Below are 115,343 nucleotides of genomic sequence, written 5' to 3'. Positions count from 1 at the left end.
CGATGGCCGTATTGATGGTATCGCCCGTCAAGATCAACCGGAAGATGATGATGCACGTCAGGATTTGAAACGTAAATTACGCGTGATTGGACAGACTGATTTGTTTGGTCAGTTGGATCTAAAACAACAGCGCCTACTGGCATTTAGTGCACAATGGTACAAAGCAAAACCAGGACAAGCCATTTTTAGTGCCGAAGAAGAAGCAGATGCTGCTTACCTCTGTGTTAAGGGCTCTGCGGGTCTATACTGGCCAGCAACAGCAGTCGAACAGCGCCTAGTAACTGAAATTTTACCCGGGCGATTAATCGGTGATTTAGCGGTCATTCATGACGCGCCACGCCTGTTAGATTTAATAGCCATAGAAGACTGCGTATTTTTACGCATCGGAGCGAGTGAGTTAATCGCCGTGATCGAGAACGATGCGATGGTGGCGGCAAGCCTACTACGTTCGGTTGCTTCGCATTTATCAGAAACGGCAACAAACCTGCGTGCAATGCGTGCATTTGCAATTAAACGTGGTATCGATTTTAGTGAATTAGATGAAAAAGAGATTGGCGACGACCGGTAATTCAGTTGCTTACCGCGGTGGAGCCAATAATGGTTGAAATCATTATTGGCTCATATTGCTTATTGCAACGTAATCAAAATTTACGCCAACATCCTACTTAAGAACGAAAGAAAGCTAACCGATACTGATATAACCGTTCTGCTGTATAACCTTGCCACTCTTCATTAGTCAGTGTTTTCTTTGTCGTCGCACGTTCATTGGCAAGTGTAAGCTCTAATTCATTCAAGCCCTGCTGATAACTCATCACTTCCTGTTGCTGCTGTTCAACTTGATTGGCTCTACTCGCTATATCTTGCTGACTCTCAGCCGTTAAATACTGCGTAGCAAGTTCAGTCTTAATACGCGCAGCTTCGTGAGCAGGCATTGATGTCGGAATTAATTTTACAGCCTCTTCATACTTAGCCCCTTCAGATTCGAGACCAAACGATAGCAAATCGTCGCCTAACTCTTCTAGCATTTCATTATATTCTTGTATGAATTCATCGGCGTCTTGAGTCTGACTGAGCAGATTGTTCGATTCAACTAACGATAACCTGTAATTATAATAAGCCGCTTGTTCTTCAAACAATAAACTGGCATCAATACCCCATACCAGCTCCCGTATCGCTTTAACGTTGGCAACTTTTTCTGCCAACGTGGCATCTTGGCTGATTAATGACTCCCCCATCAAACGTTGTTCTTTTTGTTGATTCACGGGGAAATTACGTAGCAATTGATAGCGACGAGCAGTCAGTATTAACTGTTTTTCAGCAAGCATTTCATCACAGTTATTTTGTTGACCGCACTGTGTCCAAAACGAAGTTAACGCGGTCATGAGCGTTTCCCCTCTCGCCTCTTGCAATAAAGTATCTTGCTCAGGTATCGTATTATTCATGGCGGCTTCGCTCTGAACCTTAGTTGGTATTGTTCCTGCCGCTGGTATTGATTCATTCGTGGCCATTGATTCAGATTGAGGGCTCGCTGAAGTGAACACAGCAGTCTCTCTCTCCGCATTAAGTTCATTTTCACTCGAAATGAAAAAATAAACACTGCCAATAAAGGCAGCGCTTACCAAAAATAACCGACCCCGCATTAACGGATCTCCGCTTTAACTGGGAAATGATCAGACAAATTCCAATCTTTCCATAAACTAGCTACCGTAGTACGAGGTACCTTCACTGTGTTTATGTTTTCACTGCGTTGCGCAAATTCATTACTTGCCACGATATAATCAAGGTATTCAATATTCTCGCCACCCGATAAAGCACTGCCAGCAAAGGCATTGATGCGAGGGTCAAATGTTGACTCTGTATATCCCGCATATTCCGGCTCATCAGCACTCAGATTAACAAACATCTGTTGATAATCCGTTGGGAATTTACGTTTATTCACATTGAAATCACCACCATAAACAACGGTATCTGTGACAGGAATATTTTGAGTATGAGCAAATTCACGGATCTGACGGAATTGGCGCTGACGGTAATCACGTGCAGTATCAGTGTCAAACGACGCGGTGTGCGTAGCAAATACGTGATAGGCCTTACCATTTTTAATCACTTCAGCATAGTTAACGCCTTTATCAGCAAAGCAATCGGTACCAGAGCAGTCAGGATAAACATATTGCCCTTCATTCACAATTGGATAACGGCTTACAATAGTGACACCACCATCGTAAACATTAATTCCAGGGTGATCTAACATCTTGGTTTGATATGGGTATTCTTTGGCAAGATCCCGTAAAAAGGCATCTCGACCAGAAGCAAACACTTCCTGCAACATAAGTACATCATAACCTTTCAAGTGTTTTGGTATTTCTTGAAAACGCTCGCCTATGTGTGACGCGATAACAGGCAGAGCCCATACGTTATATGACATCACTTTTAGCGCGTTGCCGTCATGTTCAGGTTGCTCATCAATTTTTTGTGGCGTGATAGTATAATGTATATCGTCATAACGCCCCGTGGCACTAGCTTTAAACGCAATTTCAGTGCTTGTACTATTGCTATTATATTGAGATTGGTAACGATAAGTATCGCGATCATCTGCCCAGTTCAACGCGATATCATTGGCACTAGCTCCGTGTTCGAGTGACGATTTATACCAATAACCTTTCACTTGTTGTAACAAAGACAGCGACTCACCATTTTCATTAGTAACAAGTGTTTCAAATTGATAGTTATCACCTGATTTTATCCCTTCCCAACGGTTAAAACTTAACACCATTTTGGTTTCCCACGGTTTTAGTGTCTGTACGTGTTGTTGCCACTCAGCACCTTCTTGAAGCAAATCAGAACCAGTATGGTTGACATCAATCGACATTGTTTGATTGGAATTATTAGTCAGATAAATATCACTATCGGCAAGTGCAGAAGCGCTCAATGCGCAAGTGAGGCAAGTTGTTGTCATTACATTTTTTAGTATATTCACATCAAATCCTTTGATTGTTGTTTTAACGGATCTGAGGTTAAGTGAAGAATATGACATTTAATATACAATATTATTAAATATTTAGTTGTAGTCACAGTTGAGAATAAATAACGCTAATAACTGTGACTCTTGATGCTAAACACTAAATTAATGGTTAAAGTTGGCATTCAAAATGATTAACGCATTAGAAAGATCATTCTATTTTTAGAGATCCTGAACTGAGCATTATTTACAGTAAATTCAAAAAGTATTTACTGTTATGACATTTTTTTCACTCAAACAGTTTATAATGCTGTCAAATTTATCCTTTAATCAATAAAGTAGATGGAAAATCATGAGTAAAGTTTCTACCTTTCTAAAAGGCATGGCGATGGGTGCTGCAGATGTTGTACCTGGTGTGTCAGGCGGTACTATCGCTTTCATTACCGGCATTTACGATACACTGCTTGGTAGCATTAGTCGCATTACACCCCGTCTGATCGGTATGATCCGCAAGGATGGTCTGAAAGCCGCATATGATTACGTTAATGGTACATTCTTGATTGTGTTACTGGCGGGTATCCTAACGAGTATCTTTACGCTAGCGCGTGTTATCACCTGGATGCTCAATACCCACCCTATTCCACTGTGGTCTTTCTTCTTCGGTTTAATCATCATCTCTGTAAACCACATGTTCAAACAAGTGGAATTCTGGAAAGTCAGCCGCTTTGTCGCTGTACTTGCTGGTATTGGCTTTGCTTATAGTATTACCGTGCTACAGCCTCTCAACCTTGAACCAACTTCGCTGAATATCTTGCTGGCTGGTTCCATTGCAATTTGTGCGATGATCTTACCGGGGATTTCAGGTAGCTTCATCCTGCTTATGTTAGGTATGTATACACCGATTCTTGCTGCTGCTAAATCTTTCGACATCGTGACCTTAGCGACTTTCGCCTCTGGTTGTGCCATTGGTATTCTGACATTTTCGCACGTACTGACTTGGGTACTGAAACACTATCGCGATATCGCGCTGACATTTTTAACCGGACTCATGATCGGGACACTGGGTAAAGTATGGCCATGGAAAGAAACACTAACGTGGCGTACAAACTCAAGTGGTCTTGAAGTGCCGCTATTAGAACGTAACCTTTCACCCTTCAGCTTTGAACAAGTGACAGGACAACCGGCATTATTAGCTTATGCGATTGTTGCGATGCTTGCTGCGATCGCGCTTATCATAGTGCTAGAAAGAACCGCAAGTAAATCAGTATCTAACTAGTTTTAGTCGTTAACATAACTAACAACCAAGTAGTATTAATTTGGTTGTTAGTTTAATCTATCGACAAATCACATCAATCCACAATGGACGCTTTTACTTTGCGATAACCTAACCAGCCAAACAGGCTAATAAAGAACACAGGCCCAAGCCAAAGTACATAGGTTCTCGGTTCAAATTTTGGTTTATACAACACCATGTCGCCGAAACGATTCGTCATATAATCAATTACTTGTGCATCCGTATCACCTTTATCCACCATCAAATAAACAGTTAAACGTAAATCCTTGGCAATGGGTGAATTAGACTCCATTAGGTTTTGATTCTGACACTGAGGGCAGCGTAATTGACGCGCCAGGTTAATCGCCCGCTTTTGTGTATCAATAGAGTTAAACTCAAATACATCAACCAACGGTGTTGATTCAGCAGATAAAGGCAACGCAAAAAACAAGGTAATAAAACAGAAATACAAGGATAACAACTTCATTTACAACCTCCTTATGATGTTTGGTTATTTAACAGCAGTTGTATAAATGGCTTGAAGTAATGTTGCCACACCTTTTCATCCAATGCGCCAGAATAACGAAACAGCACAATGCCTTGGCTATCTAACAGGTACGTTTCTGGCGTAGCAATAACCCCCATATCCAACGCAAGTTTACCATCTGGATCAAAGATATTCGCAACATAAGGATTACCCAGCGCACTGATTACCTTACGCGCAGCATACACATCATCACGATAATTTAATCCGACAATGCGTACATTGTCTTTCACTGCCAGTTTCATCAAAAAATCATGTTCGCTTTGACACACACCGCACCAAGAAGCCCATACATTTAACAGCGTGAAGCGCTTGTCAGTTGGTGATAAGTCATTATCGGTTTGGAACACGCTGTTATCTATCAAAACAGAATCTAAATCACTTGCAGTAAAGCTTGGGATTGGCTTTCCCACCAAAACTGACGGTGTAATTTGACCTTCTTGAGCGGTTAACGCAAACATCATCGATACAACGAATACTAGCCCCAATAGACTCGGTAGCATCAGCTTGAATTTAGACTTAACTTTAGATTCAGGTTTAAGACTCAATTTCTTATTTTGCATAACGCTGCCCTATCGCTAACATGCCGCCAAGCATCATCATGATACTACCCGCCCATAACCAGTTAATAAACGCTCTGTTTTGAATCCGAATAGCATAAGAATCACGGTCAATTTTTTCCCCCATGGTGATATAAACATCTCGTAACCAAGTTGAATGGATAGCGGGTTCACTCATATTCATGACACGTACTGGGTAATGGCGTCTTTGTGGTTTTAATTGCACAATATGACCTTCATTATCAATAACCTCTAGTAGCGCCTGCTCTGCGGTATAGTTAGTAGCAACTAACCATTCTGTGTCAATATAATTAATGGTTAAATCACCTAATTCAACCGAGCTGCCGGGGCTCATTTTCGCACTGACTTCTGTTGAATTGTAACTGACAATGAGTATACCAACGGCTGTCACCGCAACGCCGATATGCGCAATAGCCATGCCTAAATGACGCATACTCACACCAGCAAACAACGTTGACATGACAATACCTGCACACAATATCAACACCAATAAGACATACAAGGACAAGGTTTCATTAAACAAGTAACTGGTGACAGAACCGATCACAACAGAAGAAACCCAAACTAATATCACCTTCGTACTGATGCCAGTAAAGTTAGTTTTCTGCCAATGTATGAAAGGCGCGACAACCATCAATACAAAACATAATAATGCCAAGGGAACGAATACCGCATTAAAGAAAGGCGCCCCCACCGAAATACTCGCCAAATTAAAGACTTGGAATATCATTGGATAAAAAGTACCAAGTAGCACAGATAGCGTGGTAACGACGAGTACACAATTGAGTATCAAAAACAAAACTTCTCGACTGGCAATACTACGTAATCGTAATGGTTTAATTTTGCCACTTTGTAACATGAATAAGGTTAATGGCACGACCACACAAATGGCTAAGATCACTAACAGCACAAGCCCTCGTGTCGGGTCGACAGCAAATGCATGCACTGACGTTAAGATCCCAGATCGAACAACAAATGTGCCTAATAAGCTTAAACTAAAGGTGAAAATAGACAGTAATAAACTCCAGTTAATCAGCGCCTGACGTTTCTCACTGGCGATCAGTGAATGTAATAATGCCGTCCCCGTTAACCAAGGCAGCAATGACGCATTTTCAACCGGATCCCAAAACCACCAGCCACCCCAACCGAGTTCATAATAGGCCCACCAGGAACCCAATGCGACACCACCCGTTAACATGATCCATGCAGCAAGCGTCCAAGATCGGCTCCACTGCGGCCACGGGATATTAATGTCAGGCATAGTTAGCGCAGCGACTGCAAAGGCAAACGCGCCTGAAAATCCAACATAGCCTAAATACAGTAATGGCGGATGAAAAATCAGCCCCACATCTTGTAACATAGGGTGCAAGTCCCGGCCCTCCATAGGCACTGGAAATAGACGAGAAAAAGGATTCGAACCTAACAGTGTAAACAAACCAAACGCCGCGGTTAAGAGACTTAATACAATTAAGACTCGGCTGATAAAAGCTTGGTTATGATTACGATTCACAAACGCTATCGCAGCCGACCATAATGACAGCGAGAATACCCAAAATAGCAGTGAACCTTCATGCCCGCCCCACACTGCGGCGATCTTAAAGAATACCGGTAACTGAGAGTTTGAATGTTGGGCAATATAATTAACGGAAAAATCGTCAGCAGTGAAACTATAAGCAAGTAGACAAATAGACGTGGTCACCGCGATAAATGCAGTATAACTAAATAGCCATGAATAACGGCTTAGCTGTGATTGTTTCGTCACAATACCAAACAACGGAATAGCGGCACCGAGCATCGCGCTCAGAGTACCTAGAATAAGTGAAAATAATGCAATTTCTGGGATCATAGACGGATCCATTATGTATAGAAAAACAAAGAGAGCTCTAATGAGCTCTCTTAACTTATATAAGTCATTAGCTTGTACTTAGATGCCTTAACTTAGGTACATTAACTTAGGCTCAAGATATTAACTTTGATTTAAGACAACCGTTAATAATACAATAAGATAATCCTTAAGTGATAGCCTCGTTATTGTTTAGTACTCGCTAAATAACAGTTAAACGACGGTCATCTGGCCTGCGTACAAGATAAATGTTCGCAGCATTAACACCCCAACAAGGCTCAAAGAAGTAACCACTAATACAAAGGCTTTATTATGTTGAGCTTGAGTTGGTACAAAAAAGTTAAGCGCCAGTGGCACTAACATACCCGCGCCAACAACACCGTACCAGAACCAGGTTGCCCAGAACCCACCGCCAATAGCCGCCATCGCAGCCACTTCGTTCTGACCGCCACCAAAGATAAGGCCAGTAAAAAATGTCAGCAGTACAAACAGTTCGAATACCACAACAGGACGCTCGATACTGTGGATCCATCGCACACTTTTACTGTGGAATGACTCCTTAAAGCCAATAATACCCACCATCAAGCAGGCAGCAGCACCCGAAGACACACTCGAGAAGATAAACAACACAGGTAACACAGGGTTATTTAACATTGGGTATGTTTTCAACGCCGATAATAAAAAGCCTGTATAAGCGGCGAGCATCACAGCAAGCAGAGCTAAAAATAACTCTAACGCATTCTCAAATTTAGCGATTTTGTCTACAATCGGGTTAACAAAAGCCAAACGACCTTTAAAAAGCTTCTGTAGCAATGTCGCTAACTCGTCTTTAAACATCACTGCAATCCAAGTAAATAAAATAATCATATAAACCTGGAACAAGATCACACCCATCGACATCACTGAGGTTGGGTTAAAGTAAACGAGGATCTTCCAAAATGCTAAAGGCTTGGTTAAGTGAAAAATCAAAATCGTTAAGCCTGATATGATCCCCAAGGGCGCTAAAATTGCCGTTGCTTTGATAATACCGTTAGCAGACGCTTTACCTTCAATCACCTTACGCTTCAAATGAATAGAAATGAGTACCATGCCCGCTGACATCCCAGTTAAAAACAGGTATATCGCAATGATCCAGTCCCATACCAATGAATCAAACGTAAACGCACTTACAAATGTATTCATCGTTTTATCTCCCCTTTTGTATCCGCCACTTTATACAGTTTTGGTTCGGTCCCTAACTCTACTTTCGAGCGATAAACAGCATTGCTAGCAATCACTTTGTTTATCTCACTCGTCGGGTCGTTAAGATCACCAAAGGTCAGCGCTTTCGTCGGACATGATTCGACACAAGCAGGTAATTTACCGGCTTTCAAATTGGTATCACGACAGAAGTTACACTTATCTGCAGATTTTGTTTCTGGGTGGAAGAAGCGCACTTTATACGGACAAGCTGCGAGGCAGTAGCCACAACCGACACACTTGTCACCATGCACATCAACAATGCCGGTTTTAAGATCAACATACGATGCACCCGTCGGACAAACCGTAACACAAGGGGCGTTATCACAATGCTGACAAGAAACGCGTGTAAATGTGTAATCAACGTCAGGGTATTCGCCCATCGGTGCGCTACGTTCTATTTTTAAGCGAGAAACACCTTCTGGTACGTTATTGGTTTCACGGCATGCATCTGTACATGCAGTACAACCAATACACGCTGTTTCGTCAAAAACCATACCGTAGCGTTTATCACCGTCATCTTGTGTTGCTACTAATGACTTTTGACCAAAGGCAACTTTAGAAACACCGGTAGTAAAAATTACCGCGCCAGCACCGAGTAATAAATTTCGTCTAGAACAGGCCATGTCAGTCTCCCTTACCTTCTTTATTCAAGTTAAAGTCTTTATGACAATCGACACATTGAGCAATCTGAGCCTTACGTTCTAGCGCTTGCATGCCTTCTTTTTCACCATCGGCATGGATCACATGGCAAGATGAACACGTCGCTTTTTTTGCATGAACATCATGTACCCACGTTTTCTCTTGTAGTCGTTCTGATGTATGACATTCAGTACAATTGCCCGTTGCTTTTAAGATCGCGTCAAAATCAAGCAGGGTTTTATGCGTGCCGATTTGAGATTGAGCTGCAGAGAACTTGGTAACTTGAGAGGGGTTTTCGCGATGATCTGGACCAATCGAGTTATGGCATTCAACACATTTAAGGTCTCTGCCAAGTTCAGCGACGACTTTTTCACCGTGCGTACCTTGTCGTGTTTCTTTCGAGTCTTTATGGCATTGCGTACAAGCATTATCACTGTCACGAATAAACGTTACTTCATGTCGGCCATCAGTATTCGCACCAATATTTTGGCTACCTGACGACTCTGCAGTAACACTGAAATTAAAACCATAGATACAGATGAAGAGCAGAAAGCTAATCGTTGTACGTATGGCTAATTTTACATTACCCATTTTGCATCCTTCTAGAGAATTATAAAAATGTGTATTAATTAAAAACACATTTTAATTTTCGTTAGTTTAATTATTCAGAGCAAACAGATTTTTAGATTAAAGTTAAATTAAAATTAATTTAACTTCTTTATTATTTGTTTTCCTGAGTAATACTAATTCTAATTAAGAATAATTCTTATTTATAATGCCAGCCACAACGCTTAACGAGATCACTATATTTTAAAACACTAAAATAGAACACCCCAAAATGAGTACCCATGATGAGTTAATTTGATATTTGAGATACACGTCAACAAACGCATAAGGTTATGTTTTAAAAAGATTAACGCATGTTATTTAAATGTAAATAAATGTCAAGGTGTGTCATTTACTGTATAGCTCACTCTTTGACCGTCTTTTTTTATACTTATTTTAAGATAATAAAAACACGTTATTTGTTATTTTAATTATCTTGATCGAAAACAATAAACAAGAGAGTAAACAGCGGTTTTTATTTATATGTAGGTAGATTTGAGATATTTTAAATAACGTAATTATACGTTTTAAAATAACCATTCAGATATGAAAGGTTAAATTAAAATGTATAAATACATTTCCAATTCTTATTTATTGCCACTCTCACAACGCTTGGTCAATCTAAATAATTAATAATTGGAGATAACATGGCTAGTGTATATAAAACGCTAAAACCAGCCTCAGGCGTTGCAGTTTTACTCGCGACGTTATTACTTGGTGCTAGCAGTAGTACTGTATTTGCTGCTGATCAAGTATCAGAAAAATTAGAACCACGTAATGAAAAGTTCGAAAAAGCACACCCAGATCAGTACAAGACCTGGAAAGCGACAAGTGAAAGTGAAGAAATAGAAGATGCATTGCAGGGTGATCCAAATATGGTCATCATGTGGGCTGGTTATGGTTTTTCTAAAGACTATAACAAAGCACGTGGACATTTCTACGCGATTGATGACATCCGTAATACCTTACGTACTGGTGGACCAACAAATGCGAAGAATGGCCCAATGGTCATGTCTTGCTGGAGCTGTAAAAGCCCTGACGTTGCACGCTTTATTGAACAAAATGGTGAAGATGCTTACTTCTCGGGTAAGTGGGCTAAAGGTGGCGCTGAAGTAGTCAATGCGATTGGTTGTGCCGATTGCCATGATACCCGTAGTGACGCATTTAAAAATGGCGAACCCGCGCTTAAATTGACACGTCCACACGTTGAACGTGCGATGGAAGCAATTGGTAAACCATTTTCAGAACAAGGTCGCCTTGACCAGCAAGCGCAAGTTTGTGGACAATGCCATGTAGAGTACTATTTCACAGGACCAACAAAGGCCGTTAAATTCCCATGGGATAAAGGCACGACAGTTGATCAAATGGAAGAATACTATGACGAGATCGGCTTTAAAGATTGGACGCATGCAGTGTCTAAAACACCGATGCTAAAAGCACAACACCCAGGTTATGAAACATGGCGCGAAGGTATTCACGGTAAAAACAACGTAACGTGTGTTGATTGCCATATGCCTAAAGTGAAAAATGCAGACGGTACTGTGTTCACGGACCATAAAGTGGGTAATCCATTTGATCGTTTCCAAGATACCTGTGCAAACTGTCATACACAAAGTAAAGAAATGCTCCAGGATGTTGTTAAAACACGTAAACAGCAAGTAAATGAAATGAAATTACTGGCTGAAAAACAAATCATCGCGGCGCATTTCGAAGCTAAAGCCGCATGGGATGCGGGTGCAGTACAAGCAGAGATGGATGAGATACAGCTCAATATACGTCATGCACAATGGCGTTGGGATTATGCCATCGCCTCTCATGGTGTGCACATGCATGCACCTGAAGTGGCATTACGTGTACTCGGTACAGCATTAGACCGTGCAACAGATGCACGTGCTCAGCTAATCCGTCTACTTGCTAAGAAAGGCATCACAGATCCAATCGAGATCCCTGACATCTCAACCAAAGAACTTGCACAACAAGCACTTGGTATGGATATGGAAAAAATGAAAAAAGAGAAAGCTGAATTCTTAAAAACACTTGTACCAGAGTGGGAAGCAGAAGCTGAAAAACGCGAAGCGACTTATTAGTTACAACCTATAACTCGTGATCATAAAAATGCCGACATCATGTCGGCATTTTTTGGCTCATAAATAACGACTTCATTAATAACCAGCTGATTAATAACGAAAGGCTTGTTTGTTATTGAATAAACTGTTTCGCTTGGTTTATTGAATTAATAATCGATACCCTATCTAAGCCCTGCTGATCAGAATCGAGTAATTGCACCCAAAGATCGATGGCTTGTTGGTACCGTACATTCATGAACTCATTTGACGCGAGCATCATTAGAGCCGTCTGATTATTCGGTTCTAGTGCTAACGCTTGATCAAGTAGCGCCTGCACATCAGCAGTTAAATGCTGAGCGTTTGCGTAATACAATGCAGATGCCTTTGCTGAATAATGCATTGCCGTTGGTTTTTCTGTTAAACGGATTGCATAATCAAATACTAATACCGCATCATCGTATTCTCCGTTATACATGTAAGCATTACCGAGCTGGTACCACAGTTTAGCATTCTGCTTATCGTCATAAAGTTTGTCTTGCAGCGTTAAAATTCGTTTATCACTCATTTGCGATAGTGAAAGTTGCTCAAAAGGCGCAGCTGCGATCACTGCTTGTTGTGTTTCTAAGGCTTTATAATCGCTTAATAAATAATACCCCCCCGCACTAGTAGCAATGAGTACAGAAGCAATAAACGGAGTCCACAAAGATTTACGCATAGCCAATTTCATCTGTTGATAATGATTGTGAACAGTTTAACACTTCTACCTATTATTACTTAGTTATTAAGCTTAATAGTGATGCAGACATTGCGACTTACACAACAAACTGCTTAAATACACCCATAAAGTAGTAATTCATTAATCGTTAAATTAACGACTACAACCATCATAACACTGTCGTAAACAAGTCTTGTTACACTCCAGACGAAAATAAGAGAGCCTATGAACACGATCAAACAACCTCACTGTAATACTAAAATGATCCGTACTCATGCCCTGCTACATATGGCTAAATCAATTCACAGTATTCAAGCTGCAACCGCTCAAGGCATTGAATATCCAGCACCTACGATTAATCTTGCAGACATTCAACAAACATTAGATACACTTGAGACCCAATACTACATGGCAAGCTCCACCAGCGCGGCCAAATCAATAGATCAGTTCAGAGCTTCAAACACGACACCGATAACGAGTACCTCTGCCAACAAGTATGTCTGGCATTATAACGAGGCGATCACACTGCCTTTTATCCCAGCTAAACTAGCGGTTGTCGGTTCAGGCATTGCAGCAATTGAAATAGCGACGATTTACCAAGCGCTTGGCGCCAGTGTGGATATATTAATTACGGGGGATGAGGTTTTTCCTGAACTGGATAAAGATATTAACAAAACTTTTCAACGCTACGTAAAACGCCTTTTCAAAATAAAAGTCCAGTCTGAAATCAGCGCTTTTACTTTTACCGATAACCAAATTAAATTATCAGTAACAAGTAAAAACAAAGCATTACCAGATTGTATTTATGATGCGGTGTTTATCGCCGATGATGATGATCCACAAAACAACGAATTAACTCACCCCTTCATGGCCACCAGCTTCCCAACTGTTGTATGGTTAGGCTGGACAGAGAAACAATTAGCAAGCAGTGAGTTAAATTATAAGGTTATCAACCTGCCTTGGCGCGCACTAGGTCGCGCCAATACAGATGTAAACACCAACGGCTTAACCAAGCTGATTTTTAATACCGATGATCACACCTTAATTGGCGGCGGCATGATAGGTAATAATGCCGATGAGATATTTGGTGAGGTATGTTTAGCGATACACAACAAGTTTACCGCAGACAATATTGCTAATACCGTACATGCACACCCGACTTTGCATGAATCAATACTATTAGCGGCAGAAGTGTACCTCGGCACAGCAACAGATGTAATGAACGAAGTATAAAATCACTTTACGGCCACATTGGCGTTAATCAACTCACACAAAATAACAAGCTTCGCTCTTAACGCCAGTGCCTGAGCTTGTTTTTCAGCCGTCTCTTTTTCATTCGCCACAATTGGCCAACCAATGTTTAACCTTAGACAGTTTTGATAATATTCAAGCGTAGTAAATTCACTTCCTGCGCGAAATGGGACATTTTGCTTTAATGCTTCGTGAAGTACAGTTTTACTATTCATGTTTTCGAGTTGTAACCAGATAACCATGCCCCCTTCAGCAACACTGATCTTGGTCTTTTCAGGCAATAATTCTCGTAGCACACTGTGATACTGTCGCGCATGAGATGCCAAGGTTGTGGTTAACTTCTTCAAGTGTTTGGCATAGTGCCCAGTATTAATAAACTCGCACACCGTATGTTGAACGATATTATTAACCCCAAAGAATTGCACATTACGCAACTGTAAATACGCATCAAAAAATCGCCCGGGCTCACACCACCCTAAACGATATCCCGCAGCAATGGTTTTGGATACGGAGCTACACCATAATACCCAGCCCGACTTATCCCAATATTTAATCGGTAACGGGGTCGTATTCGAATAGCTTAATTCCAAGTAAATATCATCCTCAATCACGGGCACTTGATAACGCAGGGCAAGCTCGGCAATACTTTGCTTCTGTTGATTACTCAGGCAAAAACCTTGTGGATTGATATGGTTAGCGCTAAATAAACAAGCAGCGATACGCTTCGCTTGCAGCAGTGCTTCAAGTTGGTCTAAATCAAGTTGCGCCTTGTAACACGGGAGCTCAATCACTGAGCGTCCCATGTTCTGTAATAAGTTCAGTAAACCACTAAAACAAGGTGATGATACGGCAATGGTATCCCCTGGACTCGTGGTGATCTCGATTGCACTGCGCACTGCATCCATGCAGCCGTTGGTGATCACTAACTTATCTGCTTTTAGCGGGAAATGCTGTTGTGTAAAGTGTCCAGCTAGTGCCGTTCTCAACTCAATATCCCCTTGATAATCAGGATAGGCAAACAGCGCTGTACCAGCCCGCAGACTCGCTCGGCGTAAACAGCGACTTAAAGTCTCTTGGGGTAATAACTCAGCCGGTAATTGCGCAGTATAAAATGGTCCACGTAAACCTTGCTCAATGGACTGGCTGATTTTTGGCTTACTAATCTGCGCATTAAATTGTGGATAGCTCGGTGTACTTTGCTTATTCAATGGCTGGGTAATAAAGTAACCGATTTGTGGTTTTACGTGTAACCAGCCTAAATCAAGTAAACGTTGATAACAGTTATTGGCCGTGGTCATACTCACGTCATGTAGCTGAGTAAATTGTCTTAACGACGGCATGCGCTGGTCGATTACCAATACACCGTTATCAACGTCGCTAATAATCGTATCTGAAATTGTAATATAACGTGCGGCCATGTATTCCCTTCCTTAAATCAAACTGTACCCTAAAAATTACCACAAAGTGCATCTGTTTATTATTTATGAACTCGACATACTAGTCAAACACTAAAATCACGGAGCAGGATTATGCAGGTAACATTAGTCACAGCAAGGCACGGAAGAGCCATAACACCTATTCACTTAATTATCATTGTCGCTGTAACTTGCCTATGGGGTTTCAACTACTCTGTTATCAAGGCTGGCGTGGACAACATAGATCCGTTTATCTTAACAGGGCTACGTTTCACCTTTGCGGCTTTTCCCGCTATCTTTTTTGTACGGAAACCGGATGTACCTTGGAGCTACATGGCACTTTATGGCATCACTTTTGGCGTCGGTTTATGGGGAATGATGTCAATGTCGATTCACTCAGGTTTATCAGCGGGCACTGCAAGTTTAATTCTTGAATTTAGTGTCTTCATCAGTGTGATGATGGGGGTTATTTTTCTAAAAGAACGTATTACTGCAAGTTTAAAAATAGGTCTCGCATTAACCTTACTTGGGTTGGTTTTTATTGCCAATATATCAGATGGTACGATGACGCTAATCGGTTTTACATTTGCGATCATAGGGGCGGTTAGCATGAGTGCCATTAGTTTAATGGTTAAAAAAATGGATATTAAAGATATGTTTGCTTTTGTAGCATGGTCTTGTCTATTTGCCCCCCTGCCGTTATTTGCAATGGCCTATCTAATCAATGGGGTGAGCCTTTATAGTGAACTAACGAACACGTTAAATCCAACAGCGTTAGCATCGGTACTCTTTCAGGCCTATCCAACAACATTATTAGGGTATTGGATTTGGAATAAAATGCTGGCTAAATATCCACTAAGTATAATGAGTCCATTTAAGTTACTGGTTCCTATTTTTGCATTGGTAGGATCGGTGATCTTTTATGATGAACAACTGGAAGTAAACAAAGTGATTGCGTTTTCATTGATTATTGCGGGCGTCATAATACCTTTAATCGCGCCTTTATTCGCACCGTTACTAGCACCGTTACTAGCACCGTTACTAGCACCGTTACTAGCACCTTTTATGAAATCATTAAGACTGAAAATAAAACCGCAGTAATTGAAACAGAATATCTGACCTCACTCAGCACTAATTTCAATTAATGCTGATTGTTTATCAGTCTTTCGCTCTGTAGCATCGGCACAATAACCGCTGTTACATTGCTGCGTACAAGGTTTAGAACAATGAACGCGCTTGTTGCAGCTCCATAAACACAATTGCCAAACTTGCTGCTTCGACTCAGCATCTAAGCAGTTCAAATCTGCGACACACAGGTGGCCCGCTTGAATCAACTCTGCCAGTTTATGTGTTGATATACTTAAATTAACCTTGCTCGCCATACTGCTATCCCTATAAACGTTTATAAACCATATCCTAATAATAATCACAAATGAGAACTATTATCAATAGGGTTTATCAATTTCCTTTACATTAAATTACAAAGCGTTCAAATAACAGTCTTAACATCAAGTTATTGGCAAGCAGTGCTATTGAGCATAAAGGTCAGGGTACAAAAATGGCGCCATTGCTAATGTTAGCGCTTGAGTATAGTTACTTTCGCGTGTTGCATGGCCATTAGTGAGTAAGCCAATCGCCCCACCTTTATGTTTGATGTTAACGGTTTTAAATAGCTTATCCATTACCGGACCTAATTCTTCACCATCAAGCAACGACTGGTAAATAGGCGCAGGTAAAGGTAATGCAGCACTGCGCCCGACAGACTGATGTTCTTTATTAGTGATAACCACATATGCAAATGTAGCTGGGCCATCATCCAGCAGATCGACGCCACCTTCGATAGCAATATAAAAGTCCGCGTCAGCATGTTGCTGGCAATACTTAACACGATTAATCGCACCTTCACGTGTTTCAGCCGCATTCATAGGTTGATCTGCTACATTGGAAGGGGCATTCAGTCCCTCACATTCAACAATACAATCGGGATACAATTGCGCAATCACGCTACGTGACGCATTCACTTTCACTGGATTTTTTGACCCAACCATCACTTTAATTAATTTCTGTTCCATCATTTATAAATTAACTCTTCTTGATTGCCAGTAATGGCTATGCCAATAGGGATTATCTAACCGAGATATGATCACGCCACGACTGCTCGATGCATGAAAAAATTGAGATTCATCTACCATGATCCCAACGTGACGCACGTTCACGCCCGTTTTAAAAAACACTAAATCACCCGAACGCAATTGCTGACGCTTTATCGAACGACCTACTTTTACTTGTTCTGCAGTTGTGCGTGGGAGCGACAAGGAAAATTGCTGTGCAAAGGTCAGTTTAACCAAACCAGAACAATCAACACCACGCTTGCTCATCCCTCCCCATTTATGCGGCGTGCCACGCCAATCTTTATATTGCGATAACAACAAACCCTGCACATAAGCAAGTTCAGGCGCAGGTACATTAATCTTGGAGGGGCTTTCAGGTTGTTTTCTTACACTATTCTGACTACAGCCAGACATTAGCAGCAATAATAGAGCACAACAAAACGATTTAACTAGCATTATATATATCCGTTAGTGTTTAACACTCTCTATTTAATTCTCGATATTCTACCTTTACGCTATGGCGCAAAACAACCCGTTTATGCCCTTCCACTAAAATCTCAGTGAGAATGCTCAAAACCTACACCAAAATTGACCGATTAAATAAATAAAAAATTAAAAAACAAATAAAAATTAAATAAAAATGCATCAATATGGCATTTTATTCACAGCTGAGCACTGTTACAAACAACCGCCAGGTTACCGATAACATGACGTGCTTCAATTAACACTATCAGGTCTGACCTCTTTGTTTATCAAGTTCTTTCGATGTAGCCATCGTTTTATAAATTTAACAAATAATGCCATTAAATCGTTAAGTAACAGCATCAATAATATATTTAATACTATTTTCATACTCTTAAAAACACACTTAACACCCTGTCACTATTTACAAATGCAAAACAACAAACTAACATATACCCATATAGATATAGAAAAACTACAAAGTAGAGCTTAGTATCTAAACACTTTATTTTATGGATTTATTGCATAGGGATTAGATAACATGCAAGCACTTACGCTAGTTGATATGGGTTTTTTGTACACAGAAACAGTTGCCAGTCCTAAACATGTAGCCGGATTACAAATTTTCACGGCTCCTAAAAATTACGCAGATAACTTTACCCGTGATCTGTTTGACAGCTTAATGTCACAGGATGAAATTAAACAACCCTTTAATTTAAAGCTCAAGAAGCAACTTACTGGGCAGTATCACTGGCAAAAAGATAATAACATCGATCTGTCTTACCATGTAAGATTTGCCATGCTACCGCAACCAGGCAATGAAAGTCAGCTACTACACTTTGTTGAACATCAACATGAAACACTGCTCGATAGAAACCGACCGTTGTGGGAAATGATACTGATTGATGGCTTAGAAGATAACAAATTCGCTATTTACTTAAAAGCACACCACGCTTTCACTGACGGTGCGAAAGCCAATCAGCTATTGATGTCTTATTTAAGTAAGAATACTGACGCACCGATGACTGCGTTTTGGAATATTGAACGCGAACAAAAAGAAAAAGAACTTGATACCATGCTAACCTCGATTAGCAAAACATCGAAAAAGCTATCAGGCCAAGTTAAGTCAATTCCATCGTTGACTAAACTAACAACTAAGTTGTTGTTCCAAGCTGCAAATGTATATAAAGCAGATATGCCAACACCGTTTATGGCACCAAAAACACCCTTTTCAGTGAGCCCTAAGCGTGCGCGTCGTGCAGCTGTTTCAGCACTGCCACTAACACGCGTGAAGCGTATTGGTAAGATGACAGGCGCTACGATCAATGATGTCGTTGTTACTATCTGTGACATGGCGATTCATAACTACCTTGCAAGCAAAAACTTTAACCTTAAAAAACCACTTGTCGCTCAAATGCCAATGAGCTTACGTGACGCTGGCGATACCGTAACCAACAACCAAGTTGCTATCAGCTTAGTTGAACTTGCTTACCGTGGTGAGTCCCCGCTTGAACGCTTAATGACGATTAAAGATTCGTGCATCAAACTAAAAAATGAAACACGTCTGCTAACCAAGGAAGCACTCACTAGTTATACCATGGCGAGCCAAGGCCTTGCCGTTGTAAGCGAATTCTTAAGCTTAGATACCATATTACCGCCAATGGGTAATGTACTGATTTCAAATGTACCGGGTCCACGTGAACCGCTATATATGATGGGTGCGAAAATGGAGCAATGTTTTCCTATCTCAGTATTGCCACCAGGTATGTCTTTGAACATTACGCTATACAGCTATAACGGTTTAATTAATGTTGGTTTAGTATCATGCCGTTCTGCCCTACCCGATTTAACCGATTTGGCAGAATTCGTAAACAGTGCGTTTGCCGAACTTGAAAATGAAGTATTAACAAGTGCAACAGCATCTGTAATGGAACAAATCGCACTGCTCGCGATGCCTAAGAGCAACTCGGACATTAAACAAGAAAGTTTAGCGATTATCGAACAGATATTAGCGGATGCAGAAAAGCCTCAAGAAGTTCAAACACCAACATTAGATAGCAAAGCAACTCAGCCTGCAAAGAAAATCGCAGCAGAAAACATAATCACCGCAGATACAGCGGATAAAGCTGTAACAGCATCAGCTTAGGGATAAATGATGAAAACACGTGACAGGATATTACAGTGTAGTTTAGAGATGTTTAGCCAATATGGACATGTAAAAGTATCTACTGTTGAAATTGCGAATGCGCTAGAAATTAGCCCAGGTAATTTGTATTACCATTTTAATGGCAAAGACCAATTATTAACTGAGCTGTTTTATGAGTATGAAGCCGCTATTAATAAACTCATGTCATTCTATGAAGATGACGTGCAAGCGTTTGAAGATTATTGGGCCTACCTCAATGTATACGTTGGTCTGATTCAACAATACTCGTTCTTCTATCGTGATATGAAAGTTATTTTCGATGAGAACAAGTTGTTGAAACGTCGCTTTATGCGTCTTGTTAATAATCATCATAGCTTTTTCTTAAAGATGCTAACATCGTTAAACGCCAGCAGTGAAATTAAAATGAGTGAAGCACAGCAAAGTTCGATGGCTGATACTATCTGCTTGATCGCAACTAACTCACTCGATACACAATTAGCTGAAGAAGATTACAACCTTCAAGCGATTACTCAACGTATTGTATTGCGTATTATTATGTTAGTTGAACCCTATTTTTCTAGTGAATCAAAAGAAAAATACCAATATGAAGTTGAGCAAAACCCGGTTGAAGCAACGAGTTTGTTTAGCTAAATACCACATGCTGTAAATCAAAATAGAGTGAATCGAACCTGTAAATGATTCACTCTATTTTATTCTTTATTTTTAATCTCTATTTCTTCTATTTTACTCTCCTGTCTTGTCATAGTCCCCTAGTAAATACCCAGAGTCTGCCCTCGACTAGTCCCCCAAACAAAAACAACTTAGCGCTATTAACATACTCTCTATAAAAACTATTTATCCATTTGTCTATTTACCTATAATCATTTAAGGTTGATAATCCCAGCTTAATCTTGATAACCATACTATCGACATATAAGGTCGGACGATGCCAGAAAATGACGTTCAAAATGCGGTTGAAGAACTACTAACAAATAATCTTGATACATCAGCGCAGCAAGCTTTTATTGAAAAACTTGCGCATGAGACATCGCCCGTCGACATGGCCTTATTGTTAGAATCTCTACCCTTTTTAGAACGTTTAGAAACCTGGTCACAAATATCTGATGATATAAAACTGCCTATATTAGTCGAGATGCGTGCAGATGCTGGTGAGTCCATTGTTGATTCATTAACACATGCAGCATTACTGGCACTCTTCACTGATATTGATGCCAACACATTAGTTGAATTACAAGACATCATCCCAGATCAGCACCTTGAAACAGTGCTTGCTAAGATGGATGAAACTCAGCTATCGCACTACTCGGCTGCGCAACAATTTAATGACGATGAAGTTGGCCATTGGTGTGACCATCAGCCACTTGTTGTACCGGCAAAAACCAAAATAAAAGTAGTATTAAGATTAATTCGTCGCAGCAGTTCATTACACTGTAACGTGGTATTCCTAGTAGATAACCGCGGTAATTGGCAAGGTGTTGTTCGCATCAATCAGCTTTTTGGTGCCGACCCATTATTACGCGTGGCAGAATTGATTGAAGAAGATTACCTCACGCTGAACGCCAACGAAGATGTCTACATTGCCGCAGATAAAGTCGCACAAAGCAATGAATCCGCGTTACCAGTGATAACGACGGGCGGTTTGCTCATCGGTCGTTTAGATATTGGCGCTGCTTATAAACTGCAAGCCGAACATGCTGAATCACAAATAATGGCAACAGCGGGTCTCGATGAAAACGAAGATCTATTTTCACCAGTACGTAAGAGCGCTAAAAATCGTGCAATTTGGCTCGGTATCAACTTATTAACCGCATTTCTAGCATCTTGGTTCATCGGTATGTTTGAAGCGACAATTCAACAGGTGGTTGCGCTAGCAGTATTAATGCCAGTGGTTGCATCTATGGGGGGTATTGCAGGGAGCCAGACCTTAACCTTGATAGTCCGTGGTTTAGCATTAGGGCATATCTCCATGGCAAACATGAAGCCTTTGTTATTCAAGGAACTCAAAGTCGCCATCCTCAATGGTATTTTGTGGTCGTTAGTGATTGGTTTAGTGACCGGTTACTGGTTTAATGATGTCATGCTCGGTATCGTTATTGGTTTGGCTATTGTGGCAAACATCATCACGGCGGCACTGGCGGGTGTTTTAGTGCCGGTGGCGTTAGATAAAATGAAAATTGATCCTGCATTGTCAGGCTCAGTTATTTTAACAACAGTAACAGACATCATAGGCTTCGTCGTGTTCTTAGGGCTCGGTACTATTTTACTGCTATAAGTTGCGACTCTAAGTTCAAGTTCTAGCTTAGACTAGGTGCGCAATACCGATAACCATATGAATTGGCATTGCGCGTCAAGCTAACAATAGCTAAGGCTATCTCTGCACAGTTAAAGTTTGACCTAAGCGACTGCTTTCCATAGCGAGTTCAATCAGCTTAATACTCCACAGCGCATCTTCAGCATTCACTGGCGTTTGACCGTCACTATTTATAGCCGCAGCCATCGCTTGAAAGTAATGCTGATAACCACCGCGCTCAGTCTGAACTGTTTCAACTGTATCCAAAGTATATAAATGGCCATATTGCTCAGGAGTTTCATCAGCCCAGCTTGCATCCACTGGCACAACGCCTGCTTTTAAACAATCTTCCTGTGGGTCTAAGCCGTATTTCTCATAACTCGCTTTATTACCTTTCACGCTAAAACGCTTATTGGGTCCAGCACTGAACAGATCACAATGTAACGTGGCAATGTGGTCAGGGTAATGTAATACAAGGTTAAAGTAATCGATATTTGTAGAGCCTTCCCTCATTATTAAGCATTGCGCAGTGATCGCATGGGGTAAACCAAACAGTTGTAAGGCTTGATCGAGTAGATGTGGTCCCAAATCAAATAATATGCCGCCACCTGTCGCTGATTGTTCACGCCAGCGCTGACGTACTTCCGGTCTAAAGCGATCGAAATGGGATTCAAAACATTTCACCTCGCCTAAACGGCCGTCTGTAATGAGCTTTTTAACGGTAAGAAAGTCCCCATCCCAACGACGGTTATTATAGACACTTAAAACAAGCCCTTTTTCAGTAGCTAATGCAATCAGCGCTTCACCATCTTCAACATTGATAACAAATGGTTTTTCGATAATAACGTGTTTATTCTGTTCCAACGCCGCTTTAGCTAATGAGAAATGCACGTCGTTAGGAGCTGTAATAATGACGAGCTCCGCATCTGACTGTTGTAATAACGAACCTGCTGTTAAGTAGTGTTCTACATCAGGGAAGTCTGCTGTAACAGCTTCACCTTGGCTACTACTGATTGCAGTTAGCTCAAATTCAGCTAAATGACTAATGAAAGGAATATGAAATGTTTTTGCAGAAAATCCATAGCCTATGATGGCCGTTTTTATTGGTTTTAAATTCATGCTTACTCTCTTTACAGATCCAGCTACAACAGTTGAATATCATCGCCTTCAATCATAACCTGCTTATTCTCATTGTGAAATAACCAATGTTTAGACCGCATGATTGCCGTATAACTAAACAGCGCGGTGGATTAAACAGAAAAAACACACCACTAGCCCAAGTTTATTTCCTTAACAACCTGTCTTCCTGTATAATTCGCACCTTTAATTTTTCGTGTTAATTTACCCAAGGCTTATTATGAATCTTTCAGCTAAAACCGTTGTTGTGATTGCAATTGGTGCTGCTTTATATGGCATCGGCGGATTACCTATGTTTGGTATTCCAGTGTTTGCAAATACGACACTTAAGCCTGCGATGGCAGTGCTTGCACTCTTCTCGGTATTATTTGGTCCATTAGTTGGTTTCTTAGTAGGCTTTATCGGTCATTGGGTAACAGATTTATTCTCTGGCTGGGGTGTTTGGTTAACGTGGGTACTCGGCTCGGGTATCGTTGGTCTTATCATAGGTTTGTTCCCTAAACTGACAAAAGGTCGTTTAGAAAAAGGCGAATTCTCCATGAAAGACATGGTGCTCTTTGTTGTACTTGCCTTAGTCGGTAACACTGTAGGTTATGGTATATCAGCACTACTTGATACCATTCTTTACGCTGAACCCTTTACCAAAGTAATGACGCAATTAACCATCATTGCTGCAGGTAATACGGTATTAATCGCGGTTGTTGGCTACATCTTACTGACTGCATTTGCCAAACGTAAGAAACAAAGCCGCAATTTGACCGAGGGTTAATCAACAATGACCATCGAATTTTCTGACTTCTCTTTTAAATATGCTTCGCAGGATAAAGCGACTCTCAAAGGCATAAATCTAAGGATAGAGAAAGGAGAGAAAATTGTCATTATTGGTCCAAGTGGAAGTGGTAAGTCGACCCTTGGACAATGCTTAAACGGCCTGATCCCGCATGCTATCAAAGGCGAGATGTCTGGCAGCTTAACCATCAATGATACCCCCGTATCAGGGTTACGCATGCAAGACTATAGCGAATCGGTAGGTACGGTATTGCAAGATACCGACAGCCAATTCGTTGGTTTAAGTATTGGTGAAGATATTGCGTTTGCACTTGAGAATGACATGATTTCTCAAGCGGAAATGCTACCTATCGTGCAGAAAACTGCCGCGATGGTCGATCTTGATGATTTGCTCGATCACTCACCTTATGCATTATCTGGTGGTCAAAAACAGCGCGTATCACTAGCCGGTATTCTGGTTGACGATACCGACATTTTGTTATTTGATGAACCATTAGCTAGCCTAGATCCAAAAACAGGTAAGGCAACCATCGAGATTATCGATCAGTTGCATCAAGACACAGGCAAAACGGTTATCATTATCGAGCATCGTCTCGAAGATGTATTACATCGTCATGTCGACCGCGTGATCTTAATGGAGCGTGGCCAAATCATTGCCGACATGTCGCCTAATGAATTAATCGTATCCCCCTTACTACAAGTTCATGGTATCCGCGAACCACTCTATATCTCGGCATTAAAAGCGGCAAAATGCCCAATGACTGTTGCAGATAACCCCGCTTATATCGACAAAATGAATCTACTGCAATATCAAACGTCATTAACCAATTGGTTTAATGCACAAGCACCGATCGTTCAGCAACAAACAACAGAAACATTACTTGAGATTAATGATTTAACTTATTCTTACACTGGCGAAAAAAACGCGCTTGAAGATATTTCATTTAGTATTAATCGTGGTGAATTTGTTTCAATCTTAGGTAAAAATGGTTCGGGTAAATCAACCATCACTAAGCTGATCATGGGCGTTATCGCACCTGATGCTGGTCAAATCAAGCTTAATGGCGAAGATATTGCTAAGCTCTCTATCTTTGAGCGCGCTCAAAAGGTCGGCGTAGTGATGCAAAACCCAAATCACATGATCTCTAATCACATGATTTTTGATGAAATCGCGTTTGGTCTGCGTAACCGTGGCCACGACGAGGCATTTGTTGAAGAGAAAGTACTGCACGTATTGGGTCTATGCGGCCTAATGAAATATCGCCATTGGCCAATTGAAGCGCTTAGCTACGGTCAGAAAAAACGTGTCACGATTGCATCTATCTTAGCGTTAGAGCCTGAACTGCTTATTTTAGATGAGCCAACAGCTGGGCAAGATCATCGAAACTATACGTCAATGCTATCGTTCATTAGAACACTGAACAAAACGTTGGGTATTACAGTGCTGATTATCTCTCACGATATGCACCTCGTGTTAGAATACACCACGCGTTCAATTGTGATAGCAGAAAGTAAATTGATTGCCAATGCGCCCGTTTCGCAAGTGTTCAGCGACCCTGTACTACTTGATCGTGCGAATTTGAAAATAACCAGTCTGTATACACTCGCCAACGCGATTGGTATAAACAATACCGATGGTTTTATGCAGCAATTTATTAAATCTGAAGTGGCACCGTCATAATGCAGAACAACACTCATCGCGAAAGCACACTCAATAAAAGCAATATGAATAAAAATACGGTTAACAACGATATTAAGAAAAAGCATAAAAGTAGTATCAATAAAACCAAGAAAATTGACTTTGGTATTAACTATGTCAATACCAATTCAGCCTTACATCAGCTTAATGGCGTCACTAAATTTGTGTTGTTTTTAGCTTGGGTAACTGTGGTTTTAACGACCTTTGATTTACGCCTTATACTCGCACTTATTATTACCGGCTGTACGTTACTTAAATTAACCAAAGTACCGTTTTCAGTTTATAAACCGCTATTAATTGCCACTGCTAGTGTACTTAGCATTAACGCCTTATTCATGTTCTTGTTAGCACCACAGCAAGGCGTAGAATACATAGGCTCAAGCACAGTCTTATTACCGTTATGGGGCGATTACTCCCTTACACAAGAAACGTTATATTACTTACTGACGGTCACTCTGAAATACTTCAGTATGTTCCCGATTGCATTAGTTTTTGTGTTTACCACGCATCCGACTGAGTTTGCAGCAAGTCTAAATCGTCTTGGTGTACCGTATAAAATTGCCTATGCGGTTAGCTTAACATTACGTTATTTACCTGATGTAAAAAATGATTTCGTCAACATCATGCATGCACAACAAGCGCGTGGCGTCGATTTATCTAAAAATGTCTCGGTATTATCACGTATTAAAAATGTCGCTAAAATATTAGGCCCATTGATTTTCTCAAGCCTAGATCGCGCCGATGAGATCTCAAATGCAATGACGCTACGTGGTTTTGGCCATAACAAAATACGTACTTGGTACAGCTTAAAAGCAATGACGAAACAGGACTACACCGTAATGGTGTTAATCGGTTTAGTGGTGACATTCGCGATAATCAAACGTGTCATGGCAACCGAATTATTCTGGTATCCATTCTAATGATGCGCAGCGGAGTTAACGACAAGCTAATCTTAGCTAGCAATGAAATCCATTTATGGTCAGTTGCTCCGCACAAGATCCAACAGCCTGAATTATTACAGGCTTATAGCCAACTATTATCACCTGCAGAAACAACAAAACAACAACGCTTTAGGTTTGAAAAAGATCGCCATAGTGCATTAATCACGCGTGCTTTCATCCGTGATTTATTATCTCACTATGCTGATGTTAGACCCGCTGATTGGCAGTTTGCAAAAGGTGAAAAGAATAAACCAGAGATTGTTAATCCCCCACTTCCGCTGCGCTTTAATATTAGCCATACCGATAATTTAATCATTTGTGCCGTCATGTTACATGATGATATTGGTTGCGATGTCGAAAATACCCAGCGTAGCAGCGATGTCTTGAGCATTGCTAAATATTCGTTCTCGGATATTGAGGTTGATGATTTACTTGCTCAACCCATCGCACAACAAGCAAGCCGATTTTTTGATTACTGGACGTTAAAAGAGTCCTACATCAAAGCGTGGGGGTTAGGTCTATCAATCCCGTTGAAAGATTTCAGTTTCACCCTACCTGGCTTCCACCAGCCAGAACACCTGCACTGCATTGATGACATAACATTAAGCTTTGCTGCTCACCGTGTTGATGATGCCAATATTTGGCGTAATTGGTTGTTCTACCCCAATACCATCCATCGCGTGGCAATGTCTGTACGTGCAACAAGTAATAATCAGCATACTGAATATAAAATGCGCTTTTTTAATACAACGCCGCTGGTTAATATCACTGAAACAGTTACTTTTAAACCTGACACCAAATAGTTTTCATTTTCACTCGTCATAGCCAATCTTCCTTACAGCCACTGACAGCATTAAAAACCAACCATTCACAAAGTTACCGATAACAACATCGTAAATAATAACCCGTCACAGTTTTATATCTCCTTTCAGTGCCAAAATACACGCCAGCCCAACTCTTAACATCGAATAAATATTTTAAATGTACAATTTAAATCTTTAAATTCATCCACTTAAAATCATGCCACCAAGTCACGTAAATATGTCGTTTAGGTAAATTAATGTCAAAATGATATATTACTTTGGGAGTACAAGTGTATTATGTACATAACTTTAACATCCGTGACAGTAAGTCATAACATCAAATGTGATGGTATGTGCGGTACGACTCAATCGGGCGCAAACTATCAATCTCATTAAAAATAGGAAATGGCTATGGAAGCACTCACGTTAGTTGATATGGGTTTTTTATACACAGAAACAGTAACAAGCCCAAAACATGTCGCAGGATTACAAATATTCTCAACACCAGAAAACTATCAAGGTAACTTTAGTCGAGACCTATTTGATAATTTAATGTCACAGCAGGATGTTAAAAAACCATTCAACCAAAAACTCAAGAAACAAATAACAGGTCAATACTTCTGGCAAAAAGATGACAATATTGATTTGTCATACCATGTACGTTTTGCCATGCTGCCACAGCCAGGTAATGACAATCAATTGCTGAGCTTTGTTGAACACCAACATGAAACCTTACTTGATCGTAACCGCCCGTTATGGGAAATGATCCTGATTGATGGTCTAGCTGACAACAAATTTGCCATCTACGTTAAAGTGCACCATGCATTTACAGATGGCGCAAAAGCCAATCAATTATTAATGGCTTATCTCAGCAAAAATGCCGAATCACCAATGACAGCATTTTGGTCTGTTGATCGCCCGCAAAAAGAACGCGTAGCGAAAAGCGCATTAACACTACTCACTGATACAACGAAACTGGTCTCTGGTCACGTTAAGTCCATTCCATCATTAACTAAGTTAACAACCAAATTGCTGTTCCAAGCAACGAACATGTATAAAGCCGATATGCCGACCCCATTTATGGCACCAAAAACACCGTTTTCAGTCAGCCCAAAGCGCGCACGCCGAGCAGCAATGACATCACTGCCACTAGCCCGAGTGAAAACATTAGGCCGTGTTACTGGTGCAACGATTAACGATGTGGTCGTCACAGTTTGTGATATGGCGATCCATAATTACCTAGAAACACGTAACGTCGTGCTTAAAAAACCACTTGTAGCGCAAATGCCTATGAGTTTACGTGAGGCATCAGACACGGAATCAAACAACCAAGTTGCTATTAGTTTAGTTGAATTAGCCTACGCAGGTGAGCGTCCACTAGCACGGTTAATGACGGTTAAAGAGTCATGTCAAAAACTAAAAAGTGAAACGAAGCTATTAACGAAGGAAGCGCTAACCAGTTATACATTAGCAAGCCAAGGTTTAGCCGCTGCCAGTGAATTACTTAACCTAGATACCATCTTGCCACCAATGGGCAATGTATTAATCTCTAACGTGCCAGGGCCAAGTAAAGCCTTATACATGATGGGCGCAAAAATGGACAAGTGCTACCCAATATCAGTATTACCACCGGGCATGTCTTTAAACATTACCTTGTACAGCTACAACGGTTCAATTCATGTGGGTCTTGTCGCTTGTCGTTCTGCATTACCTGATTTAACCGAGCTAGCAGATTACATTGATGACGCTTTCTCTGCACTTGAAAATGAAGTATTAGATTGTGCAATCGAAAGTGTAGCGGATCATATTCAGTTGTTATCATCACAAAGCAGCCAGAATATAAAACAGGAAAGCATTGATGTCATTGCTAATATGACTAAAATAACGACGAAAAACAGAGATCGATCGAACGTTGACCATGAAGACTCACGATTATGTGAAACAGCTTAGCTCAGTAAAGTCAGAAGCTAGATAAGAGTTAAGTGGGATAAATCAAGAAGTAAGCAGATTGCAGTTAGTCACTATATTACAGCGACTAACTGCTTGAGCTAATCGCCTTATTTATTTTAGCTTAATGGTGCTAAAACGCGATGTAAGTGGTCTGCAATTTCAATACCGCTATCAGTTAAATAACCGCCATCGTCTCGTGTAATAAGACCTTTATCAAAAAGAGATTTTGCAGCACTAACGGTTGAAGGGCCGGCTTCATTATGAACCTTAATGCCTTCTAAGTGAGATTTTGTTGGGAATTTAGCCAGTAATTTCATTTCTTCAAACAGTGTATCAGAATAGTTATTCATAATTGCTCGCTTTTCTTAAATAGGAGAAGTTTCATCATAGAGCCTTCAAAGAAGATTGCAAAAGTAATAATAGAGTAAATAGGGATAGATCAAAAAAAACCTCAATAAAACGAACACTTGAAGTTAGTTTAGGTCAGAATTCATGCGATTACCTACATTACACAACAATTATTGTTCATTTAATGCTTAGCAACGCTGTAATAACAGGCTTATGCTAATAATGATGCACTTATTACGTCATACAGTAACTCATGGCCGGCACTATTTGGGTGTAAACCATCTGCCGTTAAATACGCTTCTTTATCAACGTTAAATGGTGTGTAAACATCAATTAGCGCCACATCGTACTTCACAGACAAGTCTAATAAGGCTTGGTTATAATGACGGATCGTGGCGTCATTACGAATACGCTTGTTTACATTGGGGATACCATCTAGGTGAGCAGCGATTGGCGTTATATTAATTAATACCACTGCAGCTCCTTTTTCAAGCGCAAACTCAATGCAATGGCTTAAATTATTAATGTAAGACCCGATAACGACAAGATGCTTACCCTCTTGACAGGCAAGGTCGTTGGCACCATAGCCAAATAATACGGTATTGTTATTATCACTTAGTCGAGTAACACATTCAGGCTGAAAACGTTGCATTAGGCCATCGGTGGTTTCGCCGCTAATGCCCATATTAAATACACTCACTCTGTCTTGATCTGTTTCCAAAAACTGTTTAATTAGACGAGTTTTAATACGGTCTGCCCAGCCACCATAGACAGCGTCACTTTCACCGCGTGTAATACTATCACCAAAACAAATTATGCTCGCCATGTACCCTAGCTCCGAAAATATTATGTAATTACCAGTGCAAGCAAAGTACTACAAAACTATTTAGAAAACCACACCGAAAACCATATAGAAAACGACATACAAAAACCAACACATAGTAAACTATATACGTTGGACTTTAATCGATGGCGATAATTTGATTACGCCCAGTGTGCTTGGCTTTGTATAATCGTTCGTCTGCGCGTTTAAGTAGCTTAGTATGGCTAGCCATCAAGTCTGCAGCCGAAATATCAGTGACAACACCGATGGATAATGTGATGTTAATGTCACCTGCTGGTGTCGATACAGGTTCGTCTTTTATTGCCGACCACACTTTTTCTAATTTATGTAAACTTGCTATATTGCCTTGCTCTTCAATAACACAGATAAACTCTTCCCCACCCCAACGAATGATTAAATCTGATGACGCTAAATTCAAAAGAAAACGTTTGGCAACTTCAATTAAAACGAGATCGCCAACATCATGACCATAATTATCGTTTACCGCTTTGAAATGATCGAGATCCATAATTGCGATGGTAAAACTTGAATCTCGAGTACTGGAATGACCTTGCTTTAAACGCTGTATGTACTGATCAAAATAACGGCGATTATACAACCCTGTTAACGCATCCCGTGTTGATAGCTCGACTAAGTTGCTATTTGAATATTGCAATAATTGGTTTTTACTCTTAATGTCGAGGTTCTTTTTAAGTACATAGCCAAGGGCTAGCAAGACACAAAATGTCACCCCCAAAATAACCCGAGTCACAAGCGTTTGCCGCTCTAACTCAAGATCTTGTATTTCATTCTTGGTTTTTAACAACGTAAGTGCATTACGAGATGCTTCTGCATTAAACGATTCTTCAAGCAGATATAGTTCACTTTGACGCTGATCAAACAGCACTTCCTTGTCCCCTAAGTAATACAGCTTAAAATACTTCAATGCTTCACTATTATCGCCTAATGCTTCATATGCTTCGGATAACAACTTATGGTTACTCGTAATATAAGCAGTGTGGGCTATTTTGCTATTCTCTTTAACCGAGGCATTTAGATCTTCAATGGCTGCACCATAGTTACCCAATGCCATATTGCTGTGTGCTTTACTTTTATAACAAAGGCCGCGTTGCAACGGTAAATTTTGTATTCCATCTAAATAAAGGCAACGCTCGGACTCCGCTATTGCAGACTCATATTGTTGTTCTAAATAGAGCACATTCGATAAACTGTTCAACACGATGGCCTGCAACCTTGCACTTGAATCTTTTTCTAGTGTTTTATTGGCCTCAACATAAGCCTGACGCGCTTTTACGGCATCACCTAAACGGTAATAGACATTAGATTCATTCGTTAACAAGACCGTCATAATCGCAGGTTCTAGACGTTTATCTTGGCGATATATTTCCTTTGACTGATCAATATACGCAATGGCCTTGTTCCACTCTTCTAAGTAAATGTAAATAACCGCTAAGTTACCGATGATTTTACTATGATATAAATGCTTTGAGTTTGTCTCGACTAGCTTTAAGCCTTTATGGAAATAGTCCTGCGCTTTGCCATACTCGCTCGAAAGAATACTAATCACTCCCAATGAATTATAAGATTTGATTAAGATTTTTTCGTAATTAATCTCTTTTGCAATCTTTACTGATTCATTTAAATAATCGAGCGCGGTATCGAGATCACCACGTTTGGTTCGCTCTATTGCCAATTCAGATAAGGCGCTCGCTTTTACCCATTGCAAATTTTCTTGTTCAGCGAGGAGAAGTAATTGGGTCGCATAAGTAGACGCATCATCAATACGACCTAAACGTAACATGACGTTATTCATAGTCATAAAATAATAAGCTTGGTACAAAGGGCTATCTTTAAACACGCCCTTTTTCTCAAGAAGGTCTATTTTCAATAATGCTTGCTCGCTATCAAAACGAGAAAAGTCGAGTGCCGTCAGTAAATCATGGCCATAGGGTAAATCGGCGAGTAAATCATCAGGGGAAAAAACCACCTTGGTATTTATTTCAATTGGCGCATCACGATCAAGTAGACCAAACGGACGTAGCATAAATAGAAGCAGGGTAATACCAACGAATAAAATAAGACTAACAGATTTAATGATCTTCATTATCTATGCCAAGTAATACAAGGCCTTTCATTCTATTGAATAAATAATACTCTGCCAACCAAAATGAAATAAAAAAACATAAAAATACAAGCTCAATCTTAGTGGATTACCGATATGACTATTTACAGTAGCTATTGGCTTATAATATGGGCTTAATCCACCATAACAATTTGATTACGACCTCTCAGCTTAGCTTTATACAACTGATCATCTGCTCGTTTAATCAATTTAACGTGTCTGGTAATAAGCTGTGCGACCGAAATATCAGTGGCTGCGCCAATAGACAAGGTAATCTCGATATCACCCGCACTCGTCGCGAAAGGTATCTCTTTAATTACCGACCACACCTTTTCGAGTTGATCTAAACTCGGAATATTATCTTGATGCTCAATCAGACAAACAAACTCTTCCCCGCCCCAACGAACAATTAAATCCGACGATGGCAAATGCTTAAGAAAGCGTTTTGCGACTTCAACAAGCACTTCGTCACCAACATCATGACCGTAGGTATCATTAATAATTTTGAAATGGTCTAAATCCATTATTGCCAAAGTGAAGTGTGAATCTCGATAAAAAGAACTATCTTTTTTTAAACTCTGTATATAACGATCAAAATGACGGCGATTATACAAACCAGTCAATGCATCTCGTGTTGATAACTCAACTAAGTCGGTATTTGAACACAACAATAGTTCATTTTTCTTCGCTATTGTCGCATTTTTTCGAATCACATAACCTAGGCTAAATAAGACACAAAATATCATTCCAAAAACAACACGAACCCCCAATTTCTGCCTTTCTAATTCAAGGTCTTTTAAATCATTTTGGGTTTTTAATAATGCCAATGCATTACGTGATGTTTCCGCATTGAAGGACTCTGCAAGCATATACACCTCGCTTTGACGCTGGTCAAACAATGCCTTCTTATTCTCGAGGTAGTAAAGCTTAAAAAACGCCAGCGCTTCAATATCATTACCAAGCTCCTCGTGGACTTCAGATAATAATTTATGATTAACAGATAGATATACAGTATTTGAGATTTTTAGATTTTCTTCAATCGCATCATTAAGGTTATCAAGTGCAGTAAAATAATTATCCAATTTCATTTCACTGCGGGCTTTACTGGTATAACACAGGCCACGTTGCAGCGGCAGTGCTTCAATACCAGCTAAATCAAGGCAACTGTTCGACTCCGCAATAGCATTGTCATACCGATGTTCTAAGTAAAGAACATTAGACAGCTCATTTGATACGATAGCTTGTAGCCGAACGCTAGAGTCTTTAACAAGTGTTTTATGTGCTTCAGCATAAGCTCGACGAGCCTGAACAGCATCGCCTAAACGGAAATAAACATGAGACTCGTTAGACAGCAATATAGTCATGATTGATGGCTCTAGCCATTTACCATTTTTATATATCAGCTTCGATTTTTCAATATATTCAAGCGCCTTGTTCCACTCTTCTAAATAAATATAAATAAGCGCCAAATTCGCGATAATCTTACTATAATACAGGTGCTCAGGATTACTATCGACTAGCTTTAAGCCATTGTGAAGGTAAGTTTGTGCTTTCGCATAATCGCCCGAAATATTACTGATCACCCCAAGGGTATTGTAGGATTTAATAAGTAAGCCTTGGTAATTAATCTCTTTACTGATACGCACAGACTCATTTAAGTAGGCCAAGGCAATATCCAACTCACCACGCTTGGTGCGTTCAATCGCCAATTCAGATAAGGCACTCGCTTCTACCCATGGCATATTGTTTTGTTTTGCGTAATCAAGCAATTGATTAGCATAGATAACGGCATCATCAATCCGGCCTAAACGCAGCATGATGTTATTCATGATCATAAAATAATAAGCTTGGTATAAAGGATGATCTTGAAATGTACCGCGTTGATCTAGCAGATCGATTCTAAGTAGTGCTTCTTCGCCATCAAAGCGGGATATATCACGGGCGGCAAGCACTGAATTTCCATAAGGTAATTCAGCAAGCGCGGCATCAGGAGAGAAAATGGTTTCTGTTTCAGTACCGATTTCAATAGGTAAATCTTTATCAATGGAACCAAATGGGCGCAGTATAAATAATAGTAGGCTAACGCCAACAACTAAAACAATACTAACGGGTTTAATTACTTTCATTACCAGCGCCTAAGAATACCAAGACCCGCTATATTATTAAATTAATAATATGATGACTACCTGTCTGGACTTTGTGAGCTAAGTGTTTCTAGCTATTGATAAATAAAAGTATATATCCATTAAGAAAATAACATTATTCCATTATTTTTTATTATAAAAAATGACTTATAAAAATAATTATAACGTTAGAGAATATCTAAATGAGAGGTAAAGCTAAAATTGATAACATGGTGGGTATTATGATCGAATGGGGTGCTATCTAACACTAACGTGATATTTATTGTGGGAAATAAGATATGTTCGTAAATAAAATTTGAAATAAACTAAAATTAATTGTAAATAACATCCAAAAAAACAGTGCATAAGCTAATCAGAAACTATAAGTGACTATTTATTCAACAATAAGCCAGTAAAGTTGGACTCAGTAATACCTGTTCCATTAATCCCTTACTGGCTATATTTATACTCAACTATATTTATAGATAGCGTTACTGACGAACACCTTCAAGATTAAACGTCATATCAACAGTGGTTGACGCAGGACCAAGATTTGTCATTATACCATAATCAGTTAATTTAAGGCTCGTCTCACCAGTAAAACCAACGCGATAACCACCCCAAGGATCTGAACCTTCGCCCACTTTAGTAATAGGGAATGTGATCGTTTTTGTAATGCCTTTAAGCGTAAATGCGCCCGTCACAATCGCATTGTCATCATCACTGAACTTAATACTTTGACTCTTAAACCGTGCTTTTGGGAATTTTTTAACATCTAAAAAGTCATCACTTCTTAAATGTTTATCACGCTCTGCATGGTTTGAATCTAAGCTCCCAGTATTTATCACCATATTGATTTTAGATTCATTTGGTAACTTAGCATCATAAGAAAAACCGCCATCAAAATTATTAAAGCGTCCCAATAACCAGCTGTAACCTAAATGCTTAATTTTAAACTGAACAGAAGCATGTGCACCTGCAACATCAACTTTATAATCAGCAGCCTGTGCTACGTTTGGCGCCACTACTGCAAGTAGTGAACTTGCTGCGATTGCAGCGGCTAAAATTTGTTTTTTCATCTGATTATCCTTAATTGTTTTTATATTTGTTTGCTGTTTTACAATGTGTAAAGTGACAGTCGGTTGCTATTTTTTGACTTTAAACATACGTACTAACGTATTATTCTTATTAATAAAATGGTGCTTAATTGCAGCTAGTGCATGAATACCAGCTAAGACAATTAACGCCCATGCCAAAATTTCATGAATTTGACCTGCGATGTCTTCTTGATTATCAACAGCGAATGGGATCGCCGGTACAGTAAATATCTCAAACACATTGATGCCACGACCATCAGCAGTTGAAATTAAATACCCTGAAATCATTAATGTAAACATCAGTAGGTATAAACCTATGTGTACTAAATGGGCACTTTTCAATTCAAATTTGCTCGCATATTCATCTGCGCTATCTGGATTGATATTGATACAGCGCCACAGTGTGCGAATAAATAACAGACCAAGTAACAGAATACCGATGCTTTTATGCAAATCGAGAGATCCTTTGTACCAAGCGTCATAATAGGTCAGCTCTACCATGTATAAGCCTAGGCCAAACATGCCAAAAATGGTTAGCGCCATAAGCCAGTGCAATAAAATGGCTACCCAGCCATAAGCCGTTTTCGTATTTCTTAACATTCGAATATGTCCCCTACATCAGTTAATTAATAATACGGTGATTGTGACTATTAAAAAATAGTGATTAATGAGAAACTATTGTGCATAAATGCACAGAACTTTTACATTAATTTAGATAACCTCATTCGCAATAACTCACATAAGCGATTGTTTCATCTAAACCTCCATCAATTTAAAACGACTTAAAAGAGTTTTGATATGAAAAATATTTCTTGGGATGATTATAAAATAGCGTATCAAGTTGCCATTGACGGTAGTTTAAGCCAAGCAGGTAAATCACTAAATATCAACCATGCGACAGTACTACGACGTATTAATCAGCTCGAAACAGCCTTGGAGGTTAAATTATTTTTCCGACACCAGCGTGGTTACAAGCTAACAGATGCAGGGGCGATCTTGCTTGCGGAGCTACCGAGTCTAATTACCCGCTTTAGTAAACTAGAACATCAGCTACAGAATGTAGAAAGTAATATTAGCGGTGAGTTGCGTATTTCCACGATCAGTTCTTATTCTTCACAGCTAGCACCTGCATTAAAGGCTTTCAGGGACATCTATCCAGCAATACGCATTATGCTATTGTCGACTGATGATATAGTGCCATTAGAATCCGGCGCTGCGCACGTCTCGTTACGCGTAGGTCCAAAGCCAAATGGCACTGATTTAATCGTCAAGCAATTAACCCGCTTCAAAACGAATTATTACGCCTCCGCTGAGTACATTAAAGAATTTGGCCAACCGACAACAGATAGCACACTCAATGATCACTACTGGATCTTGCCTACCCCAGACAAGTATAGGATCCCTTTTGTGCGTCATATCGTCGATAATATTGATAAAGATAGAATTGTATTTCAGAGCAGCCACTTCCCAGATGTAAGCCAAGCCGTTATAGAAGGTATGGGTATTGGACCTATCGGAGAACACCAGGCCAAGCGATACCCGTCATTGGTACAAGTGACTTTAAATTCACCTGAATCAGAAGAAGCGATGTGGTTTGTGTATCATAAAGATTCAAAGCACAGTGCCCGCGTGAAGTGTTTTTATGAGTTCTTACTTAAACGCTTAGAAAACTTAACTGCTTTAGAAACGAGATAGAAGGTAGAAGAAGTCTAGCCAGAAACATAGTTTCTCACGAATAAAAAATGCTTGCTTATTAATGTCATAAGCAAGCGTTTGGATATAAAGTTCAGTGTAATATCAGTTGATCACACAGATTTTGGAACAGGGCCAAACAGATTATTTCAATGTAGCAAGCGCATCTTCGAGCTGTTTCTGTATTTCTTCGTTACGTAATTGACCTGTTTCCATATCAAAATTATCGTAAAAACTACCCACTGAAAGTGAGGCTTTTACTTCACCAGCAAAATAAGGTGCAGAACCTGTTGCTGCCGCTAATACACTCCCTGCACCACCTGGACCTGGTGAAGTAGCTAACATGAGCATTTTTTTACCTTGATAGACCTTAGGATCAATACGCGAAGTCCAATCAAATAGGTTTTTAAATGCCGCGGTATACGAACCATTATGTTCTGCATACGAAATGATAATGGCATCAACACTTCCTATTTTGTCGTAAAATGCTTGTGCTTGCTGTGGAATACCGCTTTCAGTTTCACGATCAATACTATACAACGCCATTTCAAAGTCATTAATATCTATCACTTCAACTTCAGCATTGTTGATTACCTTTGACGTTAATACTTCACTTGCGTAACTCACAAGTTGCTTGTTAATTGATTGGCGACTATTACTTGCTGCTAATGCTAAAACTTTCATATTGATTCCTTTTAAAATTCGATTTGTAAATTCAATTTATACGTTTGCGATTCTGTGCGACGTTTAAAGCTAATACAGTTCACTATCATGGTAGATCGTGATTAATCTTGGAGATTTTTAAGACCTTTATATTCGATAAATTCAACGACATTGTTATCTGGATCACGAATAAATAAAGATGTACCTGTCGGGTGTGTCATTGGTTCTGCACTCAACGCAATACCTAACTCGCCAAGCTGACGTATTGTTAATTCAGCATCTTCAACTTCAAGCGCAACATGGGTGTAACCAGTATGTTTTGTTGCGATATCCATTAATATATTGGTAGCCATGTCACCTTGCGCAGGTTTCACCGCATTTAAAATAAAATTAATGTTAATACCGCTTGGATGCTCAACAATAGCAACAGGCTCTGGTCCACTCGGCCCTGTAACATACTGGAAACCAAGTTTTGCATAAAAATCTCGTGAGGTTTCAAAGTCACCCACGCGTAAACCAATATGATTAACTCGTGTAAGTCCTAACATCACATTCTCCTAACTGCTTATGTCGTTAATAAACCGTATCGCTGTATAAACTTGATGAGTTAATAATAGAGTAACCATAACAAAAGATTAATAGCATGAATGGGAAATGATTATTTCCATATGACTCTTAATTGGCTAAGATGGGCGTTATTCACATACTAATAGAAAAGGATTTAATTTGGCTTATAACGCGCAATTACTTAACGGCATGGTTATATTTGTGGAAATCGTCAATACCGGCAGCTTTACCCTAGCCGCTCAAAGTAGTGGCCACTCTACTTCCTATATTAGTAAAGAAATTAACAAACTAGAATCGAGACTTGGCGTGCGCCTCATGCACAGAACGACTCGCTCACTACGCCTAACGCCCGAAGGTGAGATCTACTTTCTACAATGCCAGCAGATAATAAGTGATGCAGAGCAAGCAGAGGATACCCTAAACGGTCGTCAACTAGAGCCAAAAGGCACGTTACGTATCAGCTGCCCCACCAGCTTTGGTAACTCGCGAATGCAGACCATATTCTCACGCTTTCTAAACCTCTACCCTCAAGTTAACCTCGAGTTAGATTTAGATAACCGCAAGGTCGACATGGTCACAGAGGGCTTTGATGTACTCATTCGAGGCTCTGCGCAGCTAGACGACTCAACATTCATCAGCAAGAGAATATTCAGCTCTCAAGGTGTCACAATAGCATCACCGGGTTACCTGCAACAACATGGCACGCCGCAAGTGCTAGCGGACCTTGCGCAACATAAAATCATTAGTTACAGCAACTTGAAACAACCTAATACTTGGTCTTTAAAACATAACTCTGGCCAACAACATCAGATCCAAGTAGAAAGCAGAGTACTCACCAACAGCTCTGAAATGGAGCTGTCTTTATGCCTTGCTGGTCATGGCATTACCAGAATGCCACGCTTCAATCTTGGTGACGAAATAGAAACGGGAAAATTAGTCGAATTGTTTCATGATTATCAACATCAGGAAATCAATGTCTACTTGATTTACCCTAGTCGTAAATACGTCTCTTCAAAAGTAAGGCATTTTATTGATTTTGTCACTGCAGAATTAAAACAAAACTAGAATAACGATATAAAAATTCATATAAAGTGCCATATAAAAAACAAGCGCCATATAGGCGCTTGTTTTTATTATTAAACAAAGATAGCCAGTATTACTTGCCTACTACCTCAGGTATTTTTAAGCGATGTAACATGCGATAAAGTACAGGTACCACGAGTAAAGTCAGTACAGTCGCAAACCCTAAACCAAACATAATGGTCACCGCCATTGGCTTAAAGAATACATCAGGTAGTAACGGCACCATGCCTAATACCGTTGTGATCGCCGCCATACAAACCGGACGAACACGGCTCACTGCAGCATCAACAACCGCTTCATATCTTTCTTTACCACTGTGGATCTCAATCTCAATCTGATCAAGTAATACGATACCATTTTTAACCAGCATCCCTGACAGACTTAAGAAACCGAGTAACGCCATGAAACCAAAGGGCGTATTAAGGGCGAGTAGCCCCATTGTCACACCAATAATGGCCAGTGGTACTGTCGCCCAAACAATCACTGCATTTTTCACGTTGTTAAACAAGAAAATGGTAATTAAGAACATAAACAGATAACCCATTGGCATCGTCTGGAATAACGACGCTTGTGCATCAGCAGATGATTCATATTCACCACCCCATTCAAGCGAATAGCCCGGTGGGAAATCAATTGCTTCTACTAACGGCTGAATACGTTTTTGTAAGGTAGCAGCTGTTTCTTCACCTAATGGATCTGGGTCAGCAAATATGGTCAGCATACGTTTACGGTTTTTACGCACAACAATGGGGTCTTCCCAACGCACGTTAACCGCTAATATCACTTGCTGTAACGGCACATAACCTTTCAGCACGGGACTCCAAATCTTCATGCCCTCAATCGTACTGATATCCACACGCTCATTTTCAGGTAAGCGAGCTACAATAGGTAATAAACTCGTACCATCACGATAAATACCTACCGTTAAACCACTGAATGCCATTTGCAGTAAATCATCAACATCAGATTTAGTGATACCATAACGACGCGCCTGACTTTCATTGAAGACAGGTTCAATCACTTTGGTACGTTCACGCCAATCGTGACGCACATTAAATGCGCCAGGATCTGCACGCATAATATCGACAGTTTGCTGTGCTAAACCACGTAATACCGTCGGATCAGAACCAACCAAACGCGCTTCAATTTTAGCACCCGAAGAAGGCCCTAAGGCGATACGCTTGAGTTTGTATTCAATATCAGGATGTAGAGCGTCAAGTTTCTCACTCACTTCAGCCATCATCGGCATGACGTCATCGTAACTGTCAACACGAATAATTAACTCACCGTAAGACGCGTAACTTTTTTCTGGCGAATAAGTCAGCATAAAGCGCTGAGAGCCTTTACCTGTACTTGAAGAGACATGATCTACTTTTTCATTCGCGCTAACCATGACTTCAAGTTCACGCAGTTTTTCGCTGGTTGCTCGAATATCAGTACCTTCCGGTAACCAAACATCAACCATAAACATAGGCGTTGTTGATGACGGAAAGAATGATTGTTTTAATTGAGTGAAACCATACAAGCTAGCCACTAACATCAAAATTAAAGCAAACACAGTTGTCCACGCATATTTCATGCACGCTTCTAATACGCGTTTGTAAGTAACAAATACAATGCCTTTATACGGGTCTACATCTGCGCTATCCGCGTCAACTTTCATGCCTTTAAAGAACATGTCAGCAAAGAAAGGCGTAATTGAAATTGCAGTAAACCAACTTAACATTAACGAGATAAGTAAAACGGTAAAGAGTGTTCCTGTATATTCACCGGTAGAATCTTGCGATAAGCCAATTGGCGCAAATGCGGTAACAGCAATAACCGTCGCACCGAGTAAAGGCCATTTAGTTTGGGTCACAATATCAGTTGCAGCCTGCAAGCGAGTTCGACCTTTCTGGACCCCAATTAAGATACCCTCGACCACAACAATGGCATTATCCACCAGCATACCCAGTGCAATCACCAGTCCACCAAGTGAAATACGCTGTAAATCAATCGACATCAAGTTCATGAATACGAATGTACCCAATACGGTGAGTAATAAAATCAGGCCAATTAAGACACCAGAACGCAAGCCCATAAATAACAGCAGTACAATGATAACAATACCAATCGCTTGGCCAAGACTCACCAGGAAGCCTTTCACTGATTTATCAACTTCATCAGGTTGGCTGTAAACAGCATCGATATCAATACCAACGGGTTGTTGCTCTTTTAGCTCAGCTAAACGCGCATAAACGCCTTTACCCATTTCAACAACATTCACACCGGAAATAAACGACACACCGACATTCAGCGCGACTTTACCATTGAAGGTAACTAGATTATCAGGTACTTCTTTAAAACCACGGCTAATGGTCGCTACATCGCGTAAGTAAATAAGCCCTTGCGCACCGGTTTCGGTAATGATCAAATCACCCAGTGCATCGACATCAGTAAATTCGCCAGTTGGATGAATACGGATATATTCAGAACCCACTCGCATTGCACCAGCACTTGACACGAGATTTTGTGTTGCTAACGTATTGTAAATAGTCGATGGTGAAATACCTAAACTACTTAAACGTTGCATCGACATTTCAATAAAGACTTGTTCTTGCTGTACGCCTGTCACTGACACTTTACCAACGCCATCAACAAGTTCTATTTCTCGGCGTAAGTAATCAACGTAGTCATTTAGTTCTTTATAAGAATAACCATCACCCGTTATCGCCAGTAAAATACCGTAAACATCACCAAAGTCATCAATCACAGAGGGTTCAGCGACGCCTGGAGGTAAATGAGGTTTGATGTCATTCACTTTACGACGTAATTCATCCCATATTTGGGGTAAATCATCAGGGCCATAATTGTTCTTCATCGTCACAGTGATCTGTGAGAGCCCACGGCTAGAGATAGAATTAACTTCATCAACATACGTTAATTGCTGTATGGCTTTCTCTAACGGATAAGTCACCTCTTCTTCGACTTGTAATGGCGTAGCACCAGGATAAGAAGTAACAACCATTGCATCTTTAATCGTGAATTCAGGATCTTCTAATTGCCCTAGGCCGAAAAAGGCCATCGAACCGCCAATTAAGAAGATAAGAGTGAGCATCCAGCTGATCACTTTATTTTTAATAAAATAGGCTGCGATATCTTGTTTCATTATTGTCCAGCCTCTGTATTATTAGTTGAATGAGTCATCGATTTATCGAGTATTTTCACTGATTGACCTTCACGTAAACGATTACCACCGGCAACCACGACCTTTTCACCAACAGCTAAACCAGCGCTTAAACGCACACCATTGTTAACCACTTTCTCGGTCACAACTAAGCGTTTACTCACTGTATTATCACTATTTACAATCCAAACAAACTTCTGAGTTAAATTTAAATCATCACCATCTTCATTAATAATCGCTTCAAATGGGATAAAAGGTTCGTCTTGCTTATAGATCTTTAACTTCTGCGCATCAGCACGTACTTCAACTGCCATACCATCAAGAATAAATCTGTCTGCTGGCATCGGCATCGTTAGCGTGATCACGAATGAACCGACGTCAGGATCCGGTTCTGTGGTGAACTCTTTTAGGTGAGCATCATATTCATGGCCATCAGCGGTGATGATCTTAGCACCCGGTCTCGAATCTTCGATTTCAGTCGCAGAGCTTTTTGAATATATAATGTCTGGCGCTTGTAATTGAATATCAACTGTCGTTGAACTGTGAATATTCATCACCTGTTGGCCAACTTGTACATTTTCAAATTGCTGAATCGGCACATGTGAAATAATACCCGAGAAAGGCGCTTTAAGTTCGGTAAAGCTCAAGTTCAGTTTGGCAATGTCTAACCTAGCTTTAGCTATTCGACGTTGTGCTTTGAGTTCATCAAATTGCGATGGTGCAATATAACCTTGATCTACAAGTTTAGCCGAACGACGATATTGACTGTCTGCAATCGCATACTCCGCTTTCGCATCATCCACTTCTAAACGGTAATAAGTCGGATCAAGTTGCGCAAGAAGCTGCCCAGCCACCACTTGATCACCAGGGCGAACAGTAACCTTTGTTACCTCGCCTTGTAAGCGAAAAGATAAACTAGACTTATCCGCAGCAACGGCGACGGCAGGAAACGATAACCTCGCCGAATCTTCAGCAAGCTGAACTGTCGTCACTTCTACTAACTGTACTTTTTGTCTTGGCTCTATAATCGGCTTGTCACAGCCTTGTAGTGCGGTTATCACACCAAGCGCCATCACGATTGAGGGAAATTTATTCATGTTACAGTCCTCGTTCCTTGATCCAAGATCTTACTTTCTGACCTTCGCGTAATTCGTTAACGCCAGAGATTGCAACATTGTCACCATCATTCAGACCTTTAGACACACGTCCATTTTCATCTAATTCGATTTCTCGTTTATGAGCAATGCCTTGATCGTCGATCTGCCATACATAATAGGTATCACCTTTTTTCATCAATGCTTGTGGTGATAACGCTCCTGCACTCCCTTTTGGCAGTGCGATACGGACAGCACCAGCCATACCAGGCAAGATATTTTTACCTTCAGGGCGGTTCATGAACAGAGTGACTTTATAACTGGAATTTGTCGCATTTGCTTCAGTATCAATTTCTTTAAATTCAGCAGGGAACTCTTCACCAGGGATAGTATCGAAAATAACGGTTGGGCTGCGACTGTAATCATTATTAAATCGAGCAAGTAATTGCTCTGGTAATTGGAAGGTAATGTTGATGATACCAGCGCGCTGAATATGTACTACAGCTTCTTTTGCCATGACATATTCATGATTTTCTTTCAATGATAACGATAAAGTACCGTCATAGGGTGCCACCAAGGTTGCATAACTTAAGTTAGACTCTTGCTTACTTAAGGTTGCCTGAGCTTGATTACGCTTAGCTTTAGAGGTATCAAATGCGAGCTCTGAAACAACATTGGTTTTACGTAATTTTTCATCTCGTTTAAACTGCACTGAAGCAAGTTCATAATTAGCTTTGGCTTGTTCAACTTGCAGTGAAAATTCGTCTTGGTTCAAGCTAGCCAGCTTTTGCCCTTTAACCACGTTTTCACCCGGGTTCACATCCATCGACGATAAAACACCTGAAACTCGAAATGCGAGAACAGCTTTATCTCCCGCTTCAACAACACCTGGGAATGTTCTGAAGGTGTCTTTAATACCAACATCCACCGTTTGTAACTTAACAGGTCGAGAATCCGGTTCCGGAATGACGACTTGTTCTTCACTGCAGCCAGAAAGTAGCAGGCCAGCAACAACCGTGGTCGCTATAATTCCCTTCATATAATCACCCTAATAATGTGCTGTTTATCTACCGATTCATATTTATGTATAAACAAGTCAAGTTGTCTGAATAGACGTTTACTCAACTATAGCCTTTAAAATAGTATTTACAATGACTTATCTCTTATATGCTATATCGCAGGCAATAAAGTCCATCTAAAAGTAATAATCATTCCAAAGACAGACAATGATTAGAGTCAATAGTTCTATTATGGCGAGACGTTTAAAGGGAGGAGGAATAAATGACGAACAATGAGTTAAATAGATAGCGAATAGCATATAAAATAGACGGCAACCTACATTGCCTTATTTATTGATGAGCAGAGAGTTAACAACCAGAATCTTCAAAACCAATGACAGGTGAAACGCCATCAATCTCCAAATTGGCATAATAAGCAAAACAACTGCCGAGTACATAGCCGTTCGGCCAAAAGAACACGATATGTCCAGAAGTGACCTCATCAATTTGCGGCTTGTTGGTATATGCTCGGTTACCAAGAATACAAAACTCTGAATCATCACAAGGTACAGTTAACCAATTTGGCGTCCATGTCGTACTCGGTAGATCCATATTCAGTAAATGGCGCATTTCAGGGGCCGATGGTTTAGGGAAACCGTTAACGAGTGTGATTTTATTCCCGTTATAATCGACTTCTGTTTCAGCATTATCAATTTCCTTTCTCGCATTGACAAAATCCATCGCGCTTTTCAATGTGCCACTGATATTCTGAACAACGGCACGGCTAGCATCGTGCTGAAGATTAATAAACTTAGGGATCGCAGTCGCCGCCAAAACGCCTAATACAATGATGACGATGACGAACTCAATTAATGTAAAACCGTAATTATTTTTCATATAGAACAACTTATTCTAACTTCATCAAAAATGTATTATAAATTTTAAGAGGCTACCGACACTTACTTAGCGCATCTGTAATTTGTTACATACTTTAACTTGTTAATAAAATAATTCAATACTCTAAAAGCGTAATATAATTAACGGTTCTTCATAGCACATCAATTAACGAGCAATACGCAATTCCATTGGCATATCTTTAATACCAATTGTTCATGTATCCCATCGATGTCATTTACCGTTACTTTTCTTAAAATCATCCCACCTCCCTATGATGATAAATAATATTTTAATTATAATTACTTACACGTCCTTTAATCAGTAATAAAATAAAATAACTACCGCCGATAATAGAAACTAAAATGCCAGCAGCTAACTGAGCGGGATACAATACCACTTGACCGAGCCAATCAGAGAACTGTACTAAAAAACCGCCGATCAAGGCACTCACAATAAGTTGCTGTTTAACACTTTTGGCACCTAACATGGCTGCCATATGTGGTGCGAGTAAGCCAATAAATGCAACCGGCCCCATGTTGGCAGTCACAAATGCGACTAACAAGGCTACCAAACAAAGCAATAGTACAAAGGCAACAGAGCCATTCAAACCACGTGAAAATGCCATATCTCTTCCCGCAGATATTAACGTTAGCCAGCGTGACAATGAAAATGCGACCAATAATAACAGCGTCACACTGATTGCAAGCGTAACCGACTGCTCGGCATTTACCCTATAAGTCGAGCCAGCCAACCAAACTAGAATGCCATAAACATCGTCATTGCCTCGCGCCAATGCAAATTGCACAAAGGCTTCAATTAAAGCAGTCAACGCGATACCTGTAAGAATGAGTTTAGGTGGTGAATAATCGTGTTTTTTACCAAGTAGCAGGATAATCAATAACGCCCCCATAGCACCAGAAAAAGCAACTAACGGGCCCGCTTCAAAAATGGTGATACCCCAAAACATACTAGCAAATACCAACGCAAAAATAGCGCCTGCAGATATTCCCAAAATATCAGGACTAGCAAGGGGATTATGGATCAGGCGTTGTAAAATAGTACCAGCAACAGCAAGCCCAGCACCTGCAGCTAACGATGTTAAAATACGCGGCCATCGAATAGACCAAGAAAATGCATCAGGCCATGAAAACGACCAGCAACTCTCTTGCATAACAAACAGGCTCGCAAGCAGTATCGAACTAACAAGACCAACCAATATCACCGTTATTACACGTTTTTTGAGATAATTAATACCTTGAGGTAAGCGAAATACCATTTGATCTTGCGCCTTTACTGCGCTGCGGCTAAACCAGATTAATGCAGGCGCGCCAATAACGGCAGCCGCCGTGCCACTCGGTATAAAATCCAACGTAAATTGACTTAACCAAACAGCTAAAGCATCAGTTAATACTAAGAATAAAGCGCCTAATAATAAGCTGTAACAAAGTTCATCCCGAGCCGTTCTCGCGCCTAAATACCGCGCAATATTCGGCGTTAATAAACCAACAAAACCGATCACGCCAACGGCAGTAATTGCCGATGAAACTAACCATACACCTAAAAGTAATAACAGCAAAAATTGCGGCATAATACTCAAACCACGGGCTGTTGCACCTTGCTGACCAATCCGCATTAACGTTAGCACTCTTGGCGCAGCCGCTAAAATGACGAAGCCAACGCACATTCTCGGGGTTAGCCATTGTACCCAATCCCAACCATTTTGAGCCAGATCACCCGCGCCCCATATGAATAAGTTTTTAGCATATTGATCATTAAGTAAAATAACGGCTGTCGCGAATGCACCAAGTAACAAGTTCACCGCCATACCAGCCAGAATAACAGGCAGGCCGGAAAGATTATTTATGCCGGTGATAAATAACACTAATGCCATTGCTGATAACGCGCCAACCAAGGCAAACATAGTATTACTTTCAACGCCTAAATCAGGGAAAAAAACAGCGGCTAATACCAGCGCCAACCAAGCACCTGATGATGTACCAAATGTGAGCGGTGATAACAGAGGGTTTTGTGTCAATTGCTGCATCAAACTGCCGACCAAGCCCAAACTTGCGCCTACTAACATAGCAACAACTAATCTTGGTAGTACAGCATAAACAAAGTCAATCTCAACAAATTCGAACGGTTCTAGGCCCGCCATTAATGCGTATTGTTTCGTGATCGTCATATCAGTTTGTAACTGTAACGATAAAAACAGCGCAAGCATAAGTGCCAGCACTGTCATTAAATACCTCAACATCTCTCTTCCCGTATAACAAATTATTTATGAGTAAACACTAAACAAACTAAGCACTACTGGTTTACGTTATCAGCCTGTTTAGGTGCTAACGCTAATAAACTCTCAGTTATAGCTTCTGCCGTGTACTTAATCGACATAGCACCACCATAGCTCCAGCTTGGCGCGACGCTATTAACACGACTGGCGCGTACGAAAGGCATCGAAGTCCATAATCGAGAACGTGATAATGCCGCTTCTTGCTCGAATGGTTCAAAGTACAATACGGTACCATCGGTGATCGTATGAAGGTCTGAAATACGCTTTTGGACTATTCCCCATTGAGTCGCAGGTAAATCTAAGGCAGGCTTTATACCGAGTTGCTTTAATGCATACTCAGCCATTGAATTACCACCGTAAAGGAATACAGATGTGGTACTTGCAAAGCGCATTGTGGTTACTGCTGGCAGGTCTCCCCCGTAAGCAAGTAGTAAGCGTGACTTCAATGCTTGGATCTTACTCTTCATCTCAACAAGCTTTTGTTCGGCAACATCTTGTTTATTCACCACGCCCGCTAAATAGCGGAAGTTATCTAATGCAGCTTGCGCATTATCGTGCGAGGCACTGAATGTTTGATAAAACAATACTGGCGCGATCTTCGCTAGCTGACTTTGTAAATCAGCCTGAGGAGATGCAATAATAATAACATCAGGCTTTAACGAGGCTATTTTTTCATAATTAGGTTCAACGCGCGTACCTATGTCTTGCACCTCATTAGGCACAGCTGGTTGAGCAACCCATTCTCTATAACCGGCAATATCAGGCATGCCAACCGGGACCACTCCTAATTCTAAAATCTGCTCAGCCAGATCCCAATTAAGCACCACGACTCGTTGTGCGTAGTGCGGTAGTGTCTTACTACCTTGGCTATCAGTTACCGTTACTTCGGCCTGTGAGTATAACGGGATTACGACCAATACTGTCGTAATAAATACTTTAATACATTGAATTATTCTTTGTCTTATTAACATACAACAGCAACCTTTTCGTCTCGGCTAGGGTGATCGATTAATGTAATTTCAGTGCCATATAAATCAGATAGGTTCTGGCTATCTAATAGCACGCTATGATCGCCAGTAAAACTCACTTTGCCTTGCTCTAATGCAACAACTTGCGTCGCAAACCTTAGCGCTAGATTAATGTCATGTAAGATGACTATTACCCCCTGTTTAGTTTCTTTGTTAAGCGATTTCAGCAACGACAACAAATCATATTGATGACTAACATCAAGTGCAGATGTCGGTTCATCTAAAATCAACACTTGGGATTGCTGTGCCAATAACATCGCAATCCATGCTCTTTGACGTTCACCACCAGACAGACTATCGGCAGTGTGCTTGCAGAAATGCGCAGTGTTGGTTTGTTGCATAGCCGTAGTGATAATATCTGAGTCTTGTTGGTTGTAACGACCAAATGTACCACGCCAAGCAAACCGACCTAATCGCACAAGCTCTTCAACAGTCAACCCTGCCACTTCAGGTAAACGTTGAGGTAAAAATGCTATTTTTTGCGCAAGTAATCTTGTCGATAACTCCGTCATCATTTGCGCTGAAAACTTCACCTGACCACTATCAGGCTTTAGTTGACCAGCCAACACTTGCGCAAGCGTCGATTTACCTGAACCATTGTGTCCGAGGATCACGGTAAATTCATTACTATCAATATAGAGGTTATCGATCGACAAGATGTCGCGCCCTTCACGGTTAACAACAACATTTTTCAATTCAAACATTTTTATCCTATTTATTCTTTGGGCAATTGGCACACAATTCACCATCGTCACGACGGTAATGCATGCAACAGCTAATTCGTTTAACTGACCATAAATTAGACTCAGGTTCTTTATAAAGCGCACTTAAGTGTTTATCTGGTAATTCGAGCGCTGAAAACCACAGCTTAGCTTGTTGATAGACATCTAAATCGGTTCGTAATTGCTGAAATGCAATAAGGTTAATCAATACGCTGTCAGCCAACAAATGCGCAACAAAACCAGGACGTAAACGATATTGCTGTGAAAACTGCTCCCGTAAAGCTGTAAAGAGTGATGTTAACTCACTGCCTGCATAATTAATTAGCGCCTGTAACTCACCAGTAAATAAGCAGTCTTTAGTCAAAGTAAACCCTGCAACTATGCCATCCCGGCCCTGAAATTGAGCGACTAAACTTAATTTAGGAACACCCTGTATGCCATAAGCACCGATGAACGCGAGGTATAATGGTTGCCATATCAGCATCGTCCAACCTCGCGTTAACCAATATGCAGCACCAGCCTCTGGATGTGCGTTTTTCCAATAATCATACAACTGCGTCATTGCCACTTGGTTGTTTAGCTGTGGATTAAACGGTGCTTTTTCTGGGCTTTCCAACACCCCTTTCAATAAAGGGGTGATAGATAAAGCAGTTTGAAAAAATTTGGCATAATTCACAGCCTGAATGTCAGCATCACGATCTAGTGACATGAGTTCTTCAGGCATTACATCTCGCTCCATTCACATGACGGGTTAAAAACTAAATTTAACATTGGCTGTAATATTACGTTCAGCTCCAAACCAACAATTGTTCGAGTCATAACAAGAGTAATACTCCGTACCAAACAAGTTACTCGCTACAACAGAAACACTTGAACCATCCAAACTATCGCTTAAGTAAGACAGATCATAAGAAATAGACATATCGACTAAGGTATAATCAGGTACTTGATCGGTATTAAGTGCATCAATTTGTGTTTCACCCACATAACGGATACCCGTACCGATAGTCGTACCAGCAGCCATTCCGTTATAAAGATAATAATTTAACCATGCATTGGCTGCATGCTCAGGCACCCAAATTGGTGTCTTACCCTCTAATCCAGTGTTATCTTCAGTCACTTTCATATCCATGTAGGTATAAGTCGTCGCAAGATCAATGTTGTCTGTCAGCATTATATTCGCTTCAATTTCGACACCTTTAGACTGCGTTTCACCCGTTTGAACTTGATCGTACGGTGAACCACTTGGATCACGCGTTAAGTCGTTCTGCTTGGTTATGTTGAACAATGACACAACAAAACGTTTGCTCATATCTGCAGATTCATACTTCAGACCTGCTTCCCACTGCTCGCCCGTTGACGGTACAAAAGCATTACCATGGCGATCGGCACCAACGACAGGTTCGAAACTTTGCGCATAGTTAACATAAGGTGCGAAGCCATTATCAAAGTTATACAAACCACCTAAACGGAACGCAAAATTATCTTGTTTAATGGCAGCTGCAGTATCAGTGCCTGAAACATGGTCTTTTGATGTCTGTTCATATTCATCATAACGACCACCAGCAATCACAACCCAATTACCTAATACCAACTGATCTTGTACATAAAGCCCAACTTGATTACTTTCTAAATCAAAGTCGGTGGTGTAAGTGAAATTAAGCGAACTACCGTCAATTTGTTGATGATTAGGATTAAACACATCAATCGATGGCGCACTCGCATCCTTATAAATAATACGCGAATCAAGTTGCTGATAGTCAAAGCCTAACAGTACATTATGCTCGAGTACGCCGGTATTGAAACTCCCAGAAATTTGATTATCGATAACAAAGCTTTTTGATTTTTCATCAGTAAGGTACGCATTACGACCAACGGTGCGCATATCGCTCTGCAACGCTGTGTTATAGGTATTTTCTTGGTAAGCATCCGCATCCATAAAGCGCGCATTCATCAAGAAAGCCCAGTTATTATTAAACTCATGGTTAATTTTATAACCGAGCATCAATACTTCACGCTCATAGGTATTCCAGTTTTCATCACCGGTGAAAGTACTTGAATCAAGCTTGCCATTCGGATTTGGTAATACACTCCCCGCCCCAGGTACTGACGTGTAAATGCCTGCAGATGGATCATTTTGATAATAAACATTGAAATTAACTAACGTCTTATCAGATACCTGCCAATCTACGGAAGGTGCAAATACATAACGCTCTTCTTCAGAGGTATCAGCTTGTCCCTCTTTCTTTCGTGCTAAAGCAACTACCCGATAAGATAGGTTTGAATCTGCAATCTGGCCGGTTGAATCAACTGAAATTTCTTTGTGGTCAGAACTACCACCTGTCATCGTCACATCGGTACGCTGTTCTTGCTGTGGTGATTTTGCAATAAGGTTAACCATGCCGCCCGGTGGGATATTGCCATATAAGACAGAGGTTGGTCCCTTAAACACTTCAACTTGCTCAAGTGCAATAGAATCAATTTGTGGTTGTAAGTTCCAGCCGTTAAACATCAACGGTAACCCATCATAAAAGTTCTGATAGTTAATGAAGCCACGAATATTAAATAAATCCAATCGAGAAACGGCCCCCCCTCTTAGTTCTGTATTAACAGCGGGTACGTATCGTAATGCCTCAGCAACCGACTGTACGCCTCGTAAATCAAGGGTTTCTCTGTCTACGTCAGTAATCGCTTGCGGTGTATCCATCGGCGCTAATGCCGTTTTGGTCGCGGTATTTCGATACGCTTTGCCAAAAACAGTCATTTTTTCTTCAGTACTATTGCTAGCAGTATCACTAGAGTTAGTACTATCGCTAATAGACTGTTCAGCAAATGCTGAACTAGATAAAGCGCAGATAATGGCAAACGCCACAGGGGATAATATACGAGTAGGCTGGTATAACATTCGAACTCCAAATCTCAATTCATGCAAATGATAATTATTATCGTTTGCATTGTATAGAGAGATTTAGAAAAAAGATTAACGATTTGGTGCAATAATTGAAAAGTTCAAATTATTTTAGCTTCGAGGTTCGATTGGGAGCCAATATTCCATATAAGAAGCAGAGTCTTCAGGATCGTAATTAGCCGGATAGATCTCCAATTCATAGCCATCAATACTGTCATAATCTGAATCCGGTATCCAGTGTGAAAATAACCAAGCAAGTACTTGTTCTAATTGTTTAATTGGCCCAGTAAAAGGTATCACAGCGTACTCTTGAGCAGGTACTTTAATCGTATCTAATGACGTCGAACCACATAAAGAATCCGCGGTACAACCGGCCCAATAAGGGATCGCATCTATATCATCTTTTGCTTGAATAACACCGATAACACCAATCAGCTCTATATTATCCGCGTTTGATGAACTTTCATTCAATACGGACAGCATCTCAGCTTTAGGCAAGTTATCGACAAATTCAGACCAAATAAGCGGGACTTGTTGCTGGTAATTAGGTGTTAATGAAAACAGCCCTGAAATAACACCAGATGTGCAGTGAAGCGTAAATTCCGGACGTGCTTCAATACGGATTTGTAATAATCTGGCCGCCAAATCAAAACTATCTAACACGCGAGAACAGAGCTTGATGGGTGTGCGTAATCCAAGCCGTTGACCACGACGCCTATACGCTATAGGTGAATGCGCAAACATATTTTTAAATGTACGACTAAAACTCACTTCAGAGCTAAATCCGAGCGCTAACGCGATATCAACAACCCGATGTTTACTGCCTAATAAACGCTCCGCAGCTAAACTCAGTTTCAATTCTCGAACATATTGTGCGAGATTCAATCCCGTTTCAAGGTGGAATACGCGTTGTAGCTGCCAGCGTGACCAACAGCTTTTATCCGCTAACATTTCGACTGATAACGGTTGGTCTATGTTTTCATTGATAAAATCCAACAACTTTTCGATGCGGGTAAAACGGTTCACTTGTTTTTGGTTTTCTTTTTGCATCGTACGCACAATACCTTTGGTCAACAACCGAGGGAAATAAGAGAGTTTATAAAATCCATTATAAGAATAATTCTCATTTGTGCAATAAATCTGGAAAATAAATAGTGGCTACCCACCCTTTGGCATGTCAAAGCTAATGCCTTGTGCTAAAGGTAATTCACTGCCGTAATTAATGGTATTGGTCATACGACGCATATAAGCCTTCCATGCGTCAGAACCACTTTCTCGCCCGCCTCCCGTGTCTTTTTCACCGCCGAATGCGCCACCAATCTCGGCACCTGACGTACCTATGTTGACATTAACCAGTCCACAATCAGAACCTCTAGCGCTAACGAACACTTCCGCTTCCATCATGTCTTTAGTGAAAATAGCGGAAGATAGACCCTGACTAACACCATTTTGGATCGCCAACGCCTGTTCAAGGGAATCATAACTGTGCACATAAAGTAACGGCGCAAAGGTTTCTTGTTGGACAATTTCGGCACTAGGATCAATATCGATAATCGCGGGCGTAATATAAAACCCGTGTTCACCTTGACCTTTGTTGCCTAAATTCGATATTTGTTGGCCACCGGTAATAAGCTCTCCCCCTTGAGCGATAGCGGTATTAATACTGGCTTTCATCATGTCGACAGCTTGCTGGTTAACCAACGGTCCCATTAAATTACTGCTATCAAAGGGGTCGCCAATACTCACTGTTTTATAAATCGCCTCTAACTTGGTAAGCACTTGATGCTTTAAACTACTGTGTACAATCAATCGGCGTAATGTAGTACAACGTTGACCGCTCGTCCCTAAGGCTGAAAAGGTGATCGCCCGAATCGCTAATTCAAGATCGGCACTTGGGCAGACGATCATGGCATTATTACCACCGAGTTCTAACAAGGTTCGTCCCATCCTCGCCGCAACGCGACAATTAACCGCACGCCCCATTGCACATGAGCCTGTCGCAGAAACCAAGGCGATATCTTTATGATCCACCAATTGCTCTACTTGCGGTTTTTCACCAAACACAATACTGCTCAGTTCAGAATTAGCGCCGAACTCTTTAATCGCTGATAATAATAATTGATGGCAGGCTAAACCACTGAGTGGGGTTTGGCTCGAGGGTTTCCAAATAATACTGTTACCACAAATCAAGCTAATCGCCGCATTCCAAGCCCACACAGCCATAGGAAAGTTGAACGCTGTAATAATAACAACTGGACCTATTGGGTGCCATTGTTCCATCATCCTGTGATTAGGTCTTTCAGTCGCAATCGTTAACCCGTAAAGCTGTCGAGACAGACCCACCGCAAAATCGCATACGTCAATCAGTTCTTGCACTTCGCCTAGGCTTTCTTGAAATGGTTTACCGGCTTCAAGGCTAATAATGGTGGCCAATTGGTGCTTTGCAGTACGTGCTTTTTCGGCAAACAATCGTACGAGTTCACCACGTTGCGGTGCTGGCACGCTGCGCCAATGATAAAACTCTGCTTTTGCACTTGCTATGATCTGTTTGATAGCATCCGGCTCGGCATGGCTGATAGACACAAATTTCTGACCATCATTAGGGCTAATCACATCCACCGTCACATCTACAGTTGCATCGTTGTCAAAACGCTGCCCACCAAGGTAAGCACTACCGTAGTGTTTATCTTGGCTATAAAAATCGCCTAACACTGTCTTTAAAATTGCTTCATGCATGTGATTATCCTCGCTGTTAAAACTAAAAACTAAAAGTTTAAATACTTAATTCTGCATCGCGATACGCTTTCGCAAAGTCATTCGCTAAGAACTCATCAATGTTTAATGTTTCTTGTTCGACGAAACCTTGTCTTGATTCACGACCATTTAAAATCAGATCAACAGTCGTCACAGCAGCACTCGCAGTCGATATTTGAATGGCACTTTGCTCTGCGGTATGTCGGAGTAAAAAGGTGCGGCTACACTGCTTTAACCTATCATCGACATAACCTGTGGCCACCACCGAAATCAAGACCAGATCTTGCATCGTGGTTGCGACGGAACTTTCAAATATCTCCATCAACATATCGCGGCGCTTGCCCTCTTCCCCTAGGCGTAAGTCATGAAACAAGAATTTCATTAACTTGCAATGGCCAGGATAACGGATGGTTTTATAAGTCAGTTCTCGTAATTCTCCGTCCAAGGAATAACATAGATTAGCCAGACCGCCGGAGGTATTAAACGCCTCATATTCGACACCCGAAATAGAAAACACCTCACGTCCTTCGAGGGGTTCCGTTAAGGTGGGAACATGGTTTTTAATGGATTCACAAGGATTGGCATACTCGTTAATTAAGCCTTCGGTAGACCATGTCAGGTTGTACATCATTTGATTGGATGGATACTCAGGTAGCGCGCCAACACGTAATTTCAGGGTATCAAGACGGTCGAAGCGATGCCGGAAACTGTAACCCAAAATACCGATAAAACCAGGGGCTAACCCACATTGGGGCATAAATACCTGCCCCGGCGCAGCAGCAAGGGCAATTTCTTTAATCGCTTGAGTACAGCGTACATCTTCAGTTAAATCAAAATAGCTACAACCATGATCAAGCGCGGCTTGGGCAACATAGGGATTATCATTAAAGGTAAGTGCTGAGATCACCGCATCTTGCCCTGCCAGCAAGGCGCCATAATCTCTGGTCTCAGGGGATGTATTGGGTAATAGTTCGGTTTTAAATTGCTCACTAAAATGTGCCACTGCAGAGGGGTTAATATCAGCGCCAGTAACATCATAACCATCGTGGCGATTTAGGATCTGGGCAATTGCACCACCAATCCTGCCTAGCCCTAAAACAACAATGCGTTTTGTCATTAAAAACTCCTTATTACGAGTGTTAATCGCTAATTATCATCGTCTGATGCAACCCCGCCTAATATTGATTTCATGCTGGTTGATTCAAATATTTTATCTGCACTACTTGGCACAAATCCTTGGTATAACTGACCATCTTCTTGGGTGAAACGTTGAGCGAATTCATAATAACAACTGCTAATAGGCTGTTCGCCAGCATCTTTAAAATCGATTAAACAGGTGTCAGCCATTGTTGAGGCTTGAATTAATAAATCGCTAGGTTTGCCTTTTATCACGCCACCAGCACTATTAAGTTCATAACCCTGTTGCTGTAGCAGTTCAACTACTTGTGATAAGTCAGGCGTGCTATTTAAGTGGTTAATAAAAATAGTGAAGTGATTAGCGCGTAAGCCCCACACTGACAGCCAGGCTGCATATTCCGATTCTACGGCTAGCGTTTGATAATCGGCATAACTTGGTAACTGCCATAGTCGTCCTGCGCTTAATAAAGGTGAAAGCCCCGAACTTGATTGGTCAATTAACGGCGAGCTTAATGTCTTATGTCCTTGCTCGATGATGTCTTGGATTATTACTTGAGCTTGGTTTGATAATTCACGCCAGCGTAATTCACTGATGAATATTTTAGTCGGTGACTGATCATGGATATAACAACGGGCATCGAGTTTTTTTACTTCAAATTGATAGGAGTCTAATAGCCGATAGCCTAGCGATAAGATCTCATCTTCAACAATATCAAGACTAATGTGAGAATCGGCAAACGTACGAAACGCGACATGGTCATTCACCAAGGTCTCGCCTCTGCTTTCAAATAATTGGTGTATAGCTAGAGCCTGTGGACTAATCTCACTGTATTGCTGCCAGAGTTTATCGAAAAAATTATCCAAAATGGACATGTGACATCCTCTTATTTAGAGCGAATTATCAGTGTTTTAATGATGCATTTTTATAATACTTAGAAAGAAAGATAGGTGATGAAAGACTGTTTCGCTAATATATGGCTGTATAAAAGAGACTTCGGAGGGGTTTTTAATGGCATTATTGAACGGGGCTAATGTAGGCATCGATATGTGACAGGACGGACCCCCCCCCTGTGTGAACATCAAATGGCGTGACGAGAAAAAGTAAAAGTGTTTCAAATGGGAGCATCATTTCTTCCTTGAAGATGTAGATATTGATATGACAGTAAATGTCACGCCCTGTTAAGGAGCATCTTGAGCATGACTAAAACGCTGCCTTGTCACTAAGCCCCACTTTTCATCAAGATACTTGTCTTCAACAAAAGAGCCTGATGTGTAGTCATTAACGACATTCTGCCAGAACTTAACAGCATGTTCAGCACCAGCTACTTGCTTAATTTCCCAAGACCCTTCGAGACGTTCAAAAATGTTTGATATAAACAGCTTACCAATTTTGTTTTTTCGAAAACAGGGTAATACATAAAAATCACAGATCTCAAATTCGTTTGGTGATTTTTCCAAAATGGCTGTAAGAGCCGCAGGAACCCCATCTTCATATAATAAGTAACCGGAAACATTACCTTCAATTTTTGGGTATATTTCAAACAACCCATTTTCATCAGGTTTGTCTTCTATGATTTTTGAAAATTCAGCCGCATAGCCTTGATACAAATTAGCATATACATGCTTATTGCTACTATCCACATTTACTATTTGCATAAGTAATTCTCTATAAAGTTGTTCATAAACTTATCTATAAGATTGATAAACATTGAGGACTAAGTGCTCAATAACATTATGAACGATATTTCGGTTTACTTCATTAGGAATTAAAAAATTAAGCCATGATCTAGCCGTCGTTTTATTAACCTACATGACATTAGTCAATTACTTGAGTAAAACACTTGGTTATAGTGACTGGGTATTTGAATTAACACTAAATTGATTGAACAAAGAGGATATGATTATGAGTTGTTGTGGTGGCTGCGGCGGACAAGATGTAGAAGAAACGAAAAAACCTGAAGAAACAGAACAAGATTCAGAATAGTCATAATTAATGATGTAGAGTCGTGAAACAGATTGACTCGTTAAAAGAGGCCTTACTTAGAAAGTAGGGTCTTTTGCTATAAAGGGGTCGCTAAAACTTGTGTCCAATAGATACTATAATACGAGCTGTTATTAGTATAAGACGCCATGCCCATCTCCGTGTAGTCTGCATCCATAATATTCAAGCAATGCCCTTTGCTGCCTAACCACCCCGTAATGACTACACTCGCTTCAAGCTGTCCTGCTGCTATGTTTTCACCTGCAGCACGCCAATTATACCCTGCAGCATAAGTCCGCTCCCCTACCCGATCACCTTGTTTATCGCGATGATTAAAATAATCGCCATCTGCCATATTCTTTGAATGACCAAACGCAGATTGTTGTAATTGTGCATTCCAGACCACAGGCGCAACAGCTGGCATTCTGCGCCCACCACAAGTATAACCACTAACACGCGCAGCATTTACCGCTGCAAGCATCTTGCGTTTAAAACCTGGTGTCGGCTCAGGACCCAGCCTTCTTGATGGTTTTGATACGGGGGGAGCCACTTGTTCAACCGCTTTATCCGGTAATACAACCTCTCCATCCTTATTATCATATTGGCCATTACTAACGCAGGCTGTAAGTAATACCGCCATTACGCAAGTGATGATCCATTTCGATCTTAACTTCGCTATCGATTTCGTTTTACCTTGCCCAAATTTACTCATTCGCCCTCTCGCCGTTATTTTACAATATGTAGACTACTTTAACGCCAACAGTTGCTGTAAACGCACGGGTTCGCGCTCAATCTGTTTAAGCGCTTGCTTGAAGTTACGTCTTAAGTAACCTTTCAAATTACGGGTCGCGTCACTAGTTGAAATACCTTTTAATCGGCAAAACAACGCCAAGGCAAAAATAACATTATCTTCAGATAACGTGGCCTGTCGATTTGCTTGTGCGTTATAACAACTACCGCACCCGCCTCTAAAAGTATAAGCCGAATTCGCCATCATCACACCAAAGCCCATAAAAATAGCCACGATTTCGGTACTAGCATTAAAATCCTCAGCGCCACCTGGAGGCAATTGCTGTGACTGCGCCACCACATGTTGCGCTAAATGATGCGCATAACTTGAAGCGAGATCGCCAGGCTTAGAGGCTTGTTGAGGATTATACGTCATGGCTAAAGGCTGTGAAGCAACCAGTGCAGGTAAAGAATGACTTTCTGACGAATCACGCAGCACTGCCGATAAATCAAGTAATGCAGGAGGCTGGGGACTAAACAATTGCGGTGCTTGTAACTGTAGCGGCCAATGACTTAATCCAGCATATTTAACCACATGATTAAAAATGGTTTCTGCCATACCGTGGCGGCTATCAATATTACCGGGAAAGAAGTCATTCGTAGGTTGGATCAACTGACTACGCTGAAAAAATTCTTGATGGTCGAAATGGGTTAGTGCCCATTCGAAAGTGTCAAACATCCACTCACAACTGACGTCGTCGATAAGAGGCTTAGAACGAAAAAAATTCAGCATTGGCTATCATTCGGTAATAATTAGATAACAAACATCATATCCTAACTCTTATTACCAACCAATAAACCAATGCTATTTTTTATAACTGCTTACTTTTTATAACTGCTTTACTTTGTAACCAGCTGATTGTAATTGCTCCAGTAAACCATCTTTGCCAACTAAATGTAACGCACCGACTAATACCAATTCAGTCTGTTGATTGCTAAACATAGCTTCAATCTGTGGCAACCAGTTATTGTTACGTTGTACTAATAACGATTGATAGATATCTGGAAAATCAGTAATCAAAGGCGTTATTGCAAGATCTTCTAGTGCTTGAGGATCACCATCTCGCCACGCTGTTTTCATATCAACCATAAAGGTCGGTAATGTTTTTATATCTTCAAGGCTATAACGGATCAGCTCATCTTCTTTACCTTTACCTAACCCAGCAATAAATGCTAACTGCTCTTCAACTGTCTCTAATTTACCTAAAGGTTTACCATCAACAACAGCCTTGTTGTTATAGAATTTATCCACTCCCAGACCAGTAAAGTTGAGTCTTTGCAGCTCAACCATGGTTAACATTAACGAGATCATGCTCGGCTTAAAATTATTAATAACCTGCATGCCAATACCACGCGACTCACAAAATGCGGTTAATTGCTGATATGTTTCGGGGCTTAAATGCTGAGACACATTTTGACCTTCAGGATAAGTAAGCTGACTTAGCATCGTTTGCTGAAACGCAGGGCTGTCTAATTTCGCCATATCGGTTTCTAATACCAGCACATCCGTCAATGCATAAGCGCGATCGAATTCTGCAGGTAACGGGTAATCATCTGTTGTTAGCACATGTACTGTGCCGCCAAGGTAGATACTGTTTTTTCCATCTGTTACCTGCCAAACCGATGAGGTTGCATTCGCCGTACTCACAACGCTCAAGCCGCTCAATAATAACAGCAGAGAAAAACCATAAGATAATTTAGCTAATTTCATTAACGCCTCTATTTTAATCAAGTTGATAGCCCTGAATGTAGTTAAGTTTACAGCTCTAAATTTGGCTACATTTAAAAGCCCACAATACACAATTACTGCTTTACTGGCATGACTGGTTTTATTAACGACAAGAAAAATGCAGCTGAAATAACTGATGAACCAAACAACATACACATGATCATAATTTGATAGCGTACCGCGATAAAAGGCGAAACACCGGATAAAATTTGTCCCGTCATCATCCCCGGTAAAGACACGAGACCAACCGCGAATAAAGCATTAGTAATCGGTATTAACGAGGCTTTTAAAGCGATACGACGTGCCACGAGATAATCTTCACCGCGTACCATTTCTGCATGTAAACGTTCCGCAGACAAGCTCACGCTATTCATCGCATTAGCAAACGCCATTCCCGCTAGCGGCACCATGTATTGCGGGTTGTACCAAGGGTCTAATCCCAATACACCTGCACTCATGACAAATAAAGTAAAGCCACCACCAAGTGTTACAGACAGTAATGCATACTTGTACATTTTCCAACGTTGGTCGGGCACTGCACCTAACGCAATCCAACTCGATGCGACGACCATCACCAGCAGCACAATAACGACGATGCCCGCGCTGTGCGATTCGAAAATATATGATAAGAAATAACCAATGAGCAATAACTGGATCAGCATGCGGGACAATGCATACAGGCCATTTTTAATCGGCAAGCGCCACTGCATTAAGATACCTAATGCCACCAGCACAGGGATAAACGCAAAGGCTAAATTAGAAAACGAGATCACCTGAACCGCGTTACTCATTATTGTCCACCCGTTACAGGTTGCACTGGAATATCTGAAGCGGCATACAAGGCATCAATATTAATAATACGAATATGGCCTCTTTTCTCTTCAATTAAGCCTTCTTTAGCCAGCTTTTTAAGTAAACGCGAAAACGTTTCAGGTTGGATCGACAATAATGACGCCAACGTACGTTTCGGTATATCAAGTTCAATAACACCTTCATTACCGTCTTTGTCTTGAATATTCTGCATCAAGAATAACAATAACCGGTTTTTGGCATTTTCGACCGACAACATTTCAATCTCATACAGATCATGATGTAAACGAATACTCATGTTCGCCATGATCGCAATGCCCGCTTCAGGGTTACTTTTTAAGATCTTCAAGTACGTATCATTATCAAAGGTTATCAATTCACTTGCTGATACAGCTTGCGCAGCAACGGGATAAAACGGTTTATTATTAAACATTAATGCCTCGGCAAAGGTGTTCCCTTCACGCATTAATTCCACGACTTTCTCTTGTCCACTCGGGCTGGTGCGGTAAAGTTTGAGGTGCCCGCGTAACACTAAATAAAATCGACTGGCTTTATCACCTTGATGAAAGACATTTTCTAATGGCTCGATTTTACATGTTTTCGCAGTACTAAAGAGCTGCTGAAATTCAGCCTCAGTAAGCGCTGAAAACAAATGATGAGCTGATACTGTATCGATGATATGACTGTCGGTGATCATGAAATCCAACTTATAAATACGGATGTTATCTGTAATAGGATAGAAGATATCGTAAGCAGATGATAAGAACCAACATAATGCCATGATTTTGCTTTTAAACAAACGTTCTCATCGTGACAATTCACCACAGAGCACCGACTAATTTGACCTGGTACCTAAAAGTAACGGATTTATCTATTATTAATATCAATAATAAATCTTCTATGCTACCGTCCAGCGGTTTGCTTAAAATGGAGATAAAAAAATGCAAGTTTTACTCGGCCTACAAATGCTTTTTGTTGCGTTTGGTGCCCTCGTACTGGTTCCTCTACTCACTGGTTTGGATCCAAATGTTGCTCTTTTCGGTGCTGGTCTTGGTACCTTAGTTTTTCAAGTCATTACTAAACGTTCTGTCCCTGTGTTTCTTGCATCCTCGTTTGCTTTTATCGCTCCTATCATGTTTGGTGTACAAACATGGGGTATCGCAAGCACGATGGGTGGATTAATGGCTGCTGGTTTCACTTATGTATTGCTATCTGTCGTGATTAAATTTCGTGGCGTAAGCATTATTCATAAATTACTACCGCCTGTTGTTGTTGGTCCTGTGATCATGGTTATTGGCCTTGGTTTATCCCCTGTTGCTGTTAATATGGCGATGGGTAAAACCGGTGATGGTTCAATACAGCTCATTGATAATGAAATTGCGATTATCATTGCGGCAATATCACTATTTACTACGATTGCGGTCAGTGTATTTGGTAAAGGTCTGCTTAAACTCATTCCGATTATGGCTGGTATTTTAGCGGGTTATACCGCAAGTCTTGCCTATGGCATTATTGATTTCACACCTGTATCTCAAGCGAGCTGGTTAGCGCTGCCAAACTTTACTTTCCCTGAGTTTAACATCAACGCTATATTATTCATGATCCCTGTTGCACTAGCACCGGCCATTGAACACGTTGGTGATATTCTGGCAATCTCTAACGCTACAGGTAAAGATTACCTGAAAAAACCGGGTCTACACCGCACGCTTGCTGGTGACGGTGTCGCAACAATGGCAGCGTCAATGTTTGGTGCGCCACCGAATACGACATACAGTGAAGTAACTGGTGCAGTGATGCTAACGAAAGCATTCAACCCTATCATCATGACATGGGCAGCGGTGATCGCGATTGTGTTGGCTTTTGTTGGTAAGTTAGGCGCTTTGTTACAAACATTCCCTGTACCAGTAATGGGCGGGATCATGATCTTGTTATTTGGTACCATCGCAACCGTAGGGCTAAATACTTTGATCACCAATCGCGTTGATTTACATAAATCACGTAACTTAATCATTGTAGCTGTGACACTGGTGTTTGGTATTGGTGGTATGGCGTTTGGTATCGGCGATTTCAGCCTTCAAGGTGTAAGCCTTTGTGGTATCGTAGCGATTATTCTGAACTTAGTATTGCCTAATGAATTAGGTGATAATCATGTTGTTGATAAAGTAGAAACGAAATAATACTACTTTAAGCGAAAGCTAATTTAAACAACATATTAAAAGTAAGTAATGAACAAAGCACGTTATAGCATTGAACCTATAACGTGCTTTTTTATTAGCTATAAAGCGAGCGGTTTCGACGTATCGTATACCAACTCATAATAATGATTGTTGTTATATTCAAATTCTTGAATAACTGTCAGATCTAGTTTTTTAGTATGCGCCGCATAAGAGCGTGGATTAACCTTATTAATAAAAGTCACTAAGATAGGGTAGCGCTTCGCCATATGCTCTCGAGCAAAATCAAAGATCGTTTCTAACGCACCCGTACCACGGATACTTTTATCGATACACACAGGGCCATATTGATACGAATTATCAACCGTTAAGGTTTGACCTAAGTAGGTTAAGTTATGCAGATCTTTAATCATATGCGCAAACATCGGCCAGTTAGACCAAAATGTCCAAGACGCAGCCATGACATAGGCGACAACCTTACCATCTTTACGGGCAATGAACAGTCCGCTTTCTTCGGTAATTAAGCGTGTTAACTCTTCTTTTGTAAACGGCGTAGTCACAAAACCATCCGCTTTGTCTTCCGCAGCAATCGAATCAACTTGGTATTTATAATGAAGTGTTAATGTATCTTCAATATCACTTAATTCAGCTAATTTTAACTGCATGTTTACGCTTCCTTTTATTGCTATATCATGTCCAACTAATGGCACAAATATAACATTATCTTGATAAAGGGATCCAGCGATAAACAACAGCACAGCTAATCAGCGATTAAACTGTGCCCTAATAAATAACCCTGATAAAGAGTTATTTTGGAAAACCAGCAAAGGTAGGTGCAGTTAGCGCCACATCATACCAAGGCGCACGTTCATGCCAAAAGATATTATCTTGAGGTGCAACATTCAATACCGTATCTTCATTCAGATCTAATGACCCAGCAGGCACAATTAAGGTTTTACCTTTATTGACTAAATACGGCACACCCGTACCACATTCGGTACAAAATACGCGAGCGAAGTGACGGTTCGGATAATCGAAACGTTTGGTCTTATCTATCCCTGACAGCCAATTGATATGCTCGGCCTGACAGAATAAATTGGATGCATGAGCAGAGCCAGTGATCTTCTGACATTGTTGGCAATGACACAAATGAAACTGACTAAAGTCATTCTTCACTTCAAATTTAACTTCGCCGCATAAGCAGCCACCCGTTATTTTACTCATCGTGATTTCCTTATAATGTTATACCTATAGACAAGCTAACTATCACCAATACGGAAGCCTATTTTGAGCGTCACTTGAAAATGCCCTACTGCGCCATCAACAATGTGGCCACGGGTTTCAACGACTTCAAACCAATCCATATTCTTAACCGTCTTACTACATTCGGCCAAGGCATTATGAATAGCGTCTTCAATACTGGTTTTAGATGAACCAACCATTTCGATCTTTTTATAGGTATGATGATTTGACATAACTCACTCCAATTAAGCATAAAACAACCTAAGTGTAAATATAGCTCGGTATTGCTATGATGGTTACAACAAGGAGGTTCCATGTTTAAATCATTAAGTACATTGTTAACCAAAGCTGTCTATGCGCCCATCATCATTGCACAAGGCCGTTATGTAAAGAAGGTCACACCAAAGCTACCAGAGGCGTCAGGCGAGCGCTCAGGTTCCGTCGGTGAAGGGCAAAAAATACGACTACTGATTGTTGGTGATTCAGCTGCAGCAGGCGTTGGCGTAGAGCATCAATCACAAGCATTAGCAGGACACTTAGTGTCTGCATTAGCCGATTCCTATCAAGTTGACTGGCAGTTATTAGCAAAATCAGGACACACCACATTAGATAGCTTGAAAATGTTATCAGTTCAGCCACCGCAAACGTTCGATATTATCGTCACGTCACTAGGGGTGAACGATGTCACCGGTTCGTTATCCGCATTAACCTGGATAACACAACAGCAAGATCTCATCACTCAATTACGTACGCAGTTTAATTGCCAACAGATCCTTATCACCCAAGTGCCACCTATGGGTCAGTTTCCTGCACTACCGCAACCACTACGCCGTTATTTAGGCGGAAGATCTTCGCAGTTTAACCGTAAGCTAGCACAGCTCATTACAAGCCAAACTGATTGCCAGTTAATCAACATTGACGGCGAGTTAAATCAACAAGACATGGCAGAAGATGGTTTTCACCCTGGGGCTGTTATCTATCAGCACTGGGCAGACATTGTCGCTGAGAAGATACATGCTACCGTGAAAATAAAAGAACAATAGAACAGCAAATAATATATCCATCGAAATATAACAAGGCGATGCAGAAGATTAACATATGGTGTCATCAAGATATAAAGCACTGTATAAACCACTGTATAAAGTACTATGCAGACACTCTGTATCGCTCTAATCAATATCCTATTAACGTCCCTAGCCATAATTCCCCAGCTCTCTCCCCTAAAACAATAACACCATGAAATAAACTTAAGCGCATGATAAATAACAATTAACATGCATTAAAGCTGAATGGGTTAATATAATGTTGAATATAAAAAGTAATAAATACTTGCAAACACCAGCCTAAAATACTACTGTATATAAAACCACTGGATGTAACAACAGGTAGATGACCATGCAAACTAAATCTTTTATGTATAACGCGAACATATCTGCACAGAGTAATAATTTCCTTCATGCTGATGACACCGTAATTGAAGATAATCATGGTCAATGGACTGCAATCATTGCCCCGCCAATGACGCTTACCGCAGCACTGTTGTCACAGCATGGTATTAGCGCAAATAGTGCATTAATCATCCACAAGGCTAAAATCAATAATAAATTCCACACTTTGTTGAAAGCGGCCCAAAGCCCGACCATTTCAGCAGTCGTGACGTGGGATGACGAGTTAACTGCAGATGAAATATTCCAAGTTAAAGCGACGATGAAAAGCTATAACACAGAGTGTGTGATACAGAACAATAAAAAATTACACTAAAGAAACATATACTTGCTATATTTAGTTATTAAATCAGAATATTGAATAACGACTAGATAGAGCAAGGGCTGCCGATGAAGATCCTCATAATCGATGATTCCAAGATTGAACGAGTCATTATTCGTTCGTACTTACAACACCTTGATCACGAAGTCTTTGATGCAGAGAATGGAGAAACTGGTATCGCGATGTTTGCTGAATGCAATCCCGATATTGTGTTGCTCGGAGTGGTCATGGTTGGTATTAACGGTTATCAAGTCGCTGCACAAATTAGAGATAAATTCACCGACTGGGTGCCGATTATCTTTTTGAGTGGCAAAACAGCACCTGAAGATATCATGATCGGCATTGAAGCCGGTGGTGATGACTACTTATCAAAACCAATTAAAAAGCAAATACTCATCGCCAAAATGGCGGCAATGGAACGCATTGCCGCAATGCGAACACAGCTTTTACAAACAACCAAGAAATTGGAAATTGCGAATGAAGAGTTAGAACGTCTCGCAACACTCGATGGTTTAACCGGTATTGCCAATCGTCGACACCTAGATATCACCATTGCTAAAGAGCTAGCGCGAGCACAACGCTATGCACAACCACTGACTTTCATCATTGCAGATATCGATTTCTTTAAAAAATACAATGATCACTATGGCCATATCCAAGGTGACGAATGTTTAAAAGCTGTCGCATCGATACTCGATAGTTCACTGCGCCGCCCTTCTGAACTCGTTGCCAGATATGGCGGTGAAGAATTTTGTATGTTACTGCCTAATACCGACATAAAAAATGCTAAATTGGTTGCTGAAAAGTTAGTTAATGCAGTGCGTTCACTTGAATTTAGGCATGAAGGTATAGATAAACAGGCAATCGTAACGATGAGCTTTGGGGTGATGAGCCTTGTTCCAAGTCGAGATGTAACCGTCAAAGAGTTGATGTTACAAGCCGATGAAAAACTCTACCGAGCAAAAGAGAATGGCCGAGACCAATGGGTTATCTAAAAAGTTAATCATATAAAAACAGATAATATAAAAAAGGGAAGCACATGTGCTTCCCTTTTCATTTCTATCAATTAACTATCAATTAATCATGATCAATCTACTACAAAGCCGCTTTAAACTCTGCAAATGCGATTTTAACGCGTTTAATTGATACCGGATAACTTGTCCCCAATTGCTGCGCAAATAACGATACACGCAATTCTTCGAGCATCCAGCGCAGTTTTAATAACTCATTCTGCTGAGCAAGCGTTAAGCGTGGCATTTTAGTCAGCTGAATATAGCTCGCTGTTAATGGTTGAACCTCAACCGCATTACCGCGATCGCGAATAGGATCAATCTTAAGCTTATTCAAGCGGTGTTCAATCGCACTAATGTAACGCTGTACATCGGCTAATTTGTTAACCCCTGTATGAGTCACAAAACCACTGTAAATAAGCGCCGCTAATTGCGCTTTAATATCACCGTTAGCGACAATCATATCCAGCGACACTTTGCCTTTAAGCTGCTTATGCACTTGGTGAGCGGCAGTTAGAATTTTCTCAACCTGCTTGGCAACCTCCACCGTTTCATCTGCAATATTAGCGCGTACTAATTCTTTCAGCGTTTCGAAACTTTCGGCATCACTTGGTGCTGGTTGCTTAGCTATAATGCTATCGACCGCACAAGAAATACAATCGTGGATCAAATCCGTTACTTTACCAAATGGATTAAAGTACAGGCCAAGCTTGGCTTTATTCGGTAATTTCTGCTCAAGATATTTAATCGGTGACGGTACATTAAGTAAAATGAGTCGACGTAAACCCGCTCTTGCAGCAACCGCAGCATCTTCTTGATGATCGAACAGCTTAATTTCAACCGAGTTTTTATTATCAACTAAGGCTGGGTAAGCTTTAACTTCGTAACCACCGTGTTTTTGTTTAAACTCTGTTGGTAATTTACCAAAGTCCCAAGTAATCAGGTCTTTTTTCTCAATACCTTTATCAGCTACTTTCACTAAGGTTTGTTGAATATTACCTTGTAATTTTTGCTTTAGCGCACCGAGGTCATCACCAAAACTGATCTTATTTAGATTCTCATCAACGATCTTGAAATGCATTTTAAGGTGCGTTGGCAGCGTTAATAATTCCCACGCATCTTGATCTAAACGTACACCTGTCATACGTAACAACTGCTTATTCAAGCTCGCCGCTAAATCACCTTGACTCGGATCCATATTTTCTAATGCAGCGCCCGCATAGTTAGGGGCTGGCACAAAGTTACGACGTAATGTTTTTGGTAATGCCTTGATCATCGTAATAACCAATTCTTCACGTAGCGCAGGGATCTGCCAATCAAAACCTTGTTCATTAATTTGGTTTAAGATCGCCAACGGAATTATCACCGTCACACCATCTTCAATAGTACCCGGTTCAAAGTTGTATTCCAGTTTAAACTTAAAGCTGTTTTGACTCCAAAACTCTGGATAACTCTGTGCTGTAATAGACTCAGCATCATGTTTCATCAAACGCGCTTGCGTTAATGTTAATAGCTCTGGTGTTTGCTTGATCTCTTTTTTCCACCAGCTATCAAAATGACGACCTGAACAAACGTGTTCAGGAATAACATCCGCATAGAAGCCGAACAGATCATCATCACTGACCAAAATGTCACGGCGACGCGATTTATGCTCGAGTTCGTGAATACGCTCCACTTCAGCCATATTGTGCTTGAAGAACGCATGTTTCGTATTGAACTCACCTTCAACTAAACCACTGCGAATAAATATTTCACGACAGAGCGCCGGATCAATTTGGCTATAGTTAACCATGCGCTTAGGCACAATAACTAAACCGTACAGAGTCACTTTTTCGGCAGCAACAACTGCTGCACGGCGTTTTTCCCAATGCGGTTCACTGTAACTTGATTTGTTTAAATGCGCAGCCAGCGGTTCAATCCACTCAGGTTGGATCTTCGCGGCAATACGACCAAATAAGCGTGATGTTTCCACCAACTCAGCAACCATTACCCACTTAGGTTGTTTTTTAAATAAACCTGAACCGGGGAAGATATTAAATTTACTGTTACGTGCGCCAGTATAATCTTGATCTTTATCTTTAAAACCAACGTGGCTCAGCATTCCCGATAACAGTGCTTTGTGGATGTTATCACTGTTGCTGATCTCGCCCTCTTCGTTAAGCTTGACGGGATTAACGATAAAGCCAAGCTCTCTCACCACTTGCGACAGTTGCGAGTAAATATCTTGCCACTCACGCACGCGCATATAAGCCAGGTAATCTTTCTTACACAAACGGCGGAATTGCGATGACGATAATTCATCTTGCTGCTGTTTGACGTAATTCCAAAGATTCAAGAAGGTGATGAAATCTGATTCTTTATCATAAAAACGACGATGTTGCTCATCGGCCGCTTGTTGTTTTTCCATAGGACGTTCACGAGGGTCTTGAATCGACAAGGCCGCAGTAATAATCATTACTTCATTTAAACAACCATTGGTATTTGCTTCCATCACCATACGGGCAAGTCGTGGATCAATCGGCAACTTAGCCAACGCGATACCCACAGGTGTCAGGCGTTTATTATGATCAGCGTTACTGATATCAATCGCACCTAACTCTTCCAGCAGTTTTAAACCATCGGTAATATTACGGCTATCTGGCGGCTGTACGAATGGGAAATTGGCAACGTCTCCTAACCCTAATGCATGCATTTGCAAAATAACTGATGCAAGGTTAGTACGCTGGATCTCTGGATCTGTGAATTCTGGACGATTATTAAAATCTTCTTCACTGTACAGGCGGATACAAATACCCGCACTCACACGACCACAACGACCCATACGCTGATTTGCACTTGCTTGTGATACGGCTTCAATCGGCAAGCGCTGTACTTTAGTGCGGTAGCTATAACGGCTAATGCGAGCAGTACCTGGGTCAATAACATACTTGATGCCCGGTACTGTTAATGATGTTTCAGCCACGTTGGTCGCTAAGACGACACGACGGCCAACATGGCTTTGGAAAATTCTGTTTTGCTCTGCATTCGTCAAACGCGCGTATAGCGGTAGCACTTCGGTATCACGCAGTTTTAACTTGTTTAACGCATCGGCAGTGTCACGGATCTCACGTTCACCGTTAAGGAAAACCAGAATATCACCGAGGCCTTCGCTTTGCAGTTCATCAACCGCATCAACAATGCCTTGGATTTGATCACGTTCGTGACCATCTTCTTGCTCTGCTAGCGCGTTATAACGTACTTCAACAGGATAAGTACGACCAGATACCTCAATCATAGGCGCATTATTAAAGTGCTTAGAAAAGCGCTCAGGATCGATTGTCGCAGAGGTAATGATCACTTTTAAATCAGGTCGACGATTAAGTAGCTGCTTTAAATAACCAAGAATAAAATCAATGTTTAAACTACGTTCATGGGCTTCATCGATAATGATGACGTCATATCGACTTAAAAAACGATCTTGTTGGATCTCGGCCAGCAAAATACCGTCGGTCATTAACTTGATATAACTTTTCTTGCTGACGTTATCGTTAAAACGGATCTTATAACCAACATGCTCACCAAGCTCAGAGTCAAGCTCTTCAGCAATACGATTGGCAACAGTACGCGCAGCCAGTCGTCTTGGCTGTGTATGGCCAATCATGCCGTCAATACCTAACCCGAGGTCGAGGCATATTTTCGGGATCTGAGTGGTTTTACCCGACCCCGTTTCACCGGCAATAATTACCACTTGGTTATTTAGAATAGCGTTGGCAATATCGTTACGTTTCTGACTAATAGGCAGAGACTCAGGATAAGAGACTACAGGTAAGTTATCAATACGCGACTGACGTAGGCTTGCCGATGCTGCAATATCTTGCTGCAGTTTATCAACGGCTTTCTCTTGCTTTTCAGCAGGTAATTTTTGCGCAGTTTGCAAACGACGTTTAAAACGAAAACGATCCGCGTGCATACAGTTAGATAGCTCAGCTGTCAGGGATTTTAAGATACTCTGCATAATAGTTAGAAAGCGCCCATTAACTTTAGGATAAAAGCGAAATACTATGCCAGTATCTATCGAATTTCAAATGATTATTGGATTTCAAATGAAAAGCCTTACAGTTGCTAGTTTACAATCACTTTAAGACGCTGTTGCGGGACACTTTTTAGTCGATTAGACCGCTATCAAGGAAATATAAATTCAATAATAAACGGCAGTAATTATTTACACATGGCATCAATAAAATGCTTAGACACGCCACAAACACCTCAAAATGAGTAGTTAACACCTAGCTTTACAAGCTGTAACGATTTATTTACAGACTCCCGTGCCACTAGTTTATTTATGCATATTTATTAAAGGTAGCTATCACACTGATTTTTAACACATGTTTATTCGACCTCTGTCACATCAAAAATACTCGAAAGAAAATAAAATAATTCCGATTTTCGCTCGAACGAACATCACACCCTATAAAATGGTTATTAAAAACCATCAACACGTTGAAACTCGAGGTTATAAATGTTTGGTATTTTCAAACCGAAAGAGCACATCGCTCGCTTACCCGCAGGTCAAATTGACTCTACTTATAAATTCTTACGTTGGCAGTTATTCTTTGGTATTTTCTTTGGTTATGCTGGCTATTATCTAGTCCGTAAAAATTTCAGTTTGGCCATGCCATACTTGATTGAACAAGGTTTTAGTCGTGGCGATCTTGGTGTCGCGTTATCGGCAGTATCCATTTCTTACGGCTTATCTAAATTTCTCATGGGCAGTGTCTCAGACCGCTCTAATCCACGCTACTTCTTAACCGCTGGATTATTAATGTCCGCCGCTGTTATGTTTACTTTTGGCTATATGCCTTGGGCAACAAGCAGTATCACCGCCATGTTCGTTTTATTGTTTCTAAATGGTTGGTTTCAAGGTATGGGTTGGCCAGCTTGCGGTAGAACCATGGTTCATTGGTGGTCAAAGAAAGAACGTGGTGAGTTAGTTTCAGTTTGGAATGTCGCGCATAATGTTGGTGGCGGCTTAATCGGCCCTATGTTCTTACTCGGGCTGTGGGCATTCAACGATGACTGGCATGCCGCATTTTATGTCCCCGCTTTCTTTGCTGTCATCGTAGCCGTCTTTGTCTGGTTTACAGTACGTGATACGCCACAATCTTGCGGATTACCACCAATCGAAGAATACAAAGATGACTACCCTGATGATTACAGTAAAGATCATGAACAAGAAATGACAGCAAAAGAGATCTTCTTCAAATACGTACTCAATAACAAACTGCTGTGGTCTATCGCCATTGCTAATGCCTTTGTTTATATGATCCGTTACGGCGTTTTAGATTGGGCTCCAGTGTATCTAAAAGAAGCAAAAGGTTTCACTGTAGATGGTTCTTCTTGGGCTTATTTCTTATATGAATGGGCCGGTATTCCAGGCACCCTACTTTGTGGTTGGATCTCGGATAAATTATTCAAAGGTCGCCGTGCTCCTGCTGGAATATTATTCATGGCATTAGTCACCATTGCTGTACTTGTTTATTGGTTCAACCCTGCAGGTAACCCGATGATCGATATGGCAGCACTTATTGCGATTGGCTTCCTAATTTACGGTCCTGTAATGTTGATTGGCTTATATGCTCTTGAGCTTGCGCCTAAGAAAGCGGCTGGTACAGCGGCTGGATTAACAGGTTTATTTGGCTATCTCGGTGGTGCTGTCGCTGCAAATGCAGTGCTTGGTTATACTGTTGACCATTTCGGTTGGGATGGTGGTTTCATGGTCTTAGTCGGCTCTTGTTTTGCATCTATCATTTGCTTGGCTTACGCCTATGTCGGTGAAAAGCGTTTCCACAATAACAAAAATGGTGATGTAGCAGCTGCATAGCGAGGCAGTATTCTAAGGAATATTTTAGTTACTACGCTAAGTACTACATAATATATATAAATAACAATACAAAAGGCTACAGCATTGTAGCCTTTTTCGACATAAAATTTAAATTAGCACTTAATTAGAAATTAACTGCTACTTTTCATAGCAAGCCTGCTGCTGTTTATCCATCGCTTTTAGTACGTCACGACGTGAAATAACGCCAACCACCACACCATGCTCGTTAATCACAGGGTAGCTCTTAGGTTTTGCTGATACCATTTTCTGTGCTAATTCAATAATACTGTCTTCAGACCGAGCTGTGAGCACATCAGATTTCATCAAGTCGCCAACAATCGCGACTTCTTCACAGTAATAACTCGATTCCAATAACGTTGCTAAACAATCCTGTTCCGAGACCCAGCCCACCAGTGTATCGTTATCATCCACAACAGGAGCACCAATATGAGCTGATTTCAATAGTTTATCAACGGCTGTTGCGACAGGCATATTTACAGTTAACTTGACTGGCCGTAACTGCATATAATCAGATACTTTTAAAGAATTCATTCCCTTACCCCTTTAACCTATAAACCAATTTTGAATAATACATAGCTATTACTTAACCTAAGCATAGGTTATATGGTTATTTCTACCATCAAGACCTTAAAATGGCTGAAATTAGTTTATTTACGACATTCATAAGCAGTAAAATAAAAAAATCTAACATATTGTAAAAAATAAATAACCCCATAAAAACCAAATACAGCCACATCTAAAACTGCATTTTAGTCATTAACCGATATTTAACACTGCAATTATTAGGTGTGCCGATATTATAGGAAGGCGGGCATTTAGAATTACAACGCTTTATGAAATTATGTTCTTGAAGAACGTCACACAATTGTCATAGTATCAAGGCATAAGAAATACAAATATCTCGGTTGATGAGAAGGGAAGCAAAGCAATGAAAAAAACAATGTATGAAAAGATTTGGGATTCGCACTTAGTTCATGAGCCAGAGAATGGAACTCCAATACTTTATATCGATCGTCATTTGATGCATGAAGTAACAAGCCCTCAAGCGTTTGAAGGTTTAAAAATTCAACAACGTCCAGTACGTAACAAACACAGTATTCTAGCAACAATGGACCACTGCGTACCAACGGTTGATCGTCACTTACCAATTAAAGATCCAATTGCTGCTAAACAGATTCAAACAATGGCAGATAACTGTGATGAACACGGCCTACTAATTTATGACATGAACAATGCTAACAACGGTGTTATTCATATTGTCGTTCCTGAACATGGCTTCATCCACCCAGGTATGACAGCTGTTTGTGGTGATTCACACACAGCAACACACGGTGCATTCGGTGCGTTAGCATTCGGTATCGGTACGTCTGAAGTTGAACATGTAATGGCAACTCAAACGTTACAACAGAAAAAATCTAAAACGATGCTAGTAAGCATTGAAGGTAAACTATCTAAATTTTCTACCGCTAAAGATATCGCTCTTGCTGTTATTGGTAAGATAGGTACAGCTGGCGGTACAGGTCATGTTATTGAATTCGCGGGGTCAGCAATCCGTGAGTTAACAATGGAAGGTCGTATGACCCTTTGTAATATGGCTATTGAAGGTGGCGCTCGTGCAGGTCTAATCGCACCAGATCAAACTACTTTCGATTACATTGAAGGCAAAGAGTTTGCACCGAAAGGCGATCATTGGGCTGCTGCACTAGCATACTGGAAATCACTGCCAACAGATGACGGTGCTGTATTTGATACCGTTATCGAATTGGCCGCTGAAGATATCGCACCACAAGTGACTTGGGGTACATCACCTGAACAAGTTTCACCTGTGACAGCAAACATCCCATCTCCAGCTGATTTTGATGACGTAATCAAATCATCTGCATGTAAAGGCGCGTTGTCTTACATGGGCATTACTGCTGGCGCTCCAATCACAGATATTCAAGTCGATTTAGTGTTTGTCGGTTCTTGTACTAATGGTCGTATTGAAGATTTCCGTGCGATTGCAGAAATGACTAAAGGCAAAAAAGTAAGTGCTGCAGTACAAGCAATTGCGGTACCAGGCTCTTACCTTGTGAAAGAACAAGCTGAAGAAGAAGGCCTAGATAAGATCTTAATAGATGCAGGTTGGGAATGGCGTGAACCAGGTTGTTCAATGTGCTTAGCAATGAATGGCGATCAACTCAGTGACGGTCAACGTAGTGCATCTACATCAAACCGTAACTTTGAAGGTCGACAAGGTAAAGGTGGTCGTACTCACCTCGTATCTCCAGCAATGGCTGCCGCTGCAGCAATTGAAGGCCATTTTGTTGACATCCGTAACTGGGCGTAAGCTTTAGCACATTAGTGATCAAGGAATTAAAATGAAAGCATATAAAAATCATACTAGTGTTGCGGCATTGATGAATCGTAGTAACGTAGATACAGATCAGATCATCCCAAAACAGTTTTTGAAGAAAGTAGAACGTACAGGTTTCGGTATTCACTTATTCCATGACTGGCGTTTTCTAGATAACGGTGATGAAAACCCAGAATTTGAATTAAACAAACCTGCTTTTAAGGGTGCTAAAATCCTGGTAGCTGGCGATAACTTTGGTTGTGGTTCATCACGCGAGCACGCACCATGGGCTATCGAAGATTTCGGTTTCAATACTGTAATATCAACAAGCTATGCAGATATTTTTTATTCTAACTGTTTCAAAAATGGTATTTTACCGATTCGTGTGAGCAAAGACGAATTAGCAGCACTAATGGCTGAGATCGATGCTAACGAAGGTGTTGAATTCACGGTTGATTTACCAGCTCAAACAGTAACGACGCCCGGCGGTATTGTTATTGCGATTGAGGTTGATGAATTCCGCAAACAAAGCCTTATCGAAGGCGCGGATGATATCTCATGGACATTAAAGCATGAAGATAAGATCTCTGAATTCGAAGCAAAAAATAAGCAACAGTTTCCATGGTTATGGACTGAAGCGAGCTAATAATACAATTACAATCAACAATAGTGCGACCAAAGCACGATTGTTGATTCGACTGAATTAACGGCTAATCGCTATAAAGTGGATAACGATAAGCGGATGGCATCTCCCATCCGCTCTTTCCCTACAATTTGAAGCAGGTAGCAAATATGGAAATCATGCGCCCTCGAGTCCAGCTAATGGACACTACTCTTCGCGACGGAGAGCAAACCCAAGGTGTCTCCTTCACGCCCGACGAAAAAGTCAGTATTGCCAAAGCCCTACTCCAATCCCTGAATGTTGATCGTATTGAAGTCGCATCTGCACGTGTATCCTTAGGCGAAAAAAATGCAGTATCTTCATTAATGCAATGGGCAGAACAAGAACAAGTCGCACATCGTATTGAAATACTCGGCTTTGTAGACCACACCAAAAGTGTTGACTGGATCAAGTCCAGCGGTGCTAAAGTGATCAACCTATTAACCAAAGGCAGCGAAAAACACTGCACAGAACAGTTGCGTAAAAGCCCTGCTACTCATATTGCTGATGTAAGAGAAACTATCCATTATGCAATGGAACAAGATTTAACCGTTAATATTTATCTGGAAGATTGGTCTAATGGCTACAGCGATAACCCTGACTATGTTTATAACATGATCACCGCATTATCCGACCTGCCAATCCAGCATTATATGTTACCGGATACACTCGGCGTAATGTCACCAGATGAAGTTCATACCAGTCTGTCTGATATGATCAATCGCTTTCCGCAATTACAATTTGATTTTCACCCGCATAATGATTACGGCTTAGCGACCGCGAACGCCCTCACCGCAGCAAAAGCGGGGATTAGCGCTATCCATTGTACTGTTAACTGCTTAGGTGAACGAGCAGGTAACGCCTCGCTTGCTGAGGTAGCCGTAGTATTAAAAGACAAACTCGGTATTGAATCGTCCATCAACGAACAGCATATTCATCAGATCAGTCAAATGATTGAGAACTTCTCAGGCAAGATCACGCCTGCTAACGCGCCTATTATTGGCGCTGACGTGTTTACACAAACAAGTGGTATCCATGCTGATGGCGATAATAAAGGTGGCTTATATCAAACGGTGTTAGGCCCTGAACGGTTTGAACGTACACGCACCTATGCGCTCGGTAAGATGAGCGGGAAAGCATCGTTAGAAAAAAACCTAAAAGATTTGAGTATCGATCTTAGTGCTGCGCAAAAAACTAAATTGCTTGAACGCATTGTTACCCTCGGTGATCAAAAAGCGATCATTACCCCTGAAGACTTGCCATTTATTATCGCAGACCTACTAGAAAGTAAAGATTACTCACACATTGAATTACTTAACTGCTCGATCACATCAGGTCTTAATGTTGACTCAACGGCGAGTATTCGTATTCGTATTGGCGATGACATATACAAATCAGCTGGTTCTGGTAATGGTGGGTTTGATGCATTTAGTATGGCGATCGAAGCCATTATGCAAAAAGTAGATTTTGATCTTCCTAATTTAGAAAACTACCAAGTGCGTATTCCACCCGGCGGTAAAACCAGTGCTTTAACTGAAAGTTTTATCACGTGGCGACAAGGAGACTCAACTTTCCGTACCCGTGGCGTCAGTTCGAATCAGGTATTCGCAGGTATACAAGCAACAATGCGAATGCTGAATAAGCTACAACATGAAGCACTAACCGCATAACCACTATCCGTTAATAGACTTACGCTCACATTCATTGAGCGTAAGTCGAGCCCTACATCCAAAGTAATAACAGCTCTCGTATATGGCGATTAATCTTCGCTGGTAGCAATAATTATAAAGCGTTATTTTCAATCCAATTTAATCATATTCCAATTAAGCTATACTTTACTTATGTATCGCCAAATCAAAATTAACAATATAAAGACCCACAGAATAACGCTTGCCACCTCTCTTTCACTAACTCACGTACTGTTATTATTAATACATAATATTACGGCCACGATAATTGAAATAATAAAACGCTTATAAAACCGCAATTTAATTGCGCAGTTTTAAAATCAAAGTCTAGATTTAGAGTAGTAATAAGAAATAGTTCAAACTTGTCGATGCTAATTTTTGCGGATGCAAGTAATTACATTTGGGGGTTACCAATGGGTATTTTTGAACATTACCAGCAACGATACGAAGAAAGTCGTGAAGAAGAATATACGATACAAGAATTTTTAAATTTATGTCGTGACGATAAAACTGTATACGCATCTGCTGCTGAAAGATTATTAAACGCAATCGGTGAACCAGAAATGGTTGATACCGCGACAGATTCTCGCTTGAGCCGATTATTTTCCAACCGCGTAGTTGCACGCTATCCCGCTTTTAAAGATTTCTATGGCATGGAAGATGCCATAGAACAAATAGTGGCTTATCTAAAGCACTCCGCACAAGGATTAGAAGAAAAGAAACAAATTTTGTATTTATTAGGGCCTGTTGGTGGTGGTAAATCATCTTTAGCAGAAAAACTAAAAGACCTAATGCAAAATGAAGCGATTTATCGCATTAAAGGATCGCCAGTTAACGATCATCCATTTAGCTTATTTGACGTCAATGAAGATGCCAACATTTTACGCAGTGAATACGGCATTCCCACGCGTTACCTTGGTCATGTCATGTCCCCTTGGGCAGCCAAACGTTTAAAAGAGTTTGGTGGTGATATCAGTAAGTTCAAAGTGGAAAAAGTCCGCCCATCGATTCTGCACCAAATTGCGATAGCTAAAACCGAACCCGGGGATGAGAATAATCAAGATATTTCATCACTTGTGGGGAAAGTAGATATTCGTCAGTTAGAGCATTTTTCACAAGATGATCCTGATGCATACAGCTACTCAGGCGCACTGTGTAAAGCCAATCAAGGTGTAATGGAGTTTGTAGAGATGTTTAAAGCACCAATTAAAGTGCTCCATCCCCTACTTACCGCAACACAGGAAGGTAACTATAACAGTACCGAAGGCCTATCAGCCTTGCCTTTCGAAGGGATAATCTTAGCTCACTCCAATGAATCAGAGTGGCAAACATTCCGTAACAACAAAAACAATGAGGCCTTTTTAGACCGGGTATACATCGTTAAAGTACCTTACTGTTTACGTATTAGTGAAGAACAAGCTATCTATCGTAAACTGCTAGAAAATAGTGCGTTGCATAATGCTAAGTGTGCGCCAGGTACCCTCGATGCACTATCTCAATTTACTGTGTTATCACGTATCAAAGACCCTGAAAATTCATCTATTTACTCTAAAATGCGAGTTTATGATGGGGAAACATTAAAAGATACTGATCCAAAAGCAAAATCATATCAAGAGTACCGTGATTATGCTGGCGTCGATGAAGGTATGTCAGGGCTATCAACCCGTTTTGCTTATAAGATTTTGTCTAAAGTATTCAACTTTGATCATGTCGAAGTAGCAGCGAACCCAGTACACCTATTCTATGTGCTTGAACAGCAAATTGAACGCGAGCAATTCCCTCAGGATGTTGCCGACCGTTACTTAGAATTCTTGAAAGGTTACCTGATCCCGAAATATGTTGAGTTTATTGGCAAAGAAATTCAAACCGCATATCTAGAATCTTATTCAGAATACGGGCAAAACATTTTCGATCGCTATGTCACTTACGCTGACTTCTGGATCCAAGACCAAGAGTTCCGCGATCCTGATACAGGTCAACTATTTGATAGAGAAGCATTAAATAACGACTTAGAAAAAATTGAAAAACCAGCAGGTATCAGTAACCCGAAAGATTTCCGTAACGAAATCGTCAATTTTGTATTACGTGCCAGAGCCAACAACAGTGGTAAAAACCCTGCTTGGGTCAGTTACGAAAAATTGCGTACCGTTATCGAGAAAAAAATGTTCTCCAACACCGAAGAGTTGTTACCCGTTATCTCATTTAACGGTAAAACATCCACTGATGAACAACAAAAACATGACAATTTTGTAGCCCGTATGATGGAGAAAGGCTATACCAAGAAACAAGTTAGATTGCTGTCAGAATGGTATTTACGCGTACGTAAATCATCATAATAGACTTTGTTAGGGGGTATGAGATGGCACATTTTATTGATCGCAGATTAAACGGTAAAAATAAAAGTACCGTTAATCGACAACGCTTTATGCGTCGTTATAACTCACAAATAAAAAAGGCGGTATCTGATGCTGTAAACAATCGCAGTATCCAGGATATTACATCTGGAGAAAGTGTCAGTATTCCAACTCGTGACATCTCAGAACCTATGTTTCATCAAGGAAAAGGCGGTGATCGCACGATTGTTCACCCAGGTAATGATCAATTTATCACTGGCGATAAAATCAATCGCCCACCAGCAGGAGATGGCGCTGGTGCAGGTGGTGGAGAAGCCAGTGATAGTGGTGAAGGTAACGATGGTTTTAATTTCCAAATTTCAAAAGATGAATATCTAGACTTACTCTTTGAAGATCTAGAGTTACCTAACTTACAAGAGAACCAACTTAACAGTATTGTAGAGATGAAAACCCATCGTGCAGGTTATACTTCAAACGGTAACCCAGGGAATATTGCGATTGTAAAATCACTACAAAACTCATTAGCAAGACGAACAGCGCTCGCTGGCGGTAAAAAACGAAAAGTCAAAGCGCTAGAAGAGCAAGTTAATGAATTAACAAACCAAGGTGATATCGAAGGTCAATTTGTTGCAGAATTGAAAAAGGAAATTGCTGACCTAAAAGCACGGATCAGCAAAGTGCCTTTTATTGATACCTTTGATTTACGTTATAACAACTTTGAGCAATACGCAGTACCCAACAGTCAAGCTGTGATGTTTTGCCTAATGGATGTCTCTGGATCCATGGATCAACCAACGAAAGACATGGCAAAACGATTCTACATTTTACTCTATTTATTCTTAACCCGTACTTATAAAAAAATTGAAGTCGTTTATATACGTCACCATACGCAAGCAAAAGAAGTGGATGAACATGAGTTTTTCTATTCACAAGAAACAGGTGGTACGATTGTATCGTCAGCCTTGAAACTGATGGATAAAATTGTTACCGATAAATTCCCCGCAAATGAATGGAACATCTACGCTGCGCAAGCTTCAGATGGTGACAATTGGGCTGACGACTCCCCGCTATGCCGCAAGATTTTAGTCGACAAAATAATGCCGCAAGTGCGCTATTTCAGCTATATAGAGATAACGAATCGAGCACATCAAACATTATGGCGCGAATATGAAAAAGTAGCAGAAGAGTACTCTCAATTCGCCTTACAACACATTCGCCAGCTCGAAGATATATATCCTGTATTCCGAGAACTATTCAAGAAACAGGCCGCTTAGGGAGAATCTATATGTTAAAAGATGAAGTAAAGCAGCTTAGCGATGGTCCTGATTGGAACTTCCCATTACTTGAAGAATATCACGTCGAAATAAAACGAATTGCCGAACACTATCGACTTGATACTTACCCCAATCAAATAGAAGTAATCACCGCAGAGCAAATGATGGATGCTTATTCTTCAGTAGGGATGCCAATTGGCTATAACCACTGGAGCTTTGGTAAGAAATTCATTCAAACCGAACAAAGCTACAAACGTGGACAAATGGGGCTAGCATATGAAATTGTCATTAATTCCAGTCCTTGTATCGCTTACTTAATGGAAGAAAACACGATACCGATGCAAGCGTTAGTCGTGGCGCACGCCTGCTATGGCCACAACTCTTTTTTTAAAGGTAATTATCTATTTAAGTCATGGACAGACGCAGAATCAATTATAGATTACTTATTATTTTCGAAAAATTATATCGCTGAATGTGAACAAAAATACGGTATTGATGCCGTCGAAAACATTGTCGACTCATGCCATGCGTTAATGAGTTACGGTGTTGATCGCTATAAGCGTCCGAGTGAACCATCTTTAAGTGAAGAAAAACGCCGACAAAAAGAACGTACTGATTATTTACAAACCCAAGTCAACGAGTTGTGGCGTACCCTGCCCCAAAGCAATGAAAAAATTGAACCTGTTGAGCCAAATTACCCAGCAGAACCACAAGAAAACATACTGTATTTTGTAGAAAAAAATGCACCATTATTACAATCTTGGCAGCGTGAAATAATTCGCATAGTGCGTAAAATAAGTCAGTATTTTTATCCACAAAAACAGACACAAGTAATGAATGAAGGCTGGGCAACATTTTGGCATTATACCATTACTAATCACATGTATGACGAAGGCTTAGTAACAGATAAGTTTATGCTGGAGATATTACATAATCATACTAACGTGGTCGCTCAACCTGCTTATAACAGCCCTTATTACTCAGGTATGAATCCATACGCGCTTGGGTTTGCAATGTTTACTGATATTAGACGTATATGCGAACACCCTACAGATGAAGATAAAGCCTGGTTCCCTGATATTGCAGGCAGTGATTGGTTAGATACAGTGCACTTTGCCATGCAAAACTTTAAAGATGAGAGTTTTATTAGCCAGTATTTGTCGCCTAAGGTAATGCGAGATATGCATTTATTTTCAATCGAAGATAACGAAAATAGTAAACATATTGAAGTATCGGCAATTCATAATGAAGAAGGTTATCAGCAGCTGCGTAGTAAGCTATCAGCTCAATATAATTTAAGTAACAATGAACCTAATATTCAGATATTTAATGTCGACAGAAAAGGTGACCGTTCTTTAACGCTACGTTATGTACCACATCAGGATATACCGCTGGAGAGTAAATCAGCGCAAGAGGTGATGAGACATCTACATCGCTTATGGGGGTTTGATGTGAAGTTAGAGCAAGTGCTGGCAAATGGTAACATTGAGCTACTCTGTCAAAGTATAACGCCGACACCTTAAAAACAAAAAACCAGTCATTGACTGGTTTTTTTATATGACATCATTGCGTAGGTATTACTTAATGCGTTGTTCGAAAGCGACGCAAATATCATCCCATGTTTCATCACGATACTGCTGCCACAATAGACCTGAATTCATACCGTAATTACGAATAACATTTAAACTTTCATCAGCTTGGTTTTGCTGTGCGATCTCTTTCAATTCACGATAGAAATTTTTCGCCAGTGCACGTGCTTCAGGGTAATCAAAATATATTTTACCTAGAATACGATACATATTATCAAAGCCATTCAAAATCAATGCATACACTAAATTACCCGACAAAAAGGCTAATTTATGTAACATACTATAATCGTATGCGGTATAGGCCTCTTTATCATCTGCAAGCAGTTCTGCTTCATTTAGAATTTCGACTACACGTTCTGGATCACGTTTAATCGCAGCACGAATAAAAATAACACTAATGTTTGTACGTGCAGACAATAAATCACTGATCAACTCAGGTAAGCGCTCAGGGTCTAATCGCACTAAATCTTCTAGAATTGAAAGACTTGATGTTTCCCAAAAATTATTAACTTGAGTCGGCTTTCCGTGACGAATAGTGAGCCAACCATCACGTGCTAAACGTTGTAGTACTTCACGCAGCGTCGTTCTGGTAACACCAATAAGCTCAGAAAGTTCTCTCTCAGCAGGAAGAATAGATCCCGGCGGGAAACGATTCTTCCAAATAGATTCAATTAGATATTCTTCCGCGAAGCCAGCTGGGCTTTTAGCTTTAATAATACCGTCATTCTGACGCTTTTTACTTGTTGTTTTACTATTAGTAATATCCATTTAACTTCTCATTTGGAAATATAACAGGTTGTATCTTTTTGAATGTTAGCATTCACAGGCACATCCGACCAGATTTAAATTAGATCCTATCATTAGAATAATTATTTTCCGACTTAAATATTAAAATAGCTTTATTTGCAAAAACAATAATCTGTATCAATAAAAAGAATGGCGCACGTCACAAAATATGCTTAGAATGGCGCAAATTTTCTTATTCTTTAACCTTTTTATTGGACACCTCTCATGGACATCAGTCTTAGCACGGCAGCAAAGCTTAACTTCTTAGGTAACTCACCTCAGTGGTACAAAATTGCGATCATTGCTTTTCTTATTATAAATCCGATTATTTTTGCTATTGACCCATTTATTGCTGGCTGGGTATTAGTAATTGAGTTTATTTTTACGTTAGCGATGGCACTTAAGTGCTACCCACTTCAACCCGGTGGTTTACTTGCAATCGAAGCCGTTGCCATAGGCATGACATCCGCAGAGCAAGTTCAACATGAGTTAGTTAGTAACATTGAAGTATTATTGCTCCTGATATTCATGGTTGCAGGCATCTACTTCATGAAGTCATTATTGCTTTATGTTTTCACTAAATTATTGATTAACATTAAATCTAAAGCATTGCTGGCTTTGTCTTTCTCTGTCGTATCTGCATTCCTATCAGCATTCCTAGACGCACTAACAGTAATTGCCGTGGTAATTAGTGTTGCGATTGGTTTCTATAGTATCTATCACAAAGTAGCATCAGGCCGTGACTTTAAGCATGACCATGATCATACTGATGATGCAACGGTTAATGAATTAAAACGTCAAGATCTTGATGATTACCGCGCTTTCCTACGTAGCCTAATGATGCATGCCGGTGTTGGTACAGCACTAGGTGGTGTATGTACGATGGTTGGTGAACCACAAAACTTGATCATTGCAGAACAAGCAGGCTGGGACTTCCTTGAATTTGCATTACGCATGTCTCCTATTACAGTACCGGTATTTTTCTTTGGTCTACTAACTTGTTTCCTTGTAGAGAAATTTAAAGTATTTGGCTACGGAGCTGAATTACCAGCGGCAGTACGTACTATTCTTGTTGATTTCGATAAGTTTGAAGATGCAAACCGCAGCCAACGTGAACGTGTTAAACTTTATACACAAGCCGCTATCGGTGTTTGGTTAATTATTGGCCTTGCAATGCACTTAGCTGCTGTAGGCCTTATTGGTTTATCAGTGATTATTCTTGCTACTGCATTTAACGGCATAACTGAAGAACACGCACTAGGTAAAGCATTTGAAGAGGCACTGCCTTTCACTGCCTTACTTGCGGTATTCTTTACGATTGTAGCGGTGATTATTGATCAACAATTATTCATTCCACTTATTAATGCTGTACTGGCTGCAGACCCACATCAACAGCTACCGTTATTCTATTTAGCGAACGGTATTTTATCGATGGTGAGTGACAACGTATTCGTTGGTACTGTTTATATTACTGAAGTAAAAGCAGCACTAGTTAACGGTACAATTACTCGTGATCAGTTCGACTTACTGGCTGTGGCAATTAACACGGGTACTAACCTACCTTCAGTTGCAACACCAAACGGTCAAGCGGCATTCTTATTCTTATTAACATCAGCCGTTGCACCACTACTACGTTTATCATATGGCCGTATGGTTATCATGGCATTACCGTATACTATCGTGATGACGTTAATTGGTCTTGGTTCACTGATGTACTTCTTAGAACCTGCAACAGCAATGATGCTGGATATGGGCTTAATTACAGCGCATGTAGACAGTGCAGCAGATGTGATAAAATCAGCTGGTCACTAACTACACAGAGTTCCGATAATTAATTCGGTTTAAAAAACGTCGCTATATGCGGCGTTTTTTTATGCTTGATGTCAATTAATACTCACATAAGTTTTATTCTTACATAGTTTTACACTCTTGCGACAATATCAAAACTAACAATATGATATAACAGCGAGTAATCATTAAATTCACTTGAGATAATATATGTACCAGTTTATTTCTAACCTACCGAAACAACGCCTGCCTTGGGTTTTACTCGCGCTTACCGGCATGGGATTAGAAGCATCAGCCCTTTTCTTCCAATATGTAATGGAACTCAGTCCGTGCGTCTTATGCGTTTATGAACGTGTCACTATCATGGGGATTATTTTAGCCGGTTTAGTCGGTGCAATCGCCCCTGCCAATCCGTTCATACGTTTTAGTGGTTTTGCATTATGGTTTATCAGTGCAATCTACAGTCTACGTATTTCTATGGAACACGTAGACATTCAGCTTAATCCATCACCGTTTTCGACATGTGACTTTTTCCCTAACTTCCCAAGCTGGGCACCGATACATGAATGGGCACCGTGGATGTTCAATCCAACTGGATTTTGTGATGAAATCAGCTGGCAGTTCTTATCATATACAATGCCACAATGGTTAATTGTAACCTCTGTGATTTATTTAGCAGTTGCAGTGATTGTATTTAGTTGCCATATTATCGGCCTAATCAAACCGACTAAATAACAAGGATAGAATAATGAGTAAAGCAGAATTAACTCAAGCTCAGCAAGACCAACTGGACGCTAAAGTATTACAACGTTTATTAGCGCATTTGGATGATAACAAGCAAGTGCAAAATATTGATTTAATGATCCTTGCTGATTTTTGCCGTAATTGCTTAGGTAAATGGTATAAGTCTGCAGCTGATGAGCTGGAATTAGACGTATCTGCCGATCAAGCAAGAGAACGTATCTACGGTATGACGTATGCAGAATGGAAAGAAAATCACCAACTGCCTGCAACTGAAGAACAACTCGCTGCGTTTAATGCGAAACCTAAAAAGTAACATTTAATACTGAATGAGTAGTGAGCAGTAAGTGAATACTAAAAGGGGAGAATAAACGCGATGTTTATTCTCCCCTTTTCATTGCTATGCGATTACGATTTTTATGAATAGTGAATAGTATTAGTGCATAGCGCTATTCATGTATTAACCGTATTGACAAAGATATGCCGTTTCTTGCGCGACTTTAACTTGAAACTTACTGTCGGCCGGTACGTTAAATTGCTCACCAGCATTAAATGTTTGCCATTCAACTTTTCCAGGAAGCAACACAGTTAACGCCCCCGTGATAACAATCATCACTTCGGCTAACGCAGTACCAAATTCATACTCACCAACAGCCATCACGCCAACACTGGCTTCTTTGCCCGCTTCTTGAAATCCAATAGAAGCAACTTGACCATCAAAATACTGATTTATCTTAAACATCTAAAATCCTTTTATACGATTAACTTAATCTACAACTAAGTATTTAGAATAACCGAAAAAAAAACGGATGAACAGTACTCCGACCTAAATCCAAATTTTAGCCGAATCCTAAATCCGAATATAACCGATACTCGACCGAAATATAAAGAATGAATAATTCATCCATTATAATTAGAAATTATAATAACCGGTAAGTTGGATCATATTATCATCATTAAACGCTTTGTTAGCATAATCGTCATCGCTCACATTAAACCACCAACCTTCGACACCAACAGATAGCGCTTTAGTCACATTTACTTTCGCCTGAACTGAGCCATGCTGAGAGCCAAAGTCGAAATCATAATTATGGCCAATGAGTATTTCACTATCATTTAAGCCATTAAGGGTTACCCGTACCCCGGCAAAGATATCATTCTGGAAGCTATTATCAAAAGCACTTTCGCCATGTTGATCCCAGCTATATTCAGCTAATAAGTTAACGCCAAAATTTTGGTCTTGCATAAGCTTAAATTCCGAGCCGAACACCATAGCGCGTGTCGATTTATCTTCAACAACTTTATAAAGTACTTCCGCTTTTAATTCTATTCTGTTCAGATCAGCTTTAATATCAACTGATACTTGATCAATTAAGTTTATCTTCCAGACCGGATCGCCAACAGATTGAGTATCTAATTCCGGCGTCCTTGAATGACCACCAAAATAGCTCACACCAACATCTATATTCTTGAGCGTTTTACTATAACGTAATGCCAGATCGGGGTGATACTCCTCTCCCCAACCTTCATACTCATAACGATAATCATCCTCGAAACTAAAACGTGCGCCAGGTGTAGGCATGCTCGGCTCACGATAGCCAATCAATATCATTGCTTCAAGCAAGGCATCTTTAATATTCATGCCTAACCTAAACATAGGCTGACCTAACTTATCATCCCCATTAGGTGATTCGTTATAGTCAGTTTGGTTAACGATATCGACTAAATGGTGATTCTCCATCACTCCCCAATACACTTGATCAAAACCGATAGAAGCCTGCCATTTCTTAGTGATTACAGCGGCTTTTAGTTCTCTAAAATCAATATGAGTACGCTCACTATCGCGTTCATCAAGACGTAGGAATGGATGTGCGGTATACACCATATTGTTACGTTCTGATGACGCTTCCACGTGTGGCGATAATGCCACAGACACTTGATGATAAACCGGGTAAGGATAACCATTAGCAGCCGGTTGCGTTAGTGGGTCTGGTCGGTCTAAGAATATGCGTTGCTCCAAGCTTGCACTTCCCTTTACTTTTATTTCAGCGTTAACCTGTGTCATAACGCTCGATGTCATAAGGCCTAAGGTAATTAACCCGCAGCATTTGATTAATGATTTCAATTTTATTCCCCATCAAAGAAACCAGTCACTAGGGCGAAGTAGTAAACAACGATCCTTGTTGTCTCTTTATACTTAATAGATATACGTTCTTAATGAGTATCTCTTTGTATGCTTATACGAAGCAATTACTTTATAAAAAACCATACCTACAGAGTGGCTACAACTGGTACTTAATAGCCAAAAAGCATGAGGAAGATATAAAACTCAGCATTAAATCACTGACTAAGTGGAAATGTTGGTACAATTAGTGCTTAGTATTATTAATAGTAAATTCTTAAAATAACGACGTAAAAATGACACAAAGGAAACAACATGCGCTTTAAGTTATGCAGCATTATTTTATTGGCTTTCAGCCCACTTAGTCAGAGCTTTGCAAGCGGCTGGCTATTTGGTATGCATAATGACGTGATCTCAGATGAAGATGGTAATTATACCAATGCCGTATTTATCAATTACACTTCTGAAGCACCCGCTTTAAATAATCAATTTTGGCAAGCTTTAACGGCGTTTGATCCCAATGCCCTTAAATATGCCGTGAATTATCAGGTTGGTCAGCAAATGTGGACGCCTAGCGATATATCACAAACAACGCCTCAACCTGACGAACGCCCGTATGCAGGTTTGTTATTTGGCGAAGCAAGCGTCTTAGGTTACAGCAGCGTGAGCTCTTATCGTCTGTCATTACTATTTGGTGGCGTTGGTGAGCAATCAAGAGCTGGTGATACGCAGAAATATATTCATGAATTAATCGATGCAACGACCCCGCAAGGCTGGGATAACCAAGTTGAAGATGAGCTTGTTTATCAAGTGACAGTCGAAGCGGATCAACTCATTGGCCGCCCCCTTATGCTCATTGGTGAATCAGACTTGTCCGTTTACCAGCGCCTTGCTGTAGGCAATTATCAAAGTGAAGCCGCGTTCGGTAGTACTGTACGCTGGGGTGTTGATTTAGGTGCTAATTATAACAACCTCAGCCTGCACCCTCAGCGCTTGCAAGGTATGCTGTTAGCACCAAATAGTTCTGGCATCATGCTTTATGCAACTGCAGAGGTACGTTATCGATTTAATGATATAACGATCGAAGGTGATACACCCGATGTCGTCCCTGAAGTCACATTAAATAACTTACAAGGTACACTTGCTGCTGGCTTGCTCGCCTACTATCGTAATGTCGGCATTAAATTCAGTGTGGTCGCAATGAGTCCTGATTTTGAAGAAGATAAACATGAGGAATATATTGTTGGTAGTCTAGGTCTATTCTGGCAGTTTTAGCCAAACTTTCTTCTATAATGTATGAATTGTGCACATTTATAAAAATACTAGAAAGTAGATATATGTTACTAATTTCCCGTGTTAACATGCTTGCAAATTAGTCACTTTTCTGCCTTAAAGATATATTTACATGCATAATTCTTCATTAACTTATACGCGCCGCCCTAAAGGCACCCTTGCAATGTGCAGCCTGTATGCTTTTACTGGCGCTGCCATTGCTGCATCCGTCATATTTTCATTGCTACTGTTTTTATCCATTCACGATAAATTATTGATGCAGATTTTATTCGGTAGTTTAGCGGTCATCTTCGAATTAGGTAAATTCTTTGCTTGGTATGAATTCGGTGAACGCATTGCCCGTAAAGCGTTCCATGCTGCAATCATTGCCCTTGGGTTCTACTGTATTCTTGCCATCATTTCAATCGGTGGTAGTATCGGCGGTATCAACAGTGCCACGAACGTAGCGCAGCAATATGTTGACCAGCGCGATAATAAAGTTAATGCGATCAACCAGCAGATTACTGCGATTGACGATGAAATTAAGTTAAACAATAAAGCAGCAGATAAATACCTTGAATTGCAGATGATCTCAATTGGTGTATCACGCATTCAAAAAGAAAACCAAGTATTACGTGCAAAACAAGCCGAACTTCGAATCGAACGTGACAGTGCGCCCGTTGCTGAACAAGGCTCAGTTATTAGCTTAATCGCTAGCTTAGCTAAAATTCTCAACACCACGACCGAAAATGCTCAATCTTGGTTAGTCATATTCTTATCAGTACTACTGGATATATTCGCGGCCTTTTTTGTCGGTTTAATTGGTGAGGAATTACGTTTCCGTCATTCAATTAATCGTAAAAAAGAACAAGAAAAAGCCGATAAGGCTGAGCATTTACGCCTGTTAGCAACACAAAGCTATATTGAAATTGAAGCACCAGCTCAATTAGAACAGAAAGTATTAATTGAGAAACAGATGTCTGTCAGTGCGTCATATATTTTACAAGCTGCACAAGCACAAGATTTGAAGTGTTCTAAAAAGCACATCGCAGAAACCCTTGATTTAACGATAGAAGAAATAGACAACGCGTTTGAAGAGTTCTTATCGTTTGGTATCGTTGAAAGAAAACGTAACAACCATTTACGCTGGATAAGACAAGCAGACGTCGCTTAACACGAGCGACCTTTTTGCACTAAGCAATTTATTACAATAAGCCAGTTCAGCAATTTACTCCCCCCTGCTGCACTGGCTTTTATCCCCCTATTACATCTTACACTCTTGTTTTCATTACATTAAATCCAACGCCACATCACAATATGTCATATAGGCCAATTCAAATATAAATCAATATGTAATACTGGCGTTTTATTTAGTTTATTATTTGACAGGGAAATCCAAATGAAATATTACATATTATTACTGATGACCATATTACTCAGTACAACAAGCGTCTCCGCATCTGAGTGGGAATTAGAAAAATATGATGAAGACAATGATATTAAAGTATATACGCGCTTAAAACCAAATAGTGAAAGTGATTTTAAAGAATTCAAAGGTGTTACCCACATAAAATCACGCATCACCCCCTTTATCGCTTTACTCGACAATGCAGAATTGGCATGTGACTGGATGTATAACTGCGTGAAGTTTGAATTTATCGCAGAAACATCAGCCACTCAAAAAACGTCTTATAGCGTAAACAATGCACCTTGGCCCGTAACGGATCGCGACCTTGTTATCGATAGCGCAACAACCCAAAATAAAGACAACTACACTGTGACAGTCTCGCTATCATCAGCATCCGATAAAGTTGCGAATGATGACGATTATATTCGCGTTAAAGAACTTGAAGGTACATGGACATTTACACCGATGGACAATGGTGTTGTTGAAGTAAGCTATCAACTATTCCTTGACCCAGCAGGTAGCCTTCCAAGCATGCTTGCCGCATCAACTGTTGTTGATACGCCATATTATACCCTGCTTAACTTGCGTGAGATTATTGCTAAACCTGAATTACAATCACAGCAGTTAACATATATTAGCGAACCACCAGCTAACTAATACAATTAACAAGGGTGAGAATATCGACAAGTTTTCTAAAAGCTGTATTAATATTTTCATCCTTGATAACATAGCACTGCATCCAAGCACCTCCTGTTATCGATTGATGAGTCAGCCCGAATGATTAAACAACAATTACATATAGCCCTCGTTGAAGACGAAATAAATATCGCAGAAAATTATCGTGATGCATTACAACGGATCGGCTACCGGGTTTCCATTTTTCACAATCGTCAAGATGCGCTCACCGCTTTTGAACTCGCATTACCAGATATGGCGATCATTGATGTCGGTTTGCAAGATGAATATGAAGGTGGGTTCGAGCTATGTCGCACATTGCGCCAACTTTCAGATACCCTACCGATTATATTTTTAACCGCAAGAAACAGCGAACTTGACGAAATATCAGCATTACGCCTTGGCGCGGATGATTACCTAACCAAAGACGTGAGTATTCATCAAGTTTTAGCCCGTGTATCTGCACTATTTCGTCGTATTCAAGCATTAAAAAAACCAGTCTCTAATGACGAGCAAGTACTTAATCGTGGGTTATTGCGGATCAATGTCGAGCGTATTGAAACATACTGGCAAGATCAACCTGTAATGCTAACGTTAACCGAGTTTTGGATTGTGCATACACTTGCTAAATACCCTGGTCAGGTTAAAAATAGAGATCAACTCATGGATGCGGCACACGTGGTATTAGATAACAACACCATTACCACACACATCAAGCGTATACGTAAAAAATTCAGTTACATAGATAGCGAATTCAACGCGATAAAAACAGCTTATGGGATGGGTTATCGCTGGGTTATTGAGTGAAATTTCACTTCAGTTTAAAAACACAGCTGTTATTAGTCGCCAGCTTAATGTTATTACTGCCTTGGGCTGGTTGCCAAAGTGTCAGTATTTTAGAAACCAGCTTACGTCAAAGTCATAGCCAATTGCTCGACGTACAAATGACGGCTGCAGCCCAGCAACTTCAGCATAAACTAAACCAATCGCAATACACCAATTTTAATACCAATCAAGGCAACTATTATGCCCCTCTCACCGACAGTAAAATGTTATTGGATGGGTTTGATGGTGAAGAAAGCGATTGGGATAATATTACGACCCCTTGGTTTCAGCTTAATACCTATGACTACGTGGCAGAACGTTACGACCCTGAGCTCCCCCTTACTGAAGAACCGGCGATTTCTGCTAAATTTAAGCTCGCAACCAATGATAAATTACTTTATATTTTTATTCAGACTACCGCTCTTAGTCCACATTATTATAATCCAACACAGCCACAACGACCTGCAGATCAGCTGAACATCCGCAGTATCAATAAAACTGGACTCATTTCGCATTGGCTGATTAACCCTCAAGGCTCAGGTCGGGTCGAAATGGACAATACTAGCCAAGCAATGATCACCAGCCGAGATGCTGGCTCATGGGTATGGCGCGATGGTCATTACACGATAGAAATTGCAATTCCAATTAGCTTAGCCAGTGATGCCATTGGTTTTGATCTTATCCTTAATGATCAGCAACTAAATCAACATTTCAAATCTAAGCCAGGGTCGACTTACGAGCGCAGTCTAGTACGTGAGACTCTAGATTTGAATCAGCAACTCGCTAACTACCAACAACCCGGACTGAGTTTGTATTTACTCAATAGCCAATATTGGTTGGTTGGGCAACTCAATGCAGAACAAATGCTAAATACTCCAGATGCTCAAAGTGATGCCCGTACTGGAAGTGAGAGCCTGAAAGAAAGCGAAACAAATGATGATCAAGTAGATCCATCTTGGTTTAGCAACGCTATCTACAACAAATTATTCACCTCAGATTCGCTGCCTTATTGGCGAGAACCTACAAGCTTAGGCCGCTGGTTATCACCACAGCAACTAGGACAAACAACCTGGTATCAAGACTCACCCATTAACAAACAGCTGCACAGTACAACCATGATCGTTAACGGCCAAGCATTCTATTTTGTTGCCGTACAAGATTCACGACAAAGCTTACTGTCAGCAAGTAAGGCATTAAATCAGCTATTGATATTGTTGTTTACGATCATAGCCATCATCGTTTCAGCATTATTTATTTTTGCCTCGCTGTTGTCATGGCGTATTGTCAAAATGAAACAAAGTTACCGTGATGCAATTGATAGCGATGGTAAGATCATGGCTGTACCAGACGCGAGCAAGCTGCCCGATGAGCTGGGAGATTTATCACGCGTAATGCACCAACTGACCGTTAATCAAGGTAAGTACACTGATTACTTAGCGTCGCTAGCAGATAAATTATCCCATGAATTGAAGACACCTGTGGCAGTTATACGTACCTCATTGGAAAATTTGGAACTATCTAATTTAGATCCTGACGCAAGAAAATACCTGACTCGCGCAATGCAAGGGACGAACCGCCTAAGCCAAACATTAAATGCCCTTAGTGAAGCCAATAAATTAGAGCAAAGTTTTGAATACGCGCAGTGGCAAGTAGTACCATTTGACGATATGTTGGAAGAACTAGTCGATGCTTACCGACAAATTTATAGCAGTCATCAATTTAAGTTAAGTTATGCTAAAGGCCATGCTGAAAATGAACATTACGCGATAAATTTAGCGCCAGAACTCATCGTCCAATTGCTCGATAAACTCATCAGCAATGCGGTTGATTATGCACCCGTCGATCAACCGATACGCTTTACCCTTAATAAGCTCGATAGCCAACTACAGCTATTAGTCGAAAATCAAGGTCCACACTTTAGCAGTGATAATATTCCGCAACTGTTTGACTCTATGGTCTCTAATCGTCAGCAGTCAGATACCCCCCACCTTGGTTTAGGGTTACACATCGTTAAATTAATCACTGATTTTCATGGCGGTCAAATCAATGCAAAAAACCAACAAGGTGCTAAAGGTGTGATATTTGAACTATTATTACCAATAAGAAAGTGATCGCAGAGGTAGAATAAATGTTGATACGGCCGATTGCAAAACGTAATGGTGTAACGCTGACCATCGTTGCATGCTTATTCATTTTCAGTAGTATCATCGCGCTGTTAACGACCTCATCTGATACGAATAACAGCCTATTTTTTCCTTTACTCGCTGCAGCCTTGATTATCGGCATCATTCTACTTATTGTCGGCATAACCAAAATAAATGACGTCGATTATCGTTTTTCACTCACTAATGAGGGGATACATTATTTCACCGCTCGCGGTGGCTTTACTATTCTTTGGCAGGATATACAACGGATTGATATTCCTAAAATAAACGATGGCTTAGCACTAAAAGACCTGCCTTACATCGGTATCCGTCTCAATGAGCGAGAACACCTCATTAACAGCGCTTCATTGCCCACCCTATCACACATGTTACTAGAACAACGTGCCCTTATCATTCTGACAAACCCCAATGGCACAGTGTACGGCAATGCCGATAATATGCTTTACCCCAACGTAAAAGTAACCCATAAATATCAAGGGTTACAGGCAATGTTCATTAATAGAATGCACTACCTTCATGACACCTTAGGCTATGATATTTACTTTCCCGCTGACGATCTTGATCGCTCTCCAGCAGAGTTTGTTACGCTGTTACGCCAGCTTAAAGCAAATTGTCCTAGATCATTCTAAACAGTAATAATTATCAATTAGAGTTGCATTTGATATGTTTATATGGATAATACGAACTATTCTCATTAAGGCTATAAAATAATGTAGTCTATTATAAAAAATAAAAAGGATTTGTTGTGAAAAAATCTGCCCTTTGCTTTGCCATCTCTTCTGCGTTACTTACTGCTTCATTTGCATCACATGCTGCAAATGTAAAAGTACTTGATAAAACACTTTCTCCTGCGGCTAACTTTCTTGCTTATACCGAGTTCGAATTATCAGGTGAACCACTTGCTGAAGCGCTAGGCTTAGACCTTGATGTTTTAGACCCAAATCAAGTTGATCAACCAACTGCATTCGATTATGCCGCGGGTATTGAAAGCTACGAATACTCAGAAGAAGCGATGTATGCGTTAAACTACCAGTCTACTATGGGTCCTCACCTAGTAAACGGTCCTGTTAACCAAGCACGCGGTGGTTCTCTTGCTGACTTAGGTAAACGCTTTATTTCTCTTGCGGGCGCAGTAGGCTTCCCAAGTGAAGAGATCCCATTAAACATGTACCCTATCTCTGTACCTTATGTATCAGGTAATCCTGAATTCGTTGGTAAAGTAGATACAACCAAAGTAAATGGCGAAGAACTTGAAGTATTATCTGCGACAGGTAAAGCAGCAGTTCACAACACAGTGATCCCAGCTTACTTCCGTGATTACAAAACACTAGCATGGGACAGCGCAAGTTTCGATAAAGCGTTAAACCCAGGCGCAATCGGCAGTATCTTCCTTAAAGAGGTAATGTGGTCACAAGATTTCCTAGGTGGCATGCACGTTACGGCGACAGATGAAGAAGTTGAAGCAACATCAAGCACAATGGACCAAGATGGCGTACACAGTCTTGGTGTATCCGCTGCCGATGGTTTCAACGGTATGATCTTAACTGAAATGTCGCTAGACAAGTTACTTATTCTTCAACAGCAACTTGGCTTTGACGGTAAGAACTTAGGCGTTAAATTTGGTCCTGATTATGATGCATCTAAAAACCCTATCTGGTTTGCACATAAAGTAGCCGTTAAAGAAACACAGAAAAACAACGTAAATAACATCGGTAAACTGACAGTGACAGATGGTTCATCATCACTGCGTGATACGTGGATGCTATTATGGCCTGTAAGTGAGTTCTATGCATTTACTGACCAACGTACAGCGAATACAGCTCAAAACCCAGCGTTCAAAGCTGTGTTTGATGGCAAACCATTTGCTGCAGCACCGAAACAAAACATTGATAACAAAACAACTAACAATGTAATCGCTGACGATGCATTCTCAGTTGCAAGCAACGTGGCTAACTTATCGTTCCAAAACTTAGCAAACCTACATTTCAATGAGAAAGCGGGTACATTTGTTACTAAATACGACGGTAAGCAAAATGCACAAGTTGATACATTCGACGCAGCATACAGCATCGTAGCATTATCAATTTACCAACGTTCACAAGATGCACTACCAGTAGGTTATGCAGCAGCAGACGGCGGTGATGTAGATTTAGCAACACCTCAAGGTAAACAAGCGCTTGGTCTAATCAAAGCACAAGCAGATTACATCGTTAACACGTTAGTAGCGAAAAATGGTCTAGTATATGACGGCGCGACGATTGGTAAATCAGTAGATAAAAACCAATCACTTGACGCTCAATTCGCTTCAATCCGTGGTTTAGTTGCAGCTTACCTTGCTACACAAGACGACAGCTACAAGCAAGCAGCACGTTCAATCTTCCTTGCGGTAGAGAAAAACATGTTTGATGCTGACCTAGGTACTTGGGCACAAACACCTGGTAAAGCAACAATCCACACACCATTAACTGCTGCAGCAATCTCTGGTGGTTTACGTGAAACAATACTTCACCTTGCTAACGAAGAAGGCGAACATGTTCCAGCACTAGAACTACAACACTTAACTGAACGTTACACAGCTTGGTTCAAGAAAGTAGTTAACGGTGGCCAGCAGTTATCAGAATGGGTTGGTGATTCAGGTGAAAACTTACTGAAAGACAGCAATACTACCGATTCAGATAATGATGGTGTGAAGCAAGTTACAGCTGCTGGTGGTAAATTTGGTACAGCACAAACAATGGCAGCAAAAGTATCGGTTAGTGCAAAATAACCGCCCTTTTGGCAACAGATAGCCATCTCGCAACGTGCTAAGTTCACTTAAATGAGTTAATGAACGCGTTGCGAAATAAAAATAAAAGTTGCAAAAAGGGATGAGATTTTACTCAGCCCTTTTTGCGTTTTCATACCGTCGATATGAATAAGGTTTTATCATGTCAGTTCAAGCAGCTACTCCAGCCGACGATAACGTCTGGTCACGTTTACAGCAATATTTCAAACGTCTGGCCTTTCACCACAAAAAAGCGGAAGCAATATTATATTTAATGTTCTTATCGGGACTTTTATTGTGGCCGTTTATCACTATCCCATGGCAAGTAGAGCGCACCGTATTACTCATGCACATGCTTGCTGGTATTAGTATATTCCCTGTTTTTGTTGGCAGTTTCTGGTTATCGCACCGCAACCTGATTAAAAAAAGTAATAAGAAGTTCTTGCGTCAAACCGGCACAATAATAGAATACTTACTTGTTGCTTGTACTCTTACCGGTATTTACCTGACTTTTTGGGGCAACACCGGCAATAATTTCAGCATTTTAATGCAAGATATCCATTTTTACAGCTCATGGTTACTCACCCCACTGGTTCTTCGTCATGCATGGCGCTGGACAGTCATTAAATTTTTTAGGAAGTCATAATATGTTTGCCAGTTTTTTAATTACCTTCCGTGAAGGACTCGAAGCCTTCCTACTTGTTGGCATTATACTTTCTTACCTTGCAAAACTGGGCGAATCAAAGCACAACAAACTCATCTATATTGGCGTTGCGCTCGGCTTAGTAGCCTCGCTAATTGTGGCCTTCATTTTCCAATTTGTTGTTGACCAGTTTGATTCCCATGAATACCGTAATTTATTAATGGCTGGCATTTTAAGTTTTGCTACGTTAGTCCTCACTTACATGGCAATTTGGATGCAACGCCAGGCTAAAAGCCAAGTCGCGAATATGCAAAACAACATCCGAGAGATATTAACCACAGGTAATGTTTTTGGGTTAATCTTTTTAGCTTTCCTTGCGGTGATGCGCGAAGGGTTTGAAACCGTACTGTTCTTCTCAGCATTAATGTATTCAGGCCAAGGCGACTTTTCATTACAAGATGGATTAATTGGCGCTGGTGCAGGCCTTGTTGCATCACTGGTTCTCGTTATTGTACTAATGCGTGGCACCCGTAAAGTACCAATCCAAGCTTTCTTCAAATGGACCAGCTTGTTGATCATTATCATTGCCGCTGGTTTATTATCTTCAGCAACCAATATGCTACAAAGCGCCGACGTATTACCTGTATTCCAAACGGCGGTCTTTGATATTAGCCATATCCTTGATGACCAAGGTATATTTGGCACTTTCTTACGCGCTTTATTTGGTTATAATTCATCACCTAATCTATTACCTCTGATTGTTTGGGGCGTTTATTTAGCGGTGTTCTCTGTGTTCTGGCAGCGTGGATACCAAGTGCCCGCTAAAACAGCCGCAGCTTAGTTTTAAACAAGAAAATGAGTGGTGAACATAAGTATGTTCGCCGTATAAGAATAAAAAGTATATTAATTATTGAGTAAATAATGTCGAAAAAAATTGTAATTTTAGGTGCAGGTCCAGCCGGACTGATGGCCGCATGGGAATTTAATCAAGCAGGTTACCAAGTAACTATCCTAGAACGAGAAGAGTTTGTTGGTGGCATGTGCGCAACGCAAACCTTCCAAGGTGAGAAAGGTGAATACCGCTTTGATTACGGTGGTCATCGCTTTATTACTAAAAATCCGAAATTATTACAGTTTATCGATGATTTAATGACTGACGATCTACTTTATGCTGAACGTACCAGTGTGATCCGTTTTAAAGGCCGTACTTACAACTACCCGCTCGCGATTGGTAACTTACTGCGTAATGCGCCAATTAGTTTATTAGCAGGTGCAGCTGTAGATTTAGTGTTTAAACTGCCATTCCAAAAGCGCCCTAGCGAGCAAAGTACCAGCAACTTTGCAGAGTGGATTGAAACGCGTTTCGGTACCACGTTATATAAAAACTTCTTCGAAGGTTACACTGGTAAACTTTGGGGTATCGACCCACGTCAACTCTCTGCAGACTGGGCATCTCAACGCATTAGCTTGTTAGATTTAAAAGATGTAGCGCGACGCTTAATTCCCACTCGCGGAGCAACACCTCGTACTTACGCGAAAAAATACCGTTACCCTAAACTCGGCTTTGGCCAAATGTACACCAAGCTTGCTGAAAAGTTACAGCAGCAAGGCGTAACGATTGTGCAAGGCGCTAATATCACCGCTTTGCAGCAAGGTCATGATCCACGTAAACATAATGAGCTTAATAAGGGCAATAGCATTGATGCCGTTACTTATGAACTTAACGGTGAAACACACTCCATTAACTGTGATCACGTTGTCGGCACAATCCCTTTACCTGTAGTTTGTACATTAACAGGTTTCGATTCAGGCTTAACTTATCGTTCACTGCGCTTTTTCAACATGCCAATGGCAACAGAAAACGTGTCACAGAATACCTGGCAGTATCTGTCAGACCCAGAGTTAATCGGAACTCGCTTACAAGAGCCTCGTCGTCGCTCACCATTCATGGCCCCCAAAGGACAAACATCAGTCATGATCGAGATCCCTTGTGACAAAGGTGATGATGTTTGGAACATGGACAATAACAAACTATTAAAACGGGTAAAAGAAGACCTTGATCATCTAGACGTACCAGATGTAAGTACGGGCGAATTCTTTACTACGTATACTGAATACGCTTATCCGATGATGGATGTAAGCTACAACGCGAAACGTGAGCGTGCAATCACTCATCTTAACCAATTCGACAACTTGGTCATGACTGGTCGCCAAGGTACATTCCGTTATATCTTCACTGATACAGCAATGGAAATGGGCTTGATGGCAGCAGAAGGGATTATTAAAGGTGAAGATAACCGCCGCCAAATTTTTGATCACCGTAACGAAAAAACAGTGATTGAAGTACAAAGCATTATGGATGATAAAAAAACACCAGAGGAAAAAAATGTCGCTTAAAACTATCAACACAATTACGGTAAAATCATTTATCTTAAGCTTTTTCGTATTATTATTCACTACGCAAAGTTTTGCTTACTCTTATGCAGCTGCCGGTAAAGAACCTTTAATTGAAGGCCGTGAAACATTATTAAAAGCACTATCTGCAAATGATTACAGTGCTGTGCAAACGGCATATGACTCAATGCAGGCAGAATTTGTTTACTTTAATGAACATCATGGGCTAAATGTTGATGAGCAAATGCAAACAGCGATCACAACCCAAGATCAGCAAGGCGTTGCAACGGCCTTAACCACTACGATGAAGGCAGAAGTAATGCGCCGCCTTGAAGGTGCAGAGCAAAACATCAACGATTACCAAGTCGCTAAAGTACTTGTCGTCAAAAGTAAGTTATTTATTGACTTACTTGCTGCTGATTTAACCGCCGATAATCGTAAACAAGCCGATACAGCGATCCGTGGAGCGCTTGCCTCTATCGGTAATCCAGGTGTATTTGGTGTTGGTCAAAAACCTGCAGATGTAACACGCTTTATTGTCTTCAGAACTGATTTACAAGCAGCACTGCAATTTACATTACCCGATGCTCCAACGAAGTAGTGAGCCTTGCTACGCTGATTTAATTATCGGTATTAGCGTAATAGCCTGCATTGCAGGCTATTTTGGCTTACTCAATTATTATAGTTTTGATATTAGCAGTGATGATGCACTGTATTTTCAGCGGGCATTAACTTACTTTTCTGTATTAGAATTCAGCCCACACTTTCCCGGTTATCCCGGCTTTGTTTGGTTTGAACGCAGTATCGCTGCAATCACTTCCCATCCCAATAGTAATGTCTTATTAAGTTTTCTTTCTGCTATCGCGTTAACGTTAAGTGTCTTTGTCTATTGCTATCAACATATGCAATCAAAGGGATTTACTATCCTTGCAGTTGTGCTTTTTTTACTGCAAGGCAATATTGCTGAATTAGCCTTTAATGGCTTATCAGATGCTACTGCACTGTGGTTCTTCAGCTTATATTTATTACAGACTCACCTTTATACACAAGCCTCTACTGACGCCTGCACCAGAAAAACATATTCCTCGATAATAAGTGGGCTGTTATTAGCGGCATGCCTCGCTACCCGCCCCTCTTATTTACCTTTAGTCACTAGCGCACTGGTTTTAGAGTTTATCTATCATGCTCAAGGGCAGCAGCGTTTTCGACGATTCGGCTGGCAATTACTCAGTATCACGGCCGTTGGCTTATTGTGCGCTGGATATGTCTTTATGCAAGACGGCTGGGCATATATTGAAGAAGGCCAACGCTTTACCCAAGGCCACTTCACTATTTGGGGGAATACCACCAGTACAACAGATTCTTTATTACAACAATGGCTCACAACCTTAACTAATACTTATTCAAGTTTAGGGCTTGCCTTATTAACCACTAACCTCATCATCGGGCTTTATATACCCAAAACACGTGGTCTTAGTATTCTCGCTTGTTGCTGGTTTGCATGGATAATACGCGGGCAAAATCCAGAAAACATTCGCCATTTAGCAGTCTTCAGTTTATTGTTACCCATCATCACAGCCCAACTAGTAGAGCACTTCTATACGCAAAATAGCTATCTGCAAAAAAGCATTCGCCCTATTCTATACGTGGTTAGTATTATATTGCTGGTAACACTGGGGCATCACAGTCTAAAACAGTTCTCAACACAGAAAAATGCACCGATATTACAAGCCACTCAGTTTTTTACAACAATGAGTACGCAACAGATTATTATCAGTAATTATAATATCGATAATTTACGCCACACTTTACCGCAACATGTAATTTTAGATCGCCATTATCAAAGCAGCAGCAATTACCAAGCTCAACAGCAAGGATATTGGCGACTGAGCAGTAACCCACTGCATAATGAAGAGATCGTAGTCCAATTCAAAGGCCGCTTTCTGGGGGAACGCAGTTTATATCTCTATTATTTTGATCCTTATCATTAACTCCTTATTATATAGATATCCAATCATTGTAAGGATATTGCACTATTTCACTAAAACTATATAATGATAACCATTCTTAATCGCAATACCCTTCACCTCTATCAAGATGCTGTATCTATGAATATCAATATGAATATAAGTACATTGCCAAAATTAATGCTTACTTTGTTATTACTAATAAGTAGCTCGCTTTACGCCAGCAATGTAAGTGCAAATACCAAAAGTAACAGCTTATTACTATCAACTGATAAAACGCAGTTTATTAGTGCAAATATGGATGCAGGTAGCGTCAGTATTCTGAATGCAGAGACAGGTGAATTAATCGCAGAGCAAGCCTTAGGTAAAGATCTTCGTCGACTCGCTCTTGACCCGGTTAACAACCAATTATTAGTCAGTGATTATCTTGCAAACCAGCTCTATCTTATTGATGCAAATAGCCTAGCCTTAATCAAAACAATTCAAACCGGTGATCGCCCTTTCGGTATTGTCTACGATGAATATAATAAACAATATTACGTCACTTTGTTTGAAGCAAAACAGCTATTAACCGTTTCAACTGATGGTGAGATAACCGCGACGACGCAAACAGCAGATACCCCACGTGGCCTTGCCCTTGCAAATGATGGGCGCTTACTTGTCAGCCACAGCATGACAGGTCAGGTCTCAATTTATAATACCCGTGCAGCGACCCTGCAATTAAATAAAATAATTCAACTTGTCGATACGCCAGAACATGCATCGCGCGCAGTACCACAGGGTAAACCTCGCGTACTCGATAATATTGCGATATCACCCGATGGTACGCAAGCTTGGTTACCCCATGTATTGTGGTCATTCGCGGATAATTTTCAATTTCAATCGACGGTCTTCCCAACTATTTCATTACTTGACCTTACACCAGGCAAAGAAAAAGAAATGGTTGATAAACGTAAGCAGTTATTCAAGCAAATAAACATCATTGAAAACAACAACACTACGCGTATTGTGTCTAACCCACACGATGCTGCATTCCGCGAAGACGGTAAAAAAGTATTCATTACCTTATCAGGTTCTGAAGATCTACTGGTGTTTGATCTATCACGCCAAGGGAAAATTGGTAAAAAATCGAAACGTCATCGCCGTACTAAATTACAAGGTGGTGTAAAAGCAACGCAAATATACCGTCATATACCCGGTACTAACCCGCGCAGCCTGATTGAACAAGACGGTACACTCTATGTTCAAAATGCCATGTCTCACGACTTAGTCAGTTTTGATGTCAGTGGTAAAGGACCCTTTGCTAAAGTTAAATTAGCCAATGCGCAGTTCGCTAAATTAATTAGTCACGATCCAATCACACCTGAATTACGTTTAGGTAAAACACTCTTCAATCTTGCAAACAGTGATAAATTTGAAAACTCTGCCATGGCAGGTGATTTCTGGATGAGCTGCAACTCTTGTCATGTTGACGGTTTTAATTTTACCAACAAATACTTATTAGCTGACGGAACCAAAGACGTTAAAGTAAATGCGATGACTGGTCATATTGGTTTATCATCTATGATTGCTGGTGATCCTATCGAAGCTTATATTGATATGATCCAAAAGACCCAAGGTGGTATGGGCACAGACCCTAAAAAGCCCGAGTTACCAAAAGTCGATCCTAAAGCGCCTTCAGTAGAGATCGTGCGTTTAATGTCAGCATTAAACATGTACGTCACCACTAAAGAGAACCTACCTTATTTATCAACTTGGTTACGTTTTGATGACGAACGCAAGTTCACCCATAAATCAGAATGGCTAAACTCAGCAAGTTGCGAATCTTGCCATAGTACCCTGTATAAGCAGTGGTCAGATTCAAATCACGGCATGCACATGGATAGCCCTTACTATCGCTTCCAAGAAAATCTGGCGGCAGAATCAGAAGGTGAACCTTTTAGAAACTTATGTCGAGGCTGCCATGCACCTCAAACGATTCTAAATAATAATACAGCGCCACTAACTCACCTCAACAGTATGTACGAGAAAGAAGGCCAATCACTACGAGATGCATTGAAAGAAGGTCTACCAGTCGATGAAACTGGAACGAGCTGTGTATTCTGTCACCGTATCACCAAAGCAGAAGATGCCGGTGGTAATACTGACCTGACCGTAAACTTAAAAGACCGCGCTGAATACTTGTTTGAATTTTCGAGTAACCCGGCATTAAAACTTATTGCTGAAGCACAAATAAATGCATCGCCGCAACAACACAAAGACAGCTATTCAAACCCTGAGCTGTACAAAAGCTCTTTGTATTGTGCGACTTGCCATAATGAATTCACACCAGGCCAAGGCGCTAACGTGAATAATAACTATGGTGAATGGCAAGCGTCTAAATTTAATGCACCAGACAACCCAGAACAGAATAAAACCTGTATCGATTGTCACATGCGCTTAGACATGACTGACTTTGATAAGAAAGTGCCGGGGCAAGCAACCGATAATGGTCCAATTAAACCAAACTTAATTGCCCATAACTTTATTGGTGGTAACTACTACTTCTCCGACATGCGTTCAAAAGAACACGGCAAACTCAGCCGCGATATATTACGCAATGCTCTGTTACTTGACGTAGAAGCCAGTGAAGATGGCAGTAGCATCGACGTGAAGGTAACAAACCATAATACCGGTCATAAAATGCCGGGTGGCGCACGTCGTCAAGTATGGGTTGATTTAGTTGTCACAGACAGTAAAGGCGTAGAACGCTTAGTCAGCGGTCAGTTAAACGATGGCTATCTACCAAAAAACAGCCGTGTATTTGCCAAGAAAAGTGGTTATATGCACGGAGAACCCGTTGGACTTAAATTCTGGCGTGTAGAAAAGATTCTGTCGGATACGCGTATATCACCCGATGAAACTCGCGTGGAATCATTTGAACTGCCTGAGGGACTAAGCTATCCAATCACGGTCGTGGCTAAAATCAATTACCGCTCGTTTTCAAAACCGTTAACAAGTAAAGTTCAAGCCGCATTTCCAGAACAAAATATTCCGTTCGCAGATGTGATTGAATTAAATAAAATAACTAAAGTATTCCAACAACAATAATTAATACTTAAGCTGCATGCGTAGTAGATAACATTTATCACGCGTGCAGCAGTTATTCTTCGTAGCCTAAACAATTCAACCATTCATAATGCCGAACAAAAGCAGTACCAGACTAGAACAGTACTAAGAGACTCCTCACGCCTAATCATGAGCCCTTACTTATATTAACTAAATAATTCGCCTTTTTGCTAATTCGGCATAAGCTTATAGATAACTTTGTTAATAAAGCACCCTTTATGCACGCATATATCGCTAAACAACCGATCCTAAATAGCAATCGCCAAATTGTCGCTTATGAACTTTTATATCGTGATAGTTTAGAGAACACCTTTCCTATCATCAATGCCGAAATTGCAACGCAGCGCTTAGTGCATGAGCATTTATTAAATTCGAATATTAATAAACTCGTCGATAACAAACCCTACTTTATTAATTTTACAGAACAAAGTCTGCTAGATGGTTTACCGATTGAACTGTTCAATAAACCAATCATCATTGAAGTGCTCGAAGACGTGCCGCCAACCAAAGCGATATTCAAAGCATTAACACAACTGAAAAATAGTGGGTTTACCATTGCATTAGATGATTTCATCTATTCAGAAGACTGGTTACCATTTTTTCCCATTGTGGATATTATCAAATTTGATATTACCCTCACCTCATTTAAAGAAATAAGAGCACTCAAGCCCTTACTTGATAAGCATGGCATAAATATATTAGTCGAAAAAATAGAAACAGAAATGCAGTTCAAACAAGCCAAAAACTTACAAAGCACCTATTTTCAAGGTTTTTTATTCTTTGAACCAGAGATTGTGTTGAATGAAATTAATCGGCAGGGAATGAGGGGGAAACAGGTGATAAGCGTAGTTTAAGACGCTTATCACCTGTGCGTTTTAACTTATTTAAGCGCTGGCGTTACCATTCATAAAGTGCTTACGACACAAGGAAACATAGCGTTCATTTCCACCAATTTCAACTTGTTCGCCTTCTCGTAATACGACGCCATGATCATTCACTCTGGCATTCATGTGGGCTTTATTACCGCACCAACAGACTGTTTTAAGCTCTTCAACTTTGTCCGCAAGGCACATCAAGTGATATGAACCTTCAAACATTTCCAATTTAAAATCAGTTTTTAAACCATAAACAATCACCGGAATATTTAACTCATCCACGACTCTTGCTAATTGATAAACCTGATCACGAGACAAAAATTGAGCCTCATCAATGATAAAGACATCAATTTTTTTATTCTCTGACCGTTCAGAAACAGTGGTAAATAAATTGGTGTCCTTTTCAAATACTTCGACTTCTAGTTTTAAGCCTACACGCGCACCAATAACCCCCTTACCGTAACGACTATCACACTCAGGTGTCATCGCCAGTGGATACATACCACGCTCGATATAATTAAAGTGGGCTTGGATTAATTGTGTTGATTTACCTGAATTCATAGCTGCAAACTTGAAATGCAAAGATGCCATTTTATACCCTCAAAAAAAACGCCTGTATCAACAGGCGTGTATTATTACTTGACCATTAAATTCAAGACTGCTTGTTACAAACAGCCTGTTTTTAATGTCTTATTATATTTTACGGCTTAGTCGAGTCATAATAGCAATCACAACTGTAAATGCAATTACTGACGCGATAAATCCAGATAGTACAGAACTTGTCATGCCAAGTACCAAGTAACCAATAGCACTTACTAACGCAATTGATAATGCATAAGGCAGCTGTGTTAGTACGTGATCCATATGGTGGCAGTTAGCACCAGTAGACGATAAGATCGTTGTATCAGAGATAGGTGAACAATGGTCACCAAATACAGAACCCGCTAACACAGATGCTAGCATCGGTAACATAAGCGCCATTTCTGTACCTGCAGCCATATCACCTGCAATTGGTAACATGATGCCGAATGTACCCCAGCTCGTGCCTGTCGCAAATGCCATAAAGCCAGCAAGAACAAACATGATAACAGGTAATAAACTTGTCGGAATTGCTTCTCCGATCGTCGACGCAAGGTATTTACCTGTTTCGATAGAACCAATTGTTGAACCAATCGCCCATGCGAAGAACAGGATATAAACCGCTGGTAGCATTGATTTAGCACCGTGAAAACTTGCTTGTGCTAATAATGATACCGACACACCTGAAATAAGGCTTAATACTAAGGCAACAACAAGACCAGATAATGCACCGTATACCAATGAACTACCTACATCTGTATTTTCAAATGCACCTAGAATATCGAATGCTTTACCGTCTGCAGCAAGTGATGAAGCACCAGAGTTAATCATGAAGAAGATAGTTGCAAAGATAAGCACAAGGATCGGTAAGATAAGACCTAAGATGTTACCACCTTCCGCTTCTTTTAAATCAACCGTTGCGCCAGCAGGACGACCTTTCTTATCATCAAATAATTTACCTTCTTTCGCCGCAGCTTCTTCTTTCGCCATTAAACCAAAATCAAGGTTTAACAACACAACAGCAAATACCATTGCGATAGCAAAGATAGCGTAAAAGTTCATCGGGATCATTTGTACGAACGCAGCAAGCGGGCTGACATCAGTAATAGCATGGCTTGCTAAAATACCACCGATAACGGCAATAATATAAGCACCCCAGCTTGAAATCGGCATTAATACACACATAGGTGCAGCAGTCGAATCAAGTAAGTAAGCTAACTTAGCACGAGATACTTTGTAGCGGTCTGTCAATGGACGACTCACACTACCTACCGCAAGGCTATTAAAGTAATCATCAACAAAGATGAAAATACCTAAAAATGCAGTCAATAATGTACTGCCACGGCGGGTGGTAATACGTTGTTTCGCCCAATCAGCAAACGCACTTGTTGCGCCGCTTACCATCATAATGCTCGTTAGCATACCCAGTATGAACAAGAATACGATGATAGATAAGTTCCAAGTGTTGAATGAACCCACTTCCCAGAACGAGCCCTTGCTCGCATCACCTGATTCCCAAACTAAGCTTAGCGCTAAGTCTGAAACGTGTTTAGCCGCGTTAACAACATTAAAATCTGTTAAAAATAGGGCGCCGAGTAAAATACCACAACCAAGTGATAACAATACTTTACGCGTTAAAATTGCTAATGTAAGTGCAACTAATGGTACAACCAGCGATAACGCTGAATCTGAGTAATTAATGAGTTCCATGATCCCTTTGACCTAATAAGTTTTACAGGGAGCGACCGAACAAGACAGATGAGATGTGGATTAAGGCTATTTACAAACGATGGATGTAAAGATAACACTTATAACTCTTCTATTTCAGTAGCGCCCCATAGTTAATTTAAAATTGACTATGACAGTGATGTCTCTATTCGAACACATCCCCAGAATGAATATCTTTAGCTAAATATCCACTCTTCGGCGCAATACCCTTTTGTATCGTTATTATAGGAGCTACCTAAACAATACTACTAATAAATCGCGCACCTCTACTTAGGAGGAAACAAGATGATAGCAGATAACTTCACCACTTCAAGACAAAGCCAGCTATAATGTTCAAAAAATGCACAACGAGCAACATTAAAGCCTAGGGGTTAAGTCAGCTATTAATTCAACATAAAGTAACGCTATTTAAAACAATAAAGCCATTAAGTATTTTAAAAAAAGAGTACAAGGCTATCGCATTAAATTACATTTATAATGTTCAGCAAATGAGTAAATCTATTTATATTCGTACCTCTTAGTAAATAAATGTAAATACATTACAGTTCTACTCGAGGTTAGTATATTAATTATATTAGAGTATTATTCTATTTAAGCGTATATTAGTTGTATTCAAGTTCTATGTCGTTATATTAGAGAACTATATATTTTTATAATAATGCTCTGTTAGTTGTATAAGACTGCTACATTAGTTCTATAAGAGTTACTCATCCCCTCTCTAAGTTTAGGTGTTAATTATGAATGATTTTATTAAAGTATTTTTAAATGCTCGTAGCCTGCGCGCTGCAACAAAAGAATTAAGTGTTGAACAACTTGAAGATGTTTTAATTAAATTCACTACGATTGTAAATGATCGCAAAGAAGCTGAAGCCGCTGACTTAGAAAAGCAGCAAGAAAAACAAGCTAAGATGAATGAGATTTTATTACAGCTTAAAGAAAACGGTATTAGCCCTGAAGAATTAATGGGTTTAACGGACGCAACATCTGAAAAAGCAAAAACGAAAACGAAACGTGGCCCTCGCCCTGCAAAATATGCTTATGATCTTAATGGTGATGCTAAAACATGGACAGGCCAAGGCCGCATGCCTTTACCGCTTCAAGAAGTAATGAATGCAAAAGGTACGATTGAAGAATTCTTAATCTAGAGGGATCTTTGTGACACAATTTATATTACATCCACAGCTTGCTGCAGATACAATCCTTGTTGGAGAGTTTCCGCTATGCCAAGTTTTATTGGCTAAAGATGGCAACTTCCCGTGGTTAATCTTAGTTCCTAAAATTAATGAGATCAGCGAATTTCATGAATTGACTAGCGAGCAACAAATTCAATTTTTATCTGAATCTAATGCTGTCAGTAAATTATTAAAAGACGGATTAAGCGCTGATAAAATCAATATTGCAGCCTTAGGTAATATGGTGCCACAATTACATATCCATCATGTTGCTCGTTTTAAAGAGGATGCTTGCTGGCCGAAACCAATCTGGGGTCAATTACCAGCAATTGCTCGCTCTGAACAGCAGACTCTATTATTAACAACCATGATATCGGATAAGTTAGAGTCTGGCTTTATCGCGAAACAAGCGTAATGCTAAACTTAGCAGCTAAAGTATTAACTATCATCACCCGTTAATACTGATATCTCGATGTTAGCAGCGTCAAGTATCGGAACCAATCTGATACTTGACGCTGCTAACTTTAACGATCCAATCTATTTACCTTCACGCTCTTAAAAACTATTGACCTTCACGGTCCAAAATGCGCGACGGCCTTTTTAATAACGGCGCGAGCATTGACTCCAATCCATTTAACTTAACTTCATAGATAAGCGCAAGTTGTTGCCCAAGTTTAGAATCTGGGAAACCATTACTGTGGAACCAAACTAAATAAGGTTCAGGTAATTCAAGTAATAACCGCCCTCGATACTTACCAAATGGCATTTCGGTGTTAATTGCTTCAATCATTGCTTGTTGTGACATATTAAATCCAATATTAATTAATGATTTATTCGCGTGCTTTATTTCCGCTATCTATAATTCTTGTTAAATAATCCATCTGGCATTTGGGCTATTTGAAAGTTAATCATATATTCAAATGCACTCATCAGTGGTTGATACTTCTCAGCATCTTGATCTAACGTTGAAAGTAATAAAAACCCAGCTTCAACAGTCGATAGTCCACCTTCGATCTTAGTTTGTCTTATTGTATATTGACTTGCTTGCAGCGCATTCAATCGGACTGCAGGTATTGATTGTAAATTACGTGAAGATTGATACATTTTAAATGCTTTACGCCAAGTGCCATCAAGTAAAATAAAAGTACGTTTAGTATTCACTGCCGACTTCATATTTTCAACATTTGTTTCAATATCGCCGTGATTATCGTTAACCAAAGAGTCTGCAGTAACACTGTCATCACTTGGATAAAGTAGAAAACACTGTCTTAGAGGATCATTCAATAGCGTATTTAGAATGGTATTCTCGGTAAAATCTTCACCAATTATAATTTGACATTGTGGTAATGAAAGATTGAGAATACGGGCAGTACCAATCGCATTTTTCACTTCAGTAGGGTGCTGTAATATAATTAATTCAATATCAGAATCAATAGCGACTATATGCTGACAGATACAAGCGGGTAATGCTTTGTCACATACCGGACATTTTTTTCTCTTACTCACGACAAACCTAAACATTATGGATTAATAAAATATGCTAATTCAACATCGGTGGATAAACTGGCTAAGCCTCGGGCTATTATGCCTCATTATATTCGCGATTTCCGCCGATAATATAACCGTGTGGGATTATAACAGGGAATTGATTATCGAGGGTGAATACTGGCGCATCATCAGTGGCAATTTTAATCACACGAATATTTATCATCTACTATTGAACTTAAGCGCATTAACGGTCATAGCAGGCTTACATTATCGCTATTATAGTAGCATCGCGTACGCTAGCTTGATTTTATGCTTGTCGATTGGTGTCGGTATTGGCATATTATGGCTATCACCCAGTACACATTTGTATGTCGGTTTATCAGGGATTTTACATGGCATTATTATTGTCGGCGCGATCATCGATGTGAGTAAGAAATACTATTCAGGCTATGTATTGATCATTGGTACTATAATCAAAGTGCTCCATGAGCAGTTGTTTGATAGCTCCGCCGAAATGAGTCAGTTAATTGCAGCTAAAGTACTCACAGAAGCGCATCTATATGGTCTTGTGACTGGTTTTATCATCGCGCCTCTCTTTGTATATCTAAATAAAAAAAAGAGCGCCTGAGCGCTCTTATCGATTTAACGTGAAACAAAAAACAATTTAGCTCGCTAAACTTTCATTTATCTCAGTTAATACCTGCATTGGAGATTCAGCTTGCGTGATTGGTCGGCCAATCACTAAGTAATCAGAACCAGCAGCCACGGCTTCAACAGGCGTCATAATTCGACGTTGATCGCCTGCAGCACTACCCGCTGGACGAATCCCAGGCGTAATTAACTGGAATGACTGACCTAACGACTCTTTCAGCATTGACGCTTCTTGTGAAGAACAAACGACGCCATCCAAACCACTTTCTTGTGTTAACTTCGCTAAACGAATCACTTGCTCAGCAGGGGTGATATTCACACCCATTTGCGCGAGATCTTCCTGTTCCATGCTTGTCAGTACAGTCACGGCAATCAGAATAGGTGCTTTATCACCATAAGGAACTAATGCTGCTTTTGCAGCTTCCATCATACGTTTACCACCACAAGCATGCACGTTAACCATCCACACGCCTAGCTCAGCGGCAGCTGTAACTGCTTTAGCAACAGTATTTGGAATATCATGAAATTTAAGATCTAAGAACACATCAAAATCACGTGCAACTAATTTACGCACGAACTCAGGCCCAAATAACGTAAACATTTCTTTGCCAACTTTTAAACGACATTGGCTAGGATTGATTTTATCAACAAAATTCAATGCACTTGCTTCATCAGCATAATCCAGTGCGACAACTACTTTACTATCTTGCAACATATCTCTTCCTAGGTCCGGTTAATCATTATCGTATTCTTATTATTGGTGGCTATTATTCATAGCTACTTTTTATCATTATTAGACATGACTTGTTTAATAGCGCTATTCACCATCTAAGCCACGAATTGGTTTAACACTTCCCCAACGTTTACACGACGGACAGTGCCAATAAATACTTTTGGTACTAAAGCCACACTTACGACAACGGTAAATTGGCTTTAATTTAAGTTGCTCACCAACTAAGTTTCGCAGCATAGTTAAGCTTTCTTTTGCTTTACCCTCTTCCGCTGCTTGCTCTTGGTATTGCATTAAATGGTAAAAACCTTTCATCGTCGGCGTGCGAACAATTTGATTTAAAATTAACTTTTCTGCAGGCTCTAAACCAACACTGCTAACAGTGAAATCAGCTAACTCAATTGCAACACTGATACCTGCTTTATTATTTTGTGCGTCGTTAAGAAAATGAATAAAACCGTCTTCATCGTTTATTTCAACATAGCAATTTTTTAATTTCTGTAATATTTCAGTGACAAAGTCAATATCCTGAGTCATCACATGCTCAAGCCAAACAATGGCTTTTTTATATTCGCCTTGTTCAATATGTAAATCAGCAAGCATAATACTTGCTCTCACACAGAGCTTGTCATGCTGCAGGGCTTTCTTAAGACTTGTTAAACGTTTCTTGGGTTCATCAAGCAGCGCTGGAGATTTGGCTAAGGCACAATAGAAATGAGCAATTTTACGATCAGTTTTAACATCACCCATTTTTCTGAGTTTATTACCGACCGCTATAGCTTGCTCCCATTCTTTAGTTTGTTCATAAATAATGATGAGTTGCGATAATGCAATTTGACGATGATCAGGTTCATCAATCAATTTCAAAAATAATTCTTCTGCGCGATCAACAAGGCCAGCCGCAAGATAATCTCTCGCGAGTTGTAATAATGCAAGGTTACGCTGTTCATGCGTTAATGACGGGCGAGCAATAAGATTCTGGTGGATCTTAATTGCGCGTTGCACTTCACCACGTTGGCGAAATAGATTACCGAGAGCCAAATGCGTATCAATAGTTTCACTATCAACATCAAGTAAATCGATAAATAAATCAACCGCTTTATCAGGTTGGTCTGATAATAAAAAGTTAAGCCCAGTCACATACTCTCTAGAGATTGTA

At 40.4% G+C, this 115,343-nt stretch carries 101 protein-coding genes and 1 riboswitch (2 of these 102 running past the window's edge); of the genes, 46 read left to right on the top strand and 55 right to left on the bottom strand.

The window, feature by feature from the left end; genetic code table 11:
• On the top strand, positions 1 to 568 hold the end of the coding sequence (locus JFU56_RS08335) for an ABC transporter transmembrane domain-containing protein (RefSeq protein ID WP_198436814.1). It extends 2,540 nt beyond the left edge of the window; 568 of the gene's 3,108 nt are visible here — the last part of the coding sequence; the start codon falls outside the window, past its left edge; the stop codon is at positions 566 to 568.
• A gap of 97 nt (positions 569 to 665) precedes the next feature.
• Here the strand turns inward: JFU56_RS08335 and JFU56_RS08330 are convergent, their stop codons facing one another.
• Both JFU56_RS08330 and JFU56_RS08325 read right to left on the bottom strand, forming a co-directional pair.
• A complete protein-coding gene (locus JFU56_RS08330; RefSeq protein ID WP_198436813.1) occupies positions 666 to 1,640 on the bottom strand; it encodes a chromosome segregation ATPase in 975 nt (324 codons plus the stop codon).
• Positions 1,640 to 2,977, bottom strand: coding sequence for a sphingomyelin phosphodiesterase (locus tag JFU56_RS08325; protein WP_198436812.1), 1,338 nt, complete (start codon positions 2,975 to 2,977; stop codon positions 1,640 to 1,642). The genes JFU56_RS08330 and JFU56_RS08325 overlap by 1 nt, the downstream gene beginning before the upstream one ends.
• 334 nt (positions 2,978 to 3,311) lie before the next feature.
• Here JFU56_RS08325 and JFU56_RS08320 point away from each other — a divergent pair, with 334 nt between their 5' ends.
• Entirely contained in the window at positions 3,312 to 4,235 is a 924-nt protein-coding gene (locus tag JFU56_RS08320; protein ID WP_198436811.1) for a DUF368 domain-containing protein, read from the top strand.
• Positions 4,236 to 4,308: 73 nt separating this feature from the next.
• Here JFU56_RS08320 and JFU56_RS08315 read toward each other — a convergent pair whose 3' ends face one another.
• The 6 genes from JFU56_RS08315 to nrfB form a co-directional block, all read right to left on the bottom strand.
• Positions 4,309 to 4,719: a cytochrome c-type biogenesis protein gene (locus JFU56_RS08315; protein ID WP_198436810.1), complete on the bottom strand. Its 411-nt coding sequence runs from the start codon at positions 4,717 to 4,719 to the stop codon at positions 4,309 to 4,311.
• Between the two features lie 11 nt (positions 4,720 to 4,730).
• Positions 4,731 to 5,339, bottom strand: a complete 609-nt coding sequence (locus JFU56_RS08310) for a DsbE family thiol:disulfide interchange protein (protein WP_198436809.1) — start codon at positions 5,337 to 5,339, stop codon at positions 4,731 to 4,733.
• On the bottom strand, positions 5,329 to 7,203 hold the full coding sequence (locus JFU56_RS08305; protein ID WP_198436808.1) for a heme lyase CcmF/NrfE family subunit: 1,875 nt from the start codon (positions 7,201 to 7,203) through the stop codon (positions 5,329 to 5,331). The genes JFU56_RS08310 and JFU56_RS08305 overlap by 11 nt, the downstream gene beginning before the upstream one ends.
• A gap of 210 nt (positions 7,204 to 7,413) precedes the next feature.
• Positions 7,414 to 8,382 (bottom strand): cytochrome c nitrite reductase subunit NrfD, encoded by a 969-nt coding sequence (gene nrfD / locus JFU56_RS08300; RefSeq protein WP_198436807.1) that lies wholly within the window; start codon positions 8,380 to 8,382, stop codon positions 7,414 to 7,416.
• Positions 8,379 to 9,065: a cytochrome c nitrite reductase Fe-S protein gene (nrfC, locus tag JFU56_RS08295; RefSeq protein ID WP_198436806.1), complete on the bottom strand. Its 687-nt coding sequence runs from the start codon at positions 9,063 to 9,065 to the stop codon at positions 8,379 to 8,381. The genes nrfD and nrfC overlap by 4 nt, the downstream gene beginning before the upstream one ends.
• A 1-nt stretch (position 9,066) precedes the next feature.
• Entirely contained in the window at positions 9,067 to 9,672 is a 606-nt protein-coding gene (gene nrfB, locus JFU56_RS08290; protein ID WP_198436805.1) for a cytochrome c nitrite reductase pentaheme subunit, read from the bottom strand.
• A 662-nt stretch (positions 9,673 to 10,334) separates the two neighbouring features.
• Here nrfB and nrfA point away from each other — a divergent pair.
• A complete protein-coding gene (gene nrfA, locus JFU56_RS08285) occupies positions 10,335 to 11,774 on the top strand; it encodes an ammonia-forming nitrite reductase cytochrome c552 subunit (protein ID WP_198436804.1) in 1,440 nt (479 codons plus the stop codon).
• A gap of 112 nt (positions 11,775 to 11,886) precedes the next feature.
• Here the strand turns inward: nrfA and JFU56_RS08280 are convergent, their stop codons facing one another.
• A complete protein-coding gene (locus JFU56_RS08280) occupies positions 11,887 to 12,468 on the bottom strand; it encodes a tetratricopeptide repeat protein (protein WP_198436803.1) in 582 nt (193 codons plus the stop codon).
• A 225-nt stretch (positions 12,469 to 12,693) separates the two neighbouring features.
• Between JFU56_RS08280 and JFU56_RS08275 the strand changes: the two genes are divergently transcribed.
• The gene (locus tag JFU56_RS08275; RefSeq protein ID WP_198436802.1) at positions 12,694 to 13,701 is read left to right on the top strand and encodes an FAD-dependent oxidoreductase; all 1,008 of its coding nucleotides are present in this window, start codon (positions 12,694 to 12,696) and stop codon (positions 13,699 to 13,701) included.
• Positions 13,702 to 13,703: 2 nt separating this feature from the next.
• Here the strand turns inward: JFU56_RS08275 and JFU56_RS08270 are convergent, their stop codons facing one another.
• Positions 13,704 to 15,137 (bottom strand): PLP-dependent aminotransferase family protein, encoded by a 1,434-nt coding sequence (locus JFU56_RS08270; RefSeq protein WP_198436801.1) that lies wholly within the window; start codon positions 15,135 to 15,137, stop codon positions 13,704 to 13,706.
• Positions 15,138 to 15,248: 111 nt separating this feature from the next.
• Between JFU56_RS08270 and JFU56_RS08265 the strand changes: the two genes are divergently transcribed.
• Complete coding sequence (locus tag JFU56_RS08265) at positions 15,249 to 16,235, top strand: EamA family transporter (RefSeq protein WP_198436800.1); 987 nt, start codon at positions 15,249 to 15,251, stop codon at positions 16,233 to 16,235.
• A gap of 20 nt (positions 16,236 to 16,255) precedes the next feature.
• Here JFU56_RS08265 and JFU56_RS08260 read toward each other — a convergent pair whose 3' ends face one another.
• The 3 genes from JFU56_RS08260 to JFU56_RS08250 form a co-directional block, all read right to left on the bottom strand.
• Positions 16,256 to 16,516: a hypothetical protein gene (locus tag JFU56_RS08260; RefSeq protein WP_198436799.1), complete on the bottom strand. Its 261-nt coding sequence runs from the start codon at positions 16,514 to 16,516 to the stop codon at positions 16,256 to 16,258.
• A gap of 147 nt (positions 16,517 to 16,663) precedes the next feature.
• Positions 16,664 to 17,206, bottom strand: a complete 543-nt coding sequence (gene yjjX / locus JFU56_RS08255; protein WP_198436880.1) for an inosine/xanthosine triphosphatase — start codon at positions 17,204 to 17,206, stop codon at positions 16,664 to 16,666.
• A 3-nt stretch (positions 17,207 to 17,209) separates the two neighbouring features.
• Complete coding sequence (locus JFU56_RS08250; RefSeq protein ID WP_198436798.1) at positions 17,210 to 17,701, bottom strand: NlpC/P60 family protein; 492 nt, start codon at positions 17,699 to 17,701, stop codon at positions 17,210 to 17,212.
• Between the two features lie 547 nt (positions 17,702 to 18,248).
• On the opposite strand from JFU56_RS08250, the gene JFU56_RS08245 reads away from it, so the two are divergent.
• From JFU56_RS08245 to JFU56_RS08235, 3 genes are all read left to right on the top strand, one after another.
• Positions 18,249 to 19,853, top strand: coding sequence for a wax ester/triacylglycerol synthase family O-acyltransferase (locus JFU56_RS08245; protein ID WP_198436797.1), 1,605 nt, complete (start codon positions 18,249 to 18,251; stop codon positions 19,851 to 19,853).
• A gap of 6 nt (positions 19,854 to 19,859) precedes the next feature.
• Complete coding sequence (locus JFU56_RS08240) at positions 19,860 to 20,504, top strand: TetR/AcrR family transcriptional regulator (RefSeq protein WP_242065919.1); 645 nt, start codon at positions 19,860 to 19,862, stop codon at positions 20,502 to 20,504.
• 295 nt (positions 20,505 to 20,799) lie between these two features.
• Entirely contained in the window at positions 20,800 to 22,146 is a 1,347-nt protein-coding gene (locus JFU56_RS08235; RefSeq protein ID WP_198436796.1) for a magnesium transporter, read from the top strand.
• 96 nt (positions 22,147 to 22,242) lie between these two features.
• Here the strand turns inward: JFU56_RS08235 and JFU56_RS08230 are convergent, their stop codons facing one another.
• On the bottom strand, positions 22,243 to 23,283 hold the full coding sequence (locus JFU56_RS08230) for an oxidoreductase (RefSeq protein ID WP_198436795.1): 1,041 nt from the start codon (positions 23,281 to 23,283) through the stop codon (positions 22,243 to 22,245).
• Positions 23,284 to 23,521: 238 nt separating this feature from the next.
• Between JFU56_RS08230 and JFU56_RS08225 the strand changes: the two genes are divergently transcribed.
• From JFU56_RS08225 to JFU56_RS08205, 5 genes are all read left to right on the top strand, one after another.
• The gene (locus JFU56_RS08225; RefSeq protein WP_198436794.1) at positions 23,522 to 24,070 is read left to right on the top strand and encodes an ECF-type riboflavin transporter substrate-binding protein; all 549 of its coding nucleotides are present in this window, start codon (positions 23,522 to 23,524) and stop codon (positions 24,068 to 24,070) included.
• A gap of 6 nt (positions 24,071 to 24,076) precedes the next feature.
• A complete protein-coding gene (locus JFU56_RS08220; RefSeq protein ID WP_198436793.1) occupies positions 24,077 to 25,771 on the top strand; it encodes an ABC transporter ATP-binding protein in 1,695 nt (564 codons plus the stop codon).
• Positions 25,771 to 26,709 carry an energy-coupling factor transporter transmembrane protein EcfT gene (locus JFU56_RS08215; protein WP_198436792.1) on the top strand — a complete coding sequence of 313 codons (939 nt, stop codon included), beginning with the start codon at positions 25,771 to 25,773 and terminating at the stop codon, positions 26,707 to 26,709. The genes JFU56_RS08220 and JFU56_RS08215 overlap by 1 nt, the downstream gene beginning before the upstream one ends.
• Positions 26,709 to 27,533, top strand: a complete 825-nt coding sequence (locus tag JFU56_RS08210; RefSeq protein ID WP_242065918.1) for a 4'-phosphopantetheinyl transferase superfamily protein — start codon at positions 26,709 to 26,711, stop codon at positions 27,531 to 27,533. The genes JFU56_RS08215 and JFU56_RS08210 overlap by 1 nt, the downstream gene beginning before the upstream one ends.
• A gap of 411 nt (positions 27,534 to 27,944) precedes the next feature.
• On the top strand, positions 27,945 to 29,483 hold the full coding sequence (locus JFU56_RS08205) for a wax ester/triacylglycerol synthase family O-acyltransferase (protein WP_198436791.1): 1,539 nt from the start codon (positions 27,945 to 27,947) through the stop codon (positions 29,481 to 29,483).
• 116 nt (positions 29,484 to 29,599) lie between these two features.
• Here the strand turns inward: JFU56_RS08205 and JFU56_RS08200 are convergent, their stop codons facing one another.
• The 6 genes from JFU56_RS08200 to JFU56_RS08175 form a co-directional block, all read right to left on the bottom strand.
• On the bottom strand, positions 29,600 to 29,833 hold the full coding sequence (locus JFU56_RS08200) for a TIGR02647 family protein (RefSeq protein ID WP_198436790.1): 234 nt from the start codon (positions 29,831 to 29,833) through the stop codon (positions 29,600 to 29,602).
• 209 nt (positions 29,834 to 30,042) lie between these two features.
• The gene (locus JFU56_RS08195) at positions 30,043 to 30,657 is read right to left on the bottom strand and encodes a GDSL-type esterase/lipase family protein (RefSeq protein ID WP_198436789.1); all 615 of its coding nucleotides are present in this window, start codon (positions 30,655 to 30,657) and stop codon (positions 30,043 to 30,045) included.
• A gap of 136 nt (positions 30,658 to 30,793) precedes the next feature.
• Complete coding sequence (locus JFU56_RS08190) at positions 30,794 to 32,779, bottom strand: diguanylate cyclase (RefSeq protein ID WP_198436788.1); 1,986 nt, start codon at positions 32,777 to 32,779, stop codon at positions 30,794 to 30,796.
• A 152-nt stretch (positions 32,780 to 32,931) separates the two neighbouring features.
• A complete protein-coding gene (locus JFU56_RS08185; protein WP_198436787.1) occupies positions 32,932 to 34,923 on the bottom strand; it encodes a tetratricopeptide repeat-containing diguanylate cyclase in 1,992 nt (663 codons plus the stop codon).
• Between the two features lie 488 nt (positions 34,924 to 35,411).
• On the bottom strand, positions 35,412 to 35,999 hold the full coding sequence (locus JFU56_RS08180) for a YceI family protein (RefSeq protein WP_198436786.1): 588 nt from the start codon (positions 35,997 to 35,999) through the stop codon (positions 35,412 to 35,414).
• Positions 36,000 to 36,065: 66 nt separating this feature from the next.
• Positions 36,066 to 36,617 carry a cytochrome b gene (locus JFU56_RS08175; RefSeq protein WP_198436785.1) on the bottom strand — a complete coding sequence of 184 codons (552 nt, stop codon included), beginning with the start codon at positions 36,615 to 36,617 and terminating at the stop codon, positions 36,066 to 36,068.
• Positions 36,618 to 36,815: 198 nt separating this feature from the next.
• Here JFU56_RS08175 and JFU56_RS08170 point away from each other — a divergent pair, with 198 nt between their 5' ends.
• Positions 36,816 to 37,712, top strand: a complete 897-nt coding sequence (locus tag JFU56_RS08170; protein ID WP_198436784.1) for a LysR family transcriptional regulator — start codon at positions 36,816 to 36,818, stop codon at positions 37,710 to 37,712.
• Positions 37,713 to 37,853: 141 nt separating this feature from the next.
• On the opposite strand, the gene JFU56_RS08165 is transcribed toward JFU56_RS08170, so the two are convergent.
• Positions 37,854 to 38,393: an NADPH-dependent FMN reductase gene (locus JFU56_RS08165; protein ID WP_198436783.1), complete on the bottom strand. Its 540-nt coding sequence runs from the start codon at positions 38,391 to 38,393 to the stop codon at positions 37,854 to 37,856.
• 101 nt (positions 38,394 to 38,494) lie between these two features.
• Positions 38,495 to 38,920: a VOC family protein gene (locus JFU56_RS08160; RefSeq protein ID WP_198436782.1), complete on the bottom strand. Its 426-nt coding sequence runs from the start codon at positions 38,918 to 38,920 to the stop codon at positions 38,495 to 38,497.
• A 178-nt stretch (positions 38,921 to 39,098) separates the two neighbouring features.
• Between JFU56_RS08160 and JFU56_RS08155 the strand changes: the two genes are divergently transcribed.
• A complete protein-coding gene (locus JFU56_RS08155) occupies positions 39,099 to 40,004 on the top strand; it encodes a LysR family transcriptional regulator (RefSeq protein WP_198436781.1) in 906 nt (301 codons plus the stop codon).
• A gap of 91 nt (positions 40,005 to 40,095) precedes the next feature.
• Here JFU56_RS08155 and JFU56_RS08150 read toward each other — a convergent pair whose 3' ends face one another.
• The 19 genes from JFU56_RS08150 to JFU56_RS08060 all read right to left on the bottom strand — a co-directional run bounded on the left by JFU56_RS08150 (position 40,096) and on the right by JFU56_RS08060 (position 63,127).
• Positions 40,096 to 43,170, bottom strand: a complete 3,075-nt coding sequence (locus tag JFU56_RS08150; RefSeq protein ID WP_198436780.1) for an efflux RND transporter permease subunit — start codon at positions 43,168 to 43,170, stop codon at positions 40,096 to 40,098.
• Positions 43,170 to 44,285, bottom strand: a complete 1,116-nt coding sequence (locus JFU56_RS08145; RefSeq protein WP_198436779.1) for an efflux RND transporter periplasmic adaptor subunit — start codon at positions 44,283 to 44,285, stop codon at positions 43,170 to 43,172. Before JFU56_RS08145 ends, JFU56_RS08150 begins: the two co-directional genes overlap by 1 nt.
• A gap of 1 nt (position 44,286) precedes the next feature.
• Positions 44,287 to 45,321 (bottom strand): efflux RND transporter periplasmic adaptor subunit, encoded by a 1,035-nt coding sequence (locus tag JFU56_RS08140; RefSeq protein ID WP_198436778.1) that lies wholly within the window; start codon positions 45,319 to 45,321, stop codon positions 44,287 to 44,289.
• Positions 45,322 to 45,649: 328 nt separating this feature from the next.
• Entirely contained in the window at positions 45,650 to 46,177 is a 528-nt protein-coding gene (locus tag JFU56_RS08135) for a type II secretion system protein (protein ID WP_198436777.1), read from the bottom strand.
• 289 nt (positions 46,178 to 46,466) lie between these two features.
• Positions 46,467 to 48,434, bottom strand: coding sequence for a Fe(3+)-hydroxamate ABC transporter permease FhuB (fhuB, locus tag JFU56_RS08130; protein ID WP_242065917.1), 1,968 nt, complete (start codon positions 48,432 to 48,434; stop codon positions 46,467 to 46,469).
• Between the two features lie 53 nt (positions 48,435 to 48,487).
• Positions 48,488 to 49,441 (bottom strand): iron-siderophore ABC transporter substrate-binding protein, encoded by a 954-nt coding sequence (locus tag JFU56_RS08125; protein WP_198436776.1) that lies wholly within the window; start codon positions 49,439 to 49,441, stop codon positions 48,488 to 48,490.
• A complete protein-coding gene (locus tag JFU56_RS08120) occupies positions 49,435 to 50,202 on the bottom strand; it encodes an ABC transporter ATP-binding protein (protein ID WP_198436775.1) in 768 nt (255 codons plus the stop codon). Before JFU56_RS08120 ends, JFU56_RS08125 begins: the two co-directional genes overlap by 7 nt.
• Before the next feature lie 7 nt (positions 50,203 to 50,209).
• Complete coding sequence (locus tag JFU56_RS08115) at positions 50,210 to 50,944, bottom strand: siderophore ferric iron reductase (RefSeq protein WP_198436774.1); 735 nt, start codon at positions 50,942 to 50,944, stop codon at positions 50,210 to 50,212.
• 27 nt (positions 50,945 to 50,971) lie between these two features.
• Complete coding sequence (locus tag JFU56_RS08110) at positions 50,972 to 53,125, bottom strand: TonB-dependent siderophore receptor (RefSeq protein ID WP_198436773.1); 2,154 nt, start codon at positions 53,123 to 53,125, stop codon at positions 50,972 to 50,974.
• Between the two features lie 114 nt (positions 53,126 to 53,239).
• On the bottom strand, positions 53,240 to 54,178 hold the full coding sequence (locus JFU56_RS08105) for a helix-turn-helix domain-containing protein (protein WP_198436772.1): 939 nt from the start codon (positions 54,176 to 54,178) through the stop codon (positions 53,240 to 53,242).
• A 108-nt stretch (positions 54,179 to 54,286) separates the two neighbouring features.
• Complete coding sequence (locus JFU56_RS08100; protein WP_198436771.1) at positions 54,287 to 55,864, bottom strand: aldehyde dehydrogenase family protein; 1,578 nt, start codon at positions 55,862 to 55,864, stop codon at positions 54,287 to 54,289.
• A 37-nt stretch (positions 55,865 to 55,901) separates the two neighbouring features.
• Positions 55,902 to 56,999, bottom strand: coding sequence for a saccharopine dehydrogenase family protein (locus tag JFU56_RS08095; protein ID WP_198436770.1), 1,098 nt, complete (start codon positions 56,997 to 56,999; stop codon positions 55,902 to 55,904).
• Between the two features lie 29 nt (positions 57,000 to 57,028).
• Complete coding sequence (locus JFU56_RS08090; protein ID WP_198436769.1) at positions 57,029 to 57,892, bottom strand: DUF1338 domain-containing protein; 864 nt, start codon at positions 57,890 to 57,892, stop codon at positions 57,029 to 57,031.
• A gap of 306 nt (positions 57,893 to 58,198) precedes the next feature.
• Positions 58,199 to 58,675: a GNAT family N-acetyltransferase gene (locus tag JFU56_RS08085; RefSeq protein WP_198436768.1), complete on the bottom strand. Its 477-nt coding sequence runs from the start codon at positions 58,673 to 58,675 to the stop codon at positions 58,199 to 58,201.
• A 404-nt stretch (positions 58,676 to 59,079) separates the two neighbouring features.
• Positions 59,080 to 59,712 (bottom strand): CAP domain-containing protein, encoded by a 633-nt coding sequence (locus JFU56_RS08080; protein ID WP_198436767.1) that lies wholly within the window; start codon positions 59,710 to 59,712, stop codon positions 59,080 to 59,082.
• 33 nt (positions 59,713 to 59,745) lie between these two features.
• Positions 59,746 to 60,522 carry a hypothetical protein gene (locus JFU56_RS08075; RefSeq protein WP_198436766.1) on the bottom strand — a complete coding sequence of 259 codons (777 nt, stop codon included), beginning with the start codon at positions 60,520 to 60,522 and terminating at the stop codon, positions 59,746 to 59,748.
• Between the two features lie 96 nt (positions 60,523 to 60,618).
• On the bottom strand, positions 60,619 to 61,500 hold the full coding sequence (locus tag JFU56_RS08070) for a TraB/GumN family protein (RefSeq protein ID WP_198436765.1): 882 nt from the start codon (positions 61,498 to 61,500) through the stop codon (positions 60,619 to 60,621).
• Positions 61,501 to 61,592: 92 nt separating this feature from the next.
• Positions 61,593 to 62,309 (bottom strand): ABC transporter permease, encoded by a 717-nt coding sequence (locus JFU56_RS08065; RefSeq protein WP_198436764.1) that lies wholly within the window; start codon positions 62,307 to 62,309, stop codon positions 61,593 to 61,595.
• A complete protein-coding gene (locus tag JFU56_RS08060; protein WP_242065916.1) occupies positions 62,309 to 63,127 on the bottom strand; it encodes a Crp/Fnr family transcriptional regulator in 819 nt (272 codons plus the stop codon). Before JFU56_RS08060 ends, JFU56_RS08065 begins: the two co-directional genes overlap by 1 nt.
• Before the next feature lie 142 nt (positions 63,128 to 63,269).
• On the opposite strand from JFU56_RS08060, the gene JFU56_RS08055 reads away from it, so the two are divergent.
• Positions 63,270 to 64,505 (top strand): uracil-xanthine permease family protein, encoded by a 1,236-nt coding sequence (locus tag JFU56_RS08055; protein ID WP_198436763.1) that lies wholly within the window; start codon positions 63,270 to 63,272, stop codon positions 64,503 to 64,505.
• A gap of 98 nt (positions 64,506 to 64,603) precedes the next feature.
• Here the strand turns inward: JFU56_RS08055 and JFU56_RS08050 are convergent, their stop codons facing one another.
• The 3 genes from JFU56_RS08050 to JFU56_RS08040 all read right to left on the bottom strand — a co-directional run bounded on the left by JFU56_RS08050 (position 64,604) and on the right by JFU56_RS08040 (position 65,977).
• Entirely contained in the window at positions 64,604 to 65,167 is a 564-nt protein-coding gene (locus tag JFU56_RS08050) for a GNAT family N-acetyltransferase (protein WP_198436762.1), read from the bottom strand.
• A gap of 142 nt (positions 65,168 to 65,309) precedes the next feature.
• Positions 65,310 to 65,726, bottom strand: coding sequence for a GFA family protein (locus tag JFU56_RS08045; RefSeq protein ID WP_198436761.1), 417 nt, complete (start codon positions 65,724 to 65,726; stop codon positions 65,310 to 65,312).
• Between the two features lie 35 nt (positions 65,727 to 65,761).
• The gene (locus JFU56_RS08040; RefSeq protein WP_019442776.1) at positions 65,762 to 65,977 is read right to left on the bottom strand and encodes a dodecin; all 216 of its coding nucleotides are present in this window, start codon (positions 65,975 to 65,977) and stop codon (positions 65,762 to 65,764) included.
• Positions 65,978 to 66,058: 81 nt separating this feature from the next.
• Here JFU56_RS08040 and JFU56_RS08035 point away from each other — a divergent pair, with 81 nt between their 5' ends.
• From JFU56_RS08035 to JFU56_RS08025, 3 genes are all read left to right on the top strand, one after another.
• A complete protein-coding gene (locus JFU56_RS08035; RefSeq protein WP_198436760.1) occupies positions 66,059 to 66,787 on the top strand; it encodes an SGNH/GDSL hydrolase family protein in 729 nt (242 codons plus the stop codon).
• 352 nt (positions 66,788 to 67,139) lie between these two features.
• Positions 67,140 to 67,505 carry a hypothetical protein gene (locus tag JFU56_RS08030; RefSeq protein WP_198436759.1) on the top strand — a complete coding sequence of 122 codons (366 nt, stop codon included), beginning with the start codon at positions 67,140 to 67,142 and terminating at the stop codon, positions 67,503 to 67,505.
• A 74-nt stretch (positions 67,506 to 67,579) separates the two neighbouring features.
• A complete protein-coding gene (locus tag JFU56_RS08025) occupies positions 67,580 to 68,506 on the top strand; it encodes a diguanylate cyclase (protein ID WP_198436758.1) in 927 nt (308 codons plus the stop codon).
• 100 nt (positions 68,507 to 68,606) lie between these two features.
• On the opposite strand, the gene hrpA is transcribed toward JFU56_RS08025, so the two are convergent.
• The gene (hrpA, locus tag JFU56_RS08020) at positions 68,607 to 72,515 is read right to left on the bottom strand and encodes an ATP-dependent RNA helicase HrpA (protein WP_198436757.1); all 3,909 of its coding nucleotides are present in this window, start codon (positions 72,513 to 72,515) and stop codon (positions 68,607 to 68,609) included.
• Between the two features lie 504 nt (positions 72,516 to 73,019).
• On the opposite strand from hrpA, the gene glpT reads away from it, so the two are divergent.
• Positions 73,020 to 74,381, top strand: a complete 1,362-nt coding sequence (glpT, locus tag JFU56_RS08015) for a glycerol-3-phosphate transporter (RefSeq protein ID WP_198436756.1) — start codon at positions 73,020 to 73,022, stop codon at positions 74,379 to 74,381.
• Positions 74,382 to 74,519: 138 nt separating this feature from the next.
• On the opposite strand, the gene JFU56_RS08010 is transcribed toward glpT, so the two are convergent.
• The gene (locus JFU56_RS08010; RefSeq protein WP_019442782.1) at positions 74,520 to 74,933 is read right to left on the bottom strand and encodes a CBS domain-containing protein; all 414 of its coding nucleotides are present in this window, start codon (positions 74,931 to 74,933) and stop codon (positions 74,520 to 74,522) included.
• A gap of 397 nt (positions 74,934 to 75,330) precedes the next feature.
• Here JFU56_RS08010 and leuC point away from each other — a divergent pair, with 397 nt between their 5' ends.
• The 6 genes from leuC (at position 75,331) to JFU56_RS07980 (ending at position 84,237) form a co-directional block, all read left to right on the top strand.
• Positions 75,331 to 76,731, top strand: coding sequence for a 3-isopropylmalate dehydratase large subunit (gene leuC / locus JFU56_RS08005; RefSeq protein WP_198436755.1), 1,401 nt, complete (start codon positions 75,331 to 75,333; stop codon positions 76,729 to 76,731).
• A 31-nt stretch (positions 76,732 to 76,762) separates the two neighbouring features.
• Positions 76,763 to 77,383, top strand: a complete 621-nt coding sequence (gene leuD, locus JFU56_RS08000; RefSeq protein ID WP_198436754.1) for a 3-isopropylmalate dehydratase small subunit — start codon at positions 76,763 to 76,765, stop codon at positions 77,381 to 77,383.
• Between the two features lie 155 nt (positions 77,384 to 77,538).
• A complete protein-coding gene (locus JFU56_RS07995) occupies positions 77,539 to 79,068 on the top strand; it encodes an alpha-isopropylmalate synthase regulatory domain-containing protein (protein WP_242065915.1) in 1,530 nt (509 codons plus the stop codon).
• 431 nt (positions 79,069 to 79,499) lie between these two features.
• The gene (locus JFU56_RS07990; protein ID WP_198436875.1) at positions 79,500 to 81,422 is read left to right on the top strand and encodes a PrkA family serine protein kinase; all 1,923 of its coding nucleotides are present in this window, start codon (positions 79,500 to 79,502) and stop codon (positions 81,420 to 81,422) included.
• A 23-nt stretch (positions 81,423 to 81,445) separates the two neighbouring features.
• A complete protein-coding gene (locus JFU56_RS07985; protein ID WP_198436752.1) occupies positions 81,446 to 82,714 on the top strand; it encodes a YeaH/YhbH family protein in 1,269 nt (422 codons plus the stop codon).
• An 11-nt stretch (positions 82,715 to 82,725) separates the two neighbouring features.
• Entirely contained in the window at positions 82,726 to 84,237 is a 1,512-nt protein-coding gene (locus tag JFU56_RS07980; protein ID WP_198436751.1) for a SpoVR family protein, read from the top strand.
• Between the two features lie 54 nt (positions 84,238 to 84,291).
• Here JFU56_RS07980 and fadR read toward each other — a convergent pair whose 3' ends face one another.
• Positions 84,292 to 85,071: a fatty acid metabolism transcriptional regulator FadR gene (gene fadR, locus JFU56_RS07975; RefSeq protein WP_198436750.1), complete on the bottom strand. Its 780-nt coding sequence runs from the start codon at positions 85,069 to 85,071 to the stop codon at positions 84,292 to 84,294.
• Positions 85,072 to 85,314: 243 nt separating this feature from the next.
• Between fadR and nhaB the strand changes: the two genes are divergently transcribed.
• The 3 genes from nhaB (at position 85,315) to JFU56_RS07960 (ending at position 87,934) form a co-directional block, all read left to right on the top strand.
• Positions 85,315 to 86,901, top strand: coding sequence for a sodium/proton antiporter NhaB (gene nhaB / locus JFU56_RS07970; protein ID WP_198436749.1), 1,587 nt, complete (start codon positions 85,315 to 85,317; stop codon positions 86,899 to 86,901).
• Between the two features lie 186 nt (positions 86,902 to 87,087).
• Positions 87,088 to 87,612: a disulfide bond formation protein DsbB gene (gene dsbB / locus JFU56_RS07965; RefSeq protein ID WP_198436748.1), complete on the top strand. Its 525-nt coding sequence runs from the start codon at positions 87,088 to 87,090 to the stop codon at positions 87,610 to 87,612.
• A gap of 13 nt (positions 87,613 to 87,625) precedes the next feature.
• Complete coding sequence (locus JFU56_RS07960) at positions 87,626 to 87,934, top strand: DUF1244 domain-containing protein (RefSeq protein ID WP_198436747.1); 309 nt, start codon at positions 87,626 to 87,628, stop codon at positions 87,932 to 87,934.
• Positions 87,935 to 88,078: 144 nt separating this feature from the next.
• Here JFU56_RS07960 and JFU56_RS07955 read toward each other — a convergent pair whose 3' ends face one another.
• Both JFU56_RS07955 and JFU56_RS07950 read right to left on the bottom strand, forming a co-directional pair.
• A complete protein-coding gene (locus JFU56_RS07955) occupies positions 88,079 to 88,360 on the bottom strand; it encodes a pyrimidine/purine nucleoside phosphorylase (RefSeq protein WP_198436746.1) in 282 nt (93 codons plus the stop codon).
• Positions 88,361 to 88,531: 171 nt separating this feature from the next.
• The gene (locus JFU56_RS07950) at positions 88,532 to 89,683 is read right to left on the bottom strand and encodes a hypothetical protein (protein WP_242065914.1); all 1,152 of its coding nucleotides are present in this window, start codon (positions 89,681 to 89,683) and stop codon (positions 88,532 to 88,534) included.
• Positions 89,684 to 90,055: 372 nt separating this feature from the next.
• On the opposite strand from JFU56_RS07950, the gene JFU56_RS07945 reads away from it, so the two are divergent.
• From JFU56_RS07945 to JFU56_RS07880, 14 genes are all read left to right on the top strand, one after another.
• The gene (locus JFU56_RS07945; RefSeq protein WP_198436745.1) at positions 90,056 to 91,015 is read left to right on the top strand and encodes a lipid A deacylase LpxR family protein; all 960 of its coding nucleotides are present in this window, start codon (positions 90,056 to 90,058) and stop codon (positions 91,013 to 91,015) included.
• Between the two features lie 130 nt (positions 91,016 to 91,145).
• On the top strand, positions 91,146 to 92,186 hold the full coding sequence (locus JFU56_RS07940) for a Preprotein translocase subunit SecY (protein ID WP_198436744.1): 1,041 nt from the start codon (positions 91,146 to 91,148) through the stop codon (positions 92,184 to 92,186).
• 225 nt (positions 92,187 to 92,411) lie between these two features.
• Entirely contained in the window at positions 92,412 to 93,077 is a 666-nt protein-coding gene (locus tag JFU56_RS07935; RefSeq protein WP_198436743.1) for an START domain-containing protein, read from the top strand.
• A 120-nt stretch (positions 93,078 to 93,197) separates the two neighbouring features.
• On the top strand, positions 93,198 to 93,902 hold the full coding sequence (gene pdsR / locus JFU56_RS07930) for a proteobacterial dedicated sortase system response regulator (protein WP_198436742.1): 705 nt from the start codon (positions 93,198 to 93,200) through the stop codon (positions 93,900 to 93,902).
• On the top strand, positions 93,899 to 96,031 hold the full coding sequence (locus JFU56_RS07925) for an ATP-binding protein (RefSeq protein WP_198436741.1): 2,133 nt from the start codon (positions 93,899 to 93,901) through the stop codon (positions 96,029 to 96,031). Before pdsR ends, JFU56_RS07925 begins: the two co-directional genes overlap by 4 nt.
• Before the next feature lie 17 nt (positions 96,032 to 96,048).
• A complete protein-coding gene (locus tag JFU56_RS07920) occupies positions 96,049 to 96,714 on the top strand; it encodes a DUF2982 domain-containing protein (protein WP_198436740.1) in 666 nt (221 codons plus the stop codon).
• A gap of 116 nt (positions 96,715 to 96,830) precedes the next feature.
• Complete coding sequence (locus tag JFU56_RS07915; protein WP_198436739.1) at positions 96,831 to 98,852, top strand: hypothetical protein; 2,022 nt, start codon at positions 96,831 to 96,833, stop codon at positions 98,850 to 98,852.
• Between the two features lie 160 nt (positions 98,853 to 99,012).
• Positions 99,013 to 99,495 carry a hypothetical protein gene (locus JFU56_RS07910; protein WP_198436738.1) on the top strand — a complete coding sequence of 161 codons (483 nt, stop codon included), beginning with the start codon at positions 99,013 to 99,015 and terminating at the stop codon, positions 99,493 to 99,495.
• A gap of 1 nt (position 99,496) precedes the next feature.
• Positions 99,497 to 100,333: an FTR1 family protein gene (locus tag JFU56_RS07905; protein WP_198436737.1), complete on the top strand. Its 837-nt coding sequence runs from the start codon at positions 99,497 to 99,499 to the stop codon at positions 100,331 to 100,333.
• Positions 100,334 to 100,413: 80 nt separating this feature from the next.
• On the top strand, positions 100,414 to 101,889 hold the full coding sequence (locus JFU56_RS07900) for an FAD-dependent oxidoreductase (RefSeq protein WP_198436736.1): 1,476 nt from the start codon (positions 100,414 to 100,416) through the stop codon (positions 101,887 to 101,889).
• Positions 101,879 to 102,487: a hypothetical protein gene (locus tag JFU56_RS07895; RefSeq protein ID WP_198436735.1), complete on the top strand. Its 609-nt coding sequence runs from the start codon at positions 101,879 to 101,881 to the stop codon at positions 102,485 to 102,487. Before JFU56_RS07900 ends, JFU56_RS07895 begins: the two co-directional genes overlap by 11 nt.
• The gene (locus tag JFU56_RS07890; RefSeq protein ID WP_198436734.1) at positions 102,471 to 103,877 is read left to right on the top strand and encodes a hypothetical protein; all 1,407 of its coding nucleotides are present in this window, start codon (positions 102,471 to 102,473) and stop codon (positions 103,875 to 103,877) included. The genes JFU56_RS07895 and JFU56_RS07890 overlap by 17 nt, the downstream gene beginning before the upstream one ends.
• 129 nt (positions 103,878 to 104,006) lie before the next feature.
• Positions 104,007 to 106,943 (top strand): multiheme c-type cytochrome, encoded by a 2,937-nt coding sequence (locus JFU56_RS07885; RefSeq protein ID WP_242065913.1) that lies wholly within the window; start codon positions 104,007 to 104,009, stop codon positions 106,941 to 106,943.
• Positions 106,944 to 107,179: 236 nt separating this feature from the next.
• Positions 107,180 to 107,815 carry an EAL and HDOD domain-containing protein gene (locus JFU56_RS07880; RefSeq protein WP_198436732.1) on the top strand — a complete coding sequence of 212 codons (636 nt, stop codon included), beginning with the start codon at positions 107,180 to 107,182 and terminating at the stop codon, positions 107,813 to 107,815.
• A gap of 30 nt (positions 107,816 to 107,845) precedes the next feature.
• Here JFU56_RS07880 and JFU56_RS07875 read toward each other — a convergent pair whose 3' ends face one another.
• Both JFU56_RS07875 and JFU56_RS07870 read right to left on the bottom strand, forming a co-directional pair.
• Positions 107,846 to 108,427 (bottom strand): thymidine kinase, encoded by a 582-nt coding sequence (locus tag JFU56_RS07875; RefSeq protein ID WP_198436731.1) that lies wholly within the window; start codon positions 108,425 to 108,427, stop codon positions 107,846 to 107,848.
• Between the two features lie 102 nt (positions 108,428 to 108,529).
• Positions 108,530 to 110,125, bottom strand: a complete 1,596-nt coding sequence (locus tag JFU56_RS07870; protein WP_198436730.1) for a Na+/H+ antiporter NhaC family protein — start codon at positions 110,123 to 110,125, stop codon at positions 108,530 to 108,532.
• A gap of 110 nt (positions 110,126 to 110,235) precedes the next feature.
• Positions 110,236 to 110,420, bottom strand: a riboswitch (Lysine riboswitch).
• 460 nt (positions 110,421 to 110,880) lie between these two features.
• Here JFU56_RS07870 and JFU56_RS07865 point away from each other — a divergent pair.
• Together JFU56_RS07865 and JFU56_RS07860 are read left to right on the top strand one after the other, a co-directional pair.
• The gene (locus JFU56_RS07865; RefSeq protein WP_198436729.1) at positions 110,881 to 111,288 is read left to right on the top strand and encodes an H-NS family nucleoid-associated regulatory protein; all 408 of its coding nucleotides are present in this window, start codon (positions 110,881 to 110,883) and stop codon (positions 111,286 to 111,288) included.
• A 10-nt stretch (positions 111,289 to 111,298) separates the two neighbouring features.
• Entirely contained in the window at positions 111,299 to 111,730 is a 432-nt protein-coding gene (locus JFU56_RS07860; protein WP_198436728.1) for an HIT domain-containing protein, read from the top strand.
• 147 nt (positions 111,731 to 111,877) lie between these two features.
• Here the strand turns inward: JFU56_RS07860 and JFU56_RS07855 are convergent, their stop codons facing one another.
• Both JFU56_RS07855 and JFU56_RS07850 read right to left on the bottom strand, forming a co-directional pair.
• A complete protein-coding gene (locus JFU56_RS07855; RefSeq protein WP_198436727.1) occupies positions 111,878 to 112,120 on the bottom strand; it encodes a DUF3820 family protein in 243 nt (80 codons plus the stop codon).
• Positions 112,121 to 112,167: 47 nt separating this feature from the next.
• Complete coding sequence (locus JFU56_RS07850) at positions 112,168 to 112,821, bottom strand: tRNA-uridine aminocarboxypropyltransferase (RefSeq protein WP_198436726.1); 654 nt, start codon at positions 112,819 to 112,821, stop codon at positions 112,168 to 112,170.
• Between the two features lie 31 nt (positions 112,822 to 112,852).
• On the opposite strand from JFU56_RS07850, the gene rrtA reads away from it, so the two are divergent.
• A complete protein-coding gene (gene rrtA / locus JFU56_RS07845) occupies positions 112,853 to 113,431 on the top strand; it encodes a rhombosortase (RefSeq protein WP_198436725.1) in 579 nt (192 codons plus the stop codon).
• A 36-nt stretch (positions 113,432 to 113,467) separates the two neighbouring features.
• On the opposite strand, the gene pyrF is transcribed toward rrtA, so the two are convergent.
• Positions 113,468 to 114,169 carry an orotidine-5'-phosphate decarboxylase gene (pyrF, locus tag JFU56_RS07840; RefSeq protein WP_198436724.1) on the bottom strand — a complete coding sequence of 234 codons (702 nt, stop codon included), beginning with the start codon at positions 114,167 to 114,169 and terminating at the stop codon, positions 113,468 to 113,470.
• A gap of 102 nt (positions 114,170 to 114,271) precedes the next feature.
• Positions 114,272 to 115,343 carry the 3' portion of a lipopolysaccharide assembly protein LapB gene (gene lapB / locus JFU56_RS07835; RefSeq protein WP_198436723.1) on the bottom strand. It continues 98 nt past the right edge of the window, so 1,072 of the gene's 1,170 nt are visible here — the last part of the coding sequence; its start codon lies beyond the right edge, outside the window — the gene reads right to left on this strand; it ends in the stop codon at positions 114,272 to 114,274.

It is taken from the genome of Moritella sp. F3 (assembly GCF_015082335.1).
In the GTDB taxonomy this organism is placed as follows: domain Bacteria; phylum Pseudomonadota; class Gammaproteobacteria; order Enterobacterales; family Moritellaceae; genus Moritella.
This window is presented reverse-complemented; position numbering and strand designations above follow the sequence as displayed.

Bases quoted from the DNA above. Each gene is read 5' to 3' on its own strand.
- JFU56_RS08330 (WP_198436813.1), bottom strand. From the start codon at position 1,640: ATGCGGGGTCGGTTATTTTTGGTAAGCGCTGCCTTTATTGGCAGTGTT.
- JFU56_RS08320 (WP_198436811.1), top strand. From the start codon at position 3,312: ATGAGTAAAGTTTCTACCTTTCTAAAAGGCATGGCGATGGGTGCTGCA.
- JFU56_RS08315 (WP_198436810.1), bottom strand. From the start codon at position 4,719: ATGAAGTTGTTATCCTTGTATTTCTGTTTTATTACCTTGTTTTTTGCG.
- JFU56_RS08310 (WP_198436809.1), bottom strand. From the start codon at position 5,339: ATGCAAAATAAGAAATTGAGTCTTAAACCTGAATCTAAAGTTAAGTCT.
- JFU56_RS08305 (WP_198436808.1), bottom strand. From the start codon at position 7,203: ATGATCCCAGAAATTGCATTATTTTCACTTATTCTAGGTACTCTGAGC.
- nrfD (WP_198436807.1), bottom strand. From the start codon at position 8,382: ATGAATACATTTGTAAGTGCGTTTACGTTTGATTCATTGGTATGGGAC.
- nrfC (WP_198436806.1), bottom strand. From the start codon at position 9,065: ATGGCCTGTTCTAGACGAAATTTATTACTCGGTGCTGGCGCGGTAATT.
- nrfB (WP_198436805.1), bottom strand. From the start codon at position 9,672: ATGGGTAATGTAAAATTAGCCATACGTACAACGATTAGCTTTCTGCTC.
- nrfA (WP_198436804.1), top strand. From the start codon at position 10,335: ATGGCTAGTGTATATAAAACGCTAAAACCAGCCTCAGGCGTTGCAGTT.
- JFU56_RS08280 (WP_198436803.1), bottom strand. From the start codon at position 12,468: ATGCGTAAATCTTTGTGGACTCCGTTTATTGCTTCTGTACTCATTGCT.
- JFU56_RS08275 (WP_198436802.1), top strand. From the start codon at position 12,694: ATGAACACGATCAAACAACCTCACTGTAATACTAAAATGATCCGTACT.
- JFU56_RS08270 (WP_198436801.1), bottom strand. From the start codon at position 15,137: ATGGCCGCACGTTATATTACAATTTCAGATACGATTATTAGCGACGTT.
- JFU56_RS08265 (WP_198436800.1), top strand. From the start codon at position 15,249: ATGCAGGTAACATTAGTCACAGCAAGGCACGGAAGAGCCATAACACCT.
- JFU56_RS08260 (WP_198436799.1), bottom strand. From the start codon at position 16,516: ATGGCGAGCAAGGTTAATTTAAGTATATCAACACATAAACTGGCAGAG.
- yjjX (WP_198436880.1), bottom strand. From the start codon at position 17,206: ATGGAACAGAAATTAATTAAAGTGATGGTTGGGTCAAAAAATCCAGTG.
- JFU56_RS08250 (WP_198436798.1), bottom strand. From the start codon at position 17,701: ATGCTAGTTAAATCGTTTTGTTGTGCTCTATTATTGCTGCTAATGTCT.
- JFU56_RS08245 (WP_198436797.1), top strand. From the start codon at position 18,249: ATGCAAGCACTTACGCTAGTTGATATGGGTTTTTTGTACACAGAAACA.
- JFU56_RS08240 (WP_242065919.1), top strand. From the start codon at position 19,860: ATGATGAAAACACGTGACAGGATATTACAGTGTAGTTTAGAGATGTTT.
- JFU56_RS08235 (WP_198436796.1), top strand. From the start codon at position 20,800: ATGCCAGAAAATGACGTTCAAAATGCGGTTGAAGAACTACTAACAAAT.
- JFU56_RS08230 (WP_198436795.1), bottom strand. From the start codon at position 23,283: ATGAATTTAAAACCAATAAAAACGGCCATCATAGGCTATGGATTTTCT.
- JFU56_RS08225 (WP_198436794.1), top strand. From the start codon at position 23,522: ATGAATCTTTCAGCTAAAACCGTTGTTGTGATTGCAATTGGTGCTGCT.
- JFU56_RS08220 (WP_198436793.1), top strand. From the start codon at position 24,077: ATGACCATCGAATTTTCTGACTTCTCTTTTAAATATGCTTCGCAGGAT.
- JFU56_RS08215 (WP_198436792.1), top strand. From the start codon at position 25,771: ATGCAGAACAACACTCATCGCGAAAGCACACTCAATAAAAGCAATATG.
- JFU56_RS08210 (WP_242065918.1), top strand. From the start codon at position 26,709: ATGATGCGCAGCGGAGTTAACGACAAGCTAATCTTAGCTAGCAATGAA.
- JFU56_RS08205 (WP_198436791.1), top strand. From the start codon at position 27,945: ATGGAAGCACTCACGTTAGTTGATATGGGTTTTTTATACACAGAAACA.
- JFU56_RS08200 (WP_198436790.1), bottom strand. From the start codon at position 29,833: ATGAATAACTATTCTGATACACTGTTTGAAGAAATGAAATTACTGGCT.
- JFU56_RS08195 (WP_198436789.1), bottom strand. From the start codon at position 30,657: ATGGCGAGCATAATTTGTTTTGGTGATAGTATTACACGCGGTGAAAGT.
- JFU56_RS08190 (WP_198436788.1), bottom strand. From the start codon at position 32,779: ATGAAGATCATTAAATCTGTTAGTCTTATTTTATTCGTTGGTATTACC.
- JFU56_RS08185 (WP_198436787.1), bottom strand. From the start codon at position 34,923: ATGAAAGTAATTAAACCCGTTAGTATTGTTTTAGTTGTTGGCGTTAGC.
- JFU56_RS08180 (WP_198436786.1), bottom strand. From the start codon at position 35,999: ATGAAAAAACAAATTTTAGCCGCTGCAATCGCAGCAAGTTCACTACTT.
- JFU56_RS08175 (WP_198436785.1), bottom strand. From the start codon at position 36,617: ATGTTAAGAAATACGAAAACGGCTTATGGCTGGGTAGCCATTTTATTG.
- JFU56_RS08170 (WP_198436784.1), top strand. From the start codon at position 36,816: ATGAAAAATATTTCTTGGGATGATTATAAAATAGCGTATCAAGTTGCC.
- JFU56_RS08165 (WP_198436783.1), bottom strand. From the start codon at position 38,393: ATGAAAGTTTTAGCATTAGCAGCAAGTAATAGTCGCCAATCAATTAAC.
- JFU56_RS08160 (WP_198436782.1), bottom strand. From the start codon at position 38,920: ATGTTAGGACTTACACGAGTTAATCATATTGGTTTACGCGTGGGTGAC.
- JFU56_RS08150 (WP_198436780.1), bottom strand. From the start codon at position 43,170: ATGAAACAAGATATCGCAGCCTATTTTATTAAAAATAAAGTGATCAGC.
- JFU56_RS08145 (WP_198436779.1), bottom strand. From the start codon at position 44,285: ATGAATAAATTTCCCTCAATCGTGATGGCGCTTGGTGTGATAACCGCA.
- JFU56_RS08140 (WP_198436778.1), bottom strand. From the start codon at position 45,321: ATGAAGGGAATTATAGCGACCACGGTTGTTGCTGGCCTGCTACTTTCT.
- JFU56_RS08135 (WP_198436777.1), bottom strand. From the start codon at position 46,177: ATGAAAAATAATTACGGTTTTACATTAATTGAGTTCGTCATCGTCATC.
- fhuB (WP_242065917.1), bottom strand. From the start codon at position 48,434: ATGTTGAGGTATTTAATGACAGTGCTGGCACTTATGCTTGCGCTGTTT.
- JFU56_RS08125 (WP_198436776.1), bottom strand. From the start codon at position 49,441: ATGTTAATAAGACAAAGAATAATTCAATGTATTAAAGTATTTATTACG.
- JFU56_RS08120 (WP_198436775.1), bottom strand. From the start codon at position 50,202: ATGTTTGAATTGAAAAATGTTGTTGTTAACCGTGAAGGGCGCGACATC.
- JFU56_RS08115 (WP_198436774.1), bottom strand. From the start codon at position 50,944: ATGCCTGAAGAACTCATGTCACTAGATCGTGATGCTGACATTCAGGCT.
- JFU56_RS08110 (WP_198436773.1), bottom strand. From the start codon at position 53,125: ATGTTATACCAGCCTACTCGTATATTATCCCCTGTGGCGTTTGCCATT.
- JFU56_RS08105 (WP_198436772.1), bottom strand. From the start codon at position 54,178: ATGCAAAAAGAAAACCAAAAACAAGTGAACCGTTTTACCCGCATCGAA.
- JFU56_RS08100 (WP_198436771.1), bottom strand. From the start codon at position 55,864: ATGCATGAAGCAATTTTAAAGACAGTGTTAGGCGATTTTTATAGCCAA.
- JFU56_RS08095 (WP_198436770.1), bottom strand. From the start codon at position 56,999: ATGACAAAACGCATTGTTGTTTTAGGGCTAGGCAGGATTGGTGGTGCA.
- JFU56_RS08090 (WP_198436769.1), bottom strand. From the start codon at position 57,892: ATGTCCATTTTGGATAATTTTTTCGATAAACTCTGGCAGCAATACAGT.
- JFU56_RS08085 (WP_198436768.1), bottom strand. From the start codon at position 58,675: ATGCAAATAGTAAATGTGGATAGTAGCAATAAGCATGTATATGCTAAT.
- JFU56_RS08080 (WP_198436767.1), bottom strand. From the start codon at position 59,712: ATGAGTAAATTTGGGCAAGGTAAAACGAAATCGATAGCGAAGTTAAGA.
- JFU56_RS08075 (WP_198436766.1), bottom strand. From the start codon at position 60,522: ATGCTGAATTTTTTTCGTTCTAAGCCTCTTATCGACGACGTCAGTTGT.
- JFU56_RS08070 (WP_198436765.1), bottom strand. From the start codon at position 61,500: ATGAAATTAGCTAAATTATCTTATGGTTTTTCTCTGCTGTTATTATTG.
- JFU56_RS08065 (WP_198436764.1), bottom strand. From the start codon at position 62,309: ATGAGTAACGCGGTTCAGGTGATCTCGTTTTCTAATTTAGCCTTTGCG.
- JFU56_RS08055 (WP_198436763.1), top strand. From the start codon at position 63,270: ATGCAAGTTTTACTCGGCCTACAAATGCTTTTTGTTGCGTTTGGTGCC.
- JFU56_RS08050 (WP_198436762.1), bottom strand. From the start codon at position 65,167: ATGCAGTTAAAATTAGCTGAATTAAGTGATATTGAAGATACATTAACA.
- JFU56_RS08045 (WP_198436761.1), bottom strand. From the start codon at position 65,726: ATGAGTAAAATAACGGGTGGCTGCTTATGCGGCGAAGTTAAATTTGAA.
- JFU56_RS08040 (WP_019442776.1), bottom strand. From the start codon at position 65,977: ATGTCAAATCATCATACCTATAAAAAGATCGAAATGGTTGGTTCATCT.
- JFU56_RS08035 (WP_198436760.1), top strand. From the start codon at position 66,059: ATGTTTAAATCATTAAGTACATTGTTAACCAAAGCTGTCTATGCGCCC.
- JFU56_RS08030 (WP_198436759.1), top strand. From the start codon at position 67,140: ATGCAAACTAAATCTTTTATGTATAACGCGAACATATCTGCACAGAGT.
- JFU56_RS08025 (WP_198436758.1), top strand. From the start codon at position 67,580: ATGAAGATCCTCATAATCGATGATTCCAAGATTGAACGAGTCATTATT.
- hrpA (WP_198436757.1), bottom strand. From the start codon at position 72,515: ATGCAGAGTATCTTAAAATCCCTGACAGCTGAGCTATCTAACTGTATG.
- glpT (WP_198436756.1), top strand. From the start codon at position 73,020: ATGTTTGGTATTTTCAAACCGAAAGAGCACATCGCTCGCTTACCCGCA.
- JFU56_RS08010 (WP_019442782.1), bottom strand. From the start codon at position 74,933: ATGAATTCTTTAAAAGTATCTGATTATATGCAGTTACGGCCAGTCAAG.
- leuC (WP_198436755.1), top strand. From the start codon at position 75,331: ATGAAAAAAACAATGTATGAAAAGATTTGGGATTCGCACTTAGTTCAT.
- leuD (WP_198436754.1), top strand. From the start codon at position 76,763: ATGAAAGCATATAAAAATCATACTAGTGTTGCGGCATTGATGAATCGT.
- JFU56_RS07995 (WP_242065915.1), top strand. From the start codon at position 77,539: ATGCGCCCTCGAGTCCAGCTAATGGACACTACTCTTCGCGACGGAGAG.
- JFU56_RS07990 (WP_198436875.1), top strand. From the start codon at position 79,500: ATGGGTATTTTTGAACATTACCAGCAACGATACGAAGAAAGTCGTGAA.
- JFU56_RS07985 (WP_198436752.1), top strand. From the start codon at position 81,446: ATGGCACATTTTATTGATCGCAGATTAAACGGTAAAAATAAAAGTACC.
- JFU56_RS07980 (WP_198436751.1), top strand. From the start codon at position 82,726: ATGTTAAAAGATGAAGTAAAGCAGCTTAGCGATGGTCCTGATTGGAAC.
- fadR (WP_198436750.1), bottom strand. From the start codon at position 85,071: ATGGATATTACTAATAGTAAAACAACAAGTAAAAAGCGTCAGAATGAC.
- nhaB (WP_198436749.1), top strand. From the start codon at position 85,315: ATGGACATCAGTCTTAGCACGGCAGCAAAGCTTAACTTCTTAGGTAAC.
- dsbB (WP_198436748.1), top strand. From the start codon at position 87,088: ATGTACCAGTTTATTTCTAACCTACCGAAACAACGCCTGCCTTGGGTT.
- JFU56_RS07960 (WP_198436747.1), top strand. From the start codon at position 87,626: ATGAGTAAAGCAGAATTAACTCAAGCTCAGCAAGACCAACTGGACGCT.
- JFU56_RS07955 (WP_198436746.1), bottom strand. From the start codon at position 88,360: ATGTTTAAGATAAATCAGTATTTTGATGGTCAAGTTGCTTCTATTGGA.
- JFU56_RS07950 (WP_242065914.1), bottom strand. From the start codon at position 89,683: ATGACACAGGTTAACGCTGAAATAAAAGTAAAGGGAAGTGCAAGCTTG.
- JFU56_RS07945 (WP_198436745.1), top strand. From the start codon at position 90,056: ATGCGCTTTAAGTTATGCAGCATTATTTTATTGGCTTTCAGCCCACTT.
- JFU56_RS07940 (WP_198436744.1), top strand. From the start codon at position 91,146: ATGCATAATTCTTCATTAACTTATACGCGCCGCCCTAAAGGCACCCTT.
- JFU56_RS07935 (WP_198436743.1), top strand. From the start codon at position 92,412: ATGAAATATTACATATTATTACTGATGACCATATTACTCAGTACAACA.
- pdsR (WP_198436742.1), top strand. From the start codon at position 93,198: ATGATTAAACAACAATTACATATAGCCCTCGTTGAAGACGAAATAAAT.
- JFU56_RS07920 (WP_198436740.1), top strand. From the start codon at position 96,049: ATGTTGATACGGCCGATTGCAAAACGTAATGGTGTAACGCTGACCATC.
- JFU56_RS07910 (WP_198436738.1), top strand. From the start codon at position 99,013: ATGTCAGTTCAAGCAGCTACTCCAGCCGACGATAACGTCTGGTCACGT.
- JFU56_RS07905 (WP_198436737.1), top strand. From the start codon at position 99,497: ATGTTTGCCAGTTTTTTAATTACCTTCCGTGAAGGACTCGAAGCCTTC.
- JFU56_RS07900 (WP_198436736.1), top strand. From the start codon at position 100,414: ATGTCGAAAAAAATTGTAATTTTAGGTGCAGGTCCAGCCGGACTGATG.
- JFU56_RS07895 (WP_198436735.1), top strand. From the start codon at position 101,879: ATGTCGCTTAAAACTATCAACACAATTACGGTAAAATCATTTATCTTA.
- JFU56_RS07890 (WP_198436734.1), top strand. From the start codon at position 102,471: ATGCTCCAACGAAGTAGTGAGCCTTGCTACGCTGATTTAATTATCGGT.
- JFU56_RS07885 (WP_242065913.1), top strand. From the start codon at position 104,007: ATGAATATAAGTACATTGCCAAAATTAATGCTTACTTTGTTATTACTA.
- JFU56_RS07880 (WP_198436732.1), top strand. From the start codon at position 107,180: ATGCACGCATATATCGCTAAACAACCGATCCTAAATAGCAATCGCCAA.
- JFU56_RS07875 (WP_198436731.1), bottom strand. From the start codon at position 108,427: ATGGCATCTTTGCATTTCAAGTTTGCAGCTATGAATTCAGGTAAATCA.
- JFU56_RS07870 (WP_198436730.1), bottom strand. From the start codon at position 110,125: ATGGAACTCATTAATTACTCAGATTCAGCGTTATCGCTGGTTGTACCA.
- JFU56_RS07865 (WP_198436729.1), top strand. From the start codon at position 110,881: ATGAATGATTTTATTAAAGTATTTTTAAATGCTCGTAGCCTGCGCGCT.
- JFU56_RS07855 (WP_198436727.1), bottom strand. From the start codon at position 112,120: ATGTCACAACAAGCAATGATTGAAGCAATTAACACCGAAATGCCATTT.
- rrtA (WP_198436725.1), top strand. From the start codon at position 112,853: ATGCTAATTCAACATCGGTGGATAAACTGGCTAAGCCTCGGGCTATTA.
- pyrF (WP_198436724.1), bottom strand. From the start codon at position 114,169: ATGTTGCAAGATAGTAAAGTAGTTGTCGCACTGGATTATGCTGATGAA.